This is a genomic window from Paenibacillus sp. Leaf72 (assembly GCF_001422685.1).
Lineage (GTDB): Bacteria > Bacillota > Bacilli > Paenibacillales > Paenibacillaceae > Pristimantibacillus.
In genome coordinates, this window is sequence record NZ_LMLV01000001.1 from 749,730 (window position 1) to 865,072 (window position 115,343).

The 115,343-nt window shown below is 49.9% G+C and carries 102 protein-coding genes, 1 other RNA gene and 2 pseudogenes (2 of these 105 cut by a window edge); 35 read left to right on the top strand and 70 right to left on the bottom strand.

Annotated elements, in window-relative coordinates; all coding sequences use genetic code 11:
• Together ASF12_RS03310 and ASF12_RS03315 are read right to left on the bottom strand one after the other, a co-directional pair.
• Positions 1–106 carry the 5' end (the start) of a LysR family transcriptional regulator gene (locus tag ASF12_RS03310; protein ID WP_056029486.1) on the bottom strand. The gene continues 803 nt to the left of window position 1, outside the view, so only the first 106 of its 909 coding nucleotides appear in the window; the start codon lies at positions 104–106; the stop codon falls past the left edge of the window.
• A 25-nt stretch (positions 107–131) separates the two neighbouring features.
• Positions 132–788 carry a rhomboid family intramembrane serine protease gene (locus ASF12_RS03315; protein ID WP_056029489.1) on the bottom strand — a complete coding sequence of 219 codons (657 nt, stop codon included), beginning with the start codon at positions 786–788 and terminating at the stop codon, positions 132–134.
• Between the two features lie 94 nt (positions 789–882).
• Between ASF12_RS03315 and tpx the strand changes: the two genes are divergently transcribed.
• Complete coding sequence (tpx, locus tag ASF12_RS03320) at positions 883–1,401, top strand: thiol peroxidase (protein ID WP_056029492.1); 519 nt, start codon at positions 883–885, stop codon at positions 1,399–1,401.
• 70 nt (positions 1,402–1,471) lie between these two features.
• Here tpx and ASF12_RS03325 read toward each other — a convergent pair whose 3' ends face one another.
• The 4 genes from ASF12_RS03325 to ASF12_RS03335 all read right to left on the bottom strand — a co-directional run bounded on the left by ASF12_RS03325 (position 1,472) and on the right by ASF12_RS03335 (position 4,805).
• Positions 1,472–1,867 (bottom strand): DUF1499 domain-containing protein, encoded by a 396-nt coding sequence (locus ASF12_RS03325; RefSeq protein WP_056029495.1) that lies wholly within the window; start codon positions 1,865–1,867, stop codon positions 1,472–1,474.
• Positions 1,868–1,978: 111 nt separating this feature from the next.
• Positions 1,979–2,163: non-coding RNA, 6S RNA (ssrS, locus tag ASF12_RS33225), on the bottom strand.
• A gap of 45 nt (positions 2,164–2,208) precedes the next feature.
• Positions 2,209–2,997 (bottom strand): YesL family protein, encoded by a 789-nt coding sequence (locus ASF12_RS03330; protein WP_056029498.1) that lies wholly within the window; start codon positions 2,995–2,997, stop codon positions 2,209–2,211.
• 215 nt (positions 2,998–3,212) lie between these two features.
• Positions 3,213–4,805, bottom strand: coding sequence for a DEAD/DEAH box helicase (locus ASF12_RS03335; protein WP_056029501.1), 1,593 nt, complete (start codon positions 4,803–4,805; stop codon positions 3,213–3,215).
• 272 nt (positions 4,806–5,077) lie between these two features.
• Between ASF12_RS03335 and ASF12_RS03340 the strand changes: the two genes are divergently transcribed.
• Together ASF12_RS03340 and ASF12_RS03345 are read left to right on the top strand one after the other, a co-directional pair.
• Positions 5,078–5,272 (top strand): hypothetical protein, encoded by a 195-nt coding sequence (locus tag ASF12_RS03340; protein ID WP_046229973.1) that lies wholly within the window; start codon positions 5,078–5,080, stop codon positions 5,270–5,272.
• Between the two features lie 208 nt (positions 5,273–5,480).
• Positions 5,481–6,668, top strand: a complete 1,188-nt coding sequence (locus tag ASF12_RS03345) for a putative glycoside hydrolase (RefSeq protein WP_056029504.1) — start codon at positions 5,481–5,483, stop codon at positions 6,666–6,668.
• Between the two features lie 233 nt (positions 6,669–6,901).
• On the opposite strand, the gene pfkA is transcribed toward ASF12_RS03345, so the two are convergent.
• The gene (gene pfkA, locus ASF12_RS03350) at positions 6,902–7,870 is read right to left on the bottom strand and encodes a 6-phosphofructokinase (protein WP_056029507.1); all 969 of its coding nucleotides are present in this window, start codon (positions 7,868–7,870) and stop codon (positions 6,902–6,904) included.
• 31 nt (positions 7,871–7,901) lie between these two features.
• Positions 7,902–8,930 (bottom strand): tetraprenyl-beta-curcumene synthase family protein, encoded by a 1,029-nt coding sequence (locus tag ASF12_RS03355; RefSeq protein WP_155972923.1) that lies wholly within the window; start codon positions 8,928–8,930, stop codon positions 7,902–7,904.
• A 261-nt stretch (positions 8,931–9,191) separates the two neighbouring features.
• On the opposite strand from ASF12_RS03355, the gene ASF12_RS03360 reads away from it, so the two are divergent.
• Positions 9,192–10,370: an MFS transporter gene (locus tag ASF12_RS03360; protein ID WP_056029513.1), complete on the top strand. Its 1,179-nt coding sequence runs from the start codon at positions 9,192–9,194 to the stop codon at positions 10,368–10,370.
• Positions 10,371–10,691: 321 nt separating this feature from the next.
• Complete coding sequence (locus ASF12_RS03365; protein ID WP_056029516.1) at positions 10,692–12,614, top strand: 3'-5' exonuclease; 1,923 nt, start codon at positions 10,692–10,694, stop codon at positions 12,612–12,614.
• A gap of 113 nt (positions 12,615–12,727) precedes the next feature.
• Here the strand turns inward: ASF12_RS03365 and ASF12_RS03370 are convergent, their stop codons facing one another.
• From ASF12_RS03370 to ASF12_RS03385, 4 genes are all read right to left on the bottom strand, one after another.
• The gene (locus ASF12_RS03370) at positions 12,728–13,444 is read right to left on the bottom strand and encodes a YebC/PmpR family DNA-binding transcriptional regulator (protein ID WP_056029519.1); all 717 of its coding nucleotides are present in this window, start codon (positions 13,442–13,444) and stop codon (positions 12,728–12,730) included.
• A 117-nt stretch (positions 13,445–13,561) separates the two neighbouring features.
• A complete protein-coding gene (locus tag ASF12_RS03375) occupies positions 13,562–15,118 on the bottom strand; it encodes a hypothetical protein (protein WP_155972748.1) in 1,557 nt (518 codons plus the stop codon).
• 285 nt (positions 15,119–15,403) lie between these two features.
• On the bottom strand, positions 15,404–15,601 hold the full coding sequence (locus ASF12_RS03380) for a cold shock domain-containing protein (RefSeq protein WP_046229980.1): 198 nt from the start codon (positions 15,599–15,601) through the stop codon (positions 15,404–15,406).
• A gap of 81 nt (positions 15,602–15,682) precedes the next feature.
• Positions 15,683–16,384 carry a class I SAM-dependent methyltransferase gene (locus ASF12_RS03385; protein ID WP_056029526.1) on the bottom strand — a complete coding sequence of 234 codons (702 nt, stop codon included), beginning with the start codon at positions 16,382–16,384 and terminating at the stop codon, positions 15,683–15,685.
• Between the two features lie 199 nt (positions 16,385–16,583).
• Between ASF12_RS03385 and ASF12_RS03390 the strand changes: the two genes are divergently transcribed.
• The 3 genes from ASF12_RS03390 (at position 16,584) to pepF (ending at position 19,178) form a co-directional block, all read left to right on the top strand.
• On the top strand, positions 16,584–16,817 hold the full coding sequence (locus ASF12_RS03390) for a hypothetical protein (protein ID WP_046229982.1): 234 nt from the start codon (positions 16,584–16,586) through the stop codon (positions 16,815–16,817).
• 78 nt (positions 16,818–16,895) lie between these two features.
• On the top strand, positions 16,896–17,078 hold the full coding sequence (locus tag ASF12_RS03395) for a hypothetical protein (protein WP_046229983.1): 183 nt from the start codon (positions 16,896–16,898) through the stop codon (positions 17,076–17,078).
• Between the two features lie 306 nt (positions 17,079–17,384).
• Positions 17,385–19,178 (top strand): oligoendopeptidase F, encoded by a 1,794-nt coding sequence (pepF, locus tag ASF12_RS03400; protein ID WP_056029529.1) that lies wholly within the window; start codon positions 17,385–17,387, stop codon positions 19,176–19,178.
• A 117-nt stretch (positions 19,179–19,295) separates the two neighbouring features.
• On the opposite strand, the gene ASF12_RS03405 is transcribed toward pepF, so the two are convergent.
• From ASF12_RS03405 to hemE, 6 genes are all read right to left on the bottom strand, one after another.
• The gene (locus ASF12_RS03405; RefSeq protein ID WP_056029532.1) at positions 19,296–20,195 is read right to left on the bottom strand and encodes a DUF92 domain-containing protein; all 900 of its coding nucleotides are present in this window, start codon (positions 20,193–20,195) and stop codon (positions 19,296–19,298) included.
• Positions 20,176–20,964, bottom strand: coding sequence for a glycerophosphodiester phosphodiesterase (locus tag ASF12_RS03410; protein WP_056029535.1), 789 nt, complete (start codon positions 20,962–20,964; stop codon positions 20,176–20,178). The genes ASF12_RS03405 and ASF12_RS03410 overlap by 20 nt, the downstream gene beginning before the upstream one ends.
• A gap of 20 nt (positions 20,965–20,984) precedes the next feature.
• Entirely contained in the window at positions 20,985–22,373 is a 1,389-nt protein-coding gene (locus ASF12_RS03415; RefSeq protein WP_056029538.1) for a CapA family protein, read from the bottom strand.
• Between the two features lie 102 nt (positions 22,374–22,475).
• The gene (gene hemG / locus ASF12_RS03420) at positions 22,476–23,960 is read right to left on the bottom strand and encodes a protoporphyrinogen oxidase (protein ID WP_081418694.1); all 1,485 of its coding nucleotides are present in this window, start codon (positions 23,958–23,960) and stop codon (positions 22,476–22,478) included.
• A 25-nt stretch (positions 23,961–23,985) separates the two neighbouring features.
• A complete protein-coding gene (gene hemH, locus ASF12_RS03425) occupies positions 23,986–24,927 on the bottom strand; it encodes a ferrochelatase (protein WP_056029543.1) in 942 nt (313 codons plus the stop codon).
• On the bottom strand, positions 24,914–25,990 hold the full coding sequence (gene hemE / locus ASF12_RS03430; protein ID WP_056029546.1) for a uroporphyrinogen decarboxylase: 1,077 nt from the start codon (positions 25,988–25,990) through the stop codon (positions 24,914–24,916). The genes hemH and hemE overlap by 14 nt, the downstream gene beginning before the upstream one ends.
• Before the next feature lie 322 nt (positions 25,991–26,312).
• Here hemE and ASF12_RS03435 point away from each other — a divergent pair, with 322 nt between their 5' ends.
• A complete protein-coding gene (locus ASF12_RS03435) occupies positions 26,313–27,524 on the top strand; it encodes an MFS transporter (RefSeq protein WP_056029549.1) in 1,212 nt (403 codons plus the stop codon).
• Positions 27,525–27,728: 204 nt separating this feature from the next.
• Here ASF12_RS03435 and ASF12_RS03440 read toward each other — a convergent pair whose 3' ends face one another.
• Complete coding sequence (locus tag ASF12_RS03440; protein ID WP_056029552.1) at positions 27,729–28,511, bottom strand: MOSC domain-containing protein; 783 nt, start codon at positions 28,509–28,511, stop codon at positions 27,729–27,731.
• A gap of 98 nt (positions 28,512–28,609) precedes the next feature.
• Positions 28,610–29,509, bottom strand: a complete 900-nt coding sequence (locus ASF12_RS03445) for a DMT family transporter (protein ID WP_442952492.1) — start codon at positions 29,507–29,509, stop codon at positions 28,610–28,612.
• A 98-nt stretch (positions 29,510–29,607) separates the two neighbouring features.
• Here ASF12_RS03445 and ASF12_RS03450 point away from each other — a divergent pair, with 98 nt between their 5' ends.
• Entirely contained in the window at positions 29,608–30,492 is an 885-nt protein-coding gene (locus ASF12_RS03450; protein WP_056029555.1) for a LysR family transcriptional regulator, read from the top strand.
• Positions 30,493–30,631: 139 nt separating this feature from the next.
• Here the strand turns inward: ASF12_RS03450 and abc-f are convergent, their stop codons facing one another.
• A complete protein-coding gene (gene abc-f, locus ASF12_RS03455; RefSeq protein WP_056029558.1) occupies positions 30,632–32,401 on the bottom strand; it encodes a ribosomal protection-like ABC-F family protein in 1,770 nt (589 codons plus the stop codon).
• A gap of 465 nt (positions 32,402–32,866) precedes the next feature.
• A complete protein-coding gene (locus ASF12_RS03465; RefSeq protein ID WP_155972751.1) occupies positions 32,867–33,499 on the bottom strand; it encodes an O-methyltransferase in 633 nt (210 codons plus the stop codon).
• A gap of 114 nt (positions 33,500–33,613) precedes the next feature.
• Between ASF12_RS03465 and ASF12_RS03470 the strand changes: the two genes are divergently transcribed.
• Together ASF12_RS03470 and ASF12_RS03475 are read left to right on the top strand one after the other, a co-directional pair.
• Positions 33,614–34,780, top strand: coding sequence for a THUMP domain-containing class I SAM-dependent RNA methyltransferase (locus ASF12_RS03470; RefSeq protein ID WP_056029566.1), 1,167 nt, complete (start codon positions 33,614–33,616; stop codon positions 34,778–34,780).
• 65 nt (positions 34,781–34,845) lie between these two features.
• Positions 34,846–36,927, top strand: coding sequence for an LTA synthase family protein (locus ASF12_RS03475; RefSeq protein ID WP_056029569.1), 2,082 nt, complete (start codon positions 34,846–34,848; stop codon positions 36,925–36,927).
• Between the two features lie 106 nt (positions 36,928–37,033).
• Here ASF12_RS03475 and ASF12_RS03480 read toward each other — a convergent pair whose 3' ends face one another.
• From ASF12_RS03480 to ASF12_RS03500, 5 genes are all read right to left on the bottom strand, one after another.
• Positions 37,034–38,476 carry a S16 family serine protease gene (locus tag ASF12_RS03480; protein ID WP_056029573.1) on the bottom strand — a complete coding sequence of 481 codons (1,443 nt, stop codon included), beginning with the start codon at positions 38,474–38,476 and terminating at the stop codon, positions 37,034–37,036.
• A gap of 133 nt (positions 38,477–38,609) precedes the next feature.
• Positions 38,610–38,834: a DUF1450 domain-containing protein gene (locus tag ASF12_RS03485; protein ID WP_056029575.1), complete on the bottom strand. Its 225-nt coding sequence runs from the start codon at positions 38,832–38,834 to the stop codon at positions 38,610–38,612.
• Positions 38,835–38,878: 44 nt separating this feature from the next.
• Positions 38,879–39,181, bottom strand: a complete 303-nt coding sequence (locus ASF12_RS03490; RefSeq protein ID WP_056032761.1) for a hypothetical protein — start codon at positions 39,179–39,181, stop codon at positions 38,879–38,881.
• Positions 39,182–39,232: 51 nt separating this feature from the next.
• Positions 39,233–39,469 (bottom strand): hypothetical protein, encoded by a 237-nt coding sequence (locus ASF12_RS03495; RefSeq protein ID WP_056029577.1) that lies wholly within the window; start codon positions 39,467–39,469, stop codon positions 39,233–39,235.
• A gap of 198 nt (positions 39,470–39,667) precedes the next feature.
• Positions 39,668–40,627 carry a M14 family metallopeptidase gene (locus ASF12_RS03500; protein ID WP_235533031.1) on the bottom strand — a complete coding sequence of 320 codons (960 nt, stop codon included), beginning with the start codon at positions 40,625–40,627 and terminating at the stop codon, positions 39,668–39,670.
• Between the two features lie 137 nt (positions 40,628–40,764).
• Between ASF12_RS03500 and ASF12_RS03505 the strand changes: the two are divergent.
• Positions 40,765–41,700 (top strand): annotated as a pseudogene (locus ASF12_RS03505) (transposase); the annotation flags it as partial.
• Positions 41,701–41,873: 173 nt separating this feature from the next.
• Here ASF12_RS03505 and racE read toward each other — a convergent pair.
• The 6 genes from racE to ASF12_RS03535 form a co-directional block, all read right to left on the bottom strand.
• Positions 41,874–42,683, bottom strand: coding sequence for a glutamate racemase (racE, locus tag ASF12_RS03510; RefSeq protein WP_056029580.1), 810 nt, complete (start codon positions 42,681–42,683; stop codon positions 41,874–41,876).
• Between the two features lie 475 nt (positions 42,684–43,158).
• A complete protein-coding gene (locus ASF12_RS03515; protein WP_056029582.1) occupies positions 43,159–43,584 on the bottom strand; it encodes a YtxH domain-containing protein in 426 nt (141 codons plus the stop codon).
• Between the two features lie 58 nt (positions 43,585–43,642).
• Positions 43,643–44,080 carry a DUF948 domain-containing protein gene (locus ASF12_RS03520; protein WP_056029585.1) on the bottom strand — a complete coding sequence of 146 codons (438 nt, stop codon included), beginning with the start codon at positions 44,078–44,080 and terminating at the stop codon, positions 43,643–43,645.
• A 182-nt stretch (positions 44,081–44,262) separates the two neighbouring features.
• Positions 44,263–44,934 carry a helix-turn-helix transcriptional regulator gene (locus ASF12_RS03525; RefSeq protein WP_056029588.1) on the bottom strand — a complete coding sequence of 224 codons (672 nt, stop codon included), beginning with the start codon at positions 44,932–44,934 and terminating at the stop codon, positions 44,263–44,265.
• Positions 44,935–45,006: 72 nt separating this feature from the next.
• The gene (locus ASF12_RS03530) at positions 45,007–45,447 is read right to left on the bottom strand and encodes a DUF86 domain-containing protein (RefSeq protein WP_056029591.1); all 441 of its coding nucleotides are present in this window, start codon (positions 45,445–45,447) and stop codon (positions 45,007–45,009) included.
• Positions 45,448–45,654: 207 nt separating this feature from the next.
• Positions 45,655–45,942: a Dabb family protein gene (locus ASF12_RS03535; protein ID WP_056029594.1), complete on the bottom strand. Its 288-nt coding sequence runs from the start codon at positions 45,940–45,942 to the stop codon at positions 45,655–45,657.
• A 111-nt stretch (positions 45,943–46,053) separates the two neighbouring features.
• Here ASF12_RS03535 and ASF12_RS03540 point away from each other — a divergent pair, with 111 nt between their 5' ends.
• Positions 46,054–46,311, top strand: coding sequence for a hypothetical protein (locus ASF12_RS03540; RefSeq protein ID WP_056029597.1), 258 nt, complete (start codon positions 46,054–46,056; stop codon positions 46,309–46,311).
• A gap of 196 nt (positions 46,312–46,507) precedes the next feature.
• Here the strand turns inward: ASF12_RS03540 and ASF12_RS03545 are convergent, their stop codons facing one another.
• The 10 genes from ASF12_RS03545 to ASF12_RS03590 all read right to left on the bottom strand — a co-directional run bounded on the left by ASF12_RS03545 (position 46,508) and on the right by ASF12_RS03590 (position 55,555).
• On the bottom strand, positions 46,508–46,897 hold the full coding sequence (locus ASF12_RS03545; protein WP_056029600.1) for a cytochrome c oxidase subunit II: 390 nt from the start codon (positions 46,895–46,897) through the stop codon (positions 46,508–46,510).
• 192 nt (positions 46,898–47,089) lie between these two features.
• Positions 47,090–47,485, bottom strand: coding sequence for a hypothetical protein (locus ASF12_RS03550; protein ID WP_235533032.1), 396 nt, complete (start codon positions 47,483–47,485; stop codon positions 47,090–47,092).
• Between the two features lie 90 nt (positions 47,486–47,575).
• On the bottom strand, positions 47,576–47,974 hold the full coding sequence (locus ASF12_RS03555; RefSeq protein ID WP_056029603.1) for a phage holin family protein: 399 nt from the start codon (positions 47,972–47,974) through the stop codon (positions 47,576–47,578).
• 138 nt (positions 47,975–48,112) lie between these two features.
• Positions 48,113–49,213, bottom strand: coding sequence for a GerAB/ArcD/ProY family transporter (locus ASF12_RS03560; protein ID WP_056029606.1), 1,101 nt, complete (start codon positions 49,211–49,213; stop codon positions 48,113–48,115).
• 17 nt (positions 49,214–49,230) lie between these two features.
• Positions 49,231–49,458, bottom strand: coding sequence for a hypothetical protein (locus tag ASF12_RS03565; RefSeq protein ID WP_056029609.1), 228 nt, complete (start codon positions 49,456–49,458; stop codon positions 49,231–49,233).
• 10 nt (positions 49,459–49,468) lie between these two features.
• Positions 49,469–50,689 carry a Ger(x)C family spore germination protein gene (locus ASF12_RS03570; RefSeq protein ID WP_056029611.1) on the bottom strand — a complete coding sequence of 407 codons (1,221 nt, stop codon included), beginning with the start codon at positions 50,687–50,689 and terminating at the stop codon, positions 49,469–49,471.
• 11 nt (positions 50,690–50,700) lie between these two features.
• Complete coding sequence (locus tag ASF12_RS03575) at positions 50,701–52,200, bottom strand: spore germination protein (RefSeq protein WP_046230013.1); 1,500 nt, start codon at positions 52,198–52,200, stop codon at positions 50,701–50,703.
• 89 nt (positions 52,201–52,289) lie between these two features.
• Positions 52,290–53,396, bottom strand: coding sequence for a GerAB/ArcD/ProY family transporter (locus ASF12_RS03580; RefSeq protein ID WP_056029613.1), 1,107 nt, complete (start codon positions 53,394–53,396; stop codon positions 52,290–52,292).
• Between the two features lie 95 nt (positions 53,397–53,491).
• A complete protein-coding gene (locus tag ASF12_RS03585) occupies positions 53,492–54,601 on the bottom strand; it encodes a GerAB/ArcD/ProY family transporter (protein WP_056029616.1) in 1,110 nt (369 codons plus the stop codon).
• Positions 54,602–54,715: 114 nt separating this feature from the next.
• Positions 54,716–55,555, bottom strand: coding sequence for an AraC family transcriptional regulator (locus ASF12_RS03590; RefSeq protein WP_056029619.1), 840 nt, complete (start codon positions 55,553–55,555; stop codon positions 54,716–54,718).
• 145 nt (positions 55,556–55,700) lie between these two features.
• On the opposite strand from ASF12_RS03590, the gene ASF12_RS03595 reads away from it, so the two are divergent.
• Entirely contained in the window at positions 55,701–57,755 is a 2,055-nt protein-coding gene (locus tag ASF12_RS03595; protein WP_056029622.1) for a beta-galactosidase, read from the top strand.
• Between the two features lie 143 nt (positions 57,756–57,898).
• Here ASF12_RS03595 and ASF12_RS03600 read toward each other — a convergent pair whose 3' ends face one another.
• The 6 genes from ASF12_RS03600 to ASF12_RS03625 all read right to left on the bottom strand — a co-directional run bounded on the left by ASF12_RS03600 (position 57,899) and on the right by ASF12_RS03625 (position 65,130).
• A complete protein-coding gene (locus ASF12_RS03600) occupies positions 57,899–58,837 on the bottom strand; it encodes a family 43 glycosylhydrolase (RefSeq protein WP_056029625.1) in 939 nt (312 codons plus the stop codon).
• A 53-nt stretch (positions 58,838–58,890) separates the two neighbouring features.
• Positions 58,891–59,187 carry a hypothetical protein gene (locus ASF12_RS03605; RefSeq protein WP_231594156.1) on the bottom strand — a complete coding sequence of 99 codons (297 nt, stop codon included), beginning with the start codon at positions 59,185–59,187 and terminating at the stop codon, positions 58,891–58,893.
• Positions 59,188–59,223: 36 nt separating this feature from the next.
• Positions 59,224–60,714, bottom strand: coding sequence for an alpha-N-arabinofuranosidase (locus tag ASF12_RS03610; protein ID WP_056029628.1), 1,491 nt, complete (start codon positions 60,712–60,714; stop codon positions 59,224–59,226).
• A 254-nt stretch (positions 60,715–60,968) separates the two neighbouring features.
• On the bottom strand, positions 60,969–62,852 hold the full coding sequence (locus ASF12_RS03615) for an ABC transporter ATP-binding protein (protein WP_056029631.1): 1,884 nt from the start codon (positions 62,850–62,852) through the stop codon (positions 60,969–60,971).
• Entirely contained in the window at positions 62,849–64,576 is a 1,728-nt protein-coding gene (locus ASF12_RS03620; RefSeq protein ID WP_056029634.1) for an ABC transporter ATP-binding protein, read from the bottom strand. Before ASF12_RS03620 ends, ASF12_RS03615 begins: the two co-directional genes overlap by 4 nt.
• Entirely contained in the window at positions 64,570–65,130 is a 561-nt protein-coding gene (locus tag ASF12_RS03625) for a MarR family winged helix-turn-helix transcriptional regulator (RefSeq protein ID WP_235533033.1), read from the bottom strand. The genes ASF12_RS03620 and ASF12_RS03625 overlap by 7 nt, the downstream gene beginning before the upstream one ends.
• A gap of 986 nt (positions 65,131–66,116) precedes the next feature.
• Between ASF12_RS03625 and ASF12_RS03630 the strand changes: the two genes are divergently transcribed.
• On the top strand, positions 66,117–66,602 hold the full coding sequence (locus ASF12_RS03630) for a C40 family peptidase (protein ID WP_056029637.1): 486 nt from the start codon (positions 66,117–66,119) through the stop codon (positions 66,600–66,602).
• 198 nt (positions 66,603–66,800) lie between these two features.
• Here ASF12_RS03630 and ASF12_RS03635 read toward each other — a convergent pair whose 3' ends face one another.
• Positions 66,801–67,730, bottom strand: a complete 930-nt coding sequence (locus tag ASF12_RS03635) for a manganese-dependent inorganic pyrophosphatase (protein WP_056029640.1) — start codon at positions 67,728–67,730, stop codon at positions 66,801–66,803.
• Positions 67,731–67,966: 236 nt separating this feature from the next.
• Between ASF12_RS03635 and ASF12_RS03640 the strand changes: the two genes are divergently transcribed.
• A complete protein-coding gene (locus tag ASF12_RS03640) occupies positions 67,967–68,743 on the top strand; it encodes a Cof-type HAD-IIB family hydrolase (protein ID WP_056029643.1) in 777 nt (258 codons plus the stop codon).
• A 181-nt stretch (positions 68,744–68,924) separates the two neighbouring features.
• Here ASF12_RS03640 and ASF12_RS34200 read toward each other — a convergent pair whose 3' ends face one another.
• Positions 68,925–69,089: a hypothetical protein gene (locus ASF12_RS34200; RefSeq protein WP_155972754.1), complete on the bottom strand. Its 165-nt coding sequence runs from the start codon at positions 69,087–69,089 to the stop codon at positions 68,925–68,927.
• 278 nt (positions 69,090–69,367) lie between these two features.
• Here ASF12_RS34200 and ASF12_RS03645 point away from each other — a divergent pair, with 278 nt between their 5' ends.
• Entirely contained in the window at positions 69,368–70,231 is an 864-nt protein-coding gene (locus ASF12_RS03645; protein ID WP_056029646.1) for a VOC family protein, read from the top strand.
• 119 nt (positions 70,232–70,350) lie between these two features.
• Here the strand turns inward: ASF12_RS03645 and ASF12_RS03650 are convergent, their stop codons facing one another.
• Both ASF12_RS03650 and ASF12_RS03655 read right to left on the bottom strand, forming a co-directional pair.
• Positions 70,351–72,834, bottom strand: a complete 2,484-nt coding sequence (locus tag ASF12_RS03650; protein WP_081418587.1) for an ArnT family glycosyltransferase — start codon at positions 72,832–72,834, stop codon at positions 70,351–70,353.
• A 263-nt stretch (positions 72,835–73,097) separates the two neighbouring features.
• Positions 73,098–76,880, bottom strand: a complete 3,783-nt coding sequence (locus ASF12_RS03655; protein ID WP_081418588.1) for an S-layer homology domain-containing protein — start codon at positions 76,878–76,880, stop codon at positions 73,098–73,100.
• A 186-nt stretch (positions 76,881–77,066) separates the two neighbouring features.
• Here ASF12_RS03655 and ASF12_RS03660 point away from each other — a divergent pair, with 186 nt between their 5' ends.
• Entirely contained in the window at positions 77,067–77,750 is a 684-nt protein-coding gene (locus ASF12_RS03660; protein ID WP_056029652.1) for a response regulator transcription factor, read from the top strand.
• Entirely contained in the window at positions 77,747–79,279 is a 1,533-nt protein-coding gene (locus ASF12_RS03665; protein ID WP_056029655.1) for a sensor histidine kinase, read from the top strand. Before ASF12_RS03660 ends, ASF12_RS03665 begins: the two co-directional genes overlap by 4 nt.
• Before the next feature lie 51 nt (positions 79,280–79,330).
• Here the strand turns inward: ASF12_RS03665 and ASF12_RS03670 are convergent, their stop codons facing one another.
• Positions 79,331–80,596 (bottom strand): purple acid phosphatase family protein, encoded by a 1,266-nt coding sequence (locus ASF12_RS03670; protein ID WP_235533034.1) that lies wholly within the window; start codon positions 80,594–80,596, stop codon positions 79,331–79,333.
• A 211-nt stretch (positions 80,597–80,807) separates the two neighbouring features.
• Between ASF12_RS03670 and ASF12_RS03675 the strand changes: the two genes are divergently transcribed.
• From ASF12_RS03675 to ASF12_RS03685, 3 genes are read left to right on the top strand one after another with little or no spacing between them, the layout of a single operon-like run.
• Positions 80,808–81,521 (top strand): polyphosphate polymerase domain-containing protein, encoded by a 714-nt coding sequence (locus tag ASF12_RS03675; protein WP_056029661.1) that lies wholly within the window; start codon positions 80,808–80,810, stop codon positions 81,519–81,521.
• A 3-nt stretch (positions 81,522–81,524) separates the two neighbouring features.
• Positions 81,525–82,253 carry a DUF4956 domain-containing protein gene (locus tag ASF12_RS03680; RefSeq protein ID WP_056029664.1) on the top strand — a complete coding sequence of 243 codons (729 nt, stop codon included), beginning with the start codon at positions 81,525–81,527 and terminating at the stop codon, positions 82,251–82,253.
• Between the two features lie 19 nt (positions 82,254–82,272).
• A complete protein-coding gene (locus tag ASF12_RS03685; RefSeq protein WP_056029668.1) occupies positions 82,273–83,985 on the top strand; it encodes a CotH kinase family protein in 1,713 nt (570 codons plus the stop codon).
• Positions 83,986–84,153: 168 nt separating this feature from the next.
• Here the strand turns inward: ASF12_RS03685 and ASF12_RS03690 are convergent.
• The 3 genes and pseudogenes from ASF12_RS03690 to ASF12_RS03700 all read right to left on the bottom strand — a co-directional run.
• Positions 84,154–84,549, bottom strand: a pseudogene (locus ASF12_RS03690) (BclA C-terminal domain-containing protein); the annotation flags it as partial.
• Between the two features lie 168 nt (positions 84,550–84,717).
• Positions 84,718–85,002 (bottom strand): DUF4183 domain-containing protein, encoded by a 285-nt coding sequence (locus tag ASF12_RS03695; RefSeq protein ID WP_056029674.1) that lies wholly within the window; start codon positions 85,000–85,002, stop codon positions 84,718–84,720.
• Between the two features lie 87 nt (positions 85,003–85,089).
• Positions 85,090–85,908 carry a DUF4183 domain-containing protein gene (locus tag ASF12_RS03700; protein WP_056029677.1) on the bottom strand — a complete coding sequence of 273 codons (819 nt, stop codon included), beginning with the start codon at positions 85,906–85,908 and terminating at the stop codon, positions 85,090–85,092.
• A 505-nt stretch (positions 85,909–86,413) separates the two neighbouring features.
• Between ASF12_RS03700 and ASF12_RS03705 the strand changes: the two genes are divergently transcribed.
• The 6 genes from ASF12_RS03705 to ASF12_RS03730 all read left to right on the top strand — a co-directional run bounded on the left by ASF12_RS03705 (position 86,414) and on the right by ASF12_RS03730 (position 93,743).
• The gene (locus tag ASF12_RS03705; protein WP_056029680.1) at positions 86,414–87,859 is read left to right on the top strand and encodes a PTS mannitol transporter subunit IICB; all 1,446 of its coding nucleotides are present in this window, start codon (positions 86,414–86,416) and stop codon (positions 87,857–87,859) included.
• A 129-nt stretch (positions 87,860–87,988) separates the two neighbouring features.
• Positions 87,989–90,040, top strand: a complete 2,052-nt coding sequence (locus ASF12_RS03710) for a BglG family transcription antiterminator (protein ID WP_442952512.1) — start codon at positions 87,989–87,991, stop codon at positions 90,038–90,040.
• On the top strand, positions 90,037–90,474 hold the full coding sequence (locus tag ASF12_RS03715) for a PTS sugar transporter subunit IIA (RefSeq protein WP_056029686.1): 438 nt from the start codon (positions 90,037–90,039) through the stop codon (positions 90,472–90,474). The genes ASF12_RS03710 and ASF12_RS03715 overlap by 4 nt, the downstream gene beginning before the upstream one ends.
• The gene (locus ASF12_RS03720; protein ID WP_056029689.1) at positions 90,471–91,622 is read left to right on the top strand and encodes a mannitol-1-phosphate 5-dehydrogenase; all 1,152 of its coding nucleotides are present in this window, start codon (positions 90,471–90,473) and stop codon (positions 91,620–91,622) included. Before ASF12_RS03715 ends, ASF12_RS03720 begins: the two co-directional genes overlap by 4 nt.
• An 86-nt stretch (positions 91,623–91,708) precedes the next feature.
• Positions 91,709–93,424: a phosphoenolpyruvate--protein phosphotransferase gene (gene ptsP / locus ASF12_RS03725; protein WP_056029692.1), complete on the top strand. Its 1,716-nt coding sequence runs from the start codon at positions 91,709–91,711 to the stop codon at positions 93,422–93,424.
• 58 nt (positions 93,425–93,482) lie between these two features.
• Positions 93,483–93,743 (top strand): HPr family phosphocarrier protein, encoded by a 261-nt coding sequence (locus tag ASF12_RS03730; RefSeq protein WP_056029695.1) that lies wholly within the window; start codon positions 93,483–93,485, stop codon positions 93,741–93,743.
• A gap of 112 nt (positions 93,744–93,855) precedes the next feature.
• On the opposite strand, the gene ASF12_RS03735 is transcribed toward ASF12_RS03730, so the two are convergent.
• From ASF12_RS03735 to ASF12_RS03790, 12 genes are all read right to left on the bottom strand, one after another.
• A complete protein-coding gene (locus ASF12_RS03735) occupies positions 93,856–95,319 on the bottom strand; it encodes a sensor histidine kinase (protein ID WP_056029698.1) in 1,464 nt (487 codons plus the stop codon).
• Positions 95,312–95,995: a response regulator transcription factor gene (locus ASF12_RS03740; protein WP_056029700.1), complete on the bottom strand. Its 684-nt coding sequence runs from the start codon at positions 95,993–95,995 to the stop codon at positions 95,312–95,314. Before ASF12_RS03740 ends, ASF12_RS03735 begins: the two co-directional genes overlap by 8 nt.
• Before the next feature lie 294 nt (positions 95,996–96,289).
• On the bottom strand, positions 96,290–97,003 hold the full coding sequence (gene eutC, locus ASF12_RS03745; RefSeq protein WP_056029703.1) for an ethanolamine ammonia-lyase subunit EutC: 714 nt from the start codon (positions 97,001–97,003) through the stop codon (positions 96,290–96,292).
• Between the two features lie 16 nt (positions 97,004–97,019).
• The gene (eutB, locus tag ASF12_RS03750; protein ID WP_056029706.1) at positions 97,020–98,384 is read right to left on the bottom strand and encodes an ethanolamine ammonia-lyase subunit EutB; all 1,365 of its coding nucleotides are present in this window, start codon (positions 98,382–98,384) and stop codon (positions 97,020–97,022) included.
• Positions 98,381–99,880, bottom strand: a complete 1,500-nt coding sequence (locus ASF12_RS03755; protein WP_235533035.1) for an ethanolamine ammonia-lyase reactivating factor EutA — start codon at positions 99,878–99,880, stop codon at positions 98,381–98,383. The genes eutB and ASF12_RS03755 overlap by 4 nt, the downstream gene beginning before the upstream one ends.
• A complete protein-coding gene (locus tag ASF12_RS03760; protein WP_056032776.1) occupies positions 99,877–101,292 on the bottom strand; it encodes an NAD-dependent malic enzyme in 1,416 nt (471 codons plus the stop codon). Before ASF12_RS03760 ends, ASF12_RS03755 begins: the two co-directional genes overlap by 4 nt.
• Positions 101,293–101,324: 32 nt before the next feature.
• Positions 101,325–102,104, bottom strand: coding sequence for an SDR family NAD(P)-dependent oxidoreductase (locus ASF12_RS03765; RefSeq protein WP_056029709.1), 780 nt, complete (start codon positions 102,102–102,104; stop codon positions 101,325–101,327).
• A 50-nt stretch (positions 102,105–102,154) separates the two neighbouring features.
• Positions 102,155–103,144: an ABC transporter permease gene (locus ASF12_RS03770; RefSeq protein ID WP_200931583.1), complete on the bottom strand. Its 990-nt coding sequence runs from the start codon at positions 103,142–103,144 to the stop codon at positions 102,155–102,157.
• 17 nt (positions 103,145–103,161) lie between these two features.
• Positions 103,162–104,700, bottom strand: a complete 1,539-nt coding sequence (locus tag ASF12_RS03775) for a sugar ABC transporter ATP-binding protein (protein WP_081418592.1) — start codon at positions 104,698–104,700, stop codon at positions 103,162–103,164.
• An 18-nt stretch (positions 104,701–104,718) separates the two neighbouring features.
• Complete coding sequence (locus tag ASF12_RS03780) at positions 104,719–105,759, bottom strand: sugar ABC transporter substrate-binding protein (protein ID WP_056029712.1); 1,041 nt, start codon at positions 105,757–105,759, stop codon at positions 104,719–104,721.
• A 27-nt stretch (positions 105,760–105,786) separates the two neighbouring features.
• Complete coding sequence (locus ASF12_RS03785) at positions 105,787–106,671, bottom strand: nitrilase-related carbon-nitrogen hydrolase (protein WP_056029715.1); 885 nt, start codon at positions 106,669–106,671, stop codon at positions 105,787–105,789.
• A gap of 34 nt (positions 106,672–106,705) precedes the next feature.
• A complete protein-coding gene (locus tag ASF12_RS03790; RefSeq protein WP_056029718.1) occupies positions 106,706–107,578 on the bottom strand; it encodes a polysaccharide deacetylase family protein in 873 nt (290 codons plus the stop codon).
• 304 nt (positions 107,579–107,882) lie between these two features.
• On the opposite strand from ASF12_RS03790, the gene ASF12_RS03795 reads away from it, so the two are divergent.
• The 6 genes from ASF12_RS03795 (at position 107,883) to ASF12_RS03820 (ending at position 115,012) form a co-directional block, all read left to right on the top strand.
• Positions 107,883–109,322 carry a sensor histidine kinase gene (locus ASF12_RS03795; RefSeq protein ID WP_056029721.1) on the top strand — a complete coding sequence of 480 codons (1,440 nt, stop codon included), beginning with the start codon at positions 107,883–107,885 and terminating at the stop codon, positions 109,320–109,322.
• 2 nt (positions 109,323–109,324) lie between these two features.
• Positions 109,325–110,725: a response regulator transcription factor gene (locus tag ASF12_RS03800; protein WP_056029724.1), complete on the top strand. Its 1,401-nt coding sequence runs from the start codon at positions 109,325–109,327 to the stop codon at positions 110,723–110,725.
• Between the two features lie 121 nt (positions 110,726–110,846).
• Positions 110,847–111,599 carry a glucose 1-dehydrogenase gene (locus ASF12_RS03805; protein ID WP_056029727.1) on the top strand — a complete coding sequence of 251 codons (753 nt, stop codon included), beginning with the start codon at positions 110,847–110,849 and terminating at the stop codon, positions 111,597–111,599.
• A 143-nt stretch (positions 111,600–111,742) separates the two neighbouring features.
• The gene (locus tag ASF12_RS03810; RefSeq protein WP_056029730.1) at positions 111,743–112,402 is read left to right on the top strand and encodes a hypothetical protein; all 660 of its coding nucleotides are present in this window, start codon (positions 111,743–111,745) and stop codon (positions 112,400–112,402) included.
• 165 nt (positions 112,403–112,567) lie between these two features.
• Positions 112,568–113,761: an enoyl-ACP reductase FabV gene (fabV, locus tag ASF12_RS03815; protein ID WP_056029733.1), complete on the top strand. Its 1,194-nt coding sequence runs from the start codon at positions 112,568–112,570 to the stop codon at positions 113,759–113,761.
• Positions 113,762–114,073: 312 nt separating this feature from the next.
• The gene (locus tag ASF12_RS03820) at positions 114,074–115,012 is read left to right on the top strand and encodes a ribose-phosphate diphosphokinase (RefSeq protein WP_056029736.1); all 939 of its coding nucleotides are present in this window, start codon (positions 114,074–114,076) and stop codon (positions 115,010–115,012) included.
• Between the two features lie 95 nt (positions 115,013–115,107).
• Here the strand turns inward: ASF12_RS03820 and ASF12_RS03825 are convergent, their stop codons facing one another.
• Positions 115,108–115,343 carry the 3' end of an NAD(P)H-dependent oxidoreductase gene (locus tag ASF12_RS03825; RefSeq protein WP_056029739.1) on the bottom strand. Its footprint extends 439 nt past the window's final position, so the window shows 236 of its 675 coding nt (coding positions 440–675); the start codon falls outside the window, past its right edge; the stop codon is at positions 115,108–115,110.

Sequence of the window (115,343 nt, forward strand, 5' to 3'; positions counted from 1 at the left end):
TTTGACGGCTCACAGCAGACTGAGCAACATGCAATTCTTCCGCCGCCTGTGTCACATGCTCTTTTCTCGCTACTTTGACGAAATAATAAAGCTGACGAAGTTCCATGATCTCTCCTTATCTTATCCAAACATTATCTCCGGACGATCCGCTGCCTGCGAACCATTGCCCGATCGAATAAACCATACATGAGGAAGCCGGCAAGGCCGCCACCAACATGCGCCCATAAATCTATTGTCGGCAAAATAATGGAATAAATGATACCTGCTCCCAAAATCATATATACGGTTTTGCGCGAGCCATCATCCAGCCAAGCTTTACGGAACAGCGACAAGTATAGATACGCCCCGTAAACGCCATAAATCGCACCGGATGCTCCCACTGACAAATGGACAAACTCCCCATTGCCACCTTCTGTCATAACCGTAATAACCGCACTGAACAAATTGCCGAGCAGCCCGCAAAGCAAATAAAAAACACCATACTTCACAGAGCGCAGCAGACGCTCCAAGGGCGGCGCAAACACAAGCAGGGCAAACATATTAAAAAGCAGGTGCTGAAAGCCTCCATGCATAAAGACGGACGTTAAATAGCGCCATGGCTCCAACAGCCCGTATGGATCTCCATGAAAAGTTAAAAAGGCGCCCCAGCGGTACAAGTTTTCTCCGTTAGTCGTTCCGCCATTTAAAGCAACAAATATAAAATAGAGCGTATTTAACGCGATTATCGCAGAAGTCACCGGATAAGATCTTAAATAAACGCGAAAGCTTTCGTATCTTAAAAAAATCATTAGGAATTCCCCCGCTCTAAAATTGGACAATATTGCCGAACTCCGATTATAATAAATGGGTATTGACCATTTAACTTTGAGGAGGACGTTATTCATGTCTCAAGAACGTGCTGGAGCTGCCGCATTTAAAGGCAATCCACTTACACTAGTCGGACCAGAATTGAAAGCTGGCGATAAAGCTCCTGATTTTCAAGTGAACAAAACACTCGTTGATAGCGTATCCTTGAAAGATTATGCTGGTAAAATCAAATTAATCAGCGTTGTTCCTTCTATTGATACAGGCGTATGCGACGCTCAAACTCGCCGCTTCAATGAAGCTGCTGCTACACTTGGCGACAACGTTGCTGTACTTACAATCAGCGCAGACCTGCCATTCGCCCAAGCTCGCTGGTGCGGTGCTGCAGGCATTGATAAAGTCGAGCTGCTGTCAGACTACAAACTAAAAAGCTTTGGCGAAGCCTATGGCGTTTACATTAAAGAATTCGGCCTGGATATGCGCTCGATCTTCGTAATCGATGCCAATGATACGATTCAATATGTGGAGTACCTGGCAGAAATGACAGAGCACCCTAACTACGAAGCAGCGATTAACGCAACTAAAGCGCTCGTATAATCCAGTATACAATCTTTTATCTGCACAAACAAAGCGAGTGAAGGGAAACCTTCCTCGCTTTTTGTACGTTTTATGAGTTTCCGGTCGTCTTAAAAGCAGAGAGCTTCTTGTCCAGCGTTCGATAAAGCTCAAGAATAACCCGGTAGTTCGAGCCAAGGTCGCCAAATGAGCCTCTGGAAGCCGAATAAATATCAACGGCTGCATTTACCGGATTCACGCTAATGACCGACACCGTAATGTCCATCGTTCGGCCGAAAGCCGTGCGCTTCTCCAGCACAATCTCTCCAACCGATTGCACTTCATGCAGCACCTTGTAGCCCTGCATTTTCTTCAGCGTAGATACGACTTCTTCCCAAGCCTTTTCCTTGGACAACTTGTAAAAATGGGATTTGAGCATCGGGTCTTTGGCTTTATCGCCTGTTTGTTCATGACTGCGCAGCAGCCCGATTACGGTCCGCTTCAACAAAAACGATCTCCCCCTCCAGCATCTTTGTATGTAATATCTATATTAACATGTTTTGTTACACAAAAAAAGAACCCTGAGCGTGTTAGCGCAGCAGAGTCTCTTGAGTGTAGATAAAAACCCGCCTATGCCGTCCGACTTACATGTTTCTGAACCTCGCTTTCGCAAGGTGGGTGTCCGCAGAAACGAATTTGAAGTCCCCTTTAGAGGGCATGTCAGCATCGTAACAATTTAGGTCTCCCGAGAAACAGCCATTGGTTCAAAACAACGTAAAGCCGAAACGAACATCGCAGGATGTATTGTTATTATAAACGTTACCTTTACAATTGTAAATGTCTAAACGCTTATTTATTGGACGAGCTCGAATCGCCGTCTGTAAGCTCTGCGAATTCGACCTCTTGAGCCTCCTGAGCTAGTCTTGCCTTTTCAGCCTGCTCCTGAAGCTTCTGGTAAATCATGTAGAAATTCCAGAACGACAGATAAGCGATAATGCTGCCCATAAAAAACGGAATCAAAAAGGTGAAGCGCGTGCTGATGTAGATGACCGCACCACTCATTACCGCAGAGGAGAACGAGCGTATTGGACGGCCAATCGTAATCAGAATGGCATTTTTCAACAATTGAAACGTTTTCATGTGATAATGGACAAGCATCGAGAAGAAGTTGAACAAGGAAATCACCAGCAGAAGCAGCAAAGCAATAAAGATATAAGAAATTAGGCTATACTGGTCGCGATACACAATAAAATCGACAATCATAATGGCAAACAGAATAGCGTAGAAAAACCCGCCGATCATACTTTGAAGATAATTTTCCTTATATCCTCTAAAGTAAGTTTTGAATAGCGGGACATCCGTTTCACCCATCACCCATTTGCGAGCTACTGCAAACATCGCAGCTGTAGCTGGAAATAAGGTGAAAGGAGCAACAATCGCCATGAAAATCAATGTTGTTTTAACATGGTCCAGATATGCCGCCTCATCAAGTGCTGCAGCATTCCCTGGAAATACGCCCACAAACGCCAATAATACGAAAGGAATTGAACATATTAGCCATAATACATTGATTACCGATAATCGCATAATCCATTCGGAGATGCGGTAAAAACCTCCCATTAAACCCCTTGGCTCCATGTGATCTGCCCCCACTATTCCGTCTTGTTCCTTACTATTTTGGTTGTGACATGCACCAAAGCATATTATTCAATCAAGCAGGCTGGCTTAATCAAATGAACAATAAAAAAGGGAAAGTCAGGACGCCCGTAAGGCATCACGGACTTCCCCGGTTTCTTAAGCTTGGTTATTCGGGCTTATTTCTTCATCCTGTATAAGAACAGGAAGAAATGACCCTAGTTGTTGTTATTGTTAAAGCCTTCGGACGATGGTTTTGGACGACGGTTCTCGCTAGTGCGAGGTCTGCTGCTGCCGCCATCACGGTTACGGTCATAGCTGCTGCTGCGCGAGCTGGAGCTCGAACCGCTGCCGCTTCCGCCGCCACGTCTGTCATCACGGCCACGATAGCCGCCACCGCCACTGGAGCTGCGGCCACTGCCGCCGCCAAAGGACGAGGAACCAGAATAACGACGACCATTCGAACGAATGTCCGGCTTGCGTTTTTTCGCGCGAAGCGGCTCTTCCGGTGTCAATTCAATATTGACTTCCTTCTTCTCGCCTGTCAGCAATTTCACGGCTGCTGCAAGCAAGTTAACGGAATCATATTGCTCAAGCAACTGAATGGCAATTGCTTTGTATTCCGTGAACTCTTCTTCTTGAACAACTTCGAGCAAACGCTCAGCTGTCAAGCGCTGTTTGCCTTCAATCGCTTCTGCGATGCTAGGCAAAGGTTTTTTGTTGATTTTTTGACGTGTAACTTTCTCGATGAAATGCAGGTGATCAAGTTCACGAGGCGTTACGAACGACCATGCAGTACCTTCTTTGCCTGCGCGGCCAGTACGGCCGATACGGTGAACATAGCTCTCCGGATCTTGCGGAAGGTCAAAGTTGATAACATGCGTTACGCCCGATACGTCGAGGCCACGAGCAGCTACATCCGTTGCAACCAGCACATCGATGCTGCCGTCGCGGAATTTGCGCATTACGCTGTCGCGTTGGTTTTGGGACAAGTCGCCGTGAAGGCCGTCTGCCGTGTAACCGCGTTTTTGCAAAGCTTCGCTAAGCTCATCAACACGGCGCTTCGTACGGCCGAAGATGATCGCAAGCTCTGGGGATTCCATATCAAGCAAACGGCTAAGAGCTTCAAACTTCTGACGCTCATGAACCTCAATATACGCTTGATCGATAAGCGGTGCCGTTACTTGCTTAGGAATAACCGACACATGCTCAGGGTTTTTCAGAAATTGCTGTGCAAGCTTCTGAATGTTCGGCGGCATTGTAGCCGAGAACAACATGGTGTGACGCTCGTCCGGTACTTGCTTCAGGATCGACTGAATGTCTTCCATGAAGCCCATATCCAGCATTTCATCCGCTTCATCAAGAATGACCGTCTGTACATCTTCAAGACGGATCGTCTTACGGTTGATGTGGTCAAGCAAACGTCCTGGCGTACCAATAATAATTTGCGGCTTCTTCTTCAGAGCGCGAATTTGACGTCCAATTTCTTGTCCGCCGTAAATTGGCAATGAGCGTAAACCTTTGTATCGAGTCAACTTCCCGATTTCATCAGCTACCTGAATAGCGAGTTCACGGGTAGGCGTCATAATTAAGGCGACAATGCGCTCCTCGCTTGTCGGAATTTTATTAATGAGCGGAATTCCGAATGCCGCTGTTTTTCCTGTTCCTGTTTGTGCCTGACCAATTAGATCTTGACCAGCCATTGCAATTGGAATAGCTTTGGACTGGATCGGAGTTGACTCCTCAAACCCCAGCTCCGTGATTGCTTGCAACACTTTAGGTTCCAAGCCAAATTCAGCAAATGTTTTCAAACTTTCTCATACTCCTTTTATCTGCAGCCTACTTGAAAAATATCCAAGCTATTATAGCATACAATCGTACCCGTTTACCAGCGAAGCTTAAAAACAGATCAAAAGACGCACGCGTAAGCGTTTGCTTTATTTTATATTCCCTGCCCGCTGCGCGCATGGCAGTTAACCCTGTTTTTTTAAAGTTGATCCTGCTATAATGTGGTTATCCCGCTGTTTTAACGTTTTCATGCCATATGTTTTGCCCTGAACCTATGATGAAAGGGTGATGCCAGGTGGATATCGAAACCGTAACACTGTCACAAATTGTAGAGAAGCTAGCACCAGAGCTCAGTCCTTTTCTTACGGATCGGGAACTCTCGATCAATATCGTATTGAGGGACGGACTGGCTGTACTTGAACCGGCGGATGCAATGGAGATTGTTCAGCACAGCATTTGCGAGCACCAAAGAGAAGCCTTACTGCAATGACAAGGGGATATACCGATTGATAGTAAACCTGCTGACGCATGCGTCAGCAGGTTTTTTGCATGCTTTTCCCACCGGGAATTCCCGCCCAAAAATGGTGCTTTAAGCAACATTTCTCTGTGTAAAATTACGCTTTTTGAAAAAAATAAGTGTCACGCAGCCTAATTCTGCTTTATAATTTGGTAAGAAGAGCTAGCGGGGAGAGAAGGAAATGGACATCATCTTTTCAACTGTCATGCTGTTATACAGCTTATTGACGGGAAGCGGAGAGGATCATGCAGCCGCCCGGGAGCTCGCAGCCTCCGTACTACACGCTTCACTCGGAACAACGATCGTGCAGGCGAGCCCCTCAGATGGAGAAGGCCAGGGGACGTCTGAGGCAGGCGCTAAGCATGATCCACAGAAAGATGCTCCCATTGTGAAGGGCATCTACGTGACGGCTCACAGTGCAGGTGGAGCGCGTATGGATAGCTTGCTGAAGCTCATGGATGATACGAAACTGAACAGCATGGTCATTGATGTAAAAGACGACAACGGCTATATCACCTATCCAACCGAGACGCCGGAGCTGCTTGAGCTGGGAACTACACAGAAGTACATTCGCGATATTGGCGACTTGATGAAGAAATTGAAGCAGCATGAGGTTTACCCCATTGCCAGAATTGTCGTCTTTAAGGACACTGTGCTGGCACGCCAGCATCCGGAGCTGTCCTTCCGCCATTCCGACGGAACGATTTGGAAAAACGGCCGCGGCGAAAGCTTTGTTAATCCTTATATGAAAGAAGTATGGAGTTATAATGTAGCCGTTGCCAAGGAAGCAGCCAAGCTGGGCTTTAAGGAAATCCAGTTTGATTATGTCCGTTTTCCTGAAGGCTTTGATAAGAAAGCCGATTCGCTGAAGTATGAGAAAACCGAGCAGAGCCGGGTCGATGCCGTCGCAGGATTCGTGAAATATGCCCGCGAGCAGCTTGAGCCGCTTGGCGTGCGGGTATCGGTCGATATTTTCGGCTACGCCGCATCAGTGCCTGCCGCCGAAGGAATTGGGCAGGACTTTGTGAAAATTTCCAATGATGTGCACGTCATATCCCCTATGGTTTATCCGAGCCATTACAGCACAGGCTGGTTTAAGCAGAAGGTTCCGGATAAAAACCCCTATGAAACCATTGTAGGCGCTATGGAGGACACCCATGCCAAGCTTGACCCGATTGGCGACGCCAAGCCGATTATTCGTCCTTGGATTCAGGATTTTACAGCCAGCTGGCTGGGACAGGGCAATTATATGAAATATGGCAAGAAAGAAGTCGAGGCACAGATTAAGGCGCTCGCCGACACCGATATTCATGAATTTCTTTTATGGAATGCAGGCAATAAATATTCAGAGGGCGTTAATTACGAATAACCATTCAAGTAAGGCTAGCTGCTCTTGCTTACGCTTCTCGCCACAAGGTGAAACGGCTGTCGCCATCCTTTGGCCGCGCGGCGCGTTTCATTCCGAGAAAGGATAGCGTTAGGATATCTTTTCCTATATTTCAAACAAATAACCTCCGGTACGCTGCCTTAAAGCGTTGCCGGAGGTTATTTGTTTGTTTTTGGAAATCAATGTTAGCCATTGCCCAGACGGGCAAGAAGGTATTATTGCGACAGGCGCAGCGCGAGCTCATACAACTCCAGGTTGAATGGCTTCTTCGTGTTGACAACCGTGTCAATATCCGTAGAAAGGAACTCTCCGCGCACGATACCGCAAGCTTTGCCCGATTCGCCAGCCATCAGCTGATGCACAGCATAATCGCCGAGACGGCTTGCCAGAATACGGTCAACAGCAGTCGGCGTTCCGCCGCGTTGAATATGTCCAAGCACGGTTACTCGCGGCTCAAGTCCACAACCACGCGTAATTTCGCTGGATACATCATGTCCATTGCCTGCTCCTTCAGCAACAACAATGATACTGTGACGCTTGCCTTTGGCAAAATTGGCTTCCATCCGCTGCGAAACTTCCGTTAGGTTGAACGGAACTTCCGGTACAAGAATCGTCTCGGCGCCGCTTGCAAGTCCCGCATAAAGCGCAATATCTCCGCAATGACGGCCCATAACCTCAACGACAGACGAACGCTCATGGGAAGACATCGTGTCGCGGATTTTGTTAATAGCATCCACCACGATGCCAACCGCTGTATCGAAACCGATTGTATAATCCGTGAAAGGAATATCGTTATCGATCGTTCCTGGCAATGCCATCGTCTTAATTCCAAGCTTGCTCAGCTTGTTAGCACCTTGGTAGGAGCCGTCGCCGCCGATAACAACCAAACCGTCGATGCCACGCCCACGCAAAACTTCAGCGCCTTTCTCCTGGCCTTCAGCTGTCATAAACTCTTTGCAGCGCGCCGTCTGCAAAATGGTGCCCCCGCGCTGAATAATATCGCCTACGCTGCGAAGATCCATTTGACGCAAATCGTCATTCAGAAGACCCTGATAACCGCGTTGTACACCGTATACTTCCAGCCCGTTATACAAAGCGCTCCGCACTACAGCGCGAACGGCTGCATTCATCCCTTGGGAGTCACCGCCACTGGTTAATACTGCGATTGATTTTACTGAAGACATAGTCATTCCTCCAAAATGATGTAATATATTGCTAAGCCTGTTGCTTCCTGATCCACACGCTGTTAATCAGGAAAAACAGGCGGGTAAGCGGACTGTTCTTCATCAGCTTGCGCGTTACGCTGCGCACTTCTTTCTGCGCACGCACCTTCGGATCGGATAAATAAAGGGCCAGCAGCCCTTCAATGATAAGGCGATGAAACCGGGAAGCCGGCAAATGCCGCACATCCTCCCTTGCCCACTCCACTATCGTACCGATCCGTTCCGCCATCAAATGGAAGCTGTCGTAATAATTGCAGAAATTCAAATCTCCGCCGGCCTGATCCTCCGCCTGATCGATCAAATAATCAAGCATAATATGCAGGCCGCATACGTGCGGGAAATAAATTTCTTTAATCGCAGCCGCATCCTGCTTCGACAGACCATCACCGCTGGCTGCTAAAAAAAGCATAAACATGCCGAGCGTCGATCCGCTGGCCGCTGCGAATTCATTCCATTGCAAGTGCGGGTAGCGCTGTGCATGCTTCTCCCACCAAGCGAGCAGCTTCGGCTCGCGCAAGTCATTGCGAATGTGCTTGTACACCTGCAAATCGCCATATAGGCTGACCAGCTCGGTTACGTCACGCTGAACGCTGGCATAGGAAGGAAGCAGCGCTGTATGGTGCTGGCACACGGCAACGAGGTGGTGCAAATATCCGCCGTCGTCCCGCTCCTTCCGGTGGGCATAATAATCCCGGAGCGGCGCTGCCGGATTAACCGCATCAAGCATGGACTGATGCAATAGGCGGAAATCATCCGCATCAAGAGAGGTGCTGCGATCGCATAAATTGTCCAGGTAGTCGCTAATCGTTTGCAGCGCAACAATAAGCGGTATAAGAATATGCCGCTGTTCCAAGTTGGCCGCTGCATACACGGCCCCACCCTGACAATGGAATTTCTTGCTCGCTATGCTGCTCAGCGCTTGCGTCCTCAGCTCCCTGTCGGGAATTTGCTCTGCCATAGCCCGCAGCTTCCCCAGCTGCTCTTCAACTTCTGGCAGCACATATTTATATACGCGATGCATAAGTTTTAAAGGCCCTCGGGGCGCACGGCTGCCTGAAAATGTCGTCAATCTCACGATGCACCTCCTCCTCTTAAAAAAATGCTGAATAACCGCCGGCTACCAGCCCATTATTACACGATGAATGAAACCTCCACTCATAAATGTACCATTTCAATAAACAATAATCCAGCAGTTCATGCTATAATGGTTTACAATCTATTAATAATTAGCTATAACACCTGTATAATCAAGGTTTTTTACAGTTATGGAGTGAATACAGCAATGACACAACTTGGCCTAGAGAAGGCGAAGCTTAACACATCCCAAGAAACGCTGCGTCTTCGCGCCTTCAGCTTTTCTGCCTATTCAACACAGGCGCTGCTCGTCTCCTACCTGCCTTTATACTTTCTGGCGCGAGGCTATTCCGAGCATCAAATCGGCATTATCTATGCAACTGGGCCCTTCATATCCGTCTTCGCCAATTTATTGCTAGGCTGGGCAAGTGACCGATTTCAGACGATAAAAAAATTATTTATATTTTTATTATTCGGGCAGCTGGTCATGATATCGCTGCTGTTTCCGATTCAAGATTTTACGATGATCTGTCTAGTGATGACGATCTTTTATTTTTTTCAGACACCTATTAATCCATTGAATGACAGTATGATTTTATTATCCAGTCAATATACAGCTGTTCCTTATGCACTCATTCGCATTTTCGGCTCGCTCGGGTTTGCGATATCCGCCTACTTGTTCGGCATTATATTGAAGCAGATGGGCTCCAATTGGACGCTGCCGCTCGCAGTCTGTACGATTACGATAACGCTGGCGCTATCCTTCCTGCTGCGAGATTACCGAGGCAGTGCCCGCAAAGTCGATTTTAGCGGTTTTTTCAAGCTGCTGGGCAAAAGGGAGGTCGTTTCCTTTTTCGTCCTTATTTTGATCGTATCGGTCGCGCATCGTATGTACGAAGGTTTTTTGGCTGTAACGCTGCATCAAATGGGAGCTAGCGATTCCCTTGTCGGCCTCGCCTGGACCCTTTCCGCCTGCAGCGAAATTCCCGTCCTGTTTCTGCTTGGAAAGTACGGCCATAAATTCAAGGAGCTGCCGCTGCTGTTTATCGCATGTGTATTGTATGCTCTGCGAATGTGGCTGATTGGACATTTGAGCAGCCCTTATCTCGTCGTGGCGACACAGCTCATGCACAGCATTACATTCGGCATCTACTTCTCAACTGCCTTGCGTTATATTTCACAGCTCATACCCGATGAATTTCGCGCTTCCGGCCAAGCGGTATACGCCGTTGTATGGACGGGCCTTGCCGGTCTGCTCAGCGGTACCGTTGGCGGCTATGTATATGAAAGCTTCGGACGCACAGCCTTCTTTAATTTAGGTACTACCCTTGCTTTAATAGCAGCAGCAGGTTTCATTTACAAACATTATACGAGGCGCAGCGCATGAACGATAATACTTTTACCCTTTAACTAAAAATTACCATTACGAGAAACGCTGGATTCCAGCGTTTTTTATATTTATGTCTGACAACATACATAGCCAGGCTACGAAATCATTGATCTAACAAGAATTTCAGGAACTAAAGAATAATTTTTTCAAAATTACAATTCCCATATTTAAACAAACAAAGTACAATAGTAGTAAGCAAGGAGCAAGCCTAAGGACCCATATTACATTGTGTACCTGACTATTCTTGCAAACTAACCCCGGATTCCGGAAGCACCGGAACTGCATTCCTGATTCGGCGTCTTCAAGGAGGATTACAAAATGGCTTATATGATTCCAGATACTCTTCCAAGAAAAGCGACTGTTGGAGAACGCCTGTTTTTTCAAACGCTAAAAGAGCATCTACCTGATGATTACCTTGTTTATTATGAACCAGAGATCGGGGGACAAAAACCTGACTATGTCATTATCGGCCCGGATTTTGGGCTGCTTGTGCTCGAAGTCAAAGATTATAAAGTAAATACTCTTCATGAATTGTCTACTAACGAATGGCGCATACTTGGTGATCTTGGTACACTCCAAACTATTAAAAACCCATTAAATCAAGCTCGGGATTATGCTTTTCGAATTGTAGACAAGCTTAAAAAAGACAAGAATCTCATTCAAATTGATCAATATTATGGACAGCTGAAGTTCCGTTACGCATTTGGTACTGTATTTACCAATCTCAAGGAAATACATATTGTTGAACATCGGCTAGATAGAGTCATTGATCCTCAGTTTATGCTAACGCGAGACGATATTGATTCTGACAGTGTAGGCTTCTCAAGCGATTCATTGCATGAACGCTTACTGGGAATGTTCACCATAGCATATAGAGATACACATTTTTTATCTGGTGAGGATATTAAAGCTATACGCTATCATCTGTTCCCCGAAGTTCGTATCAGCGCAGAATTCAAGGAACCTACTTATTATAATGATCAGCTGTTGCTATCATTACATAATGTTCAAGCTATGGACCTACATCAGGAATCTCTAGCCCGTCAGCTCGGTGATAAAAACAGACTCATTCGTGGCGTGGCGGGAAGCGGTAAAACGCTGATCCTATCTGCCCGTGCACGTATGTTGGCTAAAGATCACCCCGATTGGAACATTCTCGTTATCTGCTATGCTATCCCACTTTCACGTGTGTTGAGAAACATGATTGATAAGATGATGGAGGAGCCTGAGGATTTATTTGATTACGCAAAAAATAATGGTAATGAAACTTATACATCCAATACCATAAAGCATAATATTGAAACAGCAACCTTTCATGAGTGGCTTTGGAATAAAATGCGAATTCACGATGATGGAGTAGAATCTCTACTGGCCAAGATCGAACAAAAAGAAGTAATTCTACCTAAATACGATGCTATATTAATTGATGAAGGACAAGATTTTGAACCAGTATGGCTAGAGCTATTGAGTAAAGTTCTCAATCCTGATACTCAATCCTTGTTGCTAGTAGAGGACAAAGCACAGAATATTTTCAAACGCAAAACAAGTTTGGCATCAAGCACAGGCCTTGATTTTAGAGGCCGTTCTAAAATTTTGAGCATTAATTACCGCAACACTTCGCAAATTGTGAATTTCGCTTGGGAGTTTTACAGAAGCCACTCCAGCATGAAAGACAGGGTAAAGGAAGGCACTTCTGTGGAAGGGGTAGAGATTATTCCTCCGCAAAGTACTAAACGCAAGGGATCAGACCCCATTATTAAATCTTGTAATCATTTTAATGAAGAAGCAGCGTGGGTTGTAGAACACATTATCAAACTACATGAGGAAAAGAAGCTTTCTTATTCCGACATTGCCATTTTATATCGTGTAAAAAATCGCTTTTCATATTCCTATGTAGATCAATTAAAAAAAGAATTGGATAAAAGCAGTATTCCCTATAACTGGTTCGCCGAAAGCAGCACGACTAAACGCTCCTATAACCGTGACCAAGAGGCAGTCAACTTATCCACTCTAGACAGTTCCAAAGGACTTGATTTCCGCGCAGTATTTATTGTAAATGTTGAAAGCATGCCTTTTGCGCTGGAGGACAACGTAGAGAGAGAAGTTTCTCTATTTTATATCGGGATGACGAGGGCAATGGAATGGCTCTTTTTAAGCTACTGTAAAACAGAAGGCTTCGCAAAGTGGCTAGAACAAAAAAGCAGCTTGTTAATTAACAATGGACAATCTGAAATTATTTAATTATTCTAAAAAGTAGCTTTTTCAATAAACCCATCAAAAAACAGCTTGGGCTCCACATGATGATGTGGCTCCCGAAGCTGTTTTTTTGCTCTAGCCTGCTGACTATGTAGACGTTAGTCCTCAAGCTCAAAGTTTGTGTAAACGTCCTGTACATCGTCATTATCGTCGAAGGAGTCCATCATTTTGGACAGCTTGTCCGCATTTTCGCCTTCTACAGCAACCATGTTTTGCGGCAGCCAGCGTACTCCAGCGCTTACAAACGTATAGCCTTCCGCTTCAAGTGCACCTTTCACCTGCTCGAACTCATGCGGATGCGTCAAAATCTCGAAGCTGTCTTCGTTTACGACCAGATCCTCTGCTCCAGCTTCCAGCGTCACCATCATCATCGAGTCTTCATCAATTTCTAAATCCTCACGGTCCACGACAAGCAAGCCTTTATGATCGAACATATAGGATACGCAGCCGCTTTCTCCCATATTGCCGCCACGCTTATTAAAAGCCGAGCGCACATCAGCCGCAGTACGATTGCGATTGTCCGTCAAACAACGAACCATAATCGCGACGCCGCCTGGGCCGTAGCCTTCATACATAATTTCTTCATAATCGACCGCGTCGCCGCCCGTCGCCTTCTTGATTGCCCGTTCAACGTTGTCATTGGGCATTTGCTCCGCACGTGCATTGGCAATGGCTGTCTTCAGGCCAAAATTCGCCTCAGGATTCGCTCCGCCCTTACGTGCCTGCACATAAATTTCACGCGACAGCTTTACAAACTTATTATTTTTAGCCTGATCGGCCTTCCCTTTGCGATCCTTAAACAATTTAAACTTCATGCCACTCGCTCCTCCGACAAAGATTCCACCTAACAGTGTAACATTTCAGGCCTAATCCGGTCAAAGTCTAAAATGCGAAAAGCGCATGGCAAAATAACGTCCCTGTACTTCCTATCATTAAGAAATATAGCCTTTCTCCCTCCAATATTCCATCGCAAAATCTTCGCCACAAAAAGGTTTCGTTCCATCCAGCATATCTTGGTTGTAACGTGTAATTAGCTTTCGGCCTTTTTCAAAAAATTTGACCGCATCCAGCAGTTTAGCTCCGCCTTCGTAATTAACCATCGTATAATCGTCATCATCTTCATCTTCTGAATACTGAACGGAAACACATTCAGAGCCGTCCATATGCTTCTGTATACGGTATGAGCAATATTCGACCTTTGCCTCGCCCTGTTCATCGGTATAGTCTCTGGCCATACGCACCAAAGCCAATCGCGGGGAATCCTTGTAAAGTTCTCCCTCTTGCCGAAATGAGAAATATATATCGCCGATCCATAGCCCGCTGCGCTCTTCATCATAATAATCGTTATAGGGCTCAACAAGCGGGAGAGTCAATATCTCGCGTATATGCTGCGGATCAATGAGATGACGGGCATATTCATAGGTCGATACAGCTTGCAGCAAATAAACCCAATTTTGCTGGCATAGCTGCTGGATCGCGGCCGGTGAATCATCATCGATAACCGTCCAATCTACAATCTCGTCCGTTACTTTGCGATATTTGCCCGATAACTGCCATTGCATAGGGTGTGAATGAGCTGCAGAGCCTGATTGCGCAGCAACTGGTTCTATTTTCAGCAAAGCCCCGTACTCCTCGCCATCCTGAAAATAAACGCTTCGAAAATGTCCCGAATCCGCTTCATTGCCATACGCAGTTGCACGAAAAAACTGATCGCCCAGCCAAAACTCATAGCTTGAGCTAGCAGCTTCAGGCTCTCCGAGGAAGCAAAGAGAATCCGCAGTTACCTGCTGCATATAAAGCGGCCGGAGCTGTGTATCTGCGAATAAAAAAGGAATTTGCGGTTGTTCACGAATCGGCTTGATTCGATCTTCATATAGGATAGGCTTGTCTTCTTCCAAAAGACGCAGCATTTCCTCTCGCCAGACGAACGGCTCTTCATCCTCATCTATAATAATTTCCGGAACAAAAAGCTCGGTCATGTCGAAGCCCTGCCATACACCGAAGTCGTCCCAATCTACTATGTATCGTTCAAAGGCCGATGTCCCCTGAATGCGTACTCTATATTGATCGCTCGTCATCATCAGCTCCGCCTGCATATGGCCCTCAACGATGAGATCGCCGTGATTATAATCACCCCAAAACATTTTTTCCACCTGCAAATCGCCAGCAATATGGATCTCCTGTCCACCAACAACCATATGGCTGGCGCGCATATCGCCAAGAACGATCAGTCCGGTAGCCCCGTCTGTATTTGTATTGCCAATATAGCGATCCACAATCAAATTTCCTTCAACGAGAATGAGCATAGCATTAAGGTCGAGCAGAAGCTCGCTAAGCCGCAAATCCCCTTTATAATACCAAACGTCCTCTGCTTCAAATTCGCCATCCTTTTGTTCATTGCGCAAGTAATACCAGCTCTCGCGAGGCAATTTCAGCTTAATTTCACTAAAGCTAAGCCTCTGAAACACGGCACCGGCTTCCATCATCATTCTCCTCCTTTAAAAATAGTTGAAAAACGCGGTTCTTTTTGCTCTATTTTGCTGCAAGGCCATTTAAAAAGAGCCTTTTCCTGCTATTATTTTTACGTATTTCCCGCGCCATGGTTCTCCTTTTTCCCCCTTTTCCACTCTTTTCAACCTATTATTCGGCACCATCCGCTGCCCATTGTCATAATGGCTTGTTAAAATGGCTTGTTAAAATGCGAAAAGGAGCTCCCGGATTAACCGGAAGCTCCTGTACATGCTGCAATCAAGTATTATAAGAAACTTCGAATCTTATAATTTAACGACGTTAGCCGCTTGTGCACCGCGATTGCCTTCAGTGATGTCGAACTCTACCTCTTGGCCTTCGTCAAGCGATTTGAAGCCTTCGCTTTGGATAGCGGAGAAATGAACGAATACATCCTCGCCGCCTTCGACCGAGATAAAGCCATAGCCTTTCTCTGCGTTAAACCATTTAACTGTTCCTTTCAAATGAACAACCTCCTAAAAAAATAAACCGCTGTTTAATCAGCGTATACCCTATATTATACAGTCTTAAACTGGAAAATGCAATTAAACCCTTATTTTCAAAAATAAATCTGATCCAGGAATAAAAGGAAGTTTCGCTGGCATAAGCTCCGCCTGTCCGCCCCGCTCTGCGACAGCCTTTAGCAGCTCATCCATGTGCGGGTAAGCATTCCAGCTTAGCGACAACAGCGGGTAAATCCGCACCTGTCCGCCCGGCTTGCACAGTCGCATCATTTCCAAAACAGCCTGCTTATGGAAATTGAAATCAAACTGCTCCGCATACAAAAACAAAAAATGGCTGCATAACACAAGCGAGAAGGTTCCTTGTTCAAAAGGAAGCTCTGGCAGCTGCCCAAAACGATAACGGGCTTGCCCGTCAACAGATCGCAAATGGCTTGCAAACAGCTCAAGCGAACGCTCTCGTCCCGCGCGATGATTCGCAGCGTCCTTATAATAGCTCCAGTCGAATGCCTCCTGCAAAGCGATCAGCTTGTTTGTGGAAACTTCAATTTCTTCTGCAGATTGTTCAATCCACGACTCCACATCTCCGGCATAACGCGGATCAACAGCATGGGCTTCATACCCTCGGGCACACGCCTCAGCGGTAAAAGAAGCGCCTCCGGCAGCAATGTCCAGTAGAGGCCCCGCGCCCAAATCATCTTCTTCCAGTCCGAACATGTGTACATACTCATCAAAACCCCGGCAGGTAATAGCAACGCCTACCTGCTCATACTTCAATTGCTTCATCTTCTCAACTCTCCTCGTCTCAGCTATACTCTTCTCGCGATTACGCTCCTATCTCTATAGAAGCTTCGCCTCATAAATGCTTCTTTCCCGCATTATAGCTGATATTATAACACCGTCCCTTATTGCTTTCCACCCCCTAGATAGCTAAAATAGTAAGAATACGGTGTAAGCCGTAACGAAAGGTAAGGTGACCTACAACATGTTCAAGAAATACGAGATATTCAAAACTGACAAGTACAATATGCTGACGGTAGAAGTACAGGGGAAAACCCTCGTCGTACGAGATATTTCCGATCAATGGGGCGAAGAATGCTTTACGTTCGTAAGCCGTCCTGAAATGATGCATTGGGCCGAAAATCGCTTCCGTGCTGACCAGTATGTTGGCCGCGAGGAAGAGCGGGAGAACATCATCCGTGCTTTCAAGGAAGTGTAAGCAGGAAAATTCAACCTTAACAGCGAAAACTAACGAGGCCATGTTGTGCTTGCGGCTACAGGGGGTGTACGTTTCGAGATGGATTTAATGACTAATATCATCTTTATTGTCGCATCCTTTGCACTAGGATGGATAGTCCTTGCAAAACGCGATTCTCTCGCTCCCAATTTGCGCCGCGGGCTGGCACTTGCTTCTATTGTTTTAATTGCATTCTCGTTTTTCCTCATTGTATTCAGCCTGTTTCAGATGGGAAGCTCATAAGCGCTGGCGGCAGCTGACAAGCCATACATCAAGGAGCAGCCGCCAACGCATCAAATACAAGAGCAGCCGCTTGCCACATCTAAGAGTTTAGAAAGTTCTTGTATTTCAACATAACAAGGCAGCCTCCGGTACATACTAGGTACAAATTTATGCCCGGAGGCGAACGCAACTATGAAATGGCTACCCGTCCTTGTCTCTCTAAGCCTGACAGCCGGTATTAGTGGCGCTGAGGGAATGATTCAGCCCGCCTATTCCAAAACTGCACCACATGCTACTTCATCTACCATTATACCAAGGAGGAATTCGATGAATCACGTACCTAAGCGTTCCGAAACGAAAGTAGAAGCCCGTTGGAAGCTCGAAGACCTGTTTGCAGATCAAGCTGCTTGGGATAAGGAGTTTGCCGCTGCCAAAAGCCTGATTGGCAAAATCAGCGCTTTCCAAGGCACATTGGCAGACCCGGCCCAGCTGAAAGCCTGCTTCGAGCAGGAGGATGAATTGTCGCTGCATGTGGAGCGTCTATACGTATATGCCAATATGAAGCATCATGAGGATACGGCAGAGCCGACCTATCAGGCCTTGTCCGACAAATCCAAGAAGCTGAGCGTGGAAACAGGAGAAGCCCTCTCTTTCATTACGCCAGAGGTGCTTTCCTTAAGCGACGAGGCGCTGGATCAATTGATCGCAAATCCGGAGCTGGCCACGTTCCGTCATACACTTGAAGAAATGCGCCGCCAGAAAGCCCATGTTCTTTCGAAAAATGAAGAGGCGCTGCTTGCGCAAGTAGGCAATATGAGCTCGGCTCCCGGCACAATTTTCAGCTTGCTTAACAATGCTGATTTGAAGTTCCCGAAAGTGAAGGACGAGAACGGCGAAGAGGTTGAATTGACGCAGGGCCGCTACATCCAGTTCCTTGAGAGCAAAAACCGCGACGTGCGCAAAGAAGCTTTCCAAGCGATGTACGATACATACGGAAAGCTCAAAAACACAATCGGGGCCACGCTGAATGCCAATGTAACGAAAAATATTTTTTACTCCCGTGCCCGCAAGCACGATTCCGTTCTCGCCATGTCGCTCTATGGGGATAACATTCCCGAGACGGTATACACAAACCTGGTTGACACGATTCACAAGCATTTGCCGCTGATGCATCGCTATATGAACCTGCGCAAAAAGCTGCTCGGCGTCGACAAGCTTCATATGTATGATCTGTTCGCTCCGCTTGTAGAGGAATTCGATATGAACATTACGTATGAGGACGCGAAAAAAACAGTCAAAGAAAGCTTGAAGCCGCTCGGCGACGATTATTTGAACGTGCTGCAGCATGGCTTTGACGATGGCTGGATTGACGTGTATGAGAATGAAGGCAAGCGCAGCGGCGCTTACAGCTGGGGAGCGTTCGGCACGCATCCTTATGTGCTGCTCAATCACAAGGACAACTTGAACAGCATGTTTACGCTGACGCATGAAATGGGCCACGCCCTGCATTCGTATTATTCTGATACGACCCAGAACTACCGCGATGCGCAATATACGATTTTCCTCGCGGAAGTGGCTTCCACGCTGAACGAAGCGCTGCTGATGGACTACTTGCTTGACAAGTCAACCGATCCGAAGGAAAAAATGTACCTGCTTACCTACTATGCAGATCAATTCCGGACGACGGTGTTCCGTCAAACGATGTTTGCCGAATTCGAGAAAATCATTCACGAAAGAAGCGAGCAAGGCGAATCGCTGACACCACAGGATTTGAGCAAAATTTACTACGACCTCAATGTGCTGTATTATGGCGACGATATGGCCGTAGATGAAGATATTGCGATGGAATGGGCACGTATTCCCCATTTCTACAACAGCTTCTATGTGTATAAATACGCGACTGGCTTCTCGGCCGCAACGAGCTTCTCCAAGCAAATTTTGGAGGAAGGCGCGCCAGCAGTCGAGCGTTATCTCGGCTTCCTGAAGAGCGGCGGCAGCGACTTCTCAATCAATATTTTGAAAAAAGCTGGCGTCGACATGTCCTCGCCAGAGCCGATTGAGCAAGCGATGAGCGTGTTCGAAAGCCTCATCGGCCAAATGGAAGAGCTAACTAAAAAATAAATTTGCGTCTCCTCTTTGACTGCCTTGTTTTCTGAGCTAAGGGGATAACCGCTAAAATCAAAAAATAACACCTTCTACTCCCGTATCAAGGAGAGAAGGTGTTATTTTATTTTGCAACTAAAGCCACCAGAGGCCCAGTGTTAAGCCAACTACACCTGCAAGCAAGGATGACAGCATATTAACCCGGTCATTGTTCATAAAATCAAACCCGCGTGTCCGCTCGGTCTTTACGCCGCAGTGCGTGCGGCGCTCCGTCTCGCTGCCGCAGCTTGTGCAGCGGTACATCGCCTGCCAGGTGGCGCCGAGCCAAGAGTCGGCAAAGCATCCGGCAAAGCCAGCTATCGCCGCCACCGCAATAAGCGCTACAGCTGAGGCTAGGCTGAGGCCGCCGCCTGCAAGCCCCGCGTTCCCAGCCTGCAAATCGGCTGCAGACGCTGGATGAAACCATGCCAGCATGATGGCGGCTACGACGCCGATGCAGGCGGCACCAGCGAGCGCCGCGAGTGAGCCGAGCCGCGTCACAGCGCCGCTCGTGCCGGGAGCGACGACTTTGCCGCTCGTCACCGAACGCGGTGGACGCTTGCTCAGCGCACCGATCTCCGTCGCCCATGTGTCGGCATTTACAGCCGCCATGACTCCAATATAGGCGAGCAGCCAGCCATCGCCGGATGCTGGAAACAGAGCATGGCCGAAGCACAGCAGCAGGCCTACTCCGCCATTCGCCCACACTTGTCCAGCGTCGCGACGTCCTGTTTTTTCATATCCCGCTTCCGCCTTCGCTTTCGCTCGGGAGTGCTTTTTCCATTTCGACCACAGGGTTGAGGTAACAAAAAACGCAATAAGACAGGCGAACCATACTGGTTCGCCCCATGTCACAAAGCCTGTTCCCATTGCCATTGCCGATAAAGCGCCCGATAGCGAAAGAGAGCGGAAACGATAGGCGACGAACGCAATTAAGCCGCTTCCAACAAGGCCGCCAAGCAGCCTGAGCCACCATTCATCGATCCAGCCTATCATTTTCTCGCTCCTCTCCAGTTCTATCTCTCAGTCCTGCCATTGCCTGCCGCCAGCGATTCGGGAAATTCGTGCAAATCATCAGCTCCCGGTCCAGCTCCGCGATTTTGCGAATAGCCTGTTCCTCGTTTATCGTCCAGGCCATCACCTGAATGCCCGCTTCCTTAAGCAGCTTCACTCGCTCCTTATTCAGCCTCGAATAATCAATCGAAAGCAAGGTCGACCCCGTCTGGCTCAGCTCCAGAGGCAGCGTCTGGCGCCAGCCGTCAATAATCAAGCCGGTACGAATACGTCCTTCCGTCAGCTTGAACAGCTTATTCAGCGCTCCGGCATAGAAAGAGGTCAGCACCACTTCATTTTCCACACCGAATCGGCGTACGCTTGCAAGCACTTGCTCCTCAAGCGCAGGATAACGAATGCCATTCGTCTTGAGCTCAATGTTCACGTTGCAGCGCCCGGCTGTTAATGCCAGCACTTGATCAAGCGTCGGTACTCCCTCATCTTTGAACAAGGGCGAAAACCAGCTGCCCGCATCAAGCGCGCCAAGCTCGGCAGCCGTCCAGTTGCGGACTTCGCCTTTGCCATTCGTTGTACGCCTTAGCTTATAATCATGAATAACGACCGGAATATGATCCTTCGATAGCTGCACATCAATTTCAATCCAAAACACATCAGGCTCTTCCATCGCCAGCTTCACCGCTGCAAGGGTGTTCTCAGGCGCACGCCCTGACCACCCGCGGTGGGCTACGCATACATTTCTTGGCTCTGCCATGCGCTCCTCCTCGCTGCTCTTTATTTAGAGACGAGAGCGCCATCCTCACGGAGCTTCACGCCAAAGGACAGGCTCGTCAGGCGCGTTAGCAGCGCTGCTGCATTTTCCGAATCCATGAGCACTGGCTGTGCTTTGTCCGAGGACATCGGGTAAAACTTCAGGTCACAGTCCCCTTTTTTCGTACAAATCGCATCCAGCACACCTGTCTCTGCAGTCGGTCCCTTCGGGTAAGCGCTAAAAATAAAGTTCCCTAAACTGTATGCAATCCACTTGCCTTTATACGTCTCAAAACCTTGCAGCACATGCGGATGGCTGCCGATAATTAGATCGGCTCCCGAATCTATGTATTCGCGTGCAAAATCCCGCTGGTATTGCAGCGGCGTATCTTTGCGCTCTTCTCCCCAGTGAACCATCACGACGACCAGATCGGCCTGCTCCTTCGCTTTCTTAATCGCCGCCTTCGCTCTCGTCGTATCGTAGGTTTCTGCTACGCCAGCAACATTTTTGTCTGCTTTCCAAGATACTTCCGGCACGACTCTGCTCAGTCCAATGTACGCTACTTTAATGCCGCGCACCTCTTTAATGACAGGCGCAAACGCATCCGTATCATTTTTGCCGGCTCCCATATGGGAAATTCCTGTCTCATCGAGATGCTTCATCGTATTTAATAAGCCTTCGACGCCTTGATCCAGCGTATGGTTGTTCGCCAGGCTAACAACATCAAAGCCGGCATCCCGAAAAGCAGGAAGCGCATCTGGAGAACCTTTGAACACATACGTCTTGTCTACTGCCGGTACACCGCTATCCGTCACGGGATACTCCAAATTGGCTGCCATAATATCCGGCTCGCTTAAATAAAGCAGCGATTGCTTATATGGATAGTCGTATCCATTGAGCTTCATCATGTCGCCGACCGAAGCCGCCAGCAAAATATCGCCAACAAAGCTCAGCTTCACCGTATCCTCGTCGCCAGCTTGAGTCGATGGCTGCTGCCCGGAACCGTCATCGCCGCCTGTTCCATCGACTGCTTCATGACCTTCCTCCTCAGGCTGCTTGGCTGGCGTTGCCGCTGCCTCGCCTTGGCCGTTAGCCTCATCGGCTGTAGGAGCAGGATCATTCGTTGCTGCCGCTTCTACAGATGGAGAAGGAGAACTGCTGCCTGCTCCCGTTTCCGCGTTTTGCGGCTCCTGATCACCAGCGGTACCCGCGGAGGCGGCATCTGCTGCCTGAGGTTTATTTTCCCCATTAAATAAGGACGCAGCATCAAACCAATTTTGCGTATTAAGCCATAAGCCAATAACGACTGCAATAAGTCCAAGCATAAATCCGTTGAAAATGATGAGGCGTCTTAATCTTCTTTTTCGCCTGACTTTTTGCTGTTGTCGCGATTCTGTTCTAGATCTATTCATGACAGGATGCTCCTTTATGAATAAAGTTTCCTGTCTATTATAGCAAGCTTGTTATAAATATGCGAAATAACTAGAAGGGAAGCTGCTTCATTCACTATGCATCTAGGAAGAGGAAAGCGCAGCTGATGCAATTTCCTTGCCTTGTCTAATACAATCCGGCAAACCTACGCCGTCGAAAGCCGCTCCTGTAATATGAATGCCCGGCACTTGCTGTGCCATTCGCTCACGCAGGCGCTTCGTCTGGTCCAGATGGCCAACCGGATATTGCGGCATAGAGCGCGGCAGCCGTGTAATTTCCGTAAATAAAGGAGCTGCTGTAATATTCATCGTCTTCTTCACATCTTCTCTTACAGCGGCCATAAGCTGGTCATCCGGCAAAAAAGGCGTTATCTGATCGCCAGCCCGCCCTACATAACAGCGAAGCAGCACTTTGTCTCCAGGACTCGTATGCAGCCATTTCGTCGAGGTCCATGTGCATGCTGTAATCCTTAAGCCTTCCGAACGCGGAATAACGAACCCCGAACCTTTGAAGGTTACACCAAGGCTCGCTTTATCAAAAGCCATGACGACGTTTGCGACCGAAACGTAATCGATCGCCCGCAGCTCCGCACAATCGACCAGCGGCTCCAGCAGCTCCGCTGCCTGAAACGCAGGCGCCGTCATAATCACTTTGTCGGCAGGCAGCCGTTCTCCGTTTGCCAGCTCGATGGAGTAGCGGGACGCGGAATGTTCCCCGTCCGCCATGCCAGCGAAACCTGCTGCTTCACCGCCCGCAGCACTATCATGAATTCCGATAACCGCCTGGCCCAATTTGCGCTCCATGCTTGGCAAAGCTCGGTCCAGCGCATTTACCAAAGTAGACAGCCCGCCCTTAAAGGTAAGAAACACGCTGCTTCTAGCTCCTTCTGGCAGCAGGCTCATATCAGGAGCTTTCGCCAGCTTTTTGTTGCTCCGCATTCCCCTTATTAAGCTGCCATGCTTGCGTTCAGCAGCTGCGAACTGCGGGAATGTCGCTTGAATGCTCAGCTTGTTAAGGTCGCCAGCGTAAATGCCCGCCAGCAGCGGCTCTGCAATGCGCTGCACAACCTGCGTCCCCAGCCGTCGGCCTAGGAAGCCGCCCAGCGATTCGTCGCCAGCTGCAGTCCGAGCTGGCTTGATGAAATCAAGCAGCGCCCGCAGCTTGCCGCCCCAAGAGAGCAAGCCTGTCCGGGCGAATGGCATAATTTCCGTCGGAATGCCGAGCACGAGTCCCTGCGGCATCGCATGAAGCTTATTTTTAAACAAAATATAGGATTGCTTGCCCTTTGGATTCGTTCCCGTCAGCTCGGACTCTATGCCTAGCTCTTTCGCCAGCTCAATAATCGCCAGCTTGCGGCTAAGGAAAGAATCCGGGCCGCGTTCGATGACGAAACCGTCACGTTGCAGCGTATTGATTTTGCCGCCCAGTACCTCGGCGCTATCGACAAGCGTAATATGAATCTCTTTACGCTGCCGCTCCGCTTCCCGCTGCAAATAAAAAGCGGAGCTCAGCCCGCTGATCCCCCCGCCAATAATGACAATTCGATCAGCTTCTCCGATTCTCCGCATCTCATTCATCCTTTCTTACCAACCTCTACGTTGCTTCTATTACAGACTCCGCCAGCGTCTCCATATAGAGTGGGTCGCGATTTAACATTTTAATTCGTTCAAGGGTGATGCCCATATTTTTCGCTGTCGTCTTCGCTTCGATATCGAGGTCGAACAGCACCTCAAGATGATCCGACACAAAGCCGATTGGCGCGGCCAATACAGCCTTTACTCCTTGCTCCGCAAGCTCGGCAAGCGTCTCCAATATGTCAGGTCCCAGCCACGGCTCTCTCGTCCGGCCTGCGCTTTGCCAAGTAAACTGCCATCCATCATCCGCAATGCCAGCCTGCTTCGCAACCGCTCTTGACGTCTCCAGCAGCTGCTCCTCGTAAGGATCACCAAGCTCGCGAATTTTCTCCGGCAAGCTGTGCGCGCTGAAGAGCACCTTTACACTCGGCTCTCCGCCCGATGATGCGCTTAACCGCGCAAGCCCATCCGTTACCCGTTCCGTCAACGCCTGCAGCAGCTTCGGATGCAGATGATATTGCTTCACAAACGTCATCTCCACGCCAAGCTCGCTAGCCTTCTCCTGCGCACGCTTGATGTAGCTGCCTACGCTCATCGTCGAATAATGCGGGGCCAATACGATGCCGACTGCCTGCTTAATCCCGTCGCGAGCCATTTCCTCTACGCCATCTTCGATATAAGGACGGGCATGCTTAAGCCCCTGATAACAAGCATAACGGCCTGGGGCGAGCTGCTCCAGCTTATCCGCAAGGCCGGCTACCTGTCCGTTCGTATTTTCACGAAGCGGGAATACGCCGCCGACAATCGCCTCATACCTGCCATACAAATCCGTTAATTGCTCCGGCGTTGGAGGGTGGCCACGGCGAATATGCGTATAATACGCTTCTACATCATCAAGGCTTTCCGGCGTTCCATATGACATAACGAGAACTCCGATTTTGCTGTTTTCAGCTTCCGACATGGCTCGTTTCCTTCCCTTCACGCGCTGCAATGTATTTTTTCGAATATGAATGTATGTAAGCCGTTAGCTCTTGAAGCTTCTCAAGCGATGCCTCAGGAAATAATCCGTGTCCCAAATTAAAAATAAATCCCGGCTCTTCCAGTCCCTGCTCAATAATTTCTGCCGCATACGATTCAAGTACGCTCATTGGAGCAGTCAGCAGGACGGGATCGAGATTGCCCTGAACCGCGAAGCCGTGATTCAAACGGCGGCGTCCTTCGGGAATCGATACTCTCCAGTCAAGACCGATTACATCAGCTTGCACCTTGTGCAGCTCCGGCAGCAGCTCGCCCGAGCTTACGCCTGGGAAATAAATTTTCGGCTGCGGCAAATCCGACAGCTCGCTGAATATCCGCTCGATCGTCGGCAGTACAAACTTGCGGAAATCGGCTGGCGCAAGCGCACCGACCCAGCTATCAAACAATTGGAAAGCCTTCCCGCCATTCTCGATGTGCGCACGCAAATAAGCGATAACCATATCGCCCAGCTTGTCCATCAGCTTATGCCATACTTCCGGCTCGCCGTACATCATCGCCTTTGTGCGCAAGTAGTTCTTGGACGGTCTGCCTTCAATCAAATAGCTGGCAATCGTAAACGGCGCTCCTGCAAATGTAATAAGCGGGACATCAAGCTCCCGATCTAAAATACGGATCGTTTCCAGCACATGGCCGAGATCGCCTTCTACATCGATTGGCTTCAGCCGGTCTACATCCGCCGCGCAGCGAATCGGGTTATCGATCACGGGACCCACGTTCGCCACAATATCAAAATCTATACCGATTGAAGCAACCGGATTCATAATATCCGAATATAAAATAGCGGCATCCACGCCGAGCTTGCGCACCGGCATCATCGTCACTTCCGCAGCCAGCTCCGGCTGCTTGCAAATTTCGAGCAGCGAATATTTCTCTTTTATTTTTCGATATTCAGGGTCGTATCTTCCAGCTTGGCGCATATACCAGACGGGTACCTGATCCAGCTGTTCCTTGCGGCAGGCCCGAATGAAACGGTCATTATAGCTCATATTAGCCGTTCCTCTTTTCTATATAATTTTCTATTAACTCCATTATGCCCGTTTTTGCAGGGGCTAACAACCGCCAGTACCTGACTTCCTATGACAATGTTATGACACTCTCTTTAGGCATTCTCTTCATTATAACCTGATTCAAGGCGATTTTCGTGCTTTTCTGAAATATAAGCATTAATAAGTTTCACATTTATAAACAGGCTTATATTTCTCGGACTGAAACGCGCCGCGCTGCTAAAAGACGGCGACAGCCGTTTCACCTTGACAAATTGTTCTTCGTATTTCTGTCTGGCTGGCAGCTTGTGCTATACTAAAAAACATGGAACAGTGGAAAAAAAATCTCATCGTACTCTGGTTCGGGCAATTTCTCGTAATGGCTGGAATGACCATGATCATTCCTTTTATGTCGTTTTATTTGCAGTTTGAGCTGGGCTTAACCGATCCGCATCAAATTGCTGTATGGGCTGGTGTTATTTTCGCCGGCAACTTTGTCACCCAATTTATTTTCCAGCCGATTTGGGGAAAATACGCCGATCGCTACGGACGCAAGCTGATGCTGCTCCGCTCTGGCATCGGCATGGCAATTGTCATTGTGCTGATGGGCTTTGCGACGACACCGTGGCATCTGCTGCTGCTGCGCATGCTGAACGGAACGATTTCCGGCTTTAATCCCGCGGCTGTGGCGCTGATTTCTGCCAGCACGCCCAAGGATCGCATGGGCTATGCGATGGGAACGCTCCAATCGGGCGGAATTGCCGGAACGATATTAGGCCCTTTTATCGGCGGGCTGCTGGCTGACGCTGTCGGCTACCGTCCGATTTTTTATTTGACAGGCTCCCTATTGTTCGCTGCCTCCATGCTGGCGTTGTTCGTCGTGAAGGAGACGTTCGACTTGCAGAAGGCAGCAGCGAAAGTGCAAATTTCCGTCATCGAAGGCTTTAAGCGGCTGCGAGGCATTCATGAGCTGACGGCGCTGTATGCGGTCACCTTCCTCATTCAATTCGCGATGATGAGCTCGATGACGCTGCTGCCGCTGCATGTCCAAAGCCTGCATGGCCCGACAGCCAATTTGGCTTTTTGGGCGGGCTTCGTCGGCTCTGCGGCTGGCATCTCCAATCTCATTGCGTCGCCCGTGCTAGGAAAGCTCAGCGATCGCATCGGCTCAGAGCGCATTCTCGGCTATTCGCTGATTGGCGCGGGACTGACCTTTATCCCGCAGGCGCTCGCCGACAGTGTGCCGCAGCTGCTCATTTCCCGGTTTGCGCTGGGCATTTTTCTCGGCGGACTTGTGCCGACGGTCAATTCGCTCATTCGCAAATATACGCCGGACGGCATGGAATCCCGTGCCTACAGCTTTAACAGCAGCACGCTCGGCCTCGGCAATATGGTCGGTCCGATTACAGGCGGCGCGCTATCCGGCTGGATCGGCATCCGGGGGCTGTTCATTATGTCCGCGGTCATGATGCTGCTGAATGCGCTGTGGGTGCATCGCTCGCTGCTGCGGGGCAAATGGCGGGCTTCGCAAAGCTAGATCGTGCAGGCATATGTACCTGCCGACCTTCTACTAAACAAAACTGTAAAGGTTCCACACAGGGAAAAAGGAGACAAAAGCAGCCTTGGCGTAAACGCCAAGGCTGCTTTTTCAGTTCTGCACTCCTGTTATCAGCTACACATTCCGCAGGCAAGGCATTACCTATTCGGCTATCCTGCCTATTCTGCTTATCTTGTAATCCACTCAAGCATCCGTCAGCAGAAATATTTCGTCGCCTACCCGGACATGCCCCGCCTTCGTAACCGAGGCATACAAGCCGAAACGCAAATTAAGCTCCTGGTTGACTTTTTTGAGCAGCGACATATCCCGCTCCAGCGTGTCAGGGTCCAGCGTTATCATGGAGCAGCGCTCGCAATGCCCGTCTACGTGCAGCTCCGCGCTGCCAAGCTGGAGCCGCTTGCCGATCCAGCTTTCTTCATCCGGCGCATCGCCCGCAAGCGCCACAATCATGTTCGCCCGGAACCGCCGCGCATCGAGCGGCTTGCCCCATATCGCCTCAAGCTTATTCAACAGTGCATCGGTCACAATGAGCACGCTGCTGGCATCCGCACCCAGCAAATCCGGCGTTTCCGGCGCATAACGCCGCATGGAAAGGGTCGTGCGGGTGTGCGACTGTATTTCGGCGAGCAGCTGCTCGTTCCAGGCGAGCTCGCGATTGTCAGGCGACGTAACCGTTACTTCGGGAAAACCGGAAGCCGCTGCCGTACCCTTTTCAAAACCATGATCATCTTGGAGCTTCGCCTTGTAGCCAAGCATAGCCGGAATTTGCCGCGCTGTAATAAAGCTGTCCCAGCCTTCCTTCGTTTCATCTATAAAAGCATGGCTGCGGTCGCCATACAGCCCATAAGCTTCCATCCTGCTGGAATCCAGCCGCTCGCCCGCAAACGATTTAATGGGGTAACGGTTCATTTCCTTAAGCGTGCCAACCCGTGTTTTTACTCGTTCGACTGCCGGTTTTTCTGCCAATGCCCACTTCTCCCGTCTCCTGCAAAATAACTGCGCGAAACAGGCGCTGCCCCATAAAGCGGCAACGCCCGTCTACACTTAAACGATTCTATTAGCTATCATAGCACAGGAAGCTCTTTCTTCAAGCGGCTAGGCTTTCGATTAACAACGATTATGCTGGATGCGACAAGTGCGAGACCCACCACCAAATTAATCGTGACATGCTCCTTTAAAAATAACACGCTGAACACGATCGCAATAAGCGGGATCAGAAACATAAACGAGCCGACCTTCGCTGAATCGCCATTGCGGATGAGTTTGAAATAAATAAGCCAGCCGATCGCGATGACAAAAATAGAGATGAACAGCGTATCGAATATGAACGGCATATTCCATACAATATCGGACCAGCTTTCGGTCATCGACCCTGTGCCCAAAATAACGACACCGCCAATGGCCACCTGCATCGCGGTCATCCATAGGGAATCGACTCGCGCCGCCATTTTCTTCGTATATATCGTGCCTCCTGCCCAGCTTATGGCCGAAACAATCGCAAGCAGCAAGCCCCACACGGAAATATGGCCGGAAATGCCTCCCGTCGTTATCGCCGCAACACCGGCGAAGCCCAGCAGAAGGCCGATAATTTTCAGCGGGTACATCGCCTCTCCTAGCCATAGCCATGCAAACACACCGAGCAGCACAGGCTGTAAAAAGACAATCGCCGTGAACAGTCCTGCCGGCATATATTGGAGCCCTATCGTCTGAAAGCTATAATACATAATGATGTTCAGCATGGAAGCAATAAGATAAATAGGCCAATTCTGCTTAAGCCGCAGCGGTCCCCGCTTCCAAATGGCAAAGCCTACGAGCAAAATGCCGCCAATGAGCGTTCGAATGCCCGCAAATAATAAAGGCGGAGAAAAGTCCAGCGCATATTTGGTAAGCGGCCAATTGATGCCCCATATAAACACGAGAAAAATTAAATACATCGTTGCCGCTGATCGGGAAATACCAGGCACCTTGAACAGCTCCTTGTGTGGTCGTTTTACCGAATGATACAATAGTTTGCAACATAAATAAAATAAATGTTTATCATAGGGGGCATAACACTTTAGTTATGACAAACTCGCAGCTAACGATATTCATTAAAATTGCCGAAACCGGCAGCTTCACGAAGGCGGGACTTGAGCTGAATATGACGCAGCCCGCTGTGAGCCGGGCTATATCTACGCTCGAAACGGAGCTTGGCGTCGTGCTGCTCATACGCGATCGTCGAAATGGCGTCCTGCTAACGGATATCGGCAGGCGGCTACTGACGATGTTTCGGGAAATTTTGAAATCCTATGAGCGGATTGAGCAGGAAATTTCCCGTGAAAAAGGGCTGGAGATCGGTACGATTCGCGTTGGCGCCTTCCCGGTTGCTTCCGCTTATTTCTTGCCCAAAATCATGCGGACCATCGCCGCCAAATATCCTCATCTCGAATTTGAGCTGCATGAAGGCACAATTGACGAGGTGAAGGAATGGCTCCATACACGCATCATCGATGTGGCCCTCATCATTCCGCCGGACGAATCGTTTGAAACGATCCCTTTGTATAAGGAGCGGATGTATGCCGTTATGCGGGACGATCATCCTTTGGCCGGCAATGAAGTCATTTCGGTTAAGGACATTAGCGGCAATCCGCTCATTAATTGCAAATCAGGCTATGAGACGCCTATAGTGGAGCTGTTTCAGCGTGCCGAGACGGAGCTGGAAATTAAATTCATCATTAAAAATGTCAATACGCTGCTCAGCATGGTACAGGAAGGACTCGGCATGTCCATTTTGTCAGAGCTAGCGATGCAATCGCTGCCGCCAAATGTGATTAAGCTGGAGCTTTCACCCGAAGGCTACCGGGAGATTCGGCTTGCCGTCCCGTCGCTTGAGGAATCATCGCTTGCGGTCAAGCTGTTTATTGAGACGGCGCTTGAGCTGTTCGCCCCAGCGGCACGGCACGTGTAGTTGGCGCTGTCATCTGTTTGAAAGCGATGCTCGTTTCGCGGGCACGCCGCAGTAAAAAAGCTTTATTTTTCAAGACGTTTCCGCCATGAAAAATAAAGCTTGCGCGACTTGCTCTTGCTCTTGCACGATTAGCCGCGCTTTAAAGCTTCAGCTCCTTGCGCTTAGCGACCAGCGCGCTGAATTTCAGCTCCAGCGCCGCCTTCTCCTCGGCTGAACGCTGCGGCAGCGACAGCCGCGCCAACGTCTCGGCGAATTCTTGCTCCAGCCTCAGCCGCAGCTCTTCCCGCTCCACGCTCGCTTGCGCTGCTCCTGTTCCTGCAGCTGCCGGGTTGTCGGCAGCTGCGCCGCCATGGTCAGGCGCTTCGTTCTCGCTAAAGCGCCATTCCCCGTCACCGAGCAGTTGCAGGATATGCGTCGCCGCCCCGCTAACCAAGCGCCGATCATGCGATGCAAATATAATCGTGCCGGGGTAAGCTCGAAGCGTCTCTTCCAGCTGCTCGCGAGCGTAAATATCCAAATAATTGGAAGGTTCATCGAGCAGCAGCGTATTATGCCGCCCCAACAGCAGCTTCGCAAGCGCCGCCTTCACCCGTTCGCCGCCACTGAGCAGCGCCACCTGCTTAAACACATCCTCGCCCTTGAACAAGGTTCTTGCCAACACGGTTCGCACATGCGCATCGGGATAGACGGCTGATGCCAGCACGTTTTGCAAAACATTTTTGGATTCATCCAGCAGCGATAAATTTTGGCGAAAATAGCCCATTCGGCAAGACGGTGCGGCTGCAACCCCTTCCGCTTGCTCGTAAATGCTTCGAAGCAGCGTCGTTTTGCCCGCTCCATTGCCGCCTACAAGCGCGATGCGCATGCCTGGCTTTATTTGAACGGACAGCTCACGGAACAGCCAGCGGTCCTCTGATAGCCCGGCCTCCAGCTGCTCCAGCCGCAGCACATGCTTGCTGCGGCAAGGCTCGTGCACCTGCGCATCGAATAAAGGCATTTCCAGCTCTGCCGGCTTCTGCTTCACCTCCAGCCGCTCCAAGCGGCTTTCCAGCGCATCCGCCGCCTTGTTCAGCTTCGCTTGCGAGCTGCGCATGCCTTCAAGCCCAAGATTCGCCTCCTTATAGCTCATTCGCTTCGGCTTGTGGCTGATGCCCTGCGCCGACTGGCGTACTTTGGCTAGCGAATCCAGCAGACGGCTCTTCTCCTTGGCATATTGCTCATATTCAAAAACGGCGCGGGCCCGCTTCGCTTCCTTTTCCCGCTTATAAGCCGAATAATTGCCTTTGAAAATAAGGATTTCTCCATCCTCCAGCTCGATGATCGAGGTGCACACATGGTCCAGCAGCTCGCGGTCATGGGAAACGAAGATGACGGCTCCCGGATACGCGGTGAAGGCATCTTCCAGTTGGCGAATGCCTGCCGCATCCAAATGGCTCGTCGGCTCATCCGCAAACAATATTTCCGCTCCGCTAGCGAACAGCTCAGCTATCGCCGTCCTCGTCTTCTCGCCTCCGCTGCCAAAGCCTTTCGCTTCCCCCGCATCCAGCGCCTGCCAGCGGCTGGCGTTCTCTCCTTCGCTGTGGCGAGAGCGGAGAATAGCTCCCACTTGCAGCTCATGCTCACCGCTGGGCACACCAGAGAGCTGCTGCTCTACTTGCTCATCTGCCGCTGCCTCGCCCCGATAGCCCGCTGCCTGACGCAGCTCGGCAGCAGAGCCGCTGCGGGTCACTGTGCCTTTATCCGGCTCCAGCCTGCCCGCCAGCACAGCCAGCAGCGTCGATTTGCCCGCTCCATTAACGCCGATAATGCCGACGCGATCGCGAGCTCCCAGCTCCCAGACACCATCCAGCCTGCCTAACAATCGATCCTGTACTGCTATTTCTATATGCCTAACCTCTAATTTTCCCATAAAAAAACCTCCCCAGCTCGAATAAGTGTCGATCTGAAGAGGATTATTCGCCAATTATAGCCATTTCCGAAAAAGCATGCAGCTATCCCTGTTCAGGTATAGCAGCAAACAAGCGCGTCAAGGTGAAACGGCTGTCGCCGTCCTCTGGCAAAAAAACGCGAGCGAAACGTATGAGGCATGTCCGGAAATGGGCGCAATAATCCTATCTTCAGAAAATGAACTTTTGATCAATCATAAGTTGTCATTTATAAGCTTCTGAACGAATAGGTTATTTTCTCATGATCCTCGGACACCGTTCCCTCTCTCGCGGGGCGCTGATTTTAATTCCCCATCATTATAAAATAATTAGCTTGCAAGCGTCAACCTTCGTTCCACCCCCTGCGTTCCCTCTTGGGAACAACAGCAGGCGGGCGCAGACAGTTGCAGCAGCGCTCAACAGACAGGGCTTTCCAGCCCCCTGCCCCGCTATTTTACAATCGCTATGGCCAGTCCATCATAGCCGGGCAGCACTGTGCTAAGCAGCCGCTCGTCATTTGCAATCCGCTCATTGAACGCCCTCACGGCTTGTATAGCCGGGCCAACTCTGGCCGTATTCATAGTCCGCCCACGCAAAAACACATTGTCGCCTACGATAACGGCTCCTGGCGTCGCTAAAGCGAGCGCATATTCCAAATACACGGGATAACCTTCCTTATCCGCATCGATAAAGAAAAAATCAAACTGCCGACCCTCTGCTTTAAGCTGCTCCATGCTCGCTTTGCCATCGCCGATTTTGAACGTGACGGCCTGTCCATAGCCCGCTGCCTCCACATTGCCGCGCGCGACCTCCGCGTATTCCGCTTTGAGCTCCAGCGACGTCAGCCGCCCGCCTTCTCCCGCTCCCCGCAGCAGGCAAATACCGCTATAGCCGCCAAGTGCCCCAACTTCGAGCAGCTGCTTCGCTCCTGACATGGCGACCAGCATCGTCAGCAGCCGGCCGTAGCCATCAGCGACGGAAATGTCCGGCATCCCGTTTGCAGCAAGGGTTTCGCGCACCCGAATCAGGTCCAAATCTTCCTTATATAAGCTGTCTGCATATTGTTCATTTTCGATCGACATTTTTTTACTCATCCTTTCATTTGTCAAAACAAGCTGCGTTTACTATACTTGATTGTATGATTTTGACCGTGAGGATTCAACTGCGCTTTACATACGAAGGAGAGAGTGACACGAATGACAACGAAAATTGAATTGATCGCAACGACGCCGATGGGCCTTGAGGCGATTGTCGCACGCGAGCTCAAGGAGCTTGGCTATACCGACTTGACAGTAGAAAATGGACGCATTACTTTCCCGGCTGAACCGATCGATATTTGCCGCACCAACTTATGGCTGCGCTCGGCAGGACGGATTTTGGTCAAGATGGGCGAATTTCAGGCGACCACCTTCGAGGAGCTGTTCGAAGGCACGAAGGCGCTAAACTGGCCTGACTGGATTCCCGGAGATGGCGAATTTCCGGTGGACGGACGTTCCCACAAGTCGCAGCTGTCCAGCGTTCCTGCCTGCCAGAGCGTCGTGAAGAAGGCAGTCGTAGAAAAAATGAAAGAGCGCTACGCAACCGAGTGGTTTCCGGAAAATGAAGGCCGCTACGTCATCGAAGTTACGCTGCTTAATGATCGCGCGCAGCTGACACTTGATACGACAGGAGCTGGCCTGCATAAGCGCGGCTATCGCAATGTAGCGACGGAAGCGCCGCTGCGCGAGACGATGGCAGCTGCGCTGCTGCAAATTAGCCGCTGGCAGCCGGAGCGTCCGCTCTACGACCCGTTCTGCGGGTCGGGCACCATTCTGATTGAGGCCGCTATGCTGGCGTGGAACGTCGCTCCAGGGCTGCGCCGCTCCTTCAACAGCGAGGGCTGGCCGCTAGTGCCGGACCAGCTGTGGGAAACGGCGCGTGAAGAAGCCTTTGATGCGGTGAAGGATGATGTGGCGCTGCAAATTGCCGGTTCGGATATTGACCCCGGCGCCATCGAAATCGCGACAGCCAATATTAAAAAAGCCGGCTTCGGCAAAGACATTAAGCTGAGCGTCATGCCAGCCGCGAAAATTAAGCCCGAGGGCGAATACGGCGTCATCGTGACCAATCCGCCATACGGGGAGCGACTCGGCGATGATCGCGAGGCGGAAGCGGCGCTGCGCCAGTTCGGCATGTCGGCGCTCCATTTGCCGACCTGGTCATTTTTCGCTTTTACGCCTGTTGCTGCTATCGAGCATTATATGGGCCGCCCTGCCGACAAGAAACGCAAGCTGTTCAACGGGCGGATTGAATGCAACTATTACCAGTTTTTCGGACCAGGCGGCCTATATGCAAACCGCAAATCCCAATCATCAGAAAAATAATAAATAGAGAAATAGAATCGCTTTTTGGGAGAGGAAAGGGACACTAAGAGAGGGACTTTCAATTCATGCATCAAAAAAGATACAAAGCTCTAACCAACAGCTTGCAAGCAGCAGCCCGCTGGGGACGGCGTCCCTATGGCGCGGAACTGCTGCTTTTTTTCGGAGTGCTTCTGCTCAAGCTATATGCCTTTGATTTATTTATAGCTGTGCCCAATATGAAAATGAATGTCTATGATGTCAAAATCGCCATCGGCACCCTTGCGCTTTGCAGCTTCTGGACGCTGCTGCTGCCGCTGCGGGGCAGATTCTTTGCGTTATTCGCAATGAATGCCCTGTTCTCGGCTATTTTGTATGCCGATTTAATTTATTATCGCTACTTCGAGGATTTGATTTCCGTGCCCGTCCTGCTGCAGGCCGGGCAGGTGGAGGCCCTTGGGGGCAGCATTGCTACGCTGCTGGAAGTGAAAGATTTTATATTGTTGGCCGATATCCCGCTGCTGCTTGGTTATGCCGTTCTGCTGGCATGGAAGTGGCGCGCTGCCGAGCCAACTGCCGTATCTGTTGCCATGAAAGCTGACACAAACGCTGAGGCCGCTTTACCCCAGCGCAGCAAGCAGCCGCATTGGCGAGCAAAAGCACCGCGTTTATTGTTAAGCTTCGCCCTGCTGACCATCGGATTAATGGTGACCTTTGGCGGCATTAACGATGCCAAGCGCACATGGGCAAAAGGATTATTCGAAAGCAATTGGTGGAATTTATCACTTTATAATGTGACAGGCGCACTAGGCTTTCACGGCTATGATCTGTATCGTTATGCGGCGCTGCATTGGCTGAATGCAGAAGCTGTCTCTGCCGAGACGACTTCACAGGTGCTCGCCTGGACGGAGCAATCCGGGCAATCGCGCGCCAAGCTGGAGCGGGACTTAAGCTTTGGCGCGTATAAAGGCAGCAATATTATTTTGGTACAGGCAGAAGCTTTCCAGAACTTTATGATTGGCAAGTCGTTCAACGGCCAGGAAATAACGCCGAACATCAATAAGCTGGTCAAGAGCAGCGCCTATTTCAGCTCCTTTTATCACCAGACCGCGCAGGGCCGAACGTCGGACGCGGATTTTGCCAGCAATTGCTCGCTTCAGCCGCTCGCCAGCGGCTCGGTATTTATTCAATATGCCGGGAATGAATTCCAATGCTTGCCGCAGATGCTGCATAATAACGGCTACTACACTAGCGTTTTTCATGCCTACGAAGGAAGCTTCTGGAACCGCAATACCATGTACGCGAATATGAAATACGATGCTTTTGTGAGCAAAAAACAATACGAGCTGGACGAGCCGATCGGCTGGTCGCTTGGAGATAAATCCTTTTTTCGCCAATCGCTTGACCAAATTGCCGAGCAGCCGCAGCCGTTTCATTCCTTTCTGATCACGCTGTCCAGCCATCACCCCTATCAAATTCCCGCAGCTGAACAGACGCTTTCGCTCGGCGAGCTTGAGGGCACGATAATGGGCGATTATTTGCAAGCAATCCATTACGTGGATGAAGCGCTTGGCGAGCTTATTGAACGGCTTCAGCAGGAAGGGCTTTGGGATCATACGATATTTGCCATGTATGGCGATCATGATAATTCGATCAGCGATTGGAGCTTGTTTGAAGCGTTTCTGGGCAAACCGTTAAATGAGCTGGAGCGGGAACAAATCGTTAAGCAGGTGCCGTTGCTCGTCCATTTGCCAGACGATCGTTATGCAGGAGCCTATACCGCTCCGAGCGGACAGCTTGATGTCACGCCAACGCTGCTGCATTTGCTTGGAATATCGTCAAGCAAGCTTGCGATGATTGGAACGCCGCTTATTACGGAAAGCATGCGTCAGCCGCAGCAAAACAGCAAGCTTGTTGTGCTGCGCAATGGCGCATTTACGAATGGCGACGTTTATTATATCCCTTCCGCTGATGGGCTTGCCGAGAATGGCACATGCTGGAACGTTGCGGAACAATCACCTGGCGAACTGGCTCCATGCCTTAACCTGAGGGCAGACGCGCAAACTGAGCTGTCCATGTCGGACCTTCTGGTCATCCATAATTTAATCCCCGCGCTTTATGATAAAAGCATGGTTCGAGTCGGCAGCACCCAAATAGCCGCTCGAAAATAAAGCAAATGCCCCATGACAGGCCGCAATACAAGCGGCGATGCCATGGGGCATTTTTATGGGGCTGGCCTTTAAGCAGCAAGCCCCCGGTTTATTTTTTACCCTGCGGTCAGGATTTCCCGTGGGTTTGCAGCCAGAGCAAAATATCGTCAATGGTCCTGACCGGCACGACAAGCAGCTCAGGCGCTGCGCTCTTCGCCTCCTGCTCAAGCTCTGCCGGTACGAAGAACACATCCGCATCGGTCCGGCTCACCGCATAGGCCTTCTGCGGCACACCGCCAACGAGGCCCACCGAGCCATCCGGCTCTATCGTGCCGGTGCCAGCGACTTGCAGCCCATGTGTCACCCCGCCTGGCGTAAGCTGATCCAGAAGCGCCAGCGTGAGCATGGCGCCATGGGACGGCCCGCCGATATGGGCAATATACGAATAATAGCTGACAGGCCTAGGGGCATCCAGCTTCAGTTCATTTTGCACCGAAATGCCGAATACGGCGCGCACAGGCAATTGATCGGTCGCAGCAGCCGCCGCTGTCTTCACCTCAAGCGTTAACTTTTCTGCTAACGTCCCTCTTTGAACACCGACTTGAACCGTTTCTCCCGGTATAACAAAGGCTGGATCTGCCATAATGGAGGTCAGTTCCGTCACACTCTCCACCCCCTTGCCATTCAAGCTGACGATTAAATCGCCAGGAACGAGTGCGCCCTGAGCAATGGCATCCTTCGTCATGCCGACAATGCGGACCCCCGTCGTTGTTACGCCATTTCCTATGCCCGCCTTGCCCTCGGCAATCGCAGCGGCCACACTGTTCGCATCTGTTTTCATCGTCGAAACGAGTGTATAGGACTCTGACAAGGAAGGCTCGTTCTCAGGCTTGCGCTCAAACGTATATTCCGGCAGCACCAGACTGTACAGCCAGTCCGCAGGCACTGCAGGCCGATCAAACACCAGCACGCCGCTAATGCTGCCTCCAGCGGCTCCTCCTTCGACATGGGCATAGCGGTTCATGTTCATCGTAAGGCCCGGATAAGTGACGATATAATTTGTCGGGTACACCAGTACAAAAGCAGCGGCTAGCCCAGAGCCCAGCATCCAAATAAAGGTTTTAGGCCAGCGCCCTCCCCGCTTCTCCATACTGCGGCGCGCAAGCAGCTCGCTCCAAACCATTTCAATGCATACAATCAGCAGCATACCCCCGATGAGCGGCAGCGACAGTATTAACCTTTGCGGAAAAATAGCAATGCATCCGATAGCGGACACACCGAGCAGAGCGATGCCATATTGAACGACTGCAAGCAGCCGCTCGAAACGAATCGTGGCAACGCGAGCAAAACCGCCGCTACGATTCACCCGCTCCACAATGCCTCGGCAGCCGCCAACCAGCCAGAGCAATGGAATGAAAGCGAGCGCATAGAGCAGCCAGTTAATCATATCAATCCAAAGCATGCCAGAAGCGGCCAGCTTAAGCGGAGCAGGGAGCCAGATTAGCTCGGCAGCTGCAATGTACAGCAAGGCCAAAATCAATCCAGCGATATAATAGCGGAAACGACGCATGCTCACTCAACCTCCTCAAATATTAAAGCATAAGCGGGCACTGCCTTCAAAGAATGGCAATGCCCGCTCACGCTTCAATTGGCAAAAAAAGACCCAACAGATGTTGAGTCTCTTCCCTGCTGCCGTATGTTGACTATCCTTTAATGTAACGTTTGGCCTTCTCAATGGCTTCATCTTCAGTAGCGCCTTTTATATAACGTCCATTAATAAAAATAAATGGCGACCTTGCGCAAGGCCCGCAATAGGATTTGCAGCCAACCCGAATTTCCGCATCGGGCGCTAGCTTTTGCAGCTTCGGCACTAGCGTCTTAACCTGATAAAACCTGCATTTATCACATACCATTATATCATTTGCCATTATTGTTAGTCCTACTTCCGTATTGTCTTCGGTCTCACGGCCTGTTAGTGGTCGCCGTGATTGCCTTGGGAAGGGTTCGTAATGGCAAAGCCTTCTTCCGGCACATAGAAGTAGTCAATGCGAATGCCGTCAAGAAATTTGTTGTCCTTCTCCAAAATAACATCGATATCTTTATCTGTGGAAACGACAACATCCTTATCCGTTGGATCATCGATGCCCATGCCATAGTGCGCATGGTCGCCGTGGGAATGCGTCACATATACGCGAAGTTTCTTGCCTTCATTCTCAGGCTTGTCCAGCTCAAGCTTCAATATTTTTGCCGCATTGCGCGAAATTTTGACTGTCATCATCACTTAAACACTCCTTCATTTGTCTAACCAGCAATTAGAAAAAAAATTTTAACTTATCCTATTATACTTGTTCTCGGTTCTGCGGGCAAACCATTCTGCAACAATCATTGTCACGGCTATATCATCAAACGGCAAATAGGGCAATGCGTCAGGCAAAACCCAATACAGCAGCACCGGGACAAGGAACAACAGCTTGTCTTTCCAGGAAACCTCCTTGGAGCGAAGCAGTTGAAAAATTCGGCTGAACGTGCGCTGCCAATGCCGGAGCGATAAAAATTTCCGCATGTCATTCGCCGCCTTTCATTGTTATTTTTCGCCTTCATTATAGCATAATCATCCCTGCTGCAAAGCTGGACTAAAGGCGGGCACTCCTCTTCCTCCATCCTGTTCAACCAGCAATAGCCGCAGAAAATCGAAGCTGCGCTTCATTTCCTGCGGCTATTCGCGCTCTGCTTTGCGCATAGCGTTTAAATTAGAAAATGGCTAAAGCTCCCGTTCCCGGTGAAGCGACAACGCCTCCACAAGAAGCGGCTTCACCGCCTCATAGATGGCGGGCAGCTGCTGAGGCGGCAGCGGATTTTCTCCCCGTCCCGCTTCAATCGTAAAGCCTGGCCTTCTAAATCGCTGGATAAACCAATCTTTATAGCCAGCATCGCTGCCTGTCAGCTTCACTGGCTTATAACCGCTGACGAGGGCTAGCCGCTCCGCCAGCTGCTCGGATTCCTTTGGCTCATAGCCGCGATAGTTCCAATATATTTCCTCTCCCTGCGTGTGCAGGGCGACGGTCAAGTCAAAACGCTGTGCTGTCGTTAAATTCGCCATCGCCATCGCTTCTGGCTCACTTAACGGATACGGTCCCGGATAATCGCGCGGACCAGGCCCCTGAACTTCGCGCCGCTGGCACTCTTCCTCCCAATGTGCCGGAAACTGGTCATTCAAATCGACGCCGCGCGCATTGGCTTTCCATTCGGCAAAGGACTCCCTGCCTTCATTCCACGCCATGAGCTGGGAATAAAACGGGTGGGTAGGCAGCGCCCCTTGCTGCGCAAGCTCTACGCCATCCGGATTGACCATAGGCACGGCCCACAGCGTCGTCTCCTCATGCAGCCGCAAAGCCAGCTCGCCGCAGATCGAGCGGCCTTCAGCGCATGACGCAGCATAATCCCCTACGAATCGCATAAGCATAGCCGACGTAATCCATTCATTCGCATGGAAGGCTCCATTCATATGAATGCTTCTTGCACCCGTTCCGCAGCGCAGCGCAACAATGGGCTTGCCGAGCACGCTATGCCCAATCGTATGAACGGTGACAAATGGGTACGTTTGCGTCAGCTCGCGGCAGTTCGCGAGCAGCTCCTGATAACCGTATTTATTTTCCCACACTACATTAACCGTATTCCTCACCTCGCTCCAAAATTGCCTCTCCTGAATTATATTCGGCAAAAAAGCCTCCCATGCCACTTGGAGGCCACTGAAAAAGTCCTTTTGAAGCAAGAAAGGTACATTCACTCATGAAAAATGAGGAGAATGTACCTTTTTTCTTGTATTAATGAAAGGAATACAGGAAAGCAGGTGAGCTAATGATTCAAATGCAGCAAACGCTGGTTGTCAGTCCATATATTGAACTTTACAAACTGGTTATACCCAAGGATAATATGCTGCGACAAATCAATGAGCTCGTTTACTTTTCTTTTGTATATGAAGAACTGAAAGTAAACTATTGCCTGAACAAGGGTAGAAATGCTATCGACCCGATCCGGATGTTTAAGTACTTGCTGCTTAAAGCCCTTTTTGAATTGTCTGACGGTGATCTTGTCGAGCGATCTACATACGACATGTCGTTTAAGTACTTTCTGGATATGGCCCCAGAAGAGTCGGTGATTGACTCCCGTTCGTTAACCAAGTTCCGCAAGTTGCGGCTAAAGGATATGAATCTGCTGGACCTGCTGATCAACAAAACGGTAGCCATTGCAATCGAGAAAGGTGTAATCCAGAGTAAAGCGATCATCGTCGACGCGACCCATACAAAAGCTCGGTACAATCAGAAGTCCCCACGGGAAATCCTTCAGGATCGTTCCAAAAAGCTAAGAAAAGCCGAATACAAGATCGATGAATCCTTGAAGGCCAACTCCCCAGCAAAGAACACGAACGATGTAGTGGAGGATGAAATCGCTTATTGTCAAAAGCTCATCGATGTGATTGAAGCTGAGGGAGGTATCTGTGCGCTGCCTAAGATAAAAGAACCATTAAATCTGCTTAAAGAAACGGTTGCAGATGACCTTGAGCAGCTTCGAATCTCGGAAGACCAAGATGCAAGGGTCGGCCATAAGAGCGCGGATTCTTCATTTTTTGGTTATAAAACCCATATTGCGATGACCGAAGAACGAATCATTACAGCGGCTATTGTCACAACAGGCGAAAAGAGTGACGGCAAGCAGCTGCAAGCGCTGATCGAAAAAAGTCAGGCCACAGGGATGGAAGTCAGAACGGTCATTGGGGATTCGGCTTATTCAGATGGCCTGTCTAGAAAGCGAAAAAACGACCGATATTCCTTAAAACGGGAATTTGGGTCGTCTTTTATTTTGTGCTTGATTGCTCTCCTCTAAAATCACAAGTTTTTCAGTGGCCTCTGCCACTTGCCAGCGGCTTGGAAAGCTTATTCGAAGGATGGCAGAAACGGCTAGAGCCGTTATCCGATCGTTGGCACCTGCCATACGACAGGCGTCAGCTCAATCTGCTCGCCAAGCCATTGCTGGGCAATGGCTTTGAACATTATTGGGTCGCCGCTGGAGAAAAACTGATGAACAGGCAGCACTTCTCCTCGGGAAAGCTGACCCTTATCATGAAGGATCGTACTAATATCACGAGCCGTCTCGTCTGCGGAACTGATCAGCTCTATGCGGGAGCCAACAACTTCAGCGATCGCTTCTGTCAAAAAAGGATAATGCGTACAGCCTAAAATAAGGCAATCCATCGGATATAGGCTTAAGTGTCCGATAGATCGGCGAATCGTCTCATACGTTTCGCTGGAACGAAAATTGCCCCGCTCCACAAGCGGAACAAATAACGGACAAGCCTCGCTTATAACGCGTACGCTTGGCGACAGCTCCTTGAGCGCTTGTTCATAAGCGCCGCTTCTTACTGTTCCCTCTGTACCAATGACTCCAATACAGCCCGTCTGGGTGCGCTTGATGGCCGCTCTTGCCCCAGGATTGATAACACCAATGACAGGTATGTTTACTCTAGAACGTATATCCTCCAGTGCAACCGCTGTAGCGGTGTTGCAAGCTATAATAATCATTTTCGGTCGAAACTGGATTAAATAATCGACAATTTCCCGTGTGAATTGAACGACTTCCTGCGAAGGACGAGGTCCATATGGTGTTCGAGCCGTATCCCCAAAATAAATAATTTTTTCACGCGGCAGTTGGCGCATGACTTCCTTGGCGACGGTAAGCCCGCCCACGCCTGAATCAAGTATGGCAATCGGTTGCTGCACAAACACACCGCTTTCTTAAACGTATTGTAGTCGCTCATGAGGAGAATAAGACATCAATAGCATATGTTTTCAGCTATCAAAACGTACCTACATCTTATCTCAATTATGGACAGCCTACAAGAATTACGCTTAAGAAGCGGCGCAATACGCACCCTGGAAAATATGGACAGCAGCTGACAAGGTGAAACGGTTGTCGCCGTCCTTTGGCGGTGCGGCGCGTTTCATTCCGAGAAATATAGAGAATGGTTATCGTTACGAAATCCTTTCCTATATTTCAAGGTGAAACGGTTGTCGCCGTCCTTTGGCGGCTAATTACCGTTTCGCGTTGAAATATAAGCCCATTATAAGTGTGAAGCTTATACATGCTTATATTTGTGTAAAAGGAAAGAGCCTGCTCCCTATTAAGGCAGGCTCCATGCATGGTTGCTGCTCTATTCCTTATATAACACAGCTTTACAACGCGGTCGTCGACGCACTATTTTTCAATCGCTTCCGCTGCTACCGTTTCAGCTGTTCCCTCAGATGCCAGCTCCTCCGAAAGGCTTGCTGCTTCCACTAAGTCTTCTAGTTGCCCCAATTCGCCAGCAGCCTCCGTCGTTAATTGAGGCCCGCCTTTTCTCCATGTACGCGCGCTGCTAATGAGAGCCTCTGCTCCATCCTTGGCATAATCCGCGATGTGTACCGCTTTATCGCCCAGCTGTCTTGCCGCCCTAGTCGTTTTCTCGCCGCACTGCTCTACTGCTCTAACCGTTTTTTCACTCAAATCTTGAACGCCGCCTGCAATATCCTCACGCAGCTCCTTGCCTGCTTTTGGAGCGAGCAGCAGCGCTGTAACGGTTCCTGCAACCGTACCTGCCAATGCCCCCAACAAAAATCCTTTCGTTTGCTTCTGCTTTGCCATACGATTCGCTCCCTTCATTATTGCGGCGCATTCCGCCATTTCCGCGCCGTTATTGCTTTCAGCTATTATGCTTGCGCTTAGTTTGCCAAAGCTGCCACGCCAGCATACCTAGCTCTGCCCATTCCATCGCTTCTTTTGCCTTATTTCTCGTGTCAGCCTTCGCTATATGCTGGGCAGCGGATTCGGACAATAGCGAGGAGACCCGGCTTACGGTTTCTGTCGTTTGCTCGATCGTCTCGCCAATTTGCCCTGCCGCTGAGAACAAAGATTGGACATTTTGCAGCTGCTGGTGCACCAGCAGGAGGGATTGCTTAGCCGGCTCCATTAAAGCGACTGTCTCAGCCGCTGTATGCTGCAGCTGTCCCCGTAGCTCGTCGGCGCTTGTGCGCAAGCTTTCGAGCTGAATCAGCCCTTTGCGCAAGCCAAGCAATACGCCCACCACTAACCCAATAAATGCTAATGTAGCTGCAATCGCGCATCCCGCTATAAGGTTCATCGCCCGTTCACCTCCCGTTGTAAACCAGAGCAGGGCATCTGCCCATTTCGTAATGCCATTATAAGCAGCATGGGCTTGTCTTGACACAACGGCATGCAAAAAAACCGATGGCTAGAGCAAGGTCATATGACCTGCCTGTCCATCGGTTTCTTCCTTAAACGTATATAGACCCTATATAAAACCTATACGGCACTTATTTTGTACGTGCACTTGGTCCCGCCTTTAGCGAGGCATTCGGTCCGCTCTACCTCTGCATGAAGCAGCGACTGAAATAACGTCAGCTCACAGCTGCAAGCCTGCTGGTATTGATTCGCTACCTGAGCGATTGGGCAGTTATACTCATTTAATACAAAATGCCCCTCGCCTGCCGGCTCGACCTCAACCATATAACCTCCGGCATTTTGAATAGCTGCAAGCTCCAGCACCTTCTGCTCCAGTGCTTTGCCCGCCATGCGCGGAGCATAACGCTCCAGCAGCTTCTGCTTGCGGCCTTCAAACATGCGGGTAATAAGGCCTGCTGTAGCTGCCTCGTCTGCCAGCTCACCGAGTAAATCAAGCGTCAGCGTATGGTAGTTTTTTGGAAAACGGTCATCCGCGTGTGAGGTAAGCTCGTATCGATGCAGCGGTCTTCCCATTGCCTGCTTGACCATCACAATTTGTATAGCTTGTTCCTCTTCAAGTGCGTACATATGTCGCCTGACGGCCATTTCAGTCAGCGCAAGCTCGCTTGCAAGCTGCGCGGCATTCATAGAGCCATTCATCTTGAGCAAATGCAAAATGCGCTGGCGCGTAGAGCCTGGAGACGTTCTCTTATCCGGCGCAGGACCGGCGCTTCGTTGATTTTGCTGCTTCATCCTATCGCCACCTTCGAACGCTTGTTACAGGTATTGTAACATATTCTAAAAGTATGGTGTGTACGATTCGGTTTAAACTTTTCCCTCAAAATCAACCAGCTCGCGCTCCAGATAAAGCTCCACTTCCTGTTTGAAACGCAGCAATTGCGGAGCTAGCTGACTGGTTAGCGGATGCAGCTCGCCGCGCTGCCATTCATAATACTGCTGAACGAGCGGCCTGCGCAGCTGTACCAATTGCTTGAACGTCGGCAGCAGCTCTGCGGAAAACACGCCTTCCGCTCCAGTCACATCCACAATATCCTCATAACTGCTCGCATCACGCATCATAAATCCGTCAATAAGATAGCTGCCGACATCGGTAACGGTTTCAACTGCAAGATGCAGCGCCCGCTCCTGTGCCAGTCCTTGCAGCATGCTGCCATTCCACTCGGCTGCAATGAAGGTCAGTGCCTCAGAAATATCAGGAATTGCATTAAGCCTCACCGCAATTTGTTCGCGATTCACGTAATACATACCGTTTCGCCACCTTTATCGTTACTTCTTCTTTTTGGCCTTGCGCTTCAGCACAGCGACCATAATAATGCTGCTGGCAATAATGACGAACAAATACGTCATTATTTGATATAAGTCTTCTCCCATTGCCATTAACGTCCTCTCTTAAGGCTGGCGTGTCTTGGAGACAGCGACGAAATAAAGTACCGCTAATTTTCTCGCAGCGCCTTAGCTTTCAAAATCGATGCTTACAGATGCTTCGCGAACCTGGGTCATATGCTCAATTACTTTCTGGTGTACCGGATGAACCTGATAAGCCGCCAATGCATCAAGCGATTCGAAAGTTGTAATCAGGCCAATATCATAAGAACGTTCGGAATGCAGGACGTCCAGGCCAACCGTAATCGATTTTAATTCGTCAATTTTACCTTCCATATTGCGAAGCACCTGTGCGGTCGTTTCCACGCTCTCGGCGCTGTTATCCTTTAGTTTAAACAAAACAATATGCGTAATCATTATCGTATTACTCCCTTCGACTAGTGGAATTGCTTAAACCCTTTTGTCACATAATAACCCAAGCAGCCGCAATCCGGCAACGTTAATCCGATAAGAGAGGACTGATTTAACATGCGTTATAAATTTACAGCCATCGCCGCCCTGATTGGACTGGCTTTATGCCTGTACAATTCAACCGGCTACGACCCGCATAATATGGTGTTCTTTATGTTCAGCGTCCCAGCCTGGTTCGTTGACTTGTTTATCGATGTTCATGAGGTAAGTGTGATGCTTATGTATGTACTTACTGTTGCTACATGGGCGCTGCTCGGATTGATTGCCGACGTCATCGTGTACCGAACCTCGTCCAGAACGCGTTATCGCGCCTAGCATCAACGGCCGAAAACCGTCCTCTGGCGGCAAAGCTACCGTTTCGAGGGTGAAATATAAGCCGATTACAAGGGGGAAACTTATACATGCTTATATTTTTAAAAAGAGGAGCCAGTCGGCTCCTCTTCTTGTTTATAAAACCTATGTGCAGAAAGCGCCCCAAAGCACCTTCTCTTTTTAATGAAAAATTCGTTTATTAAGCCGCTTCTACAATTAGCTTCGTCTTCATCTCCATATGACCCGTACCGCATGGAACGGAGCAATGCATCACATATTCGCCTGGCTTGTCGAACTCAATATTCGTTTCCAGCTTTTCGCCTTCAAGATCAACATTCAGCTCATCAATTTTCAAACCGTGAATACCGCTTTTGTTTTTCAGACGAAGAATGACTTTGTCTCCAACCTTCACTTTATATTCTGTTTGATCAAAAGTGAAATCGGCGTTGGCTTGTACGTTTACCAAAACCGTACCTTCAGGCAGTGAAGCAGATTCATCCACTGGCTTTGCCGGCAAGCCTGCTGTTAGCAAATAAACACCTAGCAGTGATGCCGCTGTCATTAATACAAACATAATCCACTTATGCATTACAACGTACTCCCCTTTACTATCTAATGTTTACTTCTTATATTACATAAGATCGTCCTATGTACTCAAGCTTAAACTGATTAAGGGGAAAACTTTTTTGGTGATTATGACAAAATGATGAACTTTTCTCAATTGCCGCTAAAAGCAGCTAGGGTGTTGCTTGACATTTCATTTGTAAAGCAGTTCTTATTATTATCGACAATACGTTCGAAGCAACTGCTCCGATTCCGAACGAATATATCCCCATAACAGAATGAAACGGTGGCGGTACCCTCGACAAATATACTGCGCCTCCAGCCCATCCTCACTTCGCTTCTCTTCAACCATTTCAATGCCCTTGCTTCTCAGCTGTTTACGAAGAGCAGTAAGCTCCAGCAACACACGGTCCTGCAAGCCAAGCAGCATCGTCTCATAAAGCTTTGGAAGCTTGGCTTCGCTTGAATGAAGCACACGTATATCATGATCCAGAATCCGTACAATGATGCCAAGCAGCACATAACGCCTTGCCAGCACAAGCTCCTCCTCTCTCTGAATCGGTTGACGCCTCATAACTAGCACACGCGCAGTCGGTTTCTCCAATGGCTTCATCGAAATAAACAGCCCCCTTCTCAATAAGAACACTTGTTCCTATTATATACAAAGTGAGCCGGTTTATACAAGTGCTACATTGCCCAACGTTTACTTATTTTTATCCTTTAAAATTTCAATCATTTGACGAATTTTATCCGGAAGCGGCAAACCCAATCTTCCGTAATTTTCAGTAATAGAGATCAGTTCATTGGCAATATAAAAATAAATAGCCGCTCCCATTGTCATATTATTAGCATCCAACAATAGATCTACACGGTGTGCGATGAGTATAACGAGCAGCATAAGCCCTTTGCGAGCAATTCCCCATGCTCCAAATGAACTGTTAAGGCCTCGACCCTCCTTTAAAGATGCAGACACACCAGTCACATAGTCAATAGCCATAACGACGATCAGCAGTGTAAGCGATTCCATCCATACACCAAAAGCAAATGTCACAATAGACCCCAGAAACGCACAAATGGAGCAAAAATATACAAACCCAGGCATCAGGTATCCTCCTCTTCTCAATCCATACAATATCGTATGCAGAGAGATTAGGGATGGTCTGTTCATTCTATTAAATATGCGGATAACTAAGCAAAGCTCTTCCATCCGCCATCCTGATCTAATAGATTTTTCCTTTCATTAGCCAATATTGCTTACCCTCCCTTTCTTAAACACTACCATGATGACGGCTGCCAGCGCCAAAATCAACATATTGGTCAAATCCCAAAAAGGCCAAATCGTAACAAAGCTATTAATATACGGAATGTTGGGACCAATGGTATAAGCCAGCCCAAACATCAGCAAGCCGAATGGAAATATAATTGCACGTTGTTCTCGCAGGCCAAGAAATTGAGATAGGCCGTATACAAAGGCAAACGCATTAATTGACATTTTCACATAGGTCGAAACGATATAGCTGATGACCAATACAGCCTCTACACGTTCTATAAATCGGCCAATGCTAATTCTTTTGGCCATGGCGTACGCGGCATAAATTTGATGCTCCGTCATATAATCGCCCAGCACGAGCAGCGACATAATAACGATCAGAAATAAGGAACAGCTCGCTACTAGGGAGACCAGCATAAAATCTCTTGTCCAGCTGTTTGTCTGCTTCATGAAAGGAAAGAGCATAAAAAAGGTAACCATTTGAAAAAAGGGAAAAGAGGTTGCATACAGTACGCCTTTGCCATAGTCCGCTGCTTTATGATGAAAAACAGGCAGTAGATTGGAGAGTGAAGCTTCTGGAAGCAGCATAACAATGAACATGATGAACATCAGCACCAAACCCACGATAAAAATCTCGGCCGATTTTGCAAAAACAACCAGACCAGCCCTCAAGGTAATGACAACTAGAATAGTAATCATAAGCACGATTACTCGTACCGGCGTTTCCGGCATCATTTGAGTTGTAACAAAGTCACCAACAACTCTCAATTGGGTACCAATGGCATTAAAAAGCAGAAATAAGAAAAACAGGCTGCATAAGCCGCCCAGCCATTTTCCTAGAGCAGCTCGATGAATCTCAATCAATGTAAGCCCCGGAAAAAGGCGGTAGCACTTATCTACAAACCAGACGACGACAAGTCCTGAGAACATGCTTAGCAAAGAGGGAATCCAGGCATCCGAGTCCAGAATGGAAGCAAGCAAGGTCGGAATAAACCAGAACATATCGCCCACGATGAAAAATAGAACGAGTACAGCCATTTGTCTAGCGCTTATGCTTCCCTGCTTCGGCATGCCCTCACCCCCTCGACTTAAAATGCATTAAACCAGTTTTCCAGCGGCTTATAAATGTACACAATAATATTTAGTGGACTAGGCAATCTGATTTGGTTGAAGGCACATATACTAAAAAAAGCACCCCCCGCCAGCATAATCAGATAAACAAAAATTTCTTTTTTCCAGCCTTTTTTCGCGAGCTTCGGCAGCTCGATGACCGCAAGCGTTATGGCCAGAGCCGATATAATCAGAATTCCAGCCACTTAGCCTTCCTCATTTCTTCAAATAGTTTTGAAACGCATCATTTGTCGTGCCGACCTTCGGAATCTGAAGCTCAATGTCATATTCCAGCTTGACCTGGGGAAACAGCTCATCCCAGTCATCCTTCCACTTCTCCCACTGCTTTGGCTTGTATTCATGAAACGTATTACCAAAGCCAAATATATCGGAATTATAGGTTTTCTGAACATGCTCAACAGCTCCCTGAATGACCCCCCTTATCCTCTGCTTTCCGTTTTCTTCAAGCATTTTGATCGTTTCCGGTTTCGTTAAATCGATTTTGCATTCCACATCGGCTACCGATGCCACCTGCTTCATCTTCACCTTAATGACCGGCTTGCCGTCCACGACCTTGGGGATAAGCTTCGTTTTATTGCGCAATACTTCCATGACAATATAACCGCCATCTGGACAGGTCTGATGGCCTACGGTGCTTGTCACGTTATCCATTATATAATTGTAGCCCTTGCTATAATTTTCATTGAGCCAGCCAATAAGCTTGTCAGAATGAAAAACAGCAAGCCCGGTAATTCGGGTACGCGTTCGTGAATCCGCTTGCTGGATATTCGAAATATTTTCCCCTTGCCGGGCTTTGCCTTCCAGCCGAACTCCGGTCAACACAGGGCTAATTCCGTCTGTAACAAGCTGTTCGATCAAACTTTCAATCGTAACCGTTGTCGTGGGTGCCCATGTTTTGGCAGATGTATCCAGCGCATAAAATAAATTTTCCGCCGGAATTTTCTCCAGCGACGTCAAAATTTTCAAAATTTGATTCGCCGGTGCATCATGCGCAATCATTAAATAAAAATCCGTACGGGCTTCAGGATTCCGTGACAGCAGGTCAAGCACATTGGCTATCCCTTCCCTCGCCAGCGATTCCCCAATGATCAGCACCCGGATATGCGCGGAATATATTTTTCGCGAGCTGGTTTCCGTCAGTTTGCGGAACGCTTCAAATACGGTTGGGGCGGTCGCCTCATACATGGCAACCGGCGAGCGCCCTCCCCCGCCCGCCTTTGCCGACAGCTCGCTAGGAATAACAACCTGAACGGAGACCCGGTATTGATTGCCAACCTTGTCAATGGCCGTTCCCAGCTGAATGCCGAGCGTATCCAGCTCCCGCCGATTCCAGCAGCCGCTGACTGCAGAAGCTGCAATTGACCATACCAGCATTAGCAAGAGCAGTTTGCCTGCTCGCCAAGTAAATCTGCTCATGCTTTATCCCCCTAAATTTTCTGTTTGTTCCTCGGTCTTTGCCGAACCAAATTTTTCTCTGCGGTTGCAACAGCGCGCGTTCGCATTTTCGTCCAGGGCAGCCGAAACAGCGTATCCTTCTGATTGCTCCATATGAATGGGGAAAACGACTGCATATAGGGAATGCCGAACGATTGCAGACTATTCAAATGCAGAACGAGCAAAATATAGCCCAGCAAAATGCCGAATAGACCAAAGGAAGCGGCAAGCCCCATTAAGACGAAACGAATCATCCGTACCGATATCGACATGCTCGTAGCCGGAATGACAAAGCTCGATATCGCCGTAATCGATACGATAATGACCATCGCCGCCGAGACGATGCCCGCGTCTACAGCGGCTTGTCCAATAACGAGCGTACCGACGATCGAGACCGCTTGACCAACGGTTTTCGGCATTCGCACGCCAGCTTCCCGCAAAATTTCGAATGTGAGCTCCATCGCAAGCGCTTCAATAAAGGCTGGAAAAGGCACTCCCTCACGCTGAGCCGCCAAATTAATAAGCAGGCTCGTCGGAAGCATTTCTTGATGAAAGGTCGTTATGGCGATATAAAGCGACGGAGCAAGCAGCGTAATCATAAAAGCAATAAACCGCAGAATCCTCAGCAGAGTACTGATGTCCGCCCGTTGATAATAATCTTCCGCTGATTGGAAAAATTGAATAAACAGCGCCGGAACCAGCAGCACAAAGGGCGTACCATCTACCAAAATCGCAACTCGGCCTTCCAGAAGACCGGCTGCAATCGTATCAGGCCGTTCCGTATTGTAGATCGTAGCAAAGGGCGTCAGTGCAGTATCCTGAATCAGCTCCTCAATATAGCCACTCTCCAGAATACCGTCGATATTGATTTCACCAAGTCGCTTTCTCACTTCCTCCACGATCTTCTCATCCGCTACATTGCGCAGATACATAATCGATACGGAGGTTTTTGTAATCTTGCCAATTTCCATGCCTTCTGTCCACAGCTGCGGGTCCTTGATCTTCCGCCGAATGAGCGCTCTATTGGTAGCAATATTTTCAGTAAAAGCTTCCATTGGACCCCTAACGACAACCTGGGAGGTAGGCTCGCTGACATTGCGATCCTTCCAGCCCTCGGCGGCTACACAAATCGCATCTGGACTGTCTGCCAATAACAGAACAGCCCAGCCGGACAGCAGTTGATAAAATAACGGGTCCCATTCGCTGATCGTAACGGTTTCACCGACCGCGAGCACCGCATTTTTCAAATATAACAGCCTATTGCCGCTTTTGCGGCTCGCCGTTTGCTCCTCAGACATAAAATAATCCAATATAACATGATGAATCACAGTGGAATCCGTTAATCCATCCATATAAACAAGCGCCGCTTGCAAGCCATTGTCATTATTCATTTCTTTAATCACGAGATCCTGGCTGTTGCCAAAGCTGGCTCTGATGAACGAGAGATTGCTCATTAATTTCCGATCCAGCCGCTTATCCACAGAAGCGTTCATCTACAAACCACCTCCCCAAGCTGCACATAATTGCATATATTGTCCAAGAGGACTTCCAATTATTCCTTATAATTGGAAATCCATTCACGCTAGCCCTCTCCTTTCTTGCTCCAGCCCTGTCTCAATCGGGCGGCTATATAACTTAGCAGCAGCAGCCCCGGCGAGTAAGTAAACACCCAGAACAGCCACGCCACATCGAATTGTACAAAAGCAACGATGCCCGGTGCCAAAAAATAAGCATAGCCGACAATAAGAAACCCAAATGGACGCATCATAAAACGATGGTCCTGAAGCTTAAACAGCTGCTGCAGCCCCCGTACAAAAGCATAGCCATATATGATGCATCGAAAATAAGTGGAAATGATATAATCAATCGCCAGCACCGCTTCCAGACGCTGCACAAAGTCGCCGATATTGATTTTCTTAGCCATCACATAGGGCGAATAGACGGTATGTTCAGTAGCAAATACCCCCAGAACGCATATACACAGCACAATAATTACCCAAATGGCTATACCTGCAGCAAGAGCAGCCAGCAAATAATCACGGGCAGCGTGTTCGCTTTCCTCCACGCTATCGAAAATCATCAGGAATGCGAACATTTCGCAAAAAGGAAATGCGATAAAAAAAAGCGCCCCCTTCACGATGCCCGGAAATCCCGTTACCTCGATCGGCAGCAGTTGAGTAAAATCTATTTTTGGGATAAGCAAAATAATGAGCAAAATAAACAAAGCGGAAAAAAGCGGGAAGACCACCTCGCCCAGTCGAGCAATCGTCGTGATCCCACCGCGAATGGCAAGCGTAATCGGCAAAACCAGCAGCAGGCAAATGACTAGCTGCGGCGTCTCCGTCATCATTTGCGTCGTTACAAAATCCGCGATTTCCCGAACCTGAGTAATCGAAGTATTAAACATCATTACGAGAAATACGAGGGATAGAAGTCCACCGGCTATTTTTCCAAATGCTTGATTATTAATATCGATTAGGGTTTTCCCTGGAAACCGTTTGCTGATTCTGAAAATAAACCAAGCAGCTCCAACACCAAATGGCACGCCAATTAACCCCGACATCCAGGCTGATTGTTTTGCAAAAGCAGCTGTCAAGGGAGGCAGATATAGCTGCATATCGCCAATAATGAAAAATATAACGAGGATGGCTAGCTGCCTCACGCTAATCGTTTGTTGTTCGCGCTGCACTTCGTATCACCCGCTTTGCGTTTGAAATATAGCCGTAATCCATTTTGTCCAGCAAGATGTTGAATTATCCATAAATGGATTTTTGCTGTTGCCGGCTATTCGGCCGTCTCCTTCATTGGCAGCTTGCCCCGCAGTTTTGCAAGTCCCCAGCCAAGCAGCAGCAGCCCCGGCGAATACGTCAAAATCCAGAGCACCCAGGGTACGGCTAACGTATTAAGAAACACTATTCCCGGCGTCACCATATAAGAATAACCCAACGCCATAAATGCGAAGGGAACCGTTAATATTCGAAAATCTCGAAGCTTGAACAACCGCGATACGCCGAGAACGAAGGCATAACCGTAGATTAAACTGCGAAAATAGGCGGTAATAATGAAGCTGATTGCAAAAATCGCCTCCATCCGCTGAACGAAGTTGCCGATGTTGATTTTTTTCGACATAATGTACGGGGAATAGAAAGAATGTTGGGTGATGTAAGTACCGAGCACTAGCAAGCACAGCAAAATCATAATCCAAATCGCCAGCCCGCCTATCATAACCCCTAGCATATAGTCACGGGCACGGTGTTTGCTTTGAACAACATTCGGAAAAATCATCAAAAAAGCGAATAGCTCGCAAAAAGGAAAACCAACAAAAAATAATGAGCCCTTCATAATGCCGGAAGCGCCCGCACCCCAGATAGGCAAAAGTTCAGTAGGCTTCAAACTCGGCAGGAGCAACAGCAGGAGCAGTACAAACACCAATACAAATAAGGGAAATATCGTTTCGCCCGCTCGACCGACCGCTCGAATTCCCCCATGTATCGCGATCGCTAATGGAAAAATCATCAGAAGGCAGATCATGATATTTGGCGTCTCAATCAATATTTGTGTGGTGACAAAATCACCGATCTCCCTGATTTGGGTAATCGAGGTGTTGAACATCATCGCCAGAAAAAGCAGCGAAACAAAGCTTCCGGCTAGTTTGCCAAAAGCCTGATTATTCATTTCGATGAGCGTCATATCCGGAAAATGTTTGCTGAGGCTGTATATAAACCAAGCCATGCCAAGTCCGATGGGCAGGCCTATTAACCCGGACAGCCAGGCGGCTTCTTCTGCGAATTCGGCTGTAAGAGAGGGTAAAAACAACTGCATATCGCCCATGATAAAATAAATAACAAGGATAGCTAGCTGCCTTGCGCTTATCGATGGCTGTCCCTGCTGCATGTTGCTTCACCCGCTTTGCGCTTAAAATGTCGGCTTGCTGCCGTTATCCATTTTGTCCACAAGGATGAATAATTATCCAGCATTCGCGGGGAAAGGCAAGATCAGCTCGGCAGGCTAGCTATACATTTCGCGGTAAGCTTTCGGGGAGACGTTTTCCGCTTTGCGAAATACGCGAATGAAGTAGCTGGATTGCGAAAATCCCGTTCGGCTGGCGATTTCGCTGACAGGCAGCCTGGTCGCAACTAGCAGGCTTTTGGCGGCGGCAATACGGCAGGCGGTCAAATATTGCTGCGGCGTACGCCCCATTACCTGCCGGAATAGCCGCAAAAAATAATACGGGCTGTAGCCGCACAGCGCTGCCATCTCCGGCAGCGTCCACGCTTGTCCACTCGTGCCGCGTATAAGATCTGCCGCTTCGCGAATCGCATTTTTGGTGATGAGCGGCAGCGCATCGTGCTCCAGGCGCTCCGAATTATGGGCAAGCTCCGCCAGCAGCTCATATAGAAGCGCTGACATGCGCGGTTCATGCCGCGTCTCGAAGCTGCCGCACAACATGTACATCTCCTCTGTCAGCTCCACAAAACGCGCAAGCGAAGCTTGCGAAACGGCAAACAGCCACACGCTGGAAGCATCCGCTGCCCGCAGCAGCAAAAGCTCCATCGGCACCATAAAATGAATCCAGCGCACATCCCATGGCTGCTCGGGATCGGTTCCATAATGCTGGTAAGCTCCCCGAGGATATAAGAAGCCCTCCCCCGCTTTTAGGCTGACGCGCTGCCCCTCCTTCATGACATAGCCGCTTCCAGAGCAGACAATATGCAAATTATAGGCAGTTATGGCCCCTGCGGCCCGCCGCTCGTTATGCTGGGGAAAATCATTATATCGGCCGACTAAATCCGGATAACAGACATAATGCCCGGCAGCCGGCTCGGGCAATTGATAGTAGGTACGCATCGATTAGCTCCTTTTCGCCAAAGAGCGCAATATTTTCATATCGATCACAACATAATAGTATATACGCACTGAAATACTGATTCTACAATAATAAAATAGCCGATAGATAGCAATTTATTATTATTTCTATGGAGGTATAACTTTAATGACACACGTAAACCCAATAAATGAGTTTGCCCTTGGCGTCTGCTATTACCCTGAGCAATGGCCTGAGGAGCTATGGGATGATGATCTTCGCCGGATGAAGGAAATGGGGCTCTCGATCATTCGGGTAGCCGAATTTGCCTGGTCGGTGTTCGAGCCCGAGGAAGGCGTATTCCAATTTGACCTGTTTGACAAAGTCATTGACCTGGCTCATAAGCATGGGCTGAAGGTCATTATCGGCACCCCTACAGCAACGCCGCCTGCATGGCTGACGTTCAAGTATCCCGAGGTGCTCAACGTAACCTTTGATGGGGTCACGCTTCAGCATGGTCTGCGCCGCCACACCAACTATAACAGTCCCAAATATCGGGAGCTGAGCGCTCGCATTGCTCGCCAAATGGCGGAGCATTACTGTGATCATCCGGCCGTCGTTGGCTGGCAAATCGACAATGAATTCAATTGTGAAATTTCCGAATTTTATTCGGAAGCGGATCATCTGGCTTTTCGAGAGTGGCTGCAGCGCAAATACGTTACGCTCGACAAGCTGAATGAAGCTTGGGGCGCTGTCTTTTGGAATCAGACGTATTCCGCTTGGGAGCAAGTCTTTCTTCCGCGTCCGACAGCGGCGCCAAGACAGCCGAATCCGCATCAGGCGCTGGATGAGAAGCGGTTTATTTCCGACAGCACTATTTCTTACGCCGAGGTGCAGGCCAAGGTGCTGCGCGAGGCAGCGCCCAAGCAGTGGGTAACGACGAATGGCTTGTTCGGCCATCTCGACAGCCACCGGATGACGGACGAGCTGCTGGACTTTTTCAGCTACGACTCCTACCCGCAATTTTCCACCATTAACTATGACAAAAATGAAGATAACCCGCTGCTCGATCGCGGCTGGAGCCTGACGCTGTCTACAACTCGCTCCATTTCGCCGAATTTCTGCATTATGGAGCAGCAGGCTGGACCAGGCGGCTGGGTGAACCGCATGGATATGCCTTCGCCGAAGCCGGGTCAAATGCGCCTGTGGACGTACCAATCCATTGCTCATGGCGCAGATATGGTCGTTTATTTCCGCTGGAGAACGGCAGCCTTTGGCAATGAAATCTATTGGCATGGACTGAACGACTACCATAATGGCCCGAACCGCCGTCTTCGTGAAGCAGCGCAAATCGGCGCTGAGCTCGCCAAGGCCGGGCCGCACATTGTCGGTTCGCGCAACCGGGCAGAGGTTGCCCTCGTACGCGATTATGACAATGAGTGGGATGGCGAATATGATATTTGGCACGGGCCTTTTTCCTGGAAAAGCAGCAAGGAATGGTTCAAAGCGCTGCAGCGCCAGCATATTCCAAATGATGTCCTTTACATGCGAAGCGGTACAACGCTTGCTGACCTGCAGCGCTACCGCGTGCTCGTCTATCCGCATCCGGCCATTATGCGGGATGAAACAGCTGCTTTGCTGGAGCAATATGTGGCTAGCGGCGGCACCATTATATTCGGCTGCCGCACCGGCTACAAGGATGAGCGCGGCCACTGCTACATGCGCCCATTCCCTGGCGCCGCCGCACGCCTTGTCGGCATTTCCGTCGAGGAGTTTACGCAAATTAAAGGTACGCGCAAGTCGGCAATGATCGAATGGAAGCAAGGAGGCGGTGAAGCAACTACCGCGGATCTGTTCAATGATGTACTCGCAATCGAAAGCGATACCGTCGAGATCATTGGCGAATATGCCTCCGATTATTATGCAGGCAAGCCCGCCGTTACCCGCAATGTCGTTGGAGCTGGCTTTGCTTGGTATTACGGCGCTGTATTCAATGAGGCGGCGGCACGCAACGTGATCGGCATGCTCGGCTTGTCATCGCCAGTTGCCAATTGGCTCACACTGCCGGAGCAGGTGGAGCTGACTATTCGCGAGGGCGAGGCTGGGCCGCTCTACTTCCTCCTCAACTATGCGGAGGAAGCTGCCGAGCTCAATCTCAGCGAGCCGCGCACCGACCTTATAAGCGGGGATACGCTTCAAGGCTCAGTCATGCTGGAACCTTACGGCGTGCTTATTTTGACCTAAATGATTCAAAGCAGCTTTCAAAATATATAACCTAAATAAAACAGCACCCCGTTTCCGCCTCATCAGCTGAGGAAGATGCGGGGTGCTGTTATTTTAGTCTGGCTAAAGGCCGCAGCTATCTAGCAAGTTTCGATCGTATGACACTATTGCGCTTCCGCTTCCAGCACCAGTTCAAACTCCGCATCGCGGTCACAGACCAGCTTGCCATCCTTCACCTCAAGCTTGGCAACTTGAATGGAGCTGCGCCGCGTGAGATACCCCGGCACCTGACCAGGCACCTCCCAATCGCCGCGTCTATCGGGATGGGTGAAATAGAATATATACGCCTGCTCGCCTTGGACAACGACATCGGCATGCAAGCCAATGGTCCCGTCATCCTCACGCTGGCCTGGCTCATTCAAGATCAAGTTGTTGCGCTCCCAGCGTTCCAAATCATCCGAACGGAAGACGCCTTGTCCCCGCCATTCATCGACAATCATCCAATATGAGCCTTGCAGCCGAAATACATTCGGCCCCTCATGGCCCCGCTCCGTAATGACAGGACCAACCACTTTCCAGTTATACAAATCGCTGCTGTCTGCGGCATAGGTGAACGAGCCCAGCGCCTCATCCTTATACCACATGCGGAAGCGTCCATCCGGAAGCTCATAAATGCAGGCATCAATGACCCGATCCGAGCTAAGCCGTACATTAGAAACAAACGTCCAGTCGAGCAAATTAGCACTTGTATAATGAAAAATCTCCCGCTTATGGCCCGCCCAATCATCGGGCACGCCTTGAATATAGCTGACGTACATATGGTAAAGCCCATTATGCCAAATGATTTCCGGGGCCCAAAATGTATTTCGTCCCCATTCAATATCCAGCCCCGTCAGCGTTCCCCGGTAATTCCAGCTGCGGCCGCCATCTGCGGACGAGGCGACGCCTAAATCTGTGCCATGCACCCATGCAAAGCCTGGACCTTCCACCGTAGCACGGCGATTCGTATAAATGATCCACCATTCCTGCTGCTCGCGATTATAAATAACGACCGGATCTGCCGCTCCGTCAAAGATTGGATCTCTGAATAATGGCGCCTTCATCTACTCATTCCTCCTGGCAAGCTCTGTTTGCATTCAAGCGTAAACGGCTGTCGTCAATGGCTTGCAACAGAGCGCCACCTGACATCATTTGGGTTCGGACAGCTTTTTTCTTTATATTTGGCGGAGATTTGCACAATACATCCGCAAACGATGCATGTCGTCCCGCTCATCAGCTTCGGACAGCTGCCGCATTCCCGAAGGCGCGCTGCATACACCTCATCGTCCACGCAGCGTTCGGACGACTGAAACATCGGCGCAGCCAAAATCCGCTGGATCTGCGCTTCTGTGACGGTATAGCTGTCATCACAGCCTTTGCAGCTTCTTGCGCTCCTGTCCATGCCCGTCTTCATGCCGTCCGCCTCCATTGCGTTCTATTCATCCCTTTATTATTGCTCGATCAGCTCAAGCACCGTAACCGACATCGCTGGAAGCTTAGCCGATACCTTTTCTCCATCCCATGTAAAGCTTGTAAAAGCGGCAGGTTCTACTGCATTTGGCTGCTCAAACGTATTATGCGAGTCAATGGCCGCGCCTGCTAGCACTGTGCCCTTGATCGTTTTCTGGCCTTGTCCCAAGCCGCGCAGCGCAATGGATACGTCTGCTTCGGCACTATGATCCAGATTACATAAGCTGATATGGATTTTGCCATCTGCCGCTTTGGAAGCCGATACTGAAATTTGCGGCAGCTTCTCGTCGCCATGCTCGTAACGGGCGCTAGTCGTATGCGTATCCAGAAGCTCAGCATCCTGATGCACCTTAAACATATCAAAAATATGATAGGTTGGCGTCAGCAGCATTTTTTCCCCTTCTGTCAAAATAACCGATTGCAGCACATTGACGATTTGCGCAATGTTCGCCATTTGCACACGGTCGCAATGATCGTGGAAAATATGCAGCGTAAGGCCAGCTACGAGCGCATCGCGAATCGAGTTTTGCTGGTACAGGAAGCCTGGGTTCGTGCCCGGTTCTGTATTGAACCATGTGCCCCACTCATCGACGATCAAGCCAACGCGCTTCTCTGGATCATATTGATCCATAATCGCCGAATGCTTCGTAATAAGCTCTTCCATCCACAGCGCTTTTCTAAGCGTAAGGGCCCACTCGTCCTCAGGGAAGCCGGTAGCGGCTCCCTTGTCCTGCCATTCCTTCGGAACCGTGTAATAGTGCAGGCTGATGCCGTCCATTTTGTTAGCTGCTTCGCGCATCAGCACTTCCATCCACTTGTAATCGTCGACGTTCGGGCCGCAGGCAATGCGGTAAATTTCATTGTCGCCATAATTGCGAACGTAAGTCTGGTAGCGGCGGTACAGATCCGCATAATATTCTGGACGCATATTGCCGCCACAGCCCCAGTTCTCATTGCCGACGCCAAAATATTTCAGCTTCCACGGCTTCTCGCGGCCGTTTTTCTCACGCAGCTCCGCCATTGGCGATACGCCGTCGAAGGTTATGTATTCAACCCACTCGGACATTTCCTGTACTGTGCCGCTGCCTACATTGCCGGAAATATAAGGCTCGCAGCCGAGCTGTTCGCAAAGCAGCAAAAACTCATGTGTGCCAAAATGGTTATTTTCGACTACGCCGCCCCAATGGGTATTGATCATGCGCTTGCGCTCTTCGCTTGGGCCAATGCCGTCCTTCCAGTGATATTCATCGGCAAAACAGCCGCCCGGCCAGCGCAGCACCGGAATATTCAATTTTTTGAGCGCTTCCACAACATCGTTGCGAATGCCTTTCGTATTTGGAATGACCGAATCCTCGCCAACCCAGAAGCCTTCATAAATACAGCGTCCCAAATGCTCGGAGAAATGTCCATATATGTTGCGGTTAATCGTACCTTTAGCAATGTCTGCGTTAATTGTAATTTGATTGCTCATCGTTATTGCCTCCCACACGGATTAATAAAAATATAAATCATTTATTGATAACATTAATTTAACTTCATAATAAACAATCCAACCGCATTTATCAACCCTCTTTTGAAAAATAAATCGGGTAGACGTAAACGCTTACGTAATTGCTCGCTACAAACCAGTGAATGGGCGTCTCCCTGCTTTTCGCATGGGAGCGTGGCATCAAAAAAAAAGCTCCCCCATCCTCGCTCGGATGGAGAAGCTTTCTGGTTAAAGCCTTATACAACTTCGCTAATTGTCCGTTTGCCTGTGAACTGGCTGTTATACAGATCGGCATAAAAACCGCCCTGCTCCAGCAGCGCTTCGTGTCTTCCCTGCTCAATAATAGAGCCATTGTTCATGACCAAAATCAGATCAGCGCCGCGAATCGTCGACAAGCGGTGGGCAATGACGAAGCTGGTTCGATTTTTCATCAGCTCGCCCATTGCTCGTTGGATAATAATTTCTGTACGCGTATCAACGCTGCTCGTCGCTTCATCAAGGATCAGAATCGATGGATCAGCTAAAATGGCCCGGGCAATGGTCAGCAGCTGCTTCTGCCCTTGGGAAATGTTTGATGCTTCCTCGTTCAATATCGTGTCATAGCCATCTGGCAGCGTCCGAATGAAATGATCCGCATGCGCTGCTCTAGCCGCTTGATAAACCTCTTCCTCCGTAGCATCCTCCCGCCCATAAGCGATATTGTCGCGAATGCTGCCATTGAACAGCCATGTATCCTGCAGCACCATGCCGAACATTCGGCGCAAGCTTCTGCGCTGGAGCGCTGTAATGTCCTCGCCGTCAATCGTAATACGACCGCCATTCAGCTCATAGAAGCGCATTAGCAAATTAATCATCGTCGTCTTGCCCGCTCCGGTCGGACCGACTATGGCGACGGTCTGGCCAGGCAACACATCAATATTCATCCCGCTAATTAGCGGCTCATTGGCTTTATAGCCAAAATCTACCTGCTCGAAGCGAACGGCGCCAGACGGCTTGCTGATCGCTTTGGCATTTTTCGCCTCGATCACCTCATCCTCTTCATCAAGCAGCTCGAATACCCGCTCTGCGGAGGCGATTGTAGATTGAATAATATTCGCAATGTTGGCCAGCTGCGTAATCGGCATCGTGAACTGTCTTGTATATTGGATAAATGCCAAAATATCGCCGATTTTAATCGCATTTCTCGTGACGAGCAAGCCGCCGATGACGCATACGAGCACATAGCCGATATTGCTAATGAAGCTCATAATCGGCATAATGATGCCGGACACAAATTGTGCGCGCCAGCCAGAATCATACAGCTTCTCGTTCATTTCATTAAATTCATCCAGCGATTTGCGCTCATGTCCGAATGCTTTGACGATTTTATGCCCCGTGTACATTTCCTCGACATGTCCGTTCAAGCGTCCAAGCTCAGCCTGCTGGTCGGCAAAATATTTTTGCGAACGCTTGGCAATCGCCTTCGTTGCAAGTAAGCTCGCAGGAATCGTCAAGAAAACGATCAGCGTCAAAAGCGGGCTGATGGTCAGCATCATAACGATGACGCCGACGAGGGTAATGAATGACGTTATGAGCTGCGTCAAGCTTTGCTGAAGCGTATTGCTAATATTGTCCACATCATTGACGACCCGGCTCAGCACCTCGCCGTTGGAGCGCGAATCGAAAAACTTCAGCGGCAGGCGTGCAAATTTATTATTTACATCCTTGCGCAAATCATAGACGGTTTTCTGGGCGACGCCAGCCATTAAATACTGCTGAATGAAGCCAAATGCGGCGCTGATCAAATACAGCACAACAAGCGTCAGCAGAATCGTGTTAATCGCATCAAAATCAATACGGGCACCCGGAACGCCTTGGGCTATTCCCATTACTCCCTCGTAAAGCTTCGTTGTAGCTTGCCCCATCATTTTCGGGCTGACGATGCTGAATACGGTACTTAAAATCGCGGTCAGCAGCACAAGCGCAAGCTTCGTGCGATGCGGCTTCAAGTAGGCAGCCAGCCGTTTCAAGGTGCCCTTGAAATCCTTCGCCTTCTGAGGGGGCATCATCATGCCCATTCCTGGAGGACCCATGCCGATTCCTTTCGGCCTTTGCGGGGAATTCTGCTTCTGCTCACTCATGCAATTTCCTCCTCCGAAAGCTGTGAATATACGATTTCCCGGTACACATCACAAGACTCCATCAGCTCCTGATGCGTCCCGATTCCGGCTAGCTCGCCTTCATCAAGCACGATGATGCGGTCAGCATCGAGCACTGTACTCACCCGCTGGGCAACGAGCAATACCGTCGAATGTACCGTTTCCTCACGCAAGGCGGCACGCAGCTTCGCATCCGTCTTAAAGTCGAGCGCCGAGAAGCTGTCGTCGAACACATAGATTTCTGGCTGGCGAACGAGCGCACGAGCAATGGATAGGCGCTGCTTCTGCCCGCCGGAAAGATTGTTTCCTCCCTGCGATACGCTGGCGCCAAATCCTTCCTTCATCGTGCCGATAAACTCGGCTGCCTGCGCCACCTCTGCCGCATGCTCCATTTCCTCATCGGTTGCATTTTCTTTGCCGTAGCGGATATTATCCGCGATCGTGCCGGTGAACAATACGGCCTTTTGCGGCACAAAGCCGATTTTTTCGCGCAGCGTTTCCTGGGATAGCTCACGAATATCCACATCATCAATGATGATGCTGCCACCCGCCGTATCATAAAAGCGCGGAATCAAATTAACGAGCGTCGACTTCCCAGAGCCTGTTCCTCCAATAATAGCTGTCACCTCGCCAGGTGCCGCCTTGAACGAAATATTCGATAAAGCAGGCTGCTCGGCTCCCGGATAGCTGAACGTCACATCGCGAAACTCGATATAGCCTTTGCGCGTGCCTGTGTTCTTGACTCTGGCGCTGTCCGCAATATCCGGCACCATGTCCAGCACTTCATTAATACGCACCGCCGATGCCGAAGCACGCGGAATCATAACGAGCATCATCGATAACATTAGAAGCGAGAACATAATTTGCATCGCATATTGGATAAAAGCCATTAGTGAGCCGACTTCCATATCGCCATTCTCGATACGCAGCCCGCCAATTGCGATAATCGCCACTGTCGATAAATTCATGACCAGCATCATAAGCGGCATCATGACCGCCATAATTTTGTTGACTTTAATCGCCGTTTCGGTCAGATCGCTGTTGGCAGCGTCAAATTTCTTGTTTTCATAATTTGTCCGATCGAATGAGCGGATTACCCGAATGCCGGTCAGTCCTTCGCGCAGCACCAAGTTGAGCTTATCCATACGAACCTGCATCATTTTAAACAGTGGAATACCTTTGCGGACGACGAGCAATATCGCGCCAGCGAGAACAGGCAATGCGACAACCAGCACAAGCGACAGCTTCGCATCTTTCGAAATGGCCATAATAATGCCCCCGATGCACATCATCGGCGCCATTACCATCATGCGCATCATCATCATCAACACTTGCTGCACCTGTGTAATATCATTCGTCGTACGCGTAATGAGCGAGGCCGTGCCGATTTTGTCAAACTCCTGCAGCGAGAAGTTTTGCACATGTCCAAACACCTTCTCCCGCACGAGGCGCCCGAAGCTCGCTGAAGCTTTTGCCGAAAAATAGCTGGCGCCGATAGAGCTAATGCCGCCGACCGCCGCTATGAGCAGCATAAAGGAGCCAATTTTCCATATAAGCGGGGTATCTCCTTTAGATACGCCATCATCGACGATGTCCGCCATCAGCGTGGGGAGATATAGATCCGACAGCGACTGAATAAATACTAGCACAAGCACCGCGGCTATCAGCCAGCGAAACGGCTTTAAAAAGCGAAATAACCTTAACATTGCTGTTCATCCCCCGTTTGTTCAGACTCATTCAGCTCATCAAAATACTCAAATGCTTTGGATAAAATACGAACCAGTTCATGCGAATCCCGCTCTCCCAAGTATTGCGCCAGTCCTGCCATTCGATTCATAAAATCGGCAATGACCTTCTCCGCGATGCGTTCCCCTTCCTCTGTCAGCGAGATGCGTACAGCCCGCCGATCATCGGGATCAGCGTTTCTCTGCACGAGTCCATTCGTCTCCATCCCGTTGACCAGTTGGGTGATCGTGGGAGAGGTTACCCGGAGCAAGCGGCTGATGACCGAGATTTTCATCCCTGGCTTATCCTGCGCCTTCATAGAACCGCGCTTGATGCACATCAGCACCTGCATTTCGCTAAACTTGCCGTCCGGATTCGGCTTCTGCCGCCAATTGAGCCGATGAAAGCTGCGAAACACACGAATTAATTCATTTGTAATTTTCTCGCTGTGTTCCGTTGCATTGCTTTCTTTGCTTGTGTCGTCCGTCTTGTCTTTGCTGCTCTTATTGCTTGTGTCGTTTTCGTTATGTTCCAAAGGGAGCCCTCCTTTCATTTATATTTCTTTGCCCTTTCATGTAGGCTACCAATTATTTTCCCATTAATTATTTTCCTTATGATTATCTTATAACTAAAATAATAGGCAACCTAATTATAAAGCGCTCATTAAATGGCTGTCAATAACCCATTTTCAAGCTTCTAGAGTTTGTAGGCAAAACAGAGTTTGCCTCCAGCTTGCTTAGCGTTTATTCGCGGCCAATCTCATCAGACAATTCAAGATTTGAGAACCTTACCGTTCGTTCGATTGTTGCTGATATCGCTCGGCTTGGGTGCCTACTCCTTGTTTGGAGGACTGAGATTCCGCTATTCTAGCTTTTAATGCGATATTCAGGCGTAAGCGGACAGGAGATCCGCTATCGCCCTCCATATCGCTTCAAAATGGGTGTGGAGAGCGCATTAGCTGCTTCTGAGTCCGGAACCTGTGTCCTAACCGGTAATTCTATTGAAATAGCCGCTCCTGTGTCCACCAAGTCAATTGTTTTTTTATAAATGAAATCTAAAACGGAGAGTATGAAGCGGTTTTGGGTTTGGACTTTGGGCTTTGCCTTTGACTTTTGGCTTTTACGTTTTTGCTCTTCGTGTTTTCTTATCTTTGCCATTCGGGTTTAGGGTTTGAAATTTTAAGTGGGGGGTGGGGAAGCGGAGCGGAGTGAAGGGGTGGGGAGTGAGAAGCGGAGCGTTCGCTTTTAGCGTTGGATTTCTACCTATAGGGTGGAAATAACTGCATAGAAATCCAAGGCTAATGGCGATCGAGCCCCAACCCCATCACGCAGCGCAGCGCCCCATACACCCCCCATTTACGTTTCAAACATAAATGAATAAATTCTCATTAACTTCTCATAAACACCAAACAACATGATTTCCCCTTCCTTTGCGCTCTCATCATGAGAAAAGGCTCATTTTTCGGTGTGGTATAGTGTTTTTAGCCAAAACGAATCGTACAACGAAAGGAATCACACCATAATGATTAAGAGAAACTTTTTTCGCTCCGTCATCAAATTGAGCTTATGCGCAAGTATTGGTTTGACAGCCTTCACCTTCGCTTCCGGCAACCAGGCACATGCCGCAACTGAAACTTCCCTACAATTAATCGACTCCGGCAAGGAGTTTATCGGAACCCCCTATAAATATGGAGCCCCAGCAGGCATTACATACGCTTTTGACTGCTCTTCCTTTACCCAATACATATTCGATGCCATGGGCGTTTCGCTGCCACGCAGCTCCTCCTCCCAAGCATCCATTGGAGCCAAAGTGACTAAGGAAAACCTTAGTGTAGGCGATCTTGTTTTCTTTAATACGAGCGGCAGAGGCATTAGCCATGTAGCTATCTATGCGGGAAATAACAAAATTTTGCACAGCGCCACGAGCACGGGCGTGACGATCAGCAGCCTTGGCGAGTCATACTGGCATAAGCGCTACGTGACAGCACGACGCGTATTGAAATCCTAGGCCAAACCTTTCAACACGTTACAACGCAGCTATAGCGTTCTACAATTGAACTCCTATATAAGCAAAAACGTCCTGAACGCTAATTCGTTCAGGACGTTTTTGCTTATCGTTGTATTTCTAATGCTCCTCCAAATAAAAAAAGGCCGCCCCTTCTCCAGCATCAGGCTGATTCAGAGGGCGGCCATGCGTCATTCACACTTATTTGCTAAGCGTTTCTGTCAATACAGGAACGATTTGCGATTTGCGGGATACTACGCCCTTCAGAACGGCTTTGTTGTCAGCCAGCGTTACATTGTAGGCTTTCTCAACTGCGCCTGCTGCGCTGCCGATAGCAAGCGCTACGGAATCGCTGTTCAAAATGTCAGTTACAACGAATAGGAACAGGTCCAAGCCTTTTTCCGAAACGATTGCGTTAATCGCTGTTTCCAGATCCGCTTGGCGAACCAGTACATCGTTTGTGTCAACCGCATTAACTTGCGCGATTTCTACTTTGCTGCTGCCCATTTGGAATTCTTTCGCATCAAGCGAAAGCAGCTGAGCGATCGATTTGTCGCGCACGTCTGCTCCTGCTTTCAGCATTTCCAGACCGTATGCATCTGTATCAACCCCAGCGATAGCAGCAAGCTCCTTAGCAGCCGCTACATCTTGCTCGGTGCAAGTTGGCGATTTGAACAGCAAGGAGTCGGAAATGATTGCGGACAGCATTAGACCTGCGATTTGCGGCTCGATAGCTACGCCGTTTTCTTTGTACAATTTATTCAAAATCGTAGCTGTGCAGCCTACAGGCTCAGCGCGATAGTATAGCGGGTGGCTTGTCTCAAAATTCGCAATACGGTGGTGGTCGATAACTTCCAGCACGCGAACTTGGTCGATGTCTGCTGCGCTTTGCTGACGCTCATTGTGGTCAACGAGAATAACGGTCTCTACTTCATTGGCTACCGTTTCTACAAGACGCGGCGCCTCAGCCTTGAAATGAGTCAGCGCGTATTGCGTTTCTCCGCTAATTTCACCCAAACGAACCGCTTCAACCTCAAAGCCCAGCTTAGCCTTCAAATCAGCATATGCGATCGCAGAACAGATTGTATCCGTATCCGGATTTTTATGCCCGAAAATAAATGTTTTTGCCATTTTACTGTCTCCTTAGTTCTTGTATTTGGGATTGCGGCAGTCCGCATTTCCCAATAAGTTTTTCACACATTTGATTATATAATATAATGAAGTATATACCTATGCCCTTACAGAGATTTTTGCAAACAATCCTCAAATAAGCTTGCTTAAAGACAGAAGCGAATGGTATAAGGGGTATAGAACATTTGGCTGCCGAGTTACAACATCAACTAGACAGAACAGGAGACCTACAAAAGATGAGTTATAAAATTGCTTTTTTTGATATTGATGGCACATTATTAGATGAAGAAAAACAAATTCCCCAAGATACGATTGATGCGATTCGTGAAATTCAGGAGCAGGGCGTCGAGGCTGTCATTGCAACGGGACGCGCGCCTTATTTTTTCAAGGATATTGCCGAGAAGCTTGCGATTAACTCCTTCGTCAGCCTGAACGGCGCTTACGTCGTGTACAATGGCGTTCCCGTATACCACAATCCCATTCCTCGCACAGATGTCAAGGCGCTTGTTGAGCATGCCGGACTTCATAACCATTCCCTCGTCTTTGAAGGCCATGACGCATTTTTCTCCAACGCTGAAGCGCATCCGCAGGTGTTCGATTCCGTGACATCACTGCGCGTGGCGCAGCCGGGCTTCGATCCAAGCTATTGGGAAAAAGCGGACATTTATCAAATTTTCCTGCACTGCGAGCCGCAGGATGAGCATCTGTATACAGACGTCATCCCAGGCTTGCGCTATATTCGCTGGCATCCGTTCGCGATGGACGTGCTTACGAATGATGGCTCCAAGGCGCTTGGCATTGCCGCGCTGCTGGAGCATTTGGGACTGACGGCTCAGGAAGCACTTGCCTTCGGTGACGGACTAAATGACAAGGAAATGCTCGAAACTGTCGGACTAGGCATCGCCATGGGCAACTCCCATCCGGAGCTGCTGCCCTTCGCTGATTACGTAACGACTCATGTGAGTGAAAATGGCATTCGGGGTGGCTTGCGTCACGCCGGCTTGTTGAAGTAATATCGCCAATCTAGACATTTCATTAAAAAATAAAGAGGTACAGCTAACGGTTCGAAGCGTTAGCTGTACCTCTTTTAATATATTTGGAATTAGCTGCCGTTTACGTTCAGCCAATCACTTTCCTAATGTTAGACATGCTCACGCAGGTCAGCCTGACAAAACGTACTGGCCTTTTTTCCGCTTATTGCTCTTCTGCTACGGTGCTTTGAAACAAAAATTGAATGAGCCACCACAAGGACAGCAGTACAATAACTGCCGATGAGGTTAAAGAAATCCATTTGAAAAACAAATACAAAAAAGGGTTGCTGGAACGTGTTCTTCTGTGATCCCCACCACTAAGGTTCATAATAAATTTCGCCTCCTGTATGCGTTTTATGAAGCTCTAATCCATGCCGTATTGCCATGCTTTCTTCCTCCTTCTAATCATTAAGGCCTCTTTGTTCAAGAGGCCTTATCACTACTCTAACATATATGTGACATTAGAACCACAGTTCACCATCAATTAGTCAATAATACGTCATATTTGACATTGAGTTTCAAATTGACATTAAACTTGACAAAAGTTAGTTCATAAAATATAGTTAGTTACAAATAGTAATCAACTTAGCACAGGAGGAATTGCACATGACCTACAGCATAAATGCCGATACTGTACTTGGGACAGCAAAGCTGAACATTAGCGATATGAAACGTTCTCTGCCATTTTATCAAGAGGTTGTTGGCTTGCAGGTGCTTGAGCAGCGAGACAACGTTGCCCGCCTTACGGCAGACGGCGTCCATACACTTCTTGAGCTGGAAGAGATTCCAAATGCCATCGTCTCCGAACGCAGAACGACGACTGGCCTTTACCACTACGCCCTGCTGCTGCCTAATCGTGAAGCGCTCGGCGCAGCACTCGCCCGGCTAATCGCCTCCGGCATTCATATCGGTCAAGCCGATCACCTCGTCAGTGAAGCGCTGTATATCACGGACCCTGACAATAATGGCATTGAAATTTATGCAGACAGACCACGCTCAGAGTGGAAAAAAGAAGACAATGGCGATTACGTTATGGCTAGCAACCCCGTCGATTGGGACGGACTTCTTGCCGCTGCCGATCCGGCTGCTGCTACGCTACTGCCGCCCGGCACAATCATCGGGCATATTCATCTGCATATTAATGGCATTCCGGCTGCCCGCGCCTTTTACAATGGGCTGCTCGGCTTTGATATCGTAGGCGACTACACCGATTTCAAAGCGTTGTTCGTCTCAGCCGGAGGCTACCACCATCATATCGGGCTTAACATTTGGGCCGGCATTGGCGCCCCTGCACCAGCCCCCAATACTACTGGGCTGGACTACTTCACCATCGTCTATCCGAATCAAGCGGAACGGGATACAGCTATAAGCAGGCTGCGTGAGGCGGGAGCAGCACTTGACGAGTCAGACGGCATTATTTTTGCAACCGATCCTTCCAGCATTCGGATTAAGCTTGCAGTGGCGGAATAATAGGCCAGCAAGCAGCAGCTATAGCAAAAGCCACGCAAAACCACTGGCATGTGGTTTTGCGTGGCTTTTATGCTTTTTCAACTGGAGCAGTTGGCTCCATTTCAATATAAGAGCCATACTTATTCGCTGTCGCTCAAAAGTGCAGCTTCCGGCGTTACCTCATAAATCGTTATATTGCTGCCGCCTCCGCCAAAGCCGCGGAAGCTGTTGTCACTATTTCGATTCGTGAAAAATCCGTTACTACTTCCGCCAATTCCAGCGCTAGAATTACTGCTGTTGAAGCCACCACTATTATTGCTAGCTGTATCGCTGTTATTCACCGCATTCCCGCCTCCAGCTGTCGTCTGCCATTCGCTGGATTCAACCTGCTTGCCATGGGAAGTAATCCACTGCGTCAGCTCATTATTATTGCTGCCCCCGCGCCCGCCTTGCGAAACGAGAAAATATTTCAATTCCCCTGCGGCCACGAGCGCCTTCAGCCGGTCTACAGACAGAACGGGATCGGAGCCGGAATAACCGCCGAGTATAATGACATTTTCACCGGAATCGATAATATACGGCGCTGCGGTCGAATAGCTGTTCGTCGCAAACAGGTACCTCTCGCCTGTATTGTGCGCCTTCAAAAAAGCAAGCGCTGCTTCATTGAGCGGCTCATCGCGGGAAGAGGCATTCGTCTGATCAGGCCCTGCCTCCGGCAGCTGGCTGCTCTGCCCGTATACGATAGGCGTCGCCGCCCAGTAAGCCGGGCCAATGAACAGCACAAGCAGCCCGAGCAGCGCAATCAGGTTCACGGCTGGCTGCTGCCAAATTTTTTGGCGGCTCGCCGCATGCTTTCCGTTTTGAACGCCAGCATTCGCTGTCAAATATCCGCCATGCTCATACGGCAGCTTGCCGCCATACAGCTCGTTATCTGCGCCAGCATCTGCCCCTGCTTCTTCCCCTTCCGTGCCACCACTACTATGCCGTATTAATGACTTCGCCTGCTTCTGCTTCGCTATCCGCCAGCCAATGAGCAGCAAACTTGCTGCCATTCCGCCAACTAGCACGGCAAGCGACCACCCGCTGCCAATTGTCGCGTCAAATGGATGCATAATATACCATTCGAACCCCGCTGTTGCGGCAATACCGAGCGGCAGCAGCCAGCTTACCCAGCCCGCTTTGCTGCGATATTGTCTCCATAGCTCACTCCAGCCTGCTCCAAGCAGTGCGGCAATCGGGGGGCCCATCATAATTAAATAATATTGATGAAAAAAACCTGCGACGCTGAAAAAGGCCATAACCGGTACCAGCCACGCCAGCCAGAACAACGCCTCCTTATGCTTCATCGTCATATTCCGTCTGCGAATGCTAGCCAGCAAACCCACGCAGCCTACAAATACAAAAGGCAAAAACCAGCTTGCTTGACCGGACAGCTCGGCTTGGAATAATCGAAGCGGCCCTGCTGTTCCTGTTCCAAACATGCCGCCTGAGCCACCGCCGCCAAAGCCGCCGCGACCACCCATGCCGTCCATTCCCCCACCTGGACCGCCGTTAAAACCGCCGGCTCCAGCATCTCCCCCGGCACCTCCTGGGAGCCCACCAGTCCCGCCGCCATTATTGTTATTGCTATCCGCGCCCTGGCTGCTTCCGCCACGGCGGCTGCCACCATCGACGCTCGCCCCCTGCCCATCCTGCTCTACAGCCGCAATGCTGCGGTTCCCGCCTGGCACATCGCCGCTGAACCAGCTATTTACAATATTCGTCTGGGCAAAAGCTGTATTTCCAACCGCCGGAAGCTGCTGCGGCCCCATCATCGAGCCGGAACCGCCTCCACGATTTCCAGTCAGCCTTGAAAGTCCGTTATACCCGAAAGCTAGCTCCAACACAGAGTTTGTCTGGCTGCTGCCCACATAGGGACGACTATCTGTGGATATAGAATCAACTGTTACCGCCCAGGATAAGGAAATCACGAGCATAATAGCGGTCGCTCCTGCCAGCAGGCTGATTTTTTTAAACCATTTGCCCTTCCACGCCATTAAAGCAAATAAATAAAACGCCGGAAGCACCATGTAGGCTTCCATCATTTTCATATTAAATCCAACACCTATGACGGCAAAAGCGCCTATCAGCCAAATCGCCTTGCCCTGCTTCGTTCCACGGAATAACAGCCATACGGCAAGCAGCAGCGTAAAAACGAGCATGCTATCGATATTATTCGTCCGGCTCACGGCAACCGCAACCGGCATCGTTGCCATCGCTGCTGCTCCGATCCGTGCTGCCGCAAGGCCAAAGGACGGTTTGAGCAGCACATACAGCAAAATCGTCGAGCCAATACCTGCTAACGCTTGGGGCAAAATCACGCTCCAGCCATGCAGACCCAGCACATAGGCAAAAGCCGTCTGCACCCAGAACGTGACCGGCGGCTTGTCAACGGTTACGAAGCCTCCAGAATCTACGGTTGCAAAGAAAAAATTGTGGAAGCTTTGCAGCATACTTGCGACCGTAGTCGTGTAATACGTATTGACATGGTCATCTGTCCAGATTAAAAATCCATTCAAAAATGCCGATACGAGGATACATACCATTAATATTGCATCCATGCGCTGTTTTTTTATTACTGCCATGGCTCAGCCGCCCTTTCGCTTCCGTCTCTTGCTTCACTATGAGAGATTGTGCGCCTTTTCCCTGAAAATCGAATGAAGCAAAGCTGAAATTGAGCTTAAAAAACAGAAACGATACAAATGGAGCAATAAAAGTAAGGCTGAGGTCCAGCGAAAAAAGGTTATAGTCGTTCGCCCTGAGTGGAATGCCAATGTTCAAACAAAGAAGACTCAAGAACCACCGTCAGTGGAGCTTGAGTCTTCTATATTTAAAAATAACGATTTATCTAGATTAAACCCGATTTGCTCAACAGCTTCTGAACGAGAACAGCCACTTCCGCACGCGTAATGAAAGCACCCGGAGCAAGTTCATTCCCCTTTCGTCCTGTTACTAATCCATAGCTCAAGCTGTCGATAATGCCTTCCTTGGCCCAGCTCGATACCGCACCATTGTCGGTGAAAGCATCCAGCGCTTGCCCTGCAGCTGGTGATGTTTTCTCCTTCAATTTCGTTAGCAGCATCGCTCGGGCTAGAAGGGTCATCGCTTGCTCACGCGTCATTTTATCGTTCGGACGCATCGTCCCATCCCCGAAGCCACTGATTAAGCGATAGTGGGATGCTGTGCCCAAATCTCCCGCGAACCAGCTGTTCGGAGCAACATCGACGAAGCTCGTCCCCTGCATTTTGGGCTGCAAGCCCAGAGCACGGATCAGAATCGCCGCGAACTCCGCTCGGGTTACCTCTTGATTGGGATTAAACATGCCGTTCGCGTCCCCTTTAACGATCAGGCGCGAGCCCATATCGTTAACCGCTTGTTTTGCCCAGTGTCCCTCTACATCCTTGAACGCGAGCGGGTGCCAGATTAAGGAATAGACACTGTTCGTCAAGCTGCTCACCTTAGCATAAGAAACTCCATCGCGTAACACTATTTTCGTTGGGACGTGGCGCAGCGTTCCGTCCGTTTCAATTACAACCCCAGTCGTAATTTTGCTCGTATCCACACCTGCAGGAATTGCAATACTGCGTTCTACGTAAGCATCGAACTCACTCACATTGATGCTCTCGTTCAAATATATGGCTCTTACACTAAAGTCCAGCTGTGGAACGACAAAGGCTATCTTTGCTCCAGCAGACTCATCGTGAGTCCACTTAAGCGGCTCTTTGGGCACAGCAATTTCGATCTGAAAGCGAATATCCTGCAAGGCAATCGACTTGCCAAATTGATCTGCAATGGCTCCGATATTGATCTGCAGCGCTGGTAAACGATAAATCGCTTTATCCGTTTGCAGCTCCAGAACCGCCTGCCTCGATTCCATTTCATGAATAATTTGCCCATTAAGCTCTGCGATAATAACATCGGAATTGGCTTTCGACTGTATCGTTACGACCGCCGAATGAGCCTCTGCTGCAAGCAGGCTTTCCAGCTTTTTCTGATCAACGGTAATCGTTGTTACGCTCTGGGAATCAACCTTCGTTACTTTCGCCGATCCCAAGTTCTGCGATTTACCATTAATAAGAACGAAACGGTCAGATGGGCCGGCTTCCGGCGCCGTTGAAGGTGCCGGCTGCGACGGCGTGCTTCCTCCGCCGTTGTTATTGGGAGGACTTACCGGTGTTACAGCAACGGACGCAGTAGAAGCCGCGCTATTGCCCACTTCATTAATCGCGATTACGGTAAAGGTGTACGCTGTGTCATTTGTTAAGCCTGTAACCTTAATGGGGCTGCCCGTACCGCTCGCTGTCACTCCCCCTGGATTAGACGTTACCGTGTAGCCCGTAATAGTGCTGCCTCCATCGCTGGCAGGCGGAATGAAACTTACCGTCGCTTCTCCATTGCCTGCCGTCGCTGTCACACCGGTCGGTTCGTCCGGATGTGTCATTGGCGTAACGGCATTCGTTGCCGCCGAGGAAGGTGAATCTCCGCTTCTATTCGATGCAATAACGGTAAACGTGTAGGATTGACCATTCGTCAAACCGGTCATTTTGATTGGACTATCCGTGCCGGTCGCTATCAGGCCTCCTGGATTAGCCGTTACCGTGTAGCCCGTAATTTCGCCGCCCCTATCATTGGCAGGCATAGTGAAGCTTATCGTCGCTTCTCCGTTGCCTGCGGTTGCTGCAACGCTAATAGGAGCGCTCGGAGCAGCATAATCCCATTTTTGAATACGATGATTGCCGAAATCAGCCACATATATAATTTCATTGTGGTAAACTGCCACACCGGTCGGACTGCTAAACTCGCCAAGACCGCTTCCTTCCCCGCCCCCGCTCTTTGACCACTCAATCCACATTCCATCCGCTATATTCAGCTTCTGAATGCGATGATTGCCCAAGTCCGCAACGTAAATATCCCCATTAATGTCTACCGTCAATCCGTATGGCTCGTTGAACTCGCCCAAGCCGCTTCCTTCTCCGTTGCCGATTTCCTCCCATTCGCCTTTGGAGATGTCCAGCTTTTGAATGCGATGGTTATCTGTATCGGCTACGTAAATATTGTTGCTGCTGTCTACCGCAACACCAGTCGGATAATTAAACTCGCCTATCTCGCTTCTTCCGTTTCCTCCGCCTACAGTCTTCCATGTTCCGGTTGAAGCCTCCAGCATTTGAATGCGAAAGTTGTTCGTATCGGCGACATAGACGTTACCCTCACTGTCAACTGCAACGCTGGAAGGGTATGCAAATTCCCCAGAGCCACTTCCTTGGCCGCCTCCTGCTTTTCCCCATGCCCCCCACGTTCCCGTACCTGCATCCAGCTTCTGTATCCGGTGATTGTTACGATCAGCGACATAAACGTTTCCATTGCCATCAACAGCTACGCCAGTCGGATTTTCAAACTCGCCCAGGCCGGTACCCGAGCTTCCGTCTATTTTCCCCCACGCGCTCCAGCTGCCCGTAATCGCATCGAGTTTCTGAATGCGATGGTTTTCATAGTCGGCCGCGTACACATCGCCTTCATCATCTATCGCGATTCCTGTTACACCATCAAATTCGCCGAGGCCATCGCCTGCAACCGCCCCCATATAACCCCAGTTGCTCCAAGAGTCCGCCAGCCTATCCAGCTTCTGAATCCGGTGATTTTCGCTATCGGCTACATACACATCGCCGCTTTCGTCTACCGCTACGCCGAATGGACTCCTAAACTCGCCTAACTGGCTTCCCAAGCCTCCGCCGCTCTTCTTCCACTCGTTCCACGAATTTGTAGAAACATCAAGCTTCTGAATCCGGTGATTTCCCGTATCGGCTACGTAAATATTACCGCTATGATCAAGGGTGACATCAGACAAGTTTTTAAACTGGCCCACACCGCTTCCTAGCGAGCCGCCGATCAGCTTCCATTCGCCCGATGGCACAGACGAGAAATCCAGCTTCTGGATGCGGTTGTTGCGAGAGTCGGCTACATAGACATTACCACCCTCATCTACCGCGACGCCTCTAGGAAAATTAAACTCGCCCAGACTAGTTCCCGAGCCTCCGCCGCTCCTCTTCCACTCGCTCCACGTATTCGTAGAAACATCCAGCTTCTGGATGCGATGGTTGTCGGTATCGGCTACATACACGTTCCCGTTAAGGTCAACGTCTACGCCTCTAGGCGATTTAAATTCCCCTATACCGCTTCCCGAGCTTCCGCCAGCCTTCGACCATGCGCTCCACGTATTCGTAGCAGCATCCAGCTTCTGGATGCGATGGTTGCCCATATCCGCTACATAAACATTGCCGCTGCCATCTACTGCAACGCCTGACGGGTTTTTAAACTCTCCGAGTCCGCTTCCCGAGCCACCGCCGCTTTTCTTCCACTCGCTCCATTCCCCCGTAGAAACATCCAGCTTCTGGATGCGATGGTTGTTAAAATCGGCCACGTATACACTTCCACTTCCGCTGCCATATACCGAAACGCTAACGGGTAGATCAAAAGAACCTAACTGGTCATTCATCGTTATACCAAGCTTCGCATACTGACTCCACGTTTCGGCTTGCGCTGAAACTCCTGATACAGGAAGCACAACCATTGAGATGATTACGCTCCATATCCATAATTTCCTTGAAAAAAGCTTGACGTATCCCCTATTCATCACTATTGATCGTCTCCTTCGACTCTAATCGACTACATTCTACAAAAACCCACTTAACAAACACTTAAAAGACCGCTCTAACCGCAGGGCTGTCCTAGGTTTGAACAAGATTTGCAAACATGGTAGACTTTTTCATGAGATCGCCCGTGGTGAGAAGCAACCGTTTGCAAAACTGGAGATGATAAAATGTCGGTAAAAGGAATTAAGCTGCTGCTTGTTGATGACGAGCCGCATATCGTGCAGTTTTTGGAGCTTGGCTTGCTGAATGAAGGCGCGGATGTTCGGACAGCCAGCAATGGCGAGGAAGCGATTATGGTCGCTAGCGACTTTAGGCCCCATGTTGTCATTTTGGATGTGATGATGCCGGGCATGAACGGCTTTGAGGTTTGCCAGGCGCTTAAAGCAACGGGCGATAATATCGCCATTATTATGCTGACTGCCAAAGATGAAACGCAGGATCGCGTGAAAGGGCTGCGCATTGGTGCTGACGATTATGTCATTAAGCCATTCAGCTTTGAGGAATTGCTTGCCCGCATTCAAGCAAGGCTACGTAATCAATTTCCGAATTTGCTCGGGGAAGTCGTATACGGCCCGTTCCGCATCGACGATTTGCGCAAGGAGCTATCCTACATGGATCAAGTGCTGGAGCTGTCGCCTACCGAATATGAGCTGCTGAAATTTATTGTAATGAACAACGGCATTGTGCTGAGCAAGGCGCTTATTTTGGACAAAGTATGGGGCTATCATTTTGGCGGCGAGGAAAATATCGTTGAGGTGTACATTCGTTCGCTGCGCGAGAAGCTGCAGGACAAGGAGCACCGGCTTATTCGCACGCTGCGCGGCTCTGGCTACCGCATGGATTTGCCATGACGGACCGCAAAGCTCCGCTGCTGCTTCGCCTACTAAAGCCCGAATCGCTGCGCTATCAGCTGCTTAGCCGTTCGCTGTTCGTACTGGCAGGGCTGCTTCTGTTAATTGGAACGCTGCAATATGTTTTAATGAAGGACTTTATATATAATAATCGAGCCGAGGCTTTGGAAGCGCAAATTCAGGCTATGCCTCCCCAGTGGCATTCGGACGGCAAACCCGCTTTCCCGAGAAAATCGCCCAATAACGGTGAGATGACATCGGATGATTCCACATTTTCACCGCCGCCTTCGCAGGAAGGCCCAAGCAATATGCCTACGATTAGTCAACCAGGCCTATCACTTGCCTATGTGAGCAGCACAGGTGAACGAACGATATTAACAACTAGCAGTGAAACGTGGACACCAGAGCTAAGCAAAGCGGAATACATGAAGATTTTTGAGGATTTGAAAAAGCATCGCGACGGCGGTTATCAGCTGCTCAGCAATAGCGAAGGCGCCCAGCAGCTTGTCGTCTTTCGGCTGGCCGGACCGCCGAATTCGCCAGATGGACTCATTCAAGCAGGCAACGACACCGATTTGCTGCAAACGGTGCTTGCATCGCAGCTAGCTATTTTCGCCGGGCTGTCTATTGTTGCCTTGGCCGGTGGCTTATCGCTTTACTTGCCACTGCTGCGCAAGACGCTCGCACCGCTGTCGCGCATCGTGAAGGCCGCACAGCGCACCGACGCCATTAATCTCACCGAGCGATTGCCTATATCGCAAGGACAGCAGGAAATCGATCTGCTTTCCGAAGCGTTCAACGGCATGCTCGGTCGGCTGGAAAGCTCCTTCGAGACGGAGCGGCAGACGACGGAGCGAATGCGGCGCTTTGTTGCTGACGCTTCACACGAGCTGCGGACGCCGCTCACTTCCATCCATGGGTTTCTGGAGGTGCTGCTGCGCGGAGCCGCTTCAAATCCGGAGCAGCTGCACCGCGCTTTAACGAGCATGAAGCTTGAATCGACGCGCATCAACAAGCTGGTAGAAGATTTGCTGCTGCTAGCCAAGCTAGATCAGACGCCAGAGCTCGTTAAGGTCGATACAAACCTTGGCAATCTCATTCATGAACTGGAGCCGCAGCTGCACATTTTGGGCGGCCAGCGTGAGGTGCGGATTGACGCTGCTGTGAGCCTAAGCGGGTGCTACAATCCCGATCAGCTCAAGCAGGTTGTGCTTAATTTATTTTTAAATGCAGTCCAGCATACCGATGCCAATCAAGGTAAAATATCGCTTAAGCTCGCAAATTCCGGAGCCTATGCCGCCATCTCCATTACCGATAACGGAACGGGTATTAAGCCGGAGCATCTCCCCCATTTGTTCGAGCGTTTTTATCGCAGTGAATTTTCCCGCACCCGCCTAAGCGGCGGAGCAGGCCTCGGGCTTTCAATTACGCAGTCCATCGTTGAAGCGCATGGCGGAACGATTGAGGCGGCCAGCATCGTCGGCGAAGGCAGTACATTCACCGTCAAGCTGCCGTTAGCGGATGTATAAGCAAACAGGGTGCCCCACAAGGCCACAATCTGGCCGCGGGGACACCCTGTCTTATTTTTCACTTTGCAGCACGAACGCATCCAGCTTATTGCCATCCACATCATAAGCCTCATATGTCAGCTTATCTCCTTCGATCGTAATGCCGGCAAACATTTGCTTATTATTTTGAAAATGAACCTTATGATAAAATTGATCCTCTTTCATCTCATTAAACTTCTGCCCCGCTGCGTTAGTGACGACGTAGACGGTACCGCTTGACGTGCTGATGACACCATCTCCATCCCCTGTCACCTTGCCATCCTTCAGCGGATACGATCTTGCATATTCATGGTTATGCCCCTGAAGCACGAGATCAACCCTATATTTGTCAAACAGCTTAACCCAATCATCGATTTTCTCGTATTGATTACCGGCATAGGGGCCACGATGAACCGATACGATAATCCAGCGTTTGTCTGTAGCTGCCAAATCCTTCTCCAGCCACTTGGTCTGCTCCTTTTTGTTCGACTCCGTGTTCAGCATGATGAAGTGCGCCGAGCCGTAGTCGTACGAATACGTTGTACCTTCAATCGAGCCGTCCGCTCCATTGGCTGGCAAATTGAAATGAGCGACGAATTCGTCTGCGTTATTATCTACCTCGTCATGATTGCCTGTCACAGGCATAAGCGGAAAACGCGTAACCCACTGCTGCGCCTTGCCAAAAAAGTTTTGCCACGCGATTTCATCATCCGGATTTTCCGTCAAATCGCCGTTATGCACAATAAACTGCGCGCCAGGAAATGTGCTAAACGCCTGATCCAGCGTATTTCCCCAAAGCTCGAAATCCTGCTCCGTCACCCCTTGAGAATCGGTCACATTTATAAAAGTAAATGGATCCGCAGCCTGCGCCTGCGTCATAAAATGGAACGCTTCGCTCCAGCCGCTCTCACTCCCGTCGCCCACACGGTACGTATAGGCTGTGCCCGGCGACAGCCCCGTAAGCTCCAGCTTATGCCCCCCTCTTACTGCGCCATTGCCTGTATCCAGCGTTGATGTCTTCCCCTCAAGACGACTGACCTGCGCCCCCTCGCCCTCGCCTGACAATTTTGCAGCATCCATTCCTTCAATCCATTCAATCACTGTTCCCGCTTGCGGATTATCCGTAAACCAGGTGAAAGCGCGGCTCGTTGCCGCATCCTCTTTAAAGGTTGTAACGATAGCATAAGGCTTCCCAGCCGCCTTCTCTGTTGTCCCAGCCGATTTCAGCCATTCTATTCCTGCAACGACAAGCAATAGTACAAGGCAAAGGGCCAAAATCCATATCCATTCTTTTTTCATCTTAATCTCCTTTCCCGTGAAGTTCATACCTGTGCTGCCTTTTACGATAACGCTCCCGCCTAAAGCAAGTCAAACTTTTCACCCGGCATTCAGCAATCTTTCAGCGGGCACTCATTTTCACATCAGCATCTGAATTTACAATAGCTTTACAAACAGCTTAGCGAAGACACCATAACAGCTAAACGATTGATAGAGAGAAGGAGGGAGTCATTTGCAGCAAAATTTGAAGTTCCGGCATGAGCTGAAATTTATCATCAACCAGCATCAATATTTCATCATCCGGCAGCGGCTAAAAAATATGATGCAGCAGGACGCCAATGTCGGCGATACGGGCGAATACCACATTCGAAGCTTGTACTTCGACGATGTGAACAATAAAGCGCTGCATGAGAAGCTGGGCGGCGTACGCGACCGAAGCAAATATCGGATTCGCATTTATAATACGCAGGACAAGGTCATCCATTTTGAGAAAAAAATCAAATTCAAGGATTACATCGCCAAAGTCAAGGAGCCGCTTACGCGGGCCATGTACGACCAGATGATGGCTGGCGACTATGAAGTGTTCAACCGGCCTGATAAGCCGCTGCTTATGGAAATTTACAATGAGATGAAGTACCGGCTGCTTCGCCCGAAGGTGATCGTCGATTATGTGCGCGAGCCTTATGTTTATGAAAATGGCAATGTACGGATTACGTTCGACAAGGATTTGCGAACGGGGCTGCATGCGCTGGACATTTTTGACCCGAATCTAGATCCCGTCATCGCTCTGGAAGATAACCGGATGATACTCGAAGTGAAATTCGATGAATACATGCCGGCTTATATTCAAACTGGGCTTCAGCTTGAAGGGCTGCACCGTACCTCGGCATCCAAATACGTGATCTGCCGCAAATATCTTAAATTCAACACTTGGGAGGATTTTTAAACGATGGAGACGACGACTACAGCAGCTGCCGCAACAACTACAACGACGGAAACGTCCACTTCTTTTGCCGATATTATTAAAAACTCGGTGATGAGCAACTTTACTTCCGATATTAGCATTTCGAAAATACTCATTACGCTGGGCGTAGCTTTTCTGATTGGTTTCTTCATCTATACGCTGTACAAACGGATTTTCAGCGGTGTGCTTTATTCCAAAAGCTTCAACGTCTCACTCATCGGCATGACGATGGTTACTGCTATGGTCATTATCGCGATTAACTCTAATCTGGTGCTCTCGCTCGGTATGGTCGGCGCATTATCCATCGTCCGCTTTAGAACGCCAATTAAAGATCCGACCGACCTGATCTTCCTGTTCTGGGCAGCTGTTGCCGGTATCGTATCGGGTGCGGGCTTCTATACGCTCGCTGTTATTGGCTCTGTCGTGGTCGGCCTTATTCTCTTCTTCTTTGTCAAAGGCGGCTCGGTTGAGCAGCCTTACCTGCTTGTCGTCAACTGCGACAATGAAACGACCGAGAAAGAAATTCACGGCCGTCTGAACAAGCTCGTTAAACGTTACAATGTGAAGCAAAAAGCCGTTACGCGCGGCAATGTGGAAATGACGATTGAAATTCGGCTTCGTGATCAGGAAGGCGCGTTTGTTAACCAGCTTTCCGAGCTATCAGGTGTCAAAAATGCCGTTTTGATCAGCTACAGCGGGGATTATGTATCATAATTATGAGGAGGTTTCCGGCATGAAAGCAAAAGCTTCAACCTTGCTTCTAAGCCTGTGCTCCCTCCTTCTGCTTCTCACCATTACAGCCTGTACCAATGGTACAGGCTCTACTCCAACGACAACGGAAACAAACGTTGTCTCAGGCGGGGAGCAGACGCTGGATGAGACGGTATTTCCCAAGGACAAGGTTATCGATGTAAAAATTACAGTGGACAAAGATGACTTTCAAAATATGCTGGACAACGCCAGCGCAGAGGAATTTAAGGAAGCGACGGTCGATTACAACGGCCAAGTTTTCAAAAATGTCGGCATCCGCACGAAGGGCAATCTCAGCCTGAGCAGCGTCGTCAATATGACTGATTCGGACCGCTACAGCTTCAAGCTGTCTTTCGACGAATATGTCAATCAGACGATTAATGGCATTAGCAAAATCAATCTGAACAATAATTTCAGCGATGCCTCCTATATGCGCGAGTTTCTTTCCTATGAGCTTGCCGAAGCAATGGGCTTGCCAACCCCTAAATATTCCTATGTGAATGTATATGTAAATGGCGAGCTTTGGGGCTTTTATTTAGCGATCGAGCAAATTGGCGATGCCTATTTGGAACGCAACTTTGGCAACAGCTACGGTGCGCTTTACAAAGCAAACGGCGGCAATGGCAGCGAGCTTAACTGGCTGGAGACGATGAAAGCTTACACAGGGCTTGATCTCAAGTCCGCTTCGTCCAATGACGATATTTTGCTGAAAATGCTCGATGAATTAAATAACGGTACGGATTATGACAGCGTTCTTGACGTACAGGAAGCGCTGAAATTTATTGCCTTAAACGCAGTTGCCGGCAATATGGACAGCTATTTATCGGAGAAAAAACATAACTACTATTTATATGAGGATGATGGCCTGTTCTCGGTTTTGCCCTGGGATTATAATATGTCCTTCGGCGGCTTTGGCGGCACGGGCGTGCTCATTGATGAACCGACGTCCGGTACGCTGGCGGATCGGCCTCTCATCGCCAAATTGCTGGCAGTCGATGAATACAAGGAGCAGTACCACGCGATTATCAAACAAATGATAGAAGGATATTTGGCAGATGATACTTTCGCAGCCAGAGTAAAAGAAATAGCCGAGCTGATTTCTCCTTATGTAAAAGCGGACCCTTCTTCCTTCTATTCCTATGAAGAGTATGAGCAGGGCATTACGACGGTGCTTTCCTTCGCAAGCACTCAAGTAGCAAGCGTCACCCAGCAGCTTGACGGCACAATTCCTTCCTCGGGCGACGGTTCCGGCAGCGGCAGCAGCGGCTTTGGCGGTGGTGGTGGTATGGGCGGCGGCGGTTTCCCTGGTGGTGGCAACGCTCCAACTGACGGCGCTAACGCGGCGGGCGGTAATCCTCCAACCGACGGTACTAATGCAGCGGGTGGCAATGTTCCAACTGATGGCGCCAACGCAGCGGGCGGTAATCCTCCAGCTGACGGTGCTAACGGTGCGCAGCAAGGCGGTCAAGGCTTCGGTGGTGGAGGCTTTGGCGGCGGAGGTCCAGGTGGACAAGGCGGTATGGGCGGACAAGGCGGCATGATGGCACCGCCCAATGGCATGGGGGGCGGCGGTCCCGGCGGTCAAAGCACTCAGCCGCAGGGCAGCGCTTCGGAAGCTATTACTGCAGGCATCGCATTAATTATTTTAATCTTGTCGAGTGTGTTCGTTATTTTCTACAACCGCAGAAGGCTGTAACCAAACTTGTGAAACGGAGCGTAAAAAATCGCAGAATAAGCGATTTTTTACGCTCTTTTCTTTTGTTAAGGCTGCTCTCAACTTTTTATTCGACTTCCTTCCATTACATCGGCCGTTCGATCTAAAATGCAAACAAGATGTTCACAATTCATCCATATCATTTAGAAGCTAACTTAATTTTTTGATGACAACAGAAGCGTTTACGTTTGTTTGTGTGCCACCGGCCAAAGTCTGAAGGCCAACCGCAGCAGCTGAACTATGATTTCGCAGAGTAAGAACATCACCAGCCGCTAGAGCAATTATAGCCTGCCCATTGTTTTGCTGAGTGCCAGCACCTGAGCCATAAACAGTTCCCGCAACCAGTGTGCCGTTTAAAAATAGGGCGAATTGGTTTGGTTCTACACACGATACAGAAAAAGCAACCTCATATTTGCCCGGATTGCTAACTGCAATTTGTGCGGTTTCGGGGTCATGGGTGATTCCAGGTGAAAGAATGCCATTTGAATCAAAAATAACATCCGTTTCTACAGGAACAGTTTGAGCACCTGCATTATAAATAACACCGGAAATTATTGGGGGAATGATAGGGTATATAATCGCCATTCATTTCCACTTCCTTTATTTGTTTTTTCAAGTAGATATGTACGAAAATAATATCCCCAAAAGCAATTAAAAAGACAATGCCGACAATCCAAAACAATATAATTGTCGGCATCTCATCCATAAAGATGATTAGTTTACAACAAATTCGATTACAACTGGTGTCGCAGGATCGAGTGCATCACCACCAGGTATGGTGATCGCAGTGGTAGTAACAGTTGAAGTATCTGCTGTTTGAATCTGCGCATTAATATAAAGATTATAATACGCGGGTGCAGTTGGAAAAGCTGTGGCAGCAACTCCGGCATCATTGGTGGTGGCTGTTGCAAGAATATTAAATGCAACGCCGACACCTGTTCCGTCTCCAATTGTAGCAGAAAACCTTCGAGCAGCCATAAAGGGTTTTGTAATTGCCATTTATATCACCTCCCTTCTTCAATCTCTACTAGTAAATGATAGAGATAGATTAAAGGGAAGGGCGGATCATCTAATTAAACGCACATTTTATAAGGTTACTTGAGCAAAAAATTGAATGATTTCGAGAATAATAGGCGTACCTAAAAAAATAGTTTGATTGTTTAGATTAATGTTCAAGGCACTTTCATTTAAGCTATATATACTGCCTTCTTGCAATATCCCATTGATGTAAAGATTACTATAGCTATTTTGACCAATTCCTGTAAATGCGGTTATTAATGTTCCCTCATCGTTTGTAAATTCTTTAGCTGGAATCGTTACAGAGGACTGTATATCTGAGGTCACAATATAAAAATATCTTTGAGCACTTGGCAAAATAATGATATCAGGAAGGACGACAGGTCCTGGCGGTCCTGGTGGGCCCTGAGGTCCTTGCAAGCCTGGAGAGCCTTGAATCCCTTGCGAGCCAGGTCCTTGAGGGCCTTGAATCCCTTGCAAGCCCGGAGGGCCTTGAGGGCCTTGAGAGCCTGAAGGGCCTTGAGGTCCTTGCGAGCCTGAAGAGCCTTGAGGTCCTTGCGAGCCTGAAGAGCCTTGCGTCCCTTGAGAGCCTGGAGGTCCTTGTATATCTCCCGGAGCTATTATAATATTTTCCGGTTGTGTACAAGCAACACGTTTAAATTTTTTTCTCGATAAAATAAACTTTTTACGTTCTTTTTTTCTTCTCAAAGGGCAAACAATAACTGTTTTCTTTTTAAAATCTTTTTTTCGGCCAGTATTAGAGCTCTTCAGTTTCCGTTTATCTGTTATACGTATGTTCTTTTTTTTGACGATACATTTCTTATTACGTGCAGGCTTTCTTGTTACTGAAGTCATTTCTTTTTTATTATGGATATTGACACTCCACAAGCTAAACACCTCCATATACAACAATTGTATATTATGAGATTTCTCTATCGAAGGTATAGACTTTTAACTACTAACGATATAGACGTTAATCTATTTTACTGAAAATAGGTGTCAGACTACTTTTCTTTATTTCCCTATTCTACAACCTTATTTATTGTGAACACCATTTCAGATTACTCCGGAAAATAGACGGACTTTTTTCACCTTTCAATGCTCAAATATTCGCCTTTTCAATAGATAAATGATCATTTATTGGCGAATCATTCGCATATTCCCCTCCATTTCTGCCAAAATAAATACTGTCAACAGCGCTCATGACGCTTTCTTCTTTTCCTTTCATTGCGACTGTAAACGCTATCCATTAACATGATTATATTCCCGTTTGTAAGGTGTAACATGACAAACGGTGAAAACATATTGCGCGTGATGATCGCTTCGTTCATTCATATACCCGCGCCTATCGAAGCTGTTATTGCTTCGCAATTTATTGAGGAGGAGTCATGTCATGAGTAGTCAAGAAGTACAACAATCGTCATCCGGCGGTGTAAAGGTAGGGGTGCAGAAATTCGGCAGATTCCTAAGCGGAATGGTGATGCCAAATATCGGCGCATTTATTGCCTGGGGGATTATTACAACCCTGTTCATTCCGACCGGCTGGTTTCCAAATGAAGATTTGGCAACGCTTGTTGGCCCAACCATTACTTATTTGCTTCCGCTCCTGATCGGTTATACAGGTGGTAAAATGGTTCACGGCACCCGCGGCGGCGTCATCGGAGCCATGGTCACGATGGGCGTTATTCTCGGATCGGATATTACGATGTTCCTCGGAGCTATGATCGTAGGTCCGCTGGCTGCATGGATTTTGAAAAAATTCGACCAAGCGCTGGAAGGTAAAATTCCATCAGGCTTCGAAATGCTTATCAATAACTTTTCTTCCGGCATCATCGGCGCGGCCCTCTCGATTGGGGCATACAAAGGCGTTGGCCCGCTGGTTACCGCATTCAGCAATCTGATTTCTTCCGGCGTAGAATTTCTCATCAACCACGGCCTCTTGCCGCTGGCGAACATTTTAATTGAACCGGGTAAAATTTTGTTCCTGAACAATGCGATTAACCACGGTATATTAAGTCCAATCGGGCTTGAGCAATCGCTGGCTACTGGCAAATCCATTATGTTCATGCTGGAGTCTAACCCAGGTCCCGGTCTTGGTATACTGCTCGCTTACTGGCTGTTTGGCAAAGGCGCAGCGAAAGGCTCTGCTCCAGGCGCTATCATCATTCAGTTTTTCGGCGGTATTCACGAAATTTATTTCCCATACGTCCTCATGAATCCGCGCCTCATTCTTGCGGTTATCGGCGGCGGCATGGCTGGTACGTTTACCTTCTCCCTGCTGGGCGCAGGCCTTACAGCCGCTCCTTCACCAGGAAGTATTCTCGCTTATTTTGCGCTCGTGCCTAAGGGCGGCTACTTTGCCATGATTAGCGGTGTTGTTATCGCGGCGGCAGTATCATTCGTAATCGGCGCGCTTCTGCTAAAAACAAGCAAAAACGCTCAAGGCGATATTGAGGAAGCAACGACTAAAATGCAAGATATGAAGGCCTCTTCTAAAGGCGCTGAAACAGCTGGTGCTCAAGCTGGCACAGTTTCCGCAGCTGCTGGCACAGTGAAATCGAAGGAAGATGTGAGCAAAATTATTTTTGCTTGCGATGCTGGAATGGGCTCTAGTGCAATGGGCGCTTCCATTATGAAAAAGAAAGTCAAAGCAGCCGGTCTTCCTATACAGGTGACCAACACGGCGATTAACGATCTCCCTTCTGATGCGGATATCGTCATTACCCATAAATCGCTGACTGAACGGGCGCGACTGAAAGTTCCTGGAGCTGAGCACATCTCCATTGAAGATTTCTTGAAGAGCCCCGAGTATGATGCTTTGATTAACAGATTAAGCTAAGCGTAATTCTTATATTTTAAACGAAGCAAGCCTAGACTTTGCGCTTAACGCTGACATTTAATGTCGGCGTTAAGTCCATTTCCCGGATAAGGATGATCTCCTATCAAAGTATCGACGAGACAGCGACGTATTGTAGAGCTGCTGCTGGAGCAGCGGGATGAAATAACAGCGGCAGATATTGCCGCTGAGGTCGGGGCAAGCACCCGAACGATTCACCGCGAGCTCAGTGACATTGAGCTTGTACTAGCTGCCAATCATATCAAGCTGCATAAGCGCTCCGGAATCGGGATCAAAATCGAAGCGGACAGCGAGAGGCTGGAACGTTTTAAGCAAGCGCTTGAGCATGCGGATCTATTTGAGTTTTCAGCCGAGGAGCGCAAGGCGCTTATATTATGCAAGCTGCTTAAGCATAATGAGCCGATCAAGCAATTTTCGCTATCCCATCAGCTGCGCGTTACGATGCCAACGATTAGCCACGATCTTGACGAGCTGGAGCAAATGATTCAGAGCCACGGGCTGACACTCGTGCGCAGGCGCGGTTACGGTGTAGAAATAAGCGGGCCGGAGTCAGCAAAAAGGCTGTTTATTGCCTGGCTCGCGCAAACCCATCTGGACGAATCCGACCTGTTCGGCCAAGCTCAGGAAGCCATCACCTTGCATCCATTATCGAAAGAGCTGCTGGCGATGGTTGGCAGGAAGCATTTTTTCTCCTTGGAGCAGGCGTTTTGGAAGCTGGAGGACGGCTGGCAGCTGCAATTGTCAGAAAAAGAGCATTTAAATCTGCTCATTCGGCTTGCTGTCACGCTGACGCGAATTCAGGAAGGCCATTTGATTCCGCCGCATGTTAATGGCGTTCCTCCCTCCTACTCTGCGAGAGGAGAAAGCAAGGCCGAGGAACTGCTGAGCATGCTCGCACTGGAGCTTCCTGCTGAGGAGGTCCGCTATATCGCCAAGCTGCTTAAAGCGACCGATTCGGCTGAGGAAGATGGGCTGCTGCTCGCTCAGGGAGATTGGACGCTCAATGCAAGCGTAACGAAGCTGATCGCGTTTATGGAGGAGCAGCTCGGCGAGCCTTTTACCGAAGACCGTTCCCTAAGAGAAGGGCTCCATCAGCATATGCTGCCTGCCTTTCGCAGAATAGAGGAAGGCAGCACGATTCGCAATCCGCTGCTCGCGCAAATTAAGAAAGATTATGAATTGCTGTTTACCCTTATTCGCAAAGGCGTTAATGCTATTATAAGCAGGATCGAAGTGCCTGATGAGGAAATTGGCTACATGGTCATGCATTTTGGCGCCTCCATGGAACGGCTCAAGCAGTTTCCGCGAAAAGTTAGAGCGGTGCTCGTCTGCACCAGCGGTATCGGTTCGTCAAAGCTGCTGGCCGTTAGAATTAGCAAGGAGCTGCCGCAAATCGAGCTGATTGGCAACCGTTCTTGGTACGAAGCAGCACGAATGCCGGAGCAGCAATACGATCTTATTATTTCGACGGTTGATTTGCCGATAGCTGCCGAGCGTTATATTAAGCTGAGTCCCCTGCTGCTGGAAGCGGAAGTAGAACGGCTGCGGTCCTTTATTCAAAATATTACGCTCAAGCATGCTCCTTCGCCCAAAACGCCGGAAACGAGCAGCCACTCGCCGCTGGAACGGTTGATGCAGTTAAAAATGTACGCCTCGGATTCGGTTATGCTGCTGGAAACCTTTCAAGTGTATACGATGCCGGAACGGCCCGGCCTTCCGCGAGGCGATTTAACAGGCGTTACCGAGGAGCTTATTGAGGCGATCCGGCACTTGCATGCGGTGTCCGACGAACAGAAGGTCGTTCACCTGCTGCTGACACGGGAGCAGCATGGCAGCCAGGTTATTCCGGACACGGAGCTGGCGTTGTTCCATACCCGCTCTGATGCGATTGCCTTTCCTGTGCTCAGCCTATTTCGATTTAATGAGCCGCTGCCATTTGGAGACAGCAGCGCTGCTCCAGTGAAGCAGATTTTAATGATGCTTGGCCCTGCCGAGCTTCGCCGTACCGCTTTGGAGATTTTGAGCGAGGTGAGCGCGATGCTGCTGATGACGGAGCTGACAGAGCTGCTCAAGCACGGCAGCGCAGCGGAAATTCAAGCATTTATTTCCTTTCACCTAGAGAAAGAAATCAAATTCAAACTGGATTGGAGAAATGAGCCATGACTATTTTATCTACAGACAAAGTGAAATTGAACGTCCAAGTTAGCGACAAATATGAAGCAATCCGCCTTGCAGGACAGCTGCTCGTTGAAGCAGGCCATGTTCCGGCGTCCTATGTTGACAAAATGATTGAGCGCGAAGAGCTGCTCTCGACTTATATTGGCGGCGGACTTGCGATGCCTCACGGCACAAATGATTCCAAAAGCCTCATCCACTCGACGGGCATGTCGATTCTAATCGTGCCTGGCGGAGTAGATTTTGGCGGCGACGAGCCAGCTAAACTCGTCATTGGCCTGGCAGCAGTCGGCGATGACCATCTGAACATTTTAACGAGCGTTGCGATGCTTGTATCCGAGGAAGACGATATGGAGCGGATTTTGAATGCCAGCTCCGAGGCCGAGCTCATCGCTATTTTTGAGCAAGGTATGGAAGAATGAGGGCCGTCCATTTTGGCGCAGGCAACATCGGGCGAGGCTTCATTGGCCTCCTGCTCTCACAAGCAGGCTGCAGCGTCACTTTCGTCGATGTAAATGCCTCACTCGTCGCGCTGCTGCAGGAAAAACAGCAATATACCGTTAAGCTGGCCAGCGAGCAAGCTGAGTCGTTCACCGTCTCGGGCGTCAATGCGATTAACGGCAATGATACGGCGCTCGTTGCCGCGGCCATTGCCGAGGCTGACCTCGTCACGACAGCCGTCGGCGTGTCAGTCCTAAAGCATATTGCCGGAGCCATTGCTGAAGGCATCACGCTTCGACTGGCGAACAACCAAGCAGCTGATGCTTCTCCCTTGCCTGTTATCGCCTGTGAAAATGCGATTGGCGGCAGTTCGCAGCTTAAGGAGCTTGTTTATTCCCATCTGGCTGCTGACGTCAAAGCACAGGCAGAGCAAGCGATTGCTTTTCCAGACGCTGCCGTTGACCGCATCGTTCCACTTCAGCAGCATGACGATCCGCTGCAAGTGACAGTTGAGCCTTTTTATGAGTGGACGGTTGACCGCTCTGCGCTCCCGCAAGGAACGCCGGAAATTCCCGGCATCCATTATGTCGATCAGCTCCAGCCTTACATCGAACGCAAGCTGTTCACCGTTAATACCGGGCATTGCGTTGCCGCTTATCATGGTTATTTGCAAGGATACGCCACTATTCAGGAAGCGATGAAGGACGCCGCTGTCCGTAGGGAAGTCGAGGGTGCGCTCAAAGAAACGGGCGCAATGCTTGTTCGTACTTACAGCTTCTCGGAAAGCGAGCATCAAGCGTATATTGAGCAAATTTTAGAGCGTTTTATTAATCCTTATTTGACCGATGAAGTGGTGCGTGTCGGCCGTTCGCCGATTCGCAAGCTGTCGCCGGATGACCGTCTCGTAAGGCCCGCCCTGCTCGCCTTTGAGCTCGGACTGCCAACTGACCATTTGACAAAAGCGATGGCCGCAGCGCTGCGCTTCAACTATACAGAAGATTCCGAGGCTGCAGAAATTCAAGCAGCTCTCTCAAGCTCCACCCTCAGCGACGTTATTGCACGTTATTCGTCATTGACAGCGGAACACCCGCTGCACGCGCAAATTGTGGAAGCCTACAGCAAGCTGTAATTATTTTTGAAACGAACGGCTCTTGGTTTAATTCAAGCAGGCAAGATACTGAGGAGCCATTGAGTCAAGGAAAGGAATGAGGTTGCATGACAACAGTATGGAAAGGTACGGGTGCATCGCCAGGGCTTGCGGCAGCTCCCGCCTACTTTATTCATCAAGACCTTTATACGCCGAAAAAGCTTAAAGCTGTAAATCCCACTGGGGAAATTCAGCGTTTTCGCAGCGCAGTAGCCCAAGCGCAGGAAGAGATTGAAGCGATTCGAGTTTCCACAGAGCAAAAGCTTGGCGCGGATAAAGCCGAAATTTTTGAAGGCCATCTGATGATATTGGAAGATCCTGATTTCATTGATGCTGCAGAGGAAAAAATGAGCGACGAAGGCATTAACGCTGAATATGCGCTTCATGAAGTATCGACTTCCTTCATTGAACTATTGCAAGCGATGGAGGATGAGCTGCTTCAAGGCCGCGCCGTCGATATTAAAGATGTGGCGGGCCGCATTATGAGCCATTTGCGCGGGGTGCCCCATCTCGATCTTGCGAATATGACTGAGGAATGTATTATTATTTCCGAGGATTTGACGCCTTCCGATACGGCCCAGCTCAATTTGGACGTCGTGCGCGGCTTCATTACCGAAATCGGCAGCCGCACTTCCCATTCCGCGATTATGGCGCGGACGCTGGAAATTCCGGCCATCGTTGGCGTCGGTTCCTCTCTTCGCTCATTGCCAGCCGATGCTTTTATCATAATGGATGCCGAAGCGGGCTCCATCATTATCAACCCGTCCGCTGACGAGCTCGCTGCCTTCCAGCAGCAAAAACAGCAATATGACAAGCATAAAGCTGAGCTCGCTAAGCTCAAGGATCAGCCAACCTTTTCCCGAGACGGCAAGCAGGTAGAGCTTGCGGCCAACATCGGGAAACTGGAAGATGTGCAGCGTGCGCTCGATAATGGCGCTGAAGGGATCGGCTTGTTCCGCACCGAATTTCTTTATATGGGACGCAGCTCGCTTCCAACCGAAGAGGAGCAATATACCAGCTACAAATACGTACTTGAAAAAATGAACGGCAAGCCCGTCGTCATCCGCACGCTCGACATTGGCGGCGACAAAGAGCTGCCTTACATGGATTTGCCGAAGGAAAGCAATCCGTTCCTTGGGCAGCGCGCGCTCCGGCTCTGCCTTGACCGCCAGGATATTTTCCGCACGCAGCTGCGCGCTCTGCTTCGTGCCAGCAGCCATGGCAATCTTAAAATTATGTTTCCAATGATTGCGGTCATCGAGGAGCTGCTTGAAGCAAAAAAACTGCTCGCGGAAGAACAGGCAAAGCTTGCTGCCGAAGGCATCGCTGTCGCAGACCACATAGAAGTCGGCATGATGGTTGAAATTCCGTCCGCTGCTGTGTCCGCTGATCTGTTCGCGCCAGAGGTTGATTTTTTCAGCATCGGGACGAACGATTTGATTCAATATACGATGGCGGCGGACCGGATGAATGAGACGGTATCTTATTTGTATCAGCCATGGCATCCTTCGATTTTGCGCCTCATCAGCATGGTGATCAAAGCCGCGAAGCAGGAAGGCAAATGGGTGGGCATGTGTGGGGAAATGGCTGGCGATACGACGGCCATTCCGCTGCTGCTTGGGCTTGGGCTGGATGAATTCAGCATGAGCGCTGGCGCGATTTTGCAGGCTAGACAGCTCGTTGGCGAGCTGGACCAGCCCGAATGGGCCGCCTACGCGGAGCAGGCGCTTCGCATTCGCAGCTATGAGCAAGTAACCGCCTTTGTAGAGCAAAAACGGCAATAAGGATTAGCCTCCAAACCATACTTGAAATAAAATACATCCGAAACGGAGTGATCTCCTCATGATCAGTCAAACCTTTACGATTCTTAACCCAACAGGTTTTCACGTTCGCCCGGCTAAAACGTTCGTTCAAGCCGCCAGCGCCTTTCCCTGCAAAATTTCCGTCCTGAATAAGGGCAAAAAAGTGAACGGCAAAAGCTCGCTCAGCATGCTGACGCTCGGCATTGCCGTGAACGAGGAAGTGACGCTGGAAATCGACGGCGAGCAGGAAACCGAAGCGATGAAGGTGCTTGGCGATCTGCTGACACAAATTCACGAATAGGCGTAAATAGCATTCCCGCTTCTATGGAAAAAGAGAGGAAAGCCGTTTGCTTAAGCATAAACTTAAGCAAACGGCCTCCTCTCCTTTTTTTATTCAAGCAAGCTTGTCCCTCTCATTTGAAGGCAACCGGAATCATCACATAGAAGGTGCTGCCTTTGCCAACCTCAGGCCATACGCCAATTTTCCCATGATGGGCTTCCACCATTTGCTTGGCAATTGCGAGTCCCAGCCCATGACCGGATGTTCGCCGCGTTCGCACCTTGTCCGTCCGATAGAAACGGTCAAATATGCGCGCAGCGTCTGCCGCTTTAATACCCGGTCCTTTATCCTGCACCGTCAGCCTCAGCAAGCCCCGACGCTCCGACGCCGATGCCCTTAGCTGGACGATAATACGCTCTCCCTCCGGCGAAAACTTAATCGCATTATCAAGTAAAATATACAGCACCTGTTTCATGCGCTCCGCGTCGCCACGCATCATCGCCCGATTTGGCGCTTCAAGCTCCAGACGTATGCTTCTGGCAGCGGCCAGCGTCTCCATCGATTGAACGGTCTTTTCGGCAATGGGGCGAAAATCAAACATTTTATGCTCCAACTCAAACTCACTCGCATCCGAACGGGCCAGCAGCAGCAAATCACCAACGAGCCGCGTCAGCCGCTTCACTTCATCCTTCATCGTCGCAAGCGTCTTAGAGACAAAATCATTATCATCCTCCGCAGCCTTTTCAGATCGGGCTGTAACTGAAGCATTTTCACGCTCCATATGGACGGGGCAAGCTCTTTCAACCTTGCTGCCGGAGCTCTCCTGCTCCAGTTCGAGCGCGTTAATCGACATCAGCAGCACGCTCGGCGGCGTGCGCAGCTCATGCGACGCATCCGCTGTAAAGGTGCGCTGCCGATCATACGATTCGGCAATGGGCAGCATAGCAAGGTGCGACATGTATCGCCCAATTAGAAAAGCGACAATCGTAAATGATGCTGCGACGCCTATGAGAATGCAAAGCAGCCATTGAAACAGCGAATGCTGCTGGGAAATATTTTTCGCCACATAAAAAATGCTGGAGCTGCCCTGCCCCGTCAGAACAGGCTTGCCCGCAATCATTAATGAAAGCTTGCCTGCTGGCGGCCTGTCCCCAGGCATGCCGTCCGCAGAAGCGGCATCTGTCGTTATCGTCTCGTAGCTGACCTCGTTATTGCCGGGCTTCCAGTCCTTCACCAGCTCCAGCAGCTCTGGCCTCAAAACAGGAAATACTTCTTTCCCCGCAATAAGTGCGCCATCTGCTCCAATCAAATAATAAAAAAACTGGTCATTGCCAAATCCAAGCAAGTTGCGGTCATTCAAGTCAATTTCTTCCGCTTGCCGATTCTCTTTCATCTGCTTCTCAATAACGTTCGTCGATTGATCGAGAAACGACAGCAGATCCTTCTTCTGTTCATTGTAAATGACAAGCGACAACAGCCAATACACAACGACGACAAACACGGCGAGAAACAGCGACAGCAAGCCGACATAAAGCAGCGTCAGCCGCGCCTGCGTCTGCGCGAACACATCTTTATTTTTGAATAACCGATTAATCATCAAATTTGTACCCGACGCCGCGAATGCTCTGGATTTTGTCGGCGTTGCCAAACGGCTCCAGCTTTTTGCGCAGCAGCTTGACCGTCGCATCGACCGTCTTCATCGCAACATCCGTTTCGAAGCCCCATATCCGCTCCAAAATCAATTCGCGCGGCAAAACGCTCCCCTTGTTGCGAAGCAGCAGATCGAGCAGCTGGAACTCGCGCGGGCTAAGCGCCGCCTCCTGCTCTCCCTGCTTCATTGCTTGTGTGCTGCGGTTGAGTGTCATATCGCTAATTTGAACGACTTCCTCTACTAGCGGTGCAAAATTCCGGCGTCCCAGCGCCCTCAAACGAGCAAGCAGCTCGAACAGCTCAAACGGCTTAACCAAATAATCATCGGCCCCTGAATCGAGGCCTTCTATTCGATCGTGAAGCGAATCGCGTGCCGTCAGCATGAGAATGGCTCCACTGTAGCCCTGCTCCCGCAGCTTGCTGCATACCTCTACACCTGTCATGCCCGGCATCATCCAGTCGAGTACGACAACCTCATAATGGGCAGCGAGACAATAATCATACACATCCTCGCCATCCTGTACCCAGTCCACCTGATGATAGCCGGATTTATCAAGCATCTGCACAATGAGCTCGCCGAGCCGCTCATCATCCTCAGCTAACAAAATATGGCCTTGCAGCATACTATCCCTCCTCGTATCACCTTGCCCTTATGTTGTGCTTTTTCCAGTGTCTTCACACCGTTCCAGTTCATACATCTTCTACGTTTGACAGGGTTAGCAACCAGTTTACACTTTGAAAATGTACAAGCTATGAACGCGGCCGATGTAAAAAATGGAAGCAGATGTCCAACTAACGCTCAAATCAAAAAAAGCCGGAACGCTCTGTACGCGGCCTCCGTTTTACAGAAGCCTGCGCCAGAAAGTTCCGGCTTTCAGCATACGATTTTTGAACCCTCTCCACATTCTTATTTAAGCTCAGACGATAAATCCGATCCCGCTCATGCGCTGCTCCAGCATTTTGCGCAAAACAGAGCCAATATGAGCCCCCGCTTCCACGGGCGGCGTACCTCTTGCATGAATATTGGAAATAACCGTTCGCTCCGAATCCTTCCTTCCCGGATAAGGGCGATAGCACATATAAGCGCTCATTGAAGTAGCTGCCGCAAGGCCAGGGCGTTCTCCAATGAGAAGGACAAGCGACTCAGGCTCCAAAATCCGCCCGATATCGTCCATACAGCCAACCCGCGCCCCTCTGACGTAGAAGGGTGTTCCCGCCGTTAGCCCGTTTGCTTCCAATGAATCCATTAAAGCAGGCAGAATATCAGGCAGATTGGCATCGACCGCCTTGGCGCTCAGCCCATCCGCCACAACGACCTGCACTTGAGGACGCTTCAAGCAGCGCTCCGCTATTGCCGCACTCCCCTCTTCGGACAGCAGCCTGCCTTTATCAGGACGCTTCAAATATAATTCTTTGTCATGAAACTGGGTATCAACCGAAAACAATTCGAATTCCGCAAGCAATGCCGGAGATACTTCCCCGTATACCGCATCCACCGCAAAGGCATGATCCAGCCTCAGCTTCAGTACTTCCTGCGTAAGCGCACGGGTACCTGAGCGGCCAACTCCAATTCGGGCGGGCGAGTGGGCCGCGAGGCTTTCAAAGATTTCGGCCTGCTTTTGTCGATCCATTAGATGACCTCCTCTCTCAATAGACAAACCGGATGGCATCTCCCGCCTCAGCAGTGAGCCTGCCGCCCCGCATGACGCCAACGCTTTCCAGCCATGCTTCAAACGCAGGAGCCGGCTTCATCCGCAGCGTCTCGCGCACGGTGGCAATATCATGATAGCTTAACGACTGGTAATTCAGCATGCAGTCATCCGCTAACGGAACGCCAATAACGAAGCTGACTCCAGCAGAAGCGAGCAAAATGCTCAAGTTATCCATATCATTCTGATCAGCCTGCATATGGTTCGTATAGCAAATGTCGCAGCCCATTGGCAGCCCGTGAAGCTTCGCCATAAAATGATCCTCAAGCCCCGCACGGATGACCTGCTTGCTGTCATACAAATATTCAGGACCGATAAAGCCGACAACCGTGTTGACGATAAACGGGTTAAACCGTTTTGCAAGGCCATAGCATCTGGCTTCCAGCGTAACCTGATCGATGCCGAAATGCGATTCCGAAGACAGCTCGGAGCCTTGCCCCGTCTCAAAATACCAGCGGTTCGGCCCCTCCGCTGTACCCCGTGCGCGAATTAAAGCATCCGCTTCCTCAAGCAGCGCCAGATCAATGCCGAAGCCGCGATTGCCCTCCTCGGTTCCGGCGAGGCTCTGGAAAAGCATATCTGCAGGAGCCCCTTCCTCCACTGCACGCATTTGCGTCGTGATATGGGCAAGCACGCAGTTTTGGGTTGGAATCGCCCAGCGGTCTATGACCTCCTTCGTCGCATAGAGCAGCGACTTCATATTTTCAACCGCATCCGTCGCCGGGTTGATGCCAATGACCGCATCACCGATGCCGTAGCTGAGCGCCTCGAACAGCGAAGCCTTCATGCCGCCAACATGGTCGGACGGGTGATTCGGCTGGGCGCGGGAAGCAAGCGTCCCCTTATAGCCGATTGTCGTCCGGCAGGTTGTCAATATTTCCATCCGCGAAGCCGCCTGAATTAAATCCAGATTGGACATCAGCTTGCATACCGCCGCTATCATTTCACTCGTCAAGCCCGAGCCGACCCGCAGCAGCTCGCTGCCTGTCGTATCGGAGCGAAGCAAATACTCCCGCAGCTCGCCGACCGAATAGTTGGCGAACGCCTGATAGACGTCCTCGGCAAGATCCTCCTCGATCAGCCGCGAAACCTCGTCCTTATCGGGGCATAGCAGCGGATTTTCCCGAATATCTGCGAGGCGCAGCTCCGAGAGCACATATTTGGCGGCAACCCGCTCCGCCGCATCGGCAGCAGCAATGCCTGCCAGCCGGTCTCCCGATTTCTCTTCGTTTGCTTTGGCCAACACCTCTTTCAAATGATGGAAGGAGTAAGTCCGGCCTTTGAGTGTAACGGATAACTTCATGCCTGTTCCTCCCCGCTCTCCCGCCGGTGAAACACCAGCGTTTTCATGATTACCGGAACCATGTCCTCCTTTATTGGAAGGCCAACGTCAACATAATCGCCGTCAACGGCGTTTATCTGATCGACGCATACGAGCCGCCGCTTGCCACGCAGCCGCTTCGCAAGCGCATGTCCGAGCGCCTTGGCCATATCATTTTGGCAAATGACCAGCAGTACTGAGGACTCAGGAGCAGCAGCCGTATATTCGGCGTATAACGCTGCTGCCAGCTTTTGCAGGCGAATATACGAGCAAACTCCGCCGCCTTGCAGAGCTAAAGCAAAGGGCGGATCGGACATTCCGCTGCCATACAAGCCAGCTGCCAGCTGCACACTGGCCCGCACCGCTTGCTGCATCTCGTCATCGGCTGGCGGCAAGCGACAGATGCCAACCGGAATGTTGCGCAGCGGCAGCGCCTCCAAATCATAATACAACGTCGCTCCGCTCACCTCCGTCATATGCGTTCCTGCGCCAATAACCGTCGCACGGGCCGACTCTTCCGCTTGCCTGACCGGAACCCCATGCCGACTTGCCAATTGCGCCAGCTGCGCTCCTAGCTCCGGCCCGATATCACCATATTTGGCTATTTCCTCCATTGTAAGGGAATCTGACATATCCATCAATGCGCCCACTCCGCCGGAAATAAAAATTTCGCCTGGCATCGGGAGTTCACCGGCAGGCGGCGCGACAAGCAGCACATCCGTTTCCCATCCACAGCGAACCGCATGTCCGCCTGATATGATGCACGAATACAAATGCTCTGCCATTCGCTTGCACAATAGACGCAAAGCTGCGAGCGGAAGCAGACTGCCTATCGCGGGCAGCTCACTTTCATAGCCCTGTTGCTTTGCCCAGAGCTGCCAATGGGCTGATACATATACGACTTTCCCCTCAGGTGTTAAACGAATAAGACGGCCGCCAATATGCAGCGTCACCGTCCCTATCATAGCGCCATCGCGGAAATAGGCCGCATTTGCCGTCCCGCCGCCGACATCCACGTTGACGATTACGCCTGGCTGCCGCGCTGAGCGGGCAGCCGCTCCAGAACCTCGCCCAGCAAGCAAGGATTCCAGATCAGCACCTGCTGTTGCGACGACAAATTGTCCAGCATGCCCGGCCATCGCATGTACAATTTTCTCAGAATTGTCCTTCGTCGCCGTCTCGCCCGTGATGATAACGGCTCCGGTCTGCACATCCTGCGGCTTAATGCCGGCCTGTTGATATTCTCGCTCCAATAGACACGATAAAGCTTGCAGATCAATTTCGGATTCGCCTAGCAGCGGAGTTGAAAAAACCGGGCTTATATAAGCCAGCCTTCGCTCGGTGATTTCATAGCGCGGCAGTGAAAAGCCTCCGGAGGTCTCTACAACCTTAAGCTTCGAAACAATCCACTTGGTTGTGCTTGTGCCCAGATCGATGCCTACACTCGTCAGCCATTTCTCCCGCGCCATGCTGCTCATGCCATTTTCCAGCCAATTTCCGGCGGTATTCGGCGGGCGCATCCCGTGGATATAGCAGCTTCAATAACGGAAATCCGCACTTTAGCAACGACCTGCTCATTAAAGATGCTCGGAATAATATATTGCTCATTGAGCTCCTCGTCCGAAACGACGGCAGCAATGGCCCGCGCCGCTGCCAGCTTCATTGCCTCATTAATATGGCGCGCGCGGCAGTCCAGCGCCCCCCGGAAAATGCCGGGAAACACAAGCACATTGTTAATCTGGTTCGGCAGGTCGCTGCGACCCGTTGCAAAAATGCGAACATGGGGCAATGCTTCTTCCGGCTCGATTTCCGGCGCGGGATTCGCCATTGCAAACACAATGCTGTCCTTCGCCATCGTCTGAATATCCTGGCTATTCAGCAGGCCGCCCCGCGATACGCCGATGAACACATCCGCTCCAGCTAGCAGTTCCTTCAAGCTTCCGGGAGTTCGTTCAACCTGAGGCTGCATCGCAAGCCACTGCCACATCGGATTGTCATAGGCACCGCCGAAGACGATAGCGCCGTCCCGATCAATCGGGACGAGACGGCTCGCTCCTGCGGCAAGCAGCATTTTACAAATCGATACGCCTGCCGCTCCAATCCCATTCACCACAATTCGTACATCCGCAAGCTGCTTCCCCGTTACCTTGAGCGCATTCAGCAGGCCAGCCATCGCAACGATTGCCGTACCATGCTGGTCGTCGTGAAATACTGGAATATCCAGCTCCTCCACTAGCCTGCGCTCAATTTCAAAGCAGCGGGGCGAAGAAATATCTTCAAGATTTATGCCGCCAAAAATCGGGCTGACCGCTTTAATTGTGCGGATCAGTTCCTCCGTGTCCTGCGTATCCAGGCAAAGCGGGAACGCATCTACATCCGCAAGCTGCTTGAACAGCATCGCTTTGCCTTCCATAACGGGAGCAGCAGCATAAGGTCCAATGTCACCAAGCCCCAGCACCGCCGTTCCGTCGGTAATAACCGCAATCGTATTGCGCTTGATTGTCAGCGAATACGCCTTATCCGGGTTTTCATGAATGGCCTTCGACACTTTAGCCACTCCGGGCGTATACACCTTGGAAAGATCATCCCGATTTTTGACCATTAGCTTCGGGCTCGTGGCAATTTTCCCGCCCAAATGGGCGAGAAATACCGGGTCAGATACATGGATTAGCTTCGTCCCTTGCAGCTCATCCAGCCGCCTTAACAATGGGCTCTCATCCGAATCATTAATATGGACTGTAATGTCGCGTACCGACATGTCCTTGCCAGAGCGAATGACATCAATTGATGTCATATCGCCGCCAGCATGGCTGACCTGAGAGGCAATCTCGCCGAACTGAACCAGCCGATGATCCATCTCCAACCTTATAATCAAACTGCTAATCGTCATGTATGCTTCCTCCGCCATTTTGGCATCCGGTTCTATTTTTGCTTCCATACATCTGGAGGACCGGCAGATACGCCGCCATCCAATACAAATTCCGCTCCTGTCGCATATGAAGATTCATCGGAGGCAAGATACAGGGCCAGCCGTGCTACGTCGAGCGTACTGCCTACTTTGCCAAGGGGAACAAGCGCCCCTTGATCCTCCACCTTCTTGCTTGCAAGCTCTGCCGCATAATCGATCATTTGCGTATGAATATAGCCCGGATGAATGGAGTTGACCCGAATATTCGCTGAAGCAAACTCAAGCGCCGCATCCTTCGACATAATGCGGACAGCCCCTTTGGTCGCGCCATACAGCGTGAGCCCTGAGGCCCCAAACAGGCCCGCATTGGATGATGCATTAATAATCGAGCCGCCTTTGCCACCGGCCAGCATCAGGGGAATAATATGCTTCATTCCAAGAAAAACTCCTGTTACATTAACGGACATCAGGCGCTCCCAATCCGCAAGCGTCGTCTCCAGCAGCGGCTTAATCAAAAACAGCCCCGCGTTGTTGAATAAAATATCCGCTTTGCCGTAAATGTTCGCCGTCTGAGCAGCAACCTCCTCCCAGTCCGTCTCGCTGCGTACATCATGCTTAACGAATAAAGCTTGTCCGCCCAGCTCTATGATTTCCTTGACAGTCCTCAGACCGCTATCCTCGTCAATATCCGTTACAACGGCGCTGGCCCCCTCGCCTGCAAACAGCAAGCTGGTCGCTCTACCAATTCCCGTTCCACCGCCAGTGATGACGGCCGTTTTTCCTTTTAGGCGCATTCAAACGTCTCCCTTCCGGACTATACGATCCAAACGATGGACATGCCTGCTCAAGTCTGCGTCTTCGTGCGGGCGTAATAATCGAACATAACCGCGCCGATAATAATGCAGCCTTTGAATACAGACTGCCAGTACGGGCTTAGCGACAAACTGTCAAAGACGTTGGACAGCACCGCCAAAATACAGCCTCCCACAATCGTTCTCCAGATCGCTCCTTCGCCCCCGCTTAGCGAGGTTCCGCCAATGACGACTGCCGCAATTACGTCCAGTGCAATCGTCTCGCCGATATTCGCCTGACCTTGGCCGAGCCGTGAAGCAATGAGAATGCCAGATACAGCTGCGCACAATCCGCTTAAGCCGTAAGTGCTGGAAATAAGCCAGTTCACGCGAAGGCCGGACAAGCGGCTCGCTTCCTTATTGCCACCAAGCGCATACAGCGAACGGCCATAGGTTGTAAAAGCAAGCACGATCGCACCAACGACGTAAACGAGGAATAGCAGGAACACCGCGATGGGAATCGCGCCAAGCTCGCCGGAGCCCATCCATTGAAACGATTCTTTTTGGACAAAGAAAGGCTGGGCATTGGAATAAATAAGGGCAATTCCCGTAAACACAGAGCCTGTCCCCAGCGTAGCTACAAATGGTGGAACCCTGAGCCTCGTCACGAGCACACCATTAATGAGTCCTGCAGCCAAGCCGACAACGAGCGTAATGGCAAAAGCAACCGGAAGCGGCATGCTGTCCGCATAGCTCGCAATTAAAGTGGCGCACAGCGCATAAATGCCGCCCACCGACATGTCGAGTCCGCCTGTAATCATTACAAAGGTCATCCCAATGCTCATAATGCCGACAATCGCGAGCTGGCTAAAAATATTGACTAAGTTCGCCGGGCGCAAAAAACCCGGATACAGGATGGCAGACAAACCAACCACAACGATAAAAGCAACGACCACTCCGTAGCGCAGCATGAGGCTATTCATATTTTTGAACAATCCCTGTCGCTCCATATTCCTATTAAGCTGATTTTCCAGCGTGCTCATACGATAACCCCCTTTTTCTAAAATGTAGCTTGCAAAATATGATCGACGCTAATTTCCGAGCGCTGGCTCAGCTCCTTCACCAGCCGTCCTTTGGACAGCACCAGCACGCGGTTGCTTACGGCAATGACCTCCTCCAGCTCCGAGGAAATAATGACAATCGCCATGCCTTCGTTTGCAAGCTGGCGTAATATTTTCAGCACCTCGACCTTGACGCCAATATCAATGCCACGGGTAGGCTCATCGACAATGAGCACCTTCGGGCGCAAATTGCATACTTTCGCCAGCAGCACCTTCTGCTGATTGCCTCCGGAGAGATTGCGGCAAAGCGTTTGAATCGGACGGGTAAGGCCAAATCTTTTGCTAAGTCCATCAGCGATATGGCCGGCCTTCGCCTTGCGGTAAAAGCCCAGCTTCTTGACCTGCCCAAAGTTAACCATGTTGATATTGTCCTCGCAGGACATTCCGAGCACCAGCCCCTGATGCTTGCGATCCTCCGGCGCCAAGGCAATGCCCAGGCTCATCGGATAGCCTGGCTCACGCGGCCATTTGACCTGCTTTCCTTCAATCCACAGAGTGCCGGTCGATTTGGGCTCAAGTCCGGCCAGCGCCCGCACGAGCGTCGTCCTCCCCGAGCCTACCAGCCCGCCGATGCCGACGATTTCGCCGGCATGGAGCGTAATCGCAATATCCTCGATTGCGCCCGGCACACTCACCCCGGTTGCCCGAAGCAGCTCCGGGCCGGGAGGAGTATCCTCATGCTGGGTTTCCTGCGTCACTCTGACAATTTCCTCCGCCACCTCTGCACCTAGCATGGAAGACACCAGCTTGTCCTTCGTCCAATAGGCACGCGGCTGGCTCACAATCTTCTCCCCATTGCGCAATATCGTCACGCTATCGCTGAGCTCAAGCACTTCATCGAGATGATGGCTCACATAAATGATCGTAATACCGCCCGCTTGCAGCGTCTTGATCGTTTTCAGCAGCGACTTGCGCTCAGGGGGAGCGAGCGAAGCCGTCGGTTCATCCAAGATCAGAATGCTTGCATTCAGCTGGAGGCCTCGCATAATTTCCAGCATTTGCTGATCGGCAATCGACATATTCCCCGCCCGCTGGAGCGGCGAAATATTCACTCCCATTATTGCGCAAAGCTCCATATAGCGCTTTGTCATCCGCTTGCGGGAAATAAAGCCGTTGACCGACAAGAGCTGCCCTAGAAAAACATTTTCCAGCGCACTGAGATTGGGGGCAATCGTCAGCTCCTGATAAATCGTCGCAACACCGAGCTTGCGCGAGGACCTTGGGTCGCCGTAATGCAGCTCGCTGCCAAATATGCGGACGCTCCCCTCGCTCGGAGCTGTCCGGCCGGACAAAATGCCAAGCAGCGTCGATTTTCCCGCTCCATTTTGTCCAACCAGCGAATGAATTTCTCCGCGCTGAATGTCGATATTCACCCCGTTCAGGGCGCGAAAGCCTCCATAGGACTTAATAAGCTCCGATATTTCAATCGCCATTTCCTTCTTTACCGGCACCGCTTCAGCCACAGCTCCTCCACTCATTCGCAACCTCTCCTCCGCTTAATATTCTGGCAATCCTTTAGCTGTAAAATCAGCCATGTTGTCCTTATAGACGAACGGTGTGCCAGGGAGAATCGGATCTTTGGTCAGATCGATATATTTCTCTACTTCTTTACCGTTGAACGAATCGTAGAGCGCCTGGATCGCATGCTGAACCTCCTCGACCGGAAGCATGACAACCGTCGATTTGATTTTGCCGGAGCTTACCGAATCAAAGGCCCATTTGTCGCCGCCGAAATCATAGACCGCTACATCATCGCGTTTGGCCGCATCAATCGCTTTAACGACGCCGACGGTCATGCCCGAATAGTTGGAGAAAATAACGTCGAGGTTTTTATTGGCCTGCAAAATATTTTGTGCCACTTGGAACGCCTCGTTCGCCGTATAAGTCGTCGCATGCATGCCAATCAGCTTCCACTCCGGGTGATTTGGCAGCTCGCTGTCAAAGGCTGCCTTCATGCTCAAGTACGGACCGCCAGTTGCCGGGCCGCCAATGACGGCGATTGTGCCGCCTTCCGGCTTGTCGCTGAAAATTTTATTCACGATTTCTTTATAAACGTTGACTTCCTGACCGCCCACATAAGTCAGCGTTCCTTCCTGCCAATCCGGCGATCCGCACAGCGTAGCATTAATGATGGCTACCGCTACACCTTTGGCCGGCACATCCTTGGACAACACCTTGCAGAGCTGGTTGCCATCGACCGGTTCAACGACGAACCCTTTATATTTCCCGGTTGTCACCGCATTTTGAATTTGATTGAGCTGCGTCAACGGATCAAAGCGTCCGTCGAACGTATCGATTTCGAATCCGAGCTCCTTCGCTTTGGATTCTGCTGCTTCCAACCCTTTTTGAAGATATGCATTTGAGGCTCCAGCGGAAAAATATGCAATTTTCCCAGCTCCGCCCGCTGCGTCTGACGAGCCAGACGGCTCGGGTGAATCGGTGCCTGGACTGGAGCTATTTCCGCTGCAAGCGGAGGCTGCAAAAACAAGAACAAGAAGGGCGATTCCTGCTATCATGTGCGCGGATAAACGTTTCATATAAAATCCTCTCCCTTTTCTCATAAGTTAGTTGGAACGTTCCTGTGCATATGGAGCATGATTTGCGTACATTCCGCTTTTGCGAATGCGGTCATTGAAAGTCGTCGCCGCGCCAGTCTTGCGATTTTCATAAAGCAAATCCAGATTGACGGCTCCAGTTATGACGGTTTGTACGTTCGTTTCCGCTTCAACAGCTATGCCGTTGGCCGTCCACGGCGTGTCGCATGGCGTCAATATTGCGGAGCGGCCATAACCGCTGTCAATCGGCTTGCCGATCTCACAAATCGTCGGGCAATGCACGACATAAATCTGATTTTCAATGCTGCGGGACTGCGCGCAATGACGAACCCGCCAAAAACCGAACTCCGTGTACGTATAGGATGGACAAAATACAATATCCGCTCCCTGCCTGCTCAAAATATGGGAGACCTCGGGAATTTCAGCCTCATAGCAAATCGCAATGCCAATGCGGGCCGGACCAATGTCAAAGACGTTCAGCTCCTCGCCTTCCCTCGTCTTCCAATTGCCCTCTGCGGGAAAAATATGCGATTTCTTATGCTCCGCTATGTCGCCATTCGGCTGAAAGATCGTGCTTACATTAAAATAATCCTCGCCCCGCTTCTCCAAATGTGAACCGGCGACAATAATTTGCCCCCGCTGCGCTGCAAGGTCTGCGAACAGTTTCTTGAAAGGAACGGTAAATTGGTCCAGCCTCATCATCGCTGACGGTCCCGCTGTCTCCCAATCAGGGAATGAGGTCAGCAGGCCAACGGTGAACAGCTCAGGGAACAGCACATAATCCGAATCCAGCGGCACTTCCTCCATCAGCCCTCGAACCTGCCGTTCAAAGTCTTCAAAGCCGGATACACGCTCGGCGCGGAACTGTACAGCAGAAATACGAATGTTTGTCATAGTTGCCTCCTATTTAACCAGTGTAGGCTTTCTCTTATGAGTTGCTTGCATCTGCCTCGTTATCGGTATAGGCATCATAAATTTCACCTAGCGTTGCGAACCAGGCTCCGCGCGATTCCATATGCTGAATCAGCTTCTCCAGCATTTGAATGTTATGCGCCCGGCCAATCGTCTGCGGATGTGTCGTCAGCACATAACATGCGCCCTCTTCATGGTCACAAGCATAGTCAAATATATCTCTCCAACGCTCGAATACCTCATGCGTAGAGCGCATGCCTTCCGCTCCGCCAATGACATATTCTTGGGTTGGAAAATCATCCAAATACCATGAAACCGGAATTTCCACGATTCGGCTAGGCGGGCCAAATACATTCGCCTTGTCCATATTAATCTCTACGACTTCCCTTGGGCGGTAGGGATGCAGATCATTGCCCATCAGACTGCTGTCATAGCTGAATCCGTGCTTCTCCAGCAGCTTCAAGGTATTGGGGCTGTAATCCCATGCAGGCGAGCGGTAGCCGCGCGGCTTGACCCCCAGCCTATCCAGCGCCGCAAAGCCGCGGAGCAAAATTTCTTCCTCTTCTTCATAGCTCATATGGGTTGGATTTTCATGCGCATAACCGTGATGGCAGATTTCATGTCCGGCGGCTACGATTTCACGACATACCTCCATATGCGTGTCGATCGTATGGCCCGGAATGCACCAGGTTGTCGTGATGCCGTATTTGCGGAACAAATGAAGCAAGCGCGGTGCGCCCACCTCTGCGCAAAATTCGCCGCGTGACAGATAGGCAGGCGAGAAGCGGTCGAATGTCCCCATCCATACGGATGCTGCATCAAAATCGACACCGATGTTGACGGCGACCTTTTTTCCTGTAGGAAGTTTCACCTTACCAGATCGTTGCATTTTTAACCCTCCTGTTAACTTTTCTCACATGATTTTGTCATTCGTCTGATTTAGGGCTTAGAGCCAGTTGCATTTGCCCCGGCCGCTTGAATTCATTATAAGATCGCTTACAAAACAAAAAAACTCTAACAATTTGCGGAAAGGTGTACTTTTTTACGGTATCAGGTTAATATTTCCTACACATTCATGCATTTATTTTTTAAATAACACTTGTCAAGCTCTTTACTATTCATGATATATTAATTAACAAGCGTTATAAAAGTCTATCGTCTATACCATGATCAGAAATTAAAGGAGGGTCCCGGTGGCGAGAGTGCCTTTGAGTGTAAAATATAAAATGATGCTTGTTCATACCATCGTCATTATGATTCCGATAATTGCTGTCCAGTGGTTGGCTTTTCAGGCGCTGAGCAGCAAGCTCTACGATAATGTTGTAGAGAGTAATCTCAATATTTTAGATGAAGCAAGCAACAGCCTGATCTTTCTTAATCTAAATGCACTGCAGCTGGAGGATAAAGGAAACGATCAGGTCCAGCAATTTATTTTATATGGCCTTGCCAATACCGCCATGGGAAAAGACAGCGACGTCATTATTAGCAACCATAGCGGGCAAACGTTATTTTCCACGAATAAGCATCTCGCTTCCAAGCATCTGCATGAACAAATTTTCACATCCAAGGAGGGCAAAGGCTCATTTACCGTCGATTATCTGCATGTCAAACGGGTCGTCTTCTATTCGTATAATGCTTTCGCAGACTGGTACATTATTGTGTACACGCCGGAATCATCCATTATGGAAAAGCTGTCGTACATTCATCATTTAATGGGTATTCTGATGCTTTCGAGCGGAATTATGTGCGTCGTGCTCATTATTATTCTATCGATCTACTATTCGGGACCGATTATTTTGTTAAATCGGAAAATGCGGCAATACGCCACCGGAAAAATCGAAATGATGCGCCCAAGTCGGCGCCAAGACGAGGTTGAGGAATTGGAGGGCTACTTCGAGGACATCGTTATTCGGCTGAAGGAAAGCGTAAATCGGGAATATGAGATGAAAATGAAATCCGATAAAGCGAAGCTGCTGGCGCTGCAAGCACAAATTAATCCGCATTTTCTCCATAATGCACTGGAAACGATCAATTCCATTGCCCTGATCCACCGTGTGCCGCTCATTTCAGAGCTTGCTCGCTCCCTGTCCCAGATGTTCCGCTACAATATTGTCAATGAAGAGAAGCTTGTGACAATCGATGATGAGCTTCATCATATTGAGCATTATTTGAAGGTTCAATTAATCCGCTTCGATCAAGCGATTCAAACGAAAATCGATATTGATCCCAACGTCCGAAAGAGCCGCACGATCAAATTCGTCCTGCAGCCTATTATTGAAAATAGCATTGTGCACGGCTTTCGAAATATAGACAAGGAAGGCTTTATTAACATTACCGGGTACTGCGAACGAAGCCGGGTTATTCTCACCATCCGCGACTCCGGCGAAGGCATGAGCGAGGAAGAAGTCCAGCAAATGAACGATAAGCTTGGCAATTTGGACATGTCGCTTAGCCTGGAGCAGGATTCGCAGGAATCGGCTGGGCATAATCGCGCTTATGAATACGGAATCGGCATATACAACGTCAATAACCGCATCAAGCTTGCTTTTGGCGAGCAATACGGCCTCACTTACCGCGCTATGGAGGAAGGACTGCTGGTCATCATTACATTGCCTTATCAACCGGAGGGATAATCATGTACAAGACTATCATTGTGGAAGATGAGCCATGGATTCGCAAAGGAATTGAAGAGGTTATCCCTTGGAATGAGCTGCCCCTGCTGCATGCTGGCAGCTTCCGCGATGGCCTGGAGGCGCTGGAATGGCTGGCTTGCAATGAAGCCGATATCGTCATTACCGATATTCGAATGCCCAAGGTGGACGGCATTGAAATGCTGGGCCGGATTGCGGCCACAAACGGCAAGCAGCCAAAATGCATCATTTTATCTGGATACGATGATTTTAGTTATGCTAAAAAAGCGATTGCTTACGGGGTTAAAGAATATTTGCTGAAGCCGATTAACCCCCAGGAAATAGCGCGCGCCATGGAGAAGCTGACCGCTGAACTAGACAAGGAAAGCAGCACGCGCAATATAGAGCTGAAAAATCGTGTTTGCGAAATTATTCTTGACGACACGACACTGGCTGCCTGCGAGGAGTTGCCTTATTCAAGCCTTTGTCTGCTGCTTGCGAATGAGCCGCTTCCGCAGCAAAGCGAGCTTCCGTTAGGGATTACCCTCATCGCCATTCCGCTTGGCTCGCATACGGTGTATTGCGCGGCTTCTGACGAGAAGGACAAGCTTGCCGAATGGCTGAAGCTCCTCCCTCCGTTTGAAGCTAATGCAGCAAGGGTATCCAGTGCTATTTTTAATGGGGATGCCCAGTCTTTGCAGCAAGCCTACCGAGAAGCCGAAAAACAACTGCATATGCTGCGTTGCTCGACTACCGCAAGTCAGGTGGGCTTGACGCCACAGGATGAGAACAGCTTTGCACTTTCGGTTCAGAAGGAAGGCAAGCAAGCGGTGTTAAAGCTGCTTGAGGAATATGAGCAGCGGTTCCACACCTTTGAGGAACGGTGGATTGTGTATTTGCAGCTCTGGATTTCTATCAGCAAACATGCAACGAGTCCTTCCTGCCTGGAAGGACTGCAATCGTTGAACGAGCTTAAACGCACGAACACGCTTGTGTCGCTGGCCGCTTGGCGTTCGCAGCAGCTTGAGCCCCTTATTGACAAGCTGGCAGATGGCGTGCTGGCGACGAATGGCTCCAGCTCCCATACCGCACTTAGCATTAAACGATATGTGGAACAAAACTATCGCAACTCTTCCCTGTCGCTGCTGGAGGCAGCCGAGCGCTTTCAGCTGTCCTTCTCCTATTTGAGCAGCTTATTCAAATCGCAATATGGCGTCAATTTCACTGTATTCGTTACAAACCTGAGGGTAGAGGAAGCTAAGCGAATGCTCTCCACCTCTAGGCAAACGGTCTATGAAATTGGCGAGCTGGTCGGCTTTAATGATGTGAAATATTTTGTTCGCGTCTTCAAGAAAGCGACGGGAATAACGCCCAGCTCCTATCGGGAATTAAATGGGAGCCTCTAATCGTCTTTTAACCACTAAAACGTACACCCAGCTTGAATATTTGGAATTTACCGCCGCCAGCGTTCCTCCTATCCTAGTTATATAAAGACAGTTGTATAACTTACCTGGAGGTGCATACGGCATGAAACGATTGCAAAATAAAGTAGCCCTTGTCACTGGAGCAGCCGGAGGAATTGGAGCCGCTATAGCCGCTGTCTTCGCAGCCGAAGGCGCCAAGGTTGTGCTGACAGACCTATCGGAAGCCGCGCTGAAAGAAACCGCTGAAGCTATTCGCGAAACGGGCGGCGATGTATACCCACTTGCTCAGGATGTCTCGTCGGAGCAACAATGGCAGCATGTGACCCTGCAGGCCGTCCATCGTTATGGAAAACTAAATATTTTGGTCAATAACGCAGGCATCGCTTCGCCCTTCAACGTGGAGGAGGAAACGGTGGAGCGTTGGGATAAGGTTCAGGCGGTCAACTCCCGCGGCGTGTTTCTAGGCATGAAATACGCCGTGCCTGAAATCCGCAAAGCCGGAGGCGGCTCGATCATTAATATTTCTTCGATTTTCGGCATCATTGGCGCAGGTGGAGAAGCTGCCTATCACGCCTCTAAGGGAGCCGTGCGGCTGCTGACAAAAACGACAGCGATCGATTTAGCCAAAGACTTTATTCGTGTCAACTCCATTCATCCCGGGATGATTGAAACACCGATGACCGAGCATAAACTGACCAATCCCGCGGGACTTGAAGCAGCCAAGCAGGTTACGCCATGGCCAAGGCTCGGCAAGCCAACTGACATCGCTTATGGCGCGCTGTATCTCGCATCGGATGAGTCGAGCTTCGTCACCGGCTCCGAGCTCGTCATTGACGGCGGCTGGGTTGCCCATTAATAAGTAGAGGAATCTTCTAGCTCAGCACTCCAAGTTATTTTTTTGTTTTGCCGGCTTTCTCCGTTTTTTCACTTTTATCGCTTATCTTATAGAGGCCGGCAAGCACATACAAACTAACTATAACCTTTAGGAGTGATTGAACGATGAAAAAACTAATCCCGATTACACTGGGACTTGCCCTTACCTTCTCCAGCTCTGCATTTGCTGCACAAACGATAAATTCCGCAGCACCAGTCAAGACAGCTGCAGCGATTACGGCTTCCAGCCAAACCGCGATTAAAACAGCAACAAGCGGCGGCTTTACCGTCAAAACCGATCTGTTCGCCATCATTACTAGCCAACCGCTGCTCAAGCTGCTGAATGTAACGCGTGACGAACTGAACACTCAGCTGAAAGCGGGCAAAACGCTGGAAACGATTGCTAATTCGAAAGGCGTATCTACAGACAAGGTCATCAGCTGCTTAATGCAGATTCAAACGACCCAAATCGCAGCCAATGTCAAAGCAGGCAAGCTGACGCAAGCTAAATCGACCCAAGTCGTAAATGAGCTGAAAACACAAGTTAAAAAAGCCGTTCAGCAAAAGTACGTTACAACGACGACTACCACTACTACGACAAAAACAACGACGACGAGTAAAACTGCCGCAGATAGCAAAAGCAGCGCGGTAGACAATGTAAGGCTAAACGCAGCAGCCAAGGCGCTGGGACTTACCGAAGCGCAGCTTAAAAAACAGGCGGAAGCAGGCAAATCGATCGTCCAAATTGCCAGCCAGATTAAAACAGCCGGCGAGCATTTTGAATAACCCCGCTTGAACCTTTCCAGCAGCATCTCACGCAAGGCCGACTCTACTCGGTCTTGCGTTTTTTCGTGCCCTTCCATTTGAACGGAAAAATCGGTAAAATGGTAGAGAATTGTTCAGCAATATGGATAGCAAGCCCATTTTACAAATAGGAAGGAATAATTAAATATGATCATTCAACCTAAAACACGCGGTTTTATTTGTACGACAGCACACCCGGAAGGCTGCGCTGAGCAAGTCCTTCGTCAAATCAAGTATGTTGCATCCAAGCCAGCTATTGCAGGACCGCGCAATGTGCTCGTAATCGGCGCTTCGACAGGCTACGGTCTGGCATCGCGCATCGTTTCCTCCTTTGCAGCTGGCGCCAATACGATTGGCGTTTATTTTGACAAAGCCGCTGAAGGCGCGCGTACCGCTTCCGCAGGCTGGTACAACTCCGCTGCTTTCGAGAAAGCCGCTGCTGAAGCTGGGCGCAAATCGTACAGCATCGTTGGCGACGCTTTCTCTGATGAGATCAAAGCCCAAACGATTGACCTGATCCGCAGCGAACTGGGCAGCATTGATCTGGTCGTGTACAGTGTAGCTTCGCCTCGCCGTACCCATCCGAAAACCGGTGAAACCTTTTCTTCGGTCATTAAGCCGATTGGCGGAACCTATACGAACAAAACGGTTAACTTCCACAGCGGCGATGTAACGGAAGCTACGATTGAGCCAGCAACTGAGGAAGAAATCAGCCAGACGATTGCCGTTATGGGCGGCGAGGACTGGCAAATGTGGATCGATCAGCTTGAGGAAGCAGGCGTACTGGCAGACGGCGCAACGACTGTTGCCTACTCCTATATCGGACCTGAAATTACGCATGCGGTTTACCGTGAAGGCACGATTGGTTATGCTAAAAATGATCTCGAAGCAACGGCGAAGCGCCTGAGCGAGCAGCTCAGCACGAAAGGCGGACGTGCCTACGTCTCCGTCAACAAAGCGCTCGTTACCCAATCCAGTTCGGCGATTCCGGTTGTACCTCTGTACATTTCCGCGCTGTATAAGGTAATGAAAGAAAACGGAACGCATGAAGGCTGCATTGAGCAAATGTACCGCCTGTTCTCGGATCGCCTGTACAATGCTTCTGGAGAAACGCTTGTTGATGACAGAGGCCTCATCCGCGTTGACGATTGGGAAATGAGACCTGAAATTCAAGCTGAGGTTGCAAAGCTATGGTCAGAGCTGACTACAGAAAATGTGTACGAGCTGTCCGACCTTGCTGGCTACCGCAAAGAGTTTTTCCAGCTATTCGGCTTTGAAACCGACGGCATTGATTATGAAGCTGATGCCAATCCGGATGTTGCAATCCCTAACCTTCGTTAATCGCTAATACTAATAAGACAGCCTCCACACTTGCGTTAATCGCAGACTTGGAGGCTGTTTTTGTATTTATATACCAGCTGCCAGCAAGTCGGGGGCTTGTTGCCTTTAAACGAAAACCCTCGTCCAAACGGACGCTAGCTTCCTAAATTGAACGAACTATGACTTGAATCTGACCTCCTTCAATGTATAATGGAATGTAGTAGTTTTTCGTAGCAAACTTAAGTTTACGCTTGCGAAATCGTTTTGCTGCGCAAAACTTAAGTTTATGCTTTCGAAGTAGTTTTGCTGCGCAAAACTTGAAGGAGGAGCACAATGCAGAAGGTAAAAATATTTTCGGGATCATCCAATCGCGCGCTTGCCGAGGAAATTTGTGGTTCACTCGGAATTCCGCTGGGCAATGTAGCGATATCCCGTCAGCAAAGCGGCGAAATTCACGTATCGTATGAAGAACCTATTCGGACATGCCATGTCTTTATTGTACAAGCGCTGTCCCATCCGGTTAATGAACATTTAGTGGAATTGATGATTATGATCGATGCGGCGAAGCGCGCTTCCGCCAAAACCATCAATCTCGTCATCCCTTATTATGGATATGCGCGCCAGGAACGCAAATCCGCTCCTCGTGAGCCGATTTCCGCCAAGCTGGTAGCTGATGTGCTGACTACGGTCGGTGCTCACCGCATCATTACCGTGGATTTGCATGCAGATCCTATTCAAGGCTTTTTCGAAATTCCGGTCGATCATCTGACGGCTCTGGATCTCATTATCAGACATTTGAAAAGCCAAAATATCGTCAATCCCGTCGTCGTTTCGCCGGATGCTGGACGAGCTTCAACGGCTGAGAAGCTGGCGAACTATTTGGATTGCCCATTTGCGATTATGATCAAAAACCGCCCTGCCCACAACCAATCGGAAATTACCCATATTATCGGTGAAGTAGAAGGCATGACGCCGATTATTATTGAGGATCTGATCGATACAGGCAGCACCATCGTAAACGTCGTAGAAGCGCTCCACAAAAAAGGCGCTCATGACGCCTACGTTTGCGCGACGCACGGCTTGTTCTCGGCCAACGCCATAGAGAAGCTGACGCATCCGAACATCCGCCAGGTGGTTGTAACGGATACGATTGCCCTAAGCGATCATTCGGACAAGTTTTTCGTTCTGCCGATGTCGCCACTCATTGCAACCGCCATTAAGATCATTTCCGAAGGCGGCTCGCTCGATAAGCTCTTCAAAATCGGCGGCTAATCTTTTATAGCGATACATGCCGCAATAGCGGCAACGCAAAAACGCATTGGAGTGCTGCCAGCAAGCAGCCTTCCAATGCGTTTTATTATAAAAACTTAGTCAACCCACTGCACGATGTCCTCTAAAGGCAGCCTTGATTTTGGGCGCTTTGGCTCAGCGAGCCGGTAGCCAAAAGCGGCCATTACGGAAACTTCCATATTCCCGCCCTCCAGCAGCCCTTCCCCGTCCAAAATCGCATGCACCTGATCCAGATTAAAGCCTTCAATCGGACAGGAATCAATGCCAATTTGCGCAGCTGCGGTCATCATATTGGCCAGCGGGATATACGTTT

Bases quoted from the DNA above. Each gene is read 5' to 3' on its own strand.
- ASF12_RS03315 (WP_056029489.1), bottom strand. From the start codon at position 788: ATGATTTTTTTAAGATACGAAAGCTTTCGCGTTTATTTAAGATCTTAT.
- tpx (WP_056029492.1), top strand. From the start codon at position 883: ATGTCTCAAGAACGTGCTGGAGCTGCCGCATTTAAAGGCAATCCACTT.
- ASF12_RS03330 (WP_056029498.1), bottom strand. From the start codon at position 2,997: ATGGAGCCAAGGGGTTTAATGGGAGGTTTTTACCGCATCTCCGAATGG.
- ASF12_RS03345 (WP_056029504.1), top strand. From the start codon at position 5,481: ATGGACATCATCTTTTCAACTGTCATGCTGTTATACAGCTTATTGACG.
- pfkA (WP_056029507.1), bottom strand. From the start codon at position 7,870: ATGTCTTCAGTAAAATCAATCGCAGTATTAACCAGTGGCGGTGACTCC.
- ASF12_RS03355 (WP_155972923.1), bottom strand. From the start codon at position 8,930: ATGCATCGCGTATATAAATATGTGCTGCCAGAAGTTGAAGAGCAGCTG.
- ASF12_RS03360 (WP_056029513.1), top strand. From the start codon at position 9,192: ATGACACAACTTGGCCTAGAGAAGGCGAAGCTTAACACATCCCAAGAA.
- ASF12_RS03365 (WP_056029516.1), top strand. From the start codon at position 10,692: ATGGCTTATATGATTCCAGATACTCTTCCAAGAAAAGCGACTGTTGGA.
- ASF12_RS03370 (WP_056029519.1), bottom strand. From the start codon at position 13,444: ATGAAGTTTAAATTGTTTAAGGATCGCAAAGGGAAGGCCGATCAGGCT.
- ASF12_RS03375 (WP_155972748.1), bottom strand. From the start codon at position 15,118: ATGATGATGGAAGCCGGTGCCGTGTTTCAGAGGCTTAGCTTTAGTGAA.
- ASF12_RS03385 (WP_056029526.1), bottom strand. From the start codon at position 16,384: ATGAAGCAATTGAAGTATGAGCAGGTAGGCGTTGCTATTACCTGCCGG.
- ASF12_RS03390 (WP_046229982.1), top strand. From the start codon at position 16,584: ATGTTCAAGAAATACGAGATATTCAAAACTGACAAGTACAATATGCTG.
- ASF12_RS03395 (WP_046229983.1), top strand. From the start codon at position 16,896: ATGGATTTAATGACTAATATCATCTTTATTGTCGCATCCTTTGCACTA.
- pepF (WP_056029529.1), top strand. From the start codon at position 17,385: ATGAATCACGTACCTAAGCGTTCCGAAACGAAAGTAGAAGCCCGTTGG.
- ASF12_RS03405 (WP_056029532.1), bottom strand. From the start codon at position 20,195: ATGATAGGCTGGATCGATGAATGGTGGCTCAGGCTGCTTGGCGGCCTT.
- ASF12_RS03410 (WP_056029535.1), bottom strand. From the start codon at position 20,964: ATGGCAGAGCCAAGAAATGTATGCGTAGCCCACCGCGGGTGGTCAGGG.
- ASF12_RS03415 (WP_056029538.1), bottom strand. From the start codon at position 22,373: ATGAATAGATCTAGAACAGAATCGCGACAACAGCAAAAAGTCAGGCGA.
- hemG (WP_081418694.1), bottom strand. From the start codon at position 23,960: ATGCGGAGAATCGGAGAAGCTGATCGAATTGTCATTATTGGCGGGGGG.
- hemH (WP_056029543.1), bottom strand. From the start codon at position 24,927: ATGTCGGAAGCTGAAAACAGCAAAATCGGAGTTCTCGTTATGTCATAT.
- hemE (WP_056029546.1), bottom strand. From the start codon at position 25,990: ATGAGCTATAATGACCGTTTCATTCGGGCCTGCCGCAAGGAACAGCTG.
- ASF12_RS03435 (WP_056029549.1), top strand. From the start codon at position 26,313: ATGGAACAGTGGAAAAAAAATCTCATCGTACTCTGGTTCGGGCAATTT.
- ASF12_RS03450 (WP_056029555.1), top strand. From the start codon at position 29,608: ATGACAAACTCGCAGCTAACGATATTCATTAAAATTGCCGAAACCGGC.
- abc-f (WP_056029558.1), bottom strand. From the start codon at position 32,401: ATGGGAAAATTAGAGGTTAGGCATATAGAAATAGCAGTACAGGATCGA.
- ASF12_RS03465 (WP_155972751.1), bottom strand. From the start codon at position 33,499: ATGTCGATCGAAAATGAACAATATGCAGACAGCTTATATAAGGAAGAT.
- ASF12_RS03470 (WP_056029566.1), top strand. From the start codon at position 33,614: ATGACAACGAAAATTGAATTGATCGCAACGACGCCGATGGGCCTTGAG.
- ASF12_RS03475 (WP_056029569.1), top strand. From the start codon at position 34,846: ATGCATCAAAAAAGATACAAAGCTCTAACCAACAGCTTGCAAGCAGCA.
- ASF12_RS03480 (WP_056029573.1), bottom strand. From the start codon at position 38,476: ATGCGTCGTTTCCGCTATTATATCGCTGGATTGATTTTGGCCTTGCTG.
- ASF12_RS03485 (WP_056029575.1), bottom strand. From the start codon at position 38,834: ATGGCAAATGATATAATGGTATGTGATAAATGCAGGTTTTATCAGGTT.
- ASF12_RS03490 (WP_056032761.1), bottom strand. From the start codon at position 39,181: ATGACAGTCAAAATTTCGCGCAATGCGGCAAAAATATTGAAGCTTGAG.
- ASF12_RS03495 (WP_056029577.1), bottom strand. From the start codon at position 39,469: ATGCGGAAATTTTTATCGCTCCGGCATTGGCAGCGCACGTTCAGCCGA.
- ASF12_RS03515 (WP_056029582.1), bottom strand. From the start codon at position 43,584: ATGGCAAAGCAGAAGCAAACGAAAGGATTTTTGTTGGGGGCATTGGCA.
- ASF12_RS03520 (WP_056029585.1), bottom strand. From the start codon at position 44,080: ATGAACCTTATAGCGGGATGCGCGATTGCAGCTACATTAGCATTTATT.
- ASF12_RS03525 (WP_056029588.1), bottom strand. From the start codon at position 44,934: ATGAAGCAGCAAAATCAACGAAGCGCCGGTCCTGCGCCGGATAAGAGA.
- ASF12_RS03530 (WP_056029591.1), bottom strand. From the start codon at position 45,447: ATGTATTACGTGAATCGCGAACAAATTGCGGTGAGGCTTAATGCAATT.
- ASF12_RS03535 (WP_056029594.1), bottom strand. From the start codon at position 45,942: ATGATTACGCATATTGTTTTGTTTAAACTAAAGGATAACAGCGCCGAG.
- ASF12_RS03540 (WP_056029597.1), top strand. From the start codon at position 46,054: ATGCGTTATAAATTTACAGCCATCGCCGCCCTGATTGGACTGGCTTTA.
- ASF12_RS03545 (WP_056029600.1), bottom strand. From the start codon at position 46,897: ATGCATAAGTGGATTATGTTTGTATTAATGACAGCGGCATCACTGCTA.
- ASF12_RS03550 (WP_235533032.1), bottom strand. From the start codon at position 47,485: ATGAAGCCATTGGAGAAACCGACTGCGCGTGTGCTAGTTATGAGGCGT.
- ASF12_RS03555 (WP_056029603.1), bottom strand. From the start codon at position 47,974: ATGCCTGGGTTTGTATATTTTTGCTCCATTTGTGCGTTTCTGGGGTCT.
- ASF12_RS03560 (WP_056029606.1), bottom strand. From the start codon at position 49,213: ATGCCGAAGCAGGGAAGCATAAGCGCTAGACAAATGGCTGTACTCGTT.
- ASF12_RS03570 (WP_056029611.1), bottom strand. From the start codon at position 50,689: ATGAGCAGATTTACTTGGCGAGCAGGCAAACTGCTCTTGCTAATGCTG.
- ASF12_RS03575 (WP_046230013.1), bottom strand. From the start codon at position 52,200: ATGAACGCTTCTGTGGATAAGCGGCTGGATCGGAAATTAATGAGCAAT.
- ASF12_RS03585 (WP_056029616.1), bottom strand. From the start codon at position 54,601: ATGCAGCAGGGACAGCCATCGATAAGCGCAAGGCAGCTAGCTATCCTT.
- ASF12_RS03590 (WP_056029619.1), bottom strand. From the start codon at position 55,555: ATGCGTACCTACTATCAATTGCCCGAGCCGGCTGCCGGGCATTATGTC.
- ASF12_RS03595 (WP_056029622.1), top strand. From the start codon at position 55,701: ATGACACACGTAAACCCAATAAATGAGTTTGCCCTTGGCGTCTGCTAT.
- ASF12_RS03600 (WP_056029625.1), bottom strand. From the start codon at position 58,837: ATGAAGGCGCCATTATTCAGAGATCCAATCTTTGACGGAGCGGCAGAT.
- ASF12_RS03605 (WP_231594156.1), bottom strand. From the start codon at position 59,187: ATGAAGACGGGCATGGACAGGAGCGCAAGAAGCTGCAAAGGCTGTGAT.
- ASF12_RS03610 (WP_056029628.1), bottom strand. From the start codon at position 60,714: ATGAGCAATCAAATTACAATTAACGCAGACATTGCTAAAGGTACGATT.
- ASF12_RS03615 (WP_056029631.1), bottom strand. From the start codon at position 62,852: ATGAGTGAGCAGAAGCAGAATTCCCCGCAAAGGCCGAAAGGAATCGGC.
- ASF12_RS03620 (WP_056029634.1), bottom strand. From the start codon at position 64,576: ATGTTAAGGTTATTTCGCTTTTTAAAGCCGTTTCGCTGGCTGATAGCC.
- ASF12_RS03630 (WP_056029637.1), top strand. From the start codon at position 66,117: ATGATTAAGAGAAACTTTTTTCGCTCCGTCATCAAATTGAGCTTATGC.
- ASF12_RS03635 (WP_056029640.1), bottom strand. From the start codon at position 67,730: ATGGCAAAAACATTTATTTTCGGGCATAAAAATCCGGATACGGATACA.
- ASF12_RS03640 (WP_056029643.1), top strand. From the start codon at position 67,967: ATGAGTTATAAAATTGCTTTTTTTGATATTGATGGCACATTATTAGAT.
- ASF12_RS34200 (WP_155972754.1), bottom strand. From the start codon at position 69,089: ATGAACCTTAGTGGTGGGGATCACAGAAGAACACGTTCCAGCAACCCT.
- ASF12_RS03645 (WP_056029646.1), top strand. From the start codon at position 69,368: ATGACCTACAGCATAAATGCCGATACTGTACTTGGGACAGCAAAGCTG.
- ASF12_RS03650 (WP_081418587.1), bottom strand. From the start codon at position 72,834: ATGGCAGTAATAAAAAAACAGCGCATGGATGCAATATTAATGGTATGT.
- ASF12_RS03655 (WP_081418588.1), bottom strand. From the start codon at position 76,880: ATGAATAGGGGATACGTCAAGCTTTTTTCAAGGAAATTATGGATATGG.
- ASF12_RS03660 (WP_056029652.1), top strand. From the start codon at position 77,067: ATGTCGGTAAAAGGAATTAAGCTGCTGCTTGTTGATGACGAGCCGCAT.
- ASF12_RS03665 (WP_056029655.1), top strand. From the start codon at position 77,747: ATGACGGACCGCAAAGCTCCGCTGCTGCTTCGCCTACTAAAGCCCGAA.
- ASF12_RS03670 (WP_235533034.1), bottom strand. From the start codon at position 80,596: ATGAAAAAAGAATGGATATGGATTTTGGCCCTTTGCCTTGTACTATTG.
- ASF12_RS03680 (WP_056029664.1), top strand. From the start codon at position 81,525: ATGGAGACGACGACTACAGCAGCTGCCGCAACAACTACAACGACGGAA.
- ASF12_RS03685 (WP_056029668.1), top strand. From the start codon at position 82,273: ATGAAAGCAAAAGCTTCAACCTTGCTTCTAAGCCTGTGCTCCCTCCTT.
- ASF12_RS03695 (WP_056029674.1), bottom strand. From the start codon at position 85,002: ATGGCAATTACAAAACCCTTTATGGCTGCTCGAAGGTTTTCTGCTACA.
- ASF12_RS03705 (WP_056029680.1), top strand. From the start codon at position 86,414: ATGAGTAGTCAAGAAGTACAACAATCGTCATCCGGCGGTGTAAAGGTA.
- ASF12_RS03715 (WP_056029686.1), top strand. From the start codon at position 90,037: ATGACTATTTTATCTACAGACAAAGTGAAATTGAACGTCCAAGTTAGC.
- ASF12_RS03720 (WP_056029689.1), top strand. From the start codon at position 90,471: ATGAGGGCCGTCCATTTTGGCGCAGGCAACATCGGGCGAGGCTTCATT.
- ptsP (WP_056029692.1), top strand. From the start codon at position 91,709: ATGACAACAGTATGGAAAGGTACGGGTGCATCGCCAGGGCTTGCGGCA.
- ASF12_RS03730 (WP_056029695.1), top strand. From the start codon at position 93,483: ATGATCAGTCAAACCTTTACGATTCTTAACCCAACAGGTTTTCACGTT.
- ASF12_RS03735 (WP_056029698.1), bottom strand. From the start codon at position 95,319: ATGATTAATCGGTTATTCAAAAATAAAGATGTGTTCGCGCAGACGCAG.
- ASF12_RS03740 (WP_056029700.1), bottom strand. From the start codon at position 95,995: ATGCTGCAAGGCCATATTTTGTTAGCTGAGGATGATGAGCGGCTCGGC.
- eutC (WP_056029703.1), bottom strand. From the start codon at position 97,003: ATGGATCGACAAAAGCAGGCCGAAATCTTTGAAAGCCTCGCGGCCCAC.
- eutB (WP_056029706.1), bottom strand. From the start codon at position 98,384: ATGAAGTTATCCGTTACACTCAAAGGCCGGACTTACTCCTTCCATCAT.
- ASF12_RS03755 (WP_235533035.1), bottom strand. From the start codon at position 99,880: ATGAGCAGCATGGCGCGGGAGAAATGGCTGACGAGTGTAGGCATCGAT.
- ASF12_RS03760 (WP_056032776.1), bottom strand. From the start codon at position 101,292: ATGACGATTAGCAGTTTGATTATAAGGTTGGAGATGGATCATCGGCTG.
- ASF12_RS03765 (WP_056029709.1), bottom strand. From the start codon at position 102,104: ATGCGCCTAAAAGGAAAAACGGCCGTCATCACTGGCGGTGGAACGGGA.
- ASF12_RS03770 (WP_200931583.1), bottom strand. From the start codon at position 103,144: ATGAGCACGCTGGAAAATCAGCTTAATAGGAATATGGAGCGACAGGGA.
- ASF12_RS03775 (WP_081418592.1), bottom strand. From the start codon at position 104,700: ATGAGTGGAGGAGCTGTGGCTGAAGCGGTGCCGGTAAAGAAGGAAATG.
- ASF12_RS03780 (WP_056029712.1), bottom strand. From the start codon at position 105,759: ATGAAACGTTTATCCGCGCACATGATAGCAGGAATCGCCCTTCTTGTT.
- ASF12_RS03785 (WP_056029715.1), bottom strand. From the start codon at position 106,671: ATGACAAACATTCGTATTTCTGCTGTACAGTTCCGCGCCGAGCGTGTA.
- ASF12_RS03790 (WP_056029718.1), bottom strand. From the start codon at position 107,578: ATGCAACGATCTGGTAAGGTGAAACTTCCTACAGGAAAAAAGGTCGCC.
- ASF12_RS03800 (WP_056029724.1), top strand. From the start codon at position 109,325: ATGTACAAGACTATCATTGTGGAAGATGAGCCATGGATTCGCAAAGGA.
- ASF12_RS03805 (WP_056029727.1), top strand. From the start codon at position 110,847: ATGAAACGATTGCAAAATAAAGTAGCCCTTGTCACTGGAGCAGCCGGA.
- ASF12_RS03810 (WP_056029730.1), top strand. From the start codon at position 111,743: ATGAAAAAACTAATCCCGATTACACTGGGACTTGCCCTTACCTTCTCC.
- fabV (WP_056029733.1), top strand. From the start codon at position 112,568: ATGATCATTCAACCTAAAACACGCGGTTTTATTTGTACGACAGCACAC.
- ASF12_RS03820 (WP_056029736.1), top strand. From the start codon at position 114,074: ATGCAGAAGGTAAAAATATTTTCGGGATCATCCAATCGCGCGCTTGCC.